General features: G+C 59.1%; 108 protein-coding genes, 3 pseudogenes and 1 riboswitch (2 of these 112 running past the window's edge). Of the genes and pseudogenes, 49 read left to right on the plus strand and 62 right to left on the minus strand.

Annotation, left to right across the window (positions count from 1 at the left end; all coding sequences use genetic code 11):
* The 12 genes from BWR59_RS07420 to BWR59_RS07475 form a co-directional block, all read left to right on the plus strand.
* Positions 1-408 carry the end of a putative nucleotidyltransferase substrate binding domain-containing protein gene (locus BWR59_RS07420; protein ID WP_081564988.1) on the plus strand. The gene continues 1,527 nt to the left of window position 1, outside the view, so only the last 408 of its 1,935 coding nucleotides appear in the window; its start codon lies beyond the left edge, outside the window; the stop codon is at positions 406-408.
* A 10-nt stretch (positions 409-418) separates the two neighbouring features.
* Positions 419-1,138, plus strand: a complete 720-nt coding sequence (locus tag BWR59_RS07425) for a 3'-5' exonuclease (RefSeq protein WP_081564989.1) — start codon at positions 419-421, stop codon at positions 1,136-1,138.
* Positions 1,139-1,452: 314 nt separating this feature from the next.
* On the plus strand, positions 1,453-1,971 hold the full coding sequence (locus tag BWR59_RS07430) for an RNA polymerase sigma factor (protein WP_081564990.1): 519 nt from the start codon (positions 1,453-1,455) through the stop codon (positions 1,969-1,971).
* Positions 1,972-1,973: 2 nt separating this feature from the next.
* Entirely contained in the window at positions 1,974-2,981 is a 1,008-nt protein-coding gene (locus tag BWR59_RS07435; protein ID WP_178111217.1) for a FecR family protein, read from the plus strand.
* An 89-nt stretch (positions 2,982-3,070) separates the two neighbouring features.
* Positions 3,071-5,506 (plus strand): TonB-dependent siderophore receptor, encoded by a 2,436-nt coding sequence (locus BWR59_RS07440; RefSeq protein ID WP_081564992.1) that lies wholly within the window; start codon positions 3,071-3,073, stop codon positions 5,504-5,506.
* A gap of 84 nt (positions 5,507-5,590) precedes the next feature.
* Positions 5,591-6,724: a PepSY-associated TM helix domain-containing protein gene (locus tag BWR59_RS07445; RefSeq protein ID WP_081564993.1), complete on the plus strand. Its 1,134-nt coding sequence runs from the start codon at positions 5,591-5,593 to the stop codon at positions 6,722-6,724.
* On the plus strand, positions 6,721-6,912 hold the full coding sequence (locus BWR59_RS07450) for a hypothetical protein (RefSeq protein WP_081564994.1): 192 nt from the start codon (positions 6,721-6,723) through the stop codon (positions 6,910-6,912). The genes BWR59_RS07445 and BWR59_RS07450 overlap by 4 nt, the downstream gene beginning before the upstream one ends.
* Positions 6,913-7,193: 281 nt before the next feature.
* Positions 7,194-7,682 carry a type VI secretion system tube protein Hcp gene (locus tag BWR59_RS07455; RefSeq protein WP_081564995.1) on the plus strand — a complete coding sequence of 163 codons (489 nt, stop codon included), beginning with the start codon at positions 7,194-7,196 and terminating at the stop codon, positions 7,680-7,682.
* Between the two features lie 13 nt (positions 7,683-7,695).
* Positions 7,696-8,184, plus strand: coding sequence for a hypothetical protein (locus BWR59_RS07460; RefSeq protein ID WP_081564996.1), 489 nt, complete (start codon positions 7,696-7,698; stop codon positions 8,182-8,184).
* Positions 8,185-8,445, plus strand: coding sequence for a hypothetical protein (locus BWR59_RS07465; RefSeq protein ID WP_081564997.1), 261 nt, complete (start codon positions 8,185-8,187; stop codon positions 8,443-8,445). It begins immediately after the preceding gene.
* 335 nt (positions 8,446-8,780) lie between these two features.
* Positions 8,781-10,094, plus strand: a complete 1,314-nt coding sequence (locus tag BWR59_RS07470) for an MFS transporter (RefSeq protein WP_081564998.1) — start codon at positions 8,781-8,783, stop codon at positions 10,092-10,094.
* Between the two features lie 72 nt (positions 10,095-10,166).
* The gene (locus BWR59_RS07475) at positions 10,167-10,796 is read left to right on the plus strand and encodes a glutathione S-transferase family protein (RefSeq protein WP_081564999.1); all 630 of its coding nucleotides are present in this window, start codon (positions 10,167-10,169) and stop codon (positions 10,794-10,796) included.
* A 100-nt stretch (positions 10,797-10,896) separates the two neighbouring features.
* Here BWR59_RS07475 and BWR59_RS07480 read toward each other — a convergent pair whose 3' ends face one another.
* Positions 10,897-11,397, minus strand: a complete 501-nt coding sequence (locus tag BWR59_RS07480) for an ATP-dependent zinc protease (protein WP_081565000.1) — start codon at positions 11,395-11,397, stop codon at positions 10,897-10,899.
* 195 nt (positions 11,398-11,592) lie between these two features.
* Between BWR59_RS07480 and BWR59_RS07485 the strand changes: the two genes are divergently transcribed.
* Positions 11,593-12,504 (plus strand): acyltransferase, encoded by a 912-nt coding sequence (locus BWR59_RS07485; protein WP_081565001.1) that lies wholly within the window; start codon positions 11,593-11,595, stop codon positions 12,502-12,504.
* Between the two features lie 85 nt (positions 12,505-12,589).
* On the opposite strand, the gene BWR59_RS07490 is transcribed toward BWR59_RS07485, so the two are convergent.
* Positions 12,590-13,144, minus strand: coding sequence for a DUF2780 domain-containing protein (locus BWR59_RS07490; RefSeq protein ID WP_081565002.1), 555 nt, complete (start codon positions 13,142-13,144; stop codon positions 12,590-12,592).
* Between the two features lie 313 nt (positions 13,145-13,457).
* On the opposite strand from BWR59_RS07490, the gene BWR59_RS07495 reads away from it, so the two are divergent.
* Positions 13,458-14,012 carry a sigma-70 family RNA polymerase sigma factor gene (locus BWR59_RS07495; protein ID WP_143490788.1) on the plus strand — a complete coding sequence of 185 codons (555 nt, stop codon included), beginning with the start codon at positions 13,458-13,460 and terminating at the stop codon, positions 14,010-14,012.
* The gene (locus tag BWR59_RS07500; RefSeq protein WP_081565004.1) at positions 14,009-14,683 is read left to right on the plus strand and encodes an anti-sigma factor; all 675 of its coding nucleotides are present in this window, start codon (positions 14,009-14,011) and stop codon (positions 14,681-14,683) included. The genes BWR59_RS07495 and BWR59_RS07500 overlap by 4 nt, the downstream gene beginning before the upstream one ends.
* Before the next feature lie 6 nt (positions 14,684-14,689).
* Here the strand turns inward: BWR59_RS07500 and BWR59_RS07505 are convergent, their stop codons facing one another.
* From BWR59_RS07505 to glyA, 8 genes are all read right to left on the minus strand, one after another.
* Positions 14,690-15,364, minus strand: coding sequence for a DUF1190 domain-containing protein (locus tag BWR59_RS07505; RefSeq protein ID WP_081565005.1), 675 nt, complete (start codon positions 15,362-15,364; stop codon positions 14,690-14,692).
* A gap of 191 nt (positions 15,365-15,555) precedes the next feature.
* Positions 15,556-16,755, minus strand: coding sequence for a formaldehyde dehydrogenase, glutathione-independent (gene fdhA / locus BWR59_RS07510; protein WP_081565006.1), 1,200 nt, complete (start codon positions 16,753-16,755; stop codon positions 15,556-15,558).
* A gap of 169 nt (positions 16,756-16,924) precedes the next feature.
* A complete protein-coding gene (gene purU / locus BWR59_RS07515; protein WP_081565007.1) occupies positions 16,925-17,782 on the minus strand; it encodes a formyltetrahydrofolate deformylase in 858 nt (285 codons plus the stop codon).
* A 125-nt stretch (positions 17,783-17,907) separates the two neighbouring features.
* Positions 17,908-18,540, minus strand: coding sequence for a sarcosine oxidase subunit gamma family protein (gene soxG, locus BWR59_RS07520; protein WP_081565008.1), 633 nt, complete (start codon positions 18,538-18,540; stop codon positions 17,908-17,910).
* A gap of 150 nt (positions 18,541-18,690) precedes the next feature.
* The gene (locus tag BWR59_RS07525; RefSeq protein WP_081565009.1) at positions 18,691-21,711 is read right to left on the minus strand and encodes a sarcosine oxidase subunit alpha; all 3,021 of its coding nucleotides are present in this window, start codon (positions 21,709-21,711) and stop codon (positions 18,691-18,693) included.
* Positions 21,708-22,022, minus strand: a complete 315-nt coding sequence (locus BWR59_RS07530; protein WP_081565010.1) for a sarcosine oxidase subunit delta — start codon at positions 22,020-22,022, stop codon at positions 21,708-21,710. The genes BWR59_RS07525 and BWR59_RS07530 overlap by 4 nt, the downstream gene beginning before the upstream one ends.
* A gap of 15 nt (positions 22,023-22,037) precedes the next feature.
* Positions 22,038-23,288: a sarcosine oxidase subunit beta family protein gene (locus tag BWR59_RS07535; RefSeq protein WP_081565011.1), complete on the minus strand. Its 1,251-nt coding sequence runs from the start codon at positions 23,286-23,288 to the stop codon at positions 22,038-22,040.
* 15 nt (positions 23,289-23,303) lie between these two features.
* Positions 23,304-24,557, minus strand: a complete 1,254-nt coding sequence (glyA, locus tag BWR59_RS07540) for a serine hydroxymethyltransferase (protein ID WP_081565012.1) — start codon at positions 24,555-24,557, stop codon at positions 23,304-23,306.
* A 387-nt stretch (positions 24,558-24,944) separates the two neighbouring features.
* Between glyA and BWR59_RS07545 the strand changes: the two genes are divergently transcribed.
* Both BWR59_RS07545 and BWR59_RS07550 read left to right on the plus strand, forming a co-directional pair.
* Complete coding sequence (locus tag BWR59_RS07545) at positions 24,945-25,145, plus strand: hypothetical protein (RefSeq protein WP_081565013.1); 201 nt, start codon at positions 24,945-24,947, stop codon at positions 25,143-25,145.
* Between the two features lie 171 nt (positions 25,146-25,316).
* Complete coding sequence (locus BWR59_RS07550) at positions 25,317-26,033, plus strand: hypothetical protein (RefSeq protein ID WP_143490789.1); 717 nt, start codon at positions 25,317-25,319, stop codon at positions 26,031-26,033.
* A 26-nt stretch (positions 26,034-26,059) separates the two neighbouring features.
* Here BWR59_RS07550 and alaC read toward each other — a convergent pair whose 3' ends face one another.
* On the minus strand, positions 26,060-27,274 hold the full coding sequence (alaC, locus tag BWR59_RS07555) for an alanine transaminase (RefSeq protein ID WP_081565015.1): 1,215 nt from the start codon (positions 27,272-27,274) through the stop codon (positions 26,060-26,062).
* A 250-nt stretch (positions 27,275-27,524) separates the two neighbouring features.
* A complete protein-coding gene (locus BWR59_RS07560) occupies positions 27,525-28,271 on the minus strand; it encodes a TraX family protein (protein WP_081565016.1) in 747 nt (248 codons plus the stop codon).
* Between the two features lie 99 nt (positions 28,272-28,370).
* On the opposite strand from BWR59_RS07560, the gene BWR59_RS07565 reads away from it, so the two are divergent.
* Positions 28,371-29,411 (plus strand): low specificity L-threonine aldolase, encoded by a 1,041-nt coding sequence (locus tag BWR59_RS07565; protein WP_081565017.1) that lies wholly within the window; start codon positions 28,371-28,373, stop codon positions 29,409-29,411.
* A gap of 157 nt (positions 29,412-29,568) precedes the next feature.
* On the opposite strand, the gene BWR59_RS07570 is transcribed toward BWR59_RS07565, so the two are convergent.
* Positions 29,569-29,871, minus strand: coding sequence for a cell division protein ZapA (locus BWR59_RS07570; protein WP_081565018.1), 303 nt, complete (start codon positions 29,869-29,871; stop codon positions 29,569-29,571).
* On the minus strand, positions 29,868-30,101 hold the full coding sequence (locus BWR59_RS07575) for a hypothetical protein (protein ID WP_081565019.1): 234 nt from the start codon (positions 30,099-30,101) through the stop codon (positions 29,868-29,870). The genes BWR59_RS07570 and BWR59_RS07575 overlap by 4 nt, the downstream gene beginning before the upstream one ends.
* A 320-nt stretch (positions 30,102-30,421) precedes the next feature.
* Here BWR59_RS07575 and BWR59_RS07580 point away from each other — a divergent pair, with 320 nt between their 5' ends.
* Complete coding sequence (locus BWR59_RS07580; RefSeq protein ID WP_081565020.1) at positions 30,422-32,047, plus strand: methyl-accepting chemotaxis protein; 1,626 nt, start codon at positions 30,422-30,424, stop codon at positions 32,045-32,047.
* 70 nt (positions 32,048-32,117) lie between these two features.
* Here the strand turns inward: BWR59_RS07580 and gbcB are convergent, their stop codons facing one another.
* Positions 32,118-33,218, minus strand: a complete 1,101-nt coding sequence (gene gbcB, locus BWR59_RS07585) for a glycine-betaine demethylase subunit GbcB (protein ID WP_081565021.1) — start codon at positions 33,216-33,218, stop codon at positions 32,118-32,120.
* 330 nt (positions 33,219-33,548) lie between these two features.
* On the opposite strand from gbcB, the gene gbcA reads away from it, so the two are divergent.
* From gbcA to BWR59_RS07600, 3 genes are all read left to right on the plus strand, one after another.
* Entirely contained in the window at positions 33,549-34,847 is a 1,299-nt protein-coding gene (gene gbcA / locus BWR59_RS07590) for a glycine-betaine demethylase subunit GbcA (protein ID WP_081565022.1), read from the plus strand.
* Positions 34,848-35,750: 903 nt separating this feature from the next.
* Entirely contained in the window at positions 35,751-35,945 is a 195-nt protein-coding gene (locus tag BWR59_RS07595) for a hypothetical protein (RefSeq protein WP_081565023.1), read from the plus strand.
* Positions 35,942-36,460 carry a hypothetical protein gene (locus tag BWR59_RS07600; RefSeq protein WP_081565024.1) on the plus strand — a complete coding sequence of 173 codons (519 nt, stop codon included), beginning with the start codon at positions 35,942-35,944 and terminating at the stop codon, positions 36,458-36,460. Before BWR59_RS07595 ends, BWR59_RS07600 begins: the two co-directional genes overlap by 4 nt.
* Positions 36,461-36,534: 74 nt before the next feature.
* Here the strand turns inward: BWR59_RS07600 and BWR59_RS31915 are convergent.
* From BWR59_RS31915 to BWR59_RS07660, 11 genes and pseudogenes are all read right to left on the minus strand, one after another.
* Positions 36,535-36,645 (minus strand): annotated as a pseudogene (locus tag BWR59_RS31915) (electron transfer flavoprotein subunit beta); the annotation flags it as partial.
* 1,612 nt (positions 36,646-38,257) lie between these two features.
* Positions 38,258-39,061, minus strand: a complete 804-nt coding sequence (locus BWR59_RS07615; protein WP_081565027.1) for an electron transfer flavoprotein subunit beta — start codon at positions 39,059-39,061, stop codon at positions 38,258-38,260.
* Entirely contained in the window at positions 39,051-40,271 is a 1,221-nt protein-coding gene (locus BWR59_RS07620; protein ID WP_081565028.1) for an electron transfer flavoprotein subunit alpha/FixB family protein, read from the minus strand. The genes BWR59_RS07615 and BWR59_RS07620 overlap by 11 nt, the downstream gene beginning before the upstream one ends.
* Positions 40,271-42,220: a dimethylglycine demethylation protein DgcB gene (gene dgcB, locus BWR59_RS07625; protein WP_081565029.1), complete on the minus strand. Its 1,950-nt coding sequence runs from the start codon at positions 42,218-42,220 to the stop codon at positions 40,271-40,273. Before dgcB ends, BWR59_RS07620 begins: the two co-directional genes overlap by 1 nt.
* Positions 42,221-42,372: 152 nt before the next feature.
* The gene (gene dgcA / locus BWR59_RS07630) at positions 42,373-44,433 is read right to left on the minus strand and encodes a dimethylglycine demethylation protein DgcA (protein ID WP_081565030.1); all 2,061 of its coding nucleotides are present in this window, start codon (positions 44,431-44,433) and stop codon (positions 42,373-42,375) included.
* A gap of 15 nt (positions 44,434-44,448) precedes the next feature.
* Positions 44,449-44,979, minus strand: coding sequence for a DUF5943 domain-containing protein (locus BWR59_RS07635; RefSeq protein WP_081565031.1), 531 nt, complete (start codon positions 44,977-44,979; stop codon positions 44,449-44,451).
* Positions 44,980-45,056: 77 nt separating this feature from the next.
* Positions 45,057-46,034 (minus strand): dipeptidase, encoded by a 978-nt coding sequence (locus BWR59_RS07640; RefSeq protein WP_081565032.1) that lies wholly within the window; start codon positions 46,032-46,034, stop codon positions 45,057-45,059.
* 210 nt (positions 46,035-46,244) lie between these two features.
* Entirely contained in the window at positions 46,245-46,718 is a 474-nt protein-coding gene (locus BWR59_RS07645) for a hypothetical protein (protein WP_143490790.1), read from the minus strand.
* A gap of 98 nt (positions 46,719-46,816) precedes the next feature.
* On the minus strand, positions 46,817-47,194 hold the full coding sequence (locus BWR59_RS07650) for a hypothetical protein (protein WP_081565034.1): 378 nt from the start codon (positions 47,192-47,194) through the stop codon (positions 46,817-46,819).
* A complete protein-coding gene (locus tag BWR59_RS07655) occupies positions 47,191-48,132 on the minus strand; it encodes a hypothetical protein (protein ID WP_143490791.1) in 942 nt (313 codons plus the stop codon). Before BWR59_RS07655 ends, BWR59_RS07650 begins: the two co-directional genes overlap by 4 nt.
* A gap of 41 nt (positions 48,133-48,173) precedes the next feature.
* A pseudogene (locus BWR59_RS07660) lies at positions 48,174-48,662 on the minus strand (type VI secretion system tube protein Hcp).
* Positions 48,663-49,005: 343 nt separating this feature from the next.
* Here BWR59_RS07660 and BWR59_RS07665 point away from each other — a divergent pair.
* Entirely contained in the window at positions 49,006-49,410 is a 405-nt protein-coding gene (locus BWR59_RS07665; protein WP_081565035.1) for a lysozyme inhibitor LprI family protein, read from the plus strand.
* Between the two features lie 48 nt (positions 49,411-49,458).
* Complete coding sequence (locus BWR59_RS07670; protein WP_081565036.1) at positions 49,459-49,881, plus strand: DUF3010 family protein; 423 nt, start codon at positions 49,459-49,461, stop codon at positions 49,879-49,881.
* A gap of 96 nt (positions 49,882-49,977) precedes the next feature.
* On the opposite strand, the gene BWR59_RS07675 is transcribed toward BWR59_RS07670, so the two are convergent.
* Positions 49,978-51,147 (minus strand): hypothetical protein, encoded by a 1,170-nt coding sequence (locus tag BWR59_RS07675; RefSeq protein ID WP_081565037.1) that lies wholly within the window; start codon positions 51,145-51,147, stop codon positions 49,978-49,980.
* A gap of 67 nt (positions 51,148-51,214) precedes the next feature.
* Complete coding sequence (locus BWR59_RS07680) at positions 51,215-52,174, minus strand: GlxA family transcriptional regulator (RefSeq protein ID WP_081565038.1); 960 nt, start codon at positions 52,172-52,174, stop codon at positions 51,215-51,217.
* A 276-nt stretch (positions 52,175-52,450) separates the two neighbouring features.
* Here BWR59_RS07680 and BWR59_RS07685 point away from each other — a divergent pair, with 276 nt between their 5' ends.
* The 3 genes from BWR59_RS07685 to BWR59_RS07695 all read left to right on the plus strand — a co-directional run bounded on the left by BWR59_RS07685 (position 52,451) and on the right by BWR59_RS07695 (position 55,054).
* Positions 52,451-53,338, plus strand: coding sequence for a 3-keto-5-aminohexanoate cleavage protein (locus BWR59_RS07685; RefSeq protein WP_081565039.1), 888 nt, complete (start codon positions 52,451-52,453; stop codon positions 53,336-53,338).
* Positions 53,339-53,463: 125 nt separating this feature from the next.
* Positions 53,464-54,429, plus strand: coding sequence for an L-carnitine dehydrogenase (locus BWR59_RS07690; protein WP_081565040.1), 966 nt, complete (start codon positions 53,464-53,466; stop codon positions 54,427-54,429).
* 148 nt (positions 54,430-54,577) lie between these two features.
* Entirely contained in the window at positions 54,578-55,054 is a 477-nt protein-coding gene (locus tag BWR59_RS07695) for a thioesterase family protein (RefSeq protein WP_081565041.1), read from the plus strand.
* A gap of 70 nt (positions 55,055-55,124) precedes the next feature.
* On the opposite strand, the gene fba is transcribed toward BWR59_RS07695, so the two are convergent.
* The 6 genes from fba to tkt form a co-directional block, all read right to left on the minus strand.
* On the minus strand, positions 55,125-56,189 hold the full coding sequence (fba, locus tag BWR59_RS07700) for a class II fructose-bisphosphate aldolase (protein ID WP_081565042.1): 1,065 nt from the start codon (positions 56,187-56,189) through the stop codon (positions 55,125-55,127).
* A gap of 123 nt (positions 56,190-56,312) precedes the next feature.
* Entirely contained in the window at positions 56,313-56,636 is a 324-nt protein-coding gene (locus BWR59_RS07705; RefSeq protein WP_081565043.1) for an MliC family protein, read from the minus strand.
* Positions 56,637-56,736: 100 nt separating this feature from the next.
* Positions 56,737-56,964: a hypothetical protein gene (locus BWR59_RS07710; RefSeq protein ID WP_081565044.1), complete on the minus strand. Its 228-nt coding sequence runs from the start codon at positions 56,962-56,964 to the stop codon at positions 56,737-56,739.
* Between the two features lie 28 nt (positions 56,965-56,992).
* Positions 56,993-58,156, minus strand: coding sequence for a phosphoglycerate kinase (locus BWR59_RS07715; RefSeq protein WP_081565045.1), 1,164 nt, complete (start codon positions 58,154-58,156; stop codon positions 56,993-56,995).
* Positions 58,157-58,172: 16 nt separating this feature from the next.
* Positions 58,173-59,222, minus strand: coding sequence for an erythrose-4-phosphate dehydrogenase (gene epd, locus BWR59_RS07720; RefSeq protein ID WP_081565046.1), 1,050 nt, complete (start codon positions 59,220-59,222; stop codon positions 58,173-58,175).
* 148 nt (positions 59,223-59,370) lie between these two features.
* Complete coding sequence (tkt, locus tag BWR59_RS07725) at positions 59,371-61,368, minus strand: transketolase (protein ID WP_081565047.1); 1,998 nt, start codon at positions 61,366-61,368, stop codon at positions 59,371-59,373.
* A 257-nt stretch (positions 61,369-61,625) separates the two neighbouring features.
* Here tkt and BWR59_RS07730 point away from each other — a divergent pair, with 257 nt between their 5' ends.
* Positions 61,626-62,621: a metalloregulator ArsR/SmtB family transcription factor gene (locus tag BWR59_RS07730; RefSeq protein WP_081565048.1), complete on the plus strand. Its 996-nt coding sequence runs from the start codon at positions 61,626-61,628 to the stop codon at positions 62,619-62,621.
* A 20-nt stretch (positions 62,622-62,641) separates the two neighbouring features.
* Positions 62,642-63,832, plus strand: a complete 1,191-nt coding sequence (metK, locus tag BWR59_RS07735; RefSeq protein ID WP_081565049.1) for a methionine adenosyltransferase — start codon at positions 62,642-62,644, stop codon at positions 63,830-63,832.
* 64 nt (positions 63,833-63,896) lie between these two features.
* Here metK and BWR59_RS07740 read toward each other — a convergent pair whose 3' ends face one another.
* A complete protein-coding gene (locus tag BWR59_RS07740; protein WP_081565050.1) occupies positions 63,897-64,517 on the minus strand; it encodes a LysE family translocator in 621 nt (206 codons plus the stop codon).
* A 195-nt stretch (positions 64,518-64,712) separates the two neighbouring features.
* Between BWR59_RS07740 and ligB the strand changes: the two genes are divergently transcribed.
* Positions 64,713-66,398, plus strand: a complete 1,686-nt coding sequence (ligB, locus tag BWR59_RS07745; protein ID WP_081565051.1) for an NAD-dependent DNA ligase LigB — start codon at positions 64,713-64,715, stop codon at positions 66,396-66,398.
* Positions 66,399-66,457: 59 nt separating this feature from the next.
* Entirely contained in the window at positions 66,458-66,862 is a 405-nt protein-coding gene (locus BWR59_RS07750) for a DUF1090 domain-containing protein (RefSeq protein ID WP_081565052.1), read from the plus strand.
* Between the two features lie 62 nt (positions 66,863-66,924).
* On the opposite strand, the gene BWR59_RS07755 is transcribed toward BWR59_RS07750, so the two are convergent.
* The 3 genes from BWR59_RS07755 to BWR59_RS07765 form a co-directional block, all read right to left on the minus strand.
* A complete protein-coding gene (locus BWR59_RS07755; protein WP_081565252.1) occupies positions 66,925-67,374 on the minus strand; it encodes a cytochrome c in 450 nt (149 codons plus the stop codon).
* Between the two features lie 109 nt (positions 67,375-67,483).
* Positions 67,484-67,870, minus strand: a complete 387-nt coding sequence (locus BWR59_RS07760; protein WP_081565053.1) for an MAPEG family protein — start codon at positions 67,868-67,870, stop codon at positions 67,484-67,486.
* A gap of 22 nt (positions 67,871-67,892) precedes the next feature.
* Positions 67,893-68,732 carry a DMT family transporter gene (locus tag BWR59_RS07765; RefSeq protein WP_081565054.1) on the minus strand — a complete coding sequence of 280 codons (840 nt, stop codon included), beginning with the start codon at positions 68,730-68,732 and terminating at the stop codon, positions 67,893-67,895.
* 237 nt (positions 68,733-68,969) lie between these two features.
* On the opposite strand from BWR59_RS07765, the gene BWR59_RS07770 reads away from it, so the two are divergent.
* The 6 genes from BWR59_RS07770 (at position 68,970) to otnI (ending at position 75,352) form a co-directional block, all read left to right on the plus strand.
* Positions 68,970-69,791, plus strand: coding sequence for a DeoR/GlpR family DNA-binding transcription regulator (locus tag BWR59_RS07770; protein ID WP_081565055.1), 822 nt, complete (start codon positions 68,970-68,972; stop codon positions 69,789-69,791).
* 338 nt (positions 69,792-70,129) lie between these two features.
* Positions 70,130-71,035: an L-threonate dehydrogenase gene (gene ltnD / locus BWR59_RS07775; protein WP_081565056.1), complete on the plus strand. Its 906-nt coding sequence runs from the start codon at positions 70,130-70,132 to the stop codon at positions 71,033-71,035.
* Between the two features lie 10 nt (positions 71,036-71,045).
* On the plus strand, positions 71,046-72,350 hold the full coding sequence (gene otnK, locus BWR59_RS07780; protein ID WP_081565057.1) for a 3-oxo-tetronate kinase: 1,305 nt from the start codon (positions 71,046-71,048) through the stop codon (positions 72,348-72,350).
* Entirely contained in the window at positions 72,347-72,985 is a 639-nt protein-coding gene (locus BWR59_RS07785; RefSeq protein ID WP_081565058.1) for an aldolase, read from the plus strand. The genes otnK and BWR59_RS07785 overlap by 4 nt, the downstream gene beginning before the upstream one ends.
* An 89-nt stretch (positions 72,986-73,074) precedes the next feature.
* Complete coding sequence (locus tag BWR59_RS07790) at positions 73,075-74,535, plus strand: SLC13 family permease (protein WP_081565059.1); 1,461 nt, start codon at positions 73,075-73,077, stop codon at positions 74,533-74,535.
* A gap of 25 nt (positions 74,536-74,560) precedes the next feature.
* Positions 74,561-75,352 (plus strand): 2-oxo-tetronate isomerase, encoded by a 792-nt coding sequence (otnI, locus tag BWR59_RS07795; RefSeq protein WP_081565060.1) that lies wholly within the window; start codon positions 74,561-74,563, stop codon positions 75,350-75,352.
* Between the two features lie 141 nt (positions 75,353-75,493).
* Here otnI and BWR59_RS07800 read toward each other — a convergent pair whose 3' ends face one another.
* On the minus strand, positions 75,494-75,898 hold the full coding sequence (locus BWR59_RS07800) for a hotdog domain-containing protein (protein ID WP_081565061.1): 405 nt from the start codon (positions 75,896-75,898) through the stop codon (positions 75,494-75,496).
* 200 nt (positions 75,899-76,098) lie between these two features.
* Positions 76,099-76,213, plus strand: a riboswitch (S-adenosyl-L-homocysteine riboswitch).
* 20 nt (positions 76,214-76,233) lie between these two features.
* Between BWR59_RS07800 and ahcY the strand changes: the two genes are divergently transcribed.
* The 7 genes and pseudogenes from ahcY to BWR59_RS32565 form a co-directional block, all read left to right on the plus strand.
* Positions 76,234-77,643 (plus strand): adenosylhomocysteinase, encoded by a 1,410-nt coding sequence (ahcY, locus tag BWR59_RS07805; protein ID WP_081565062.1) that lies wholly within the window; start codon positions 76,234-76,236, stop codon positions 77,641-77,643.
* 187 nt (positions 77,644-77,830) lie between these two features.
* Positions 77,831-78,676 (plus strand): methylenetetrahydrofolate reductase [NAD(P)H], encoded by an 846-nt coding sequence (gene metF / locus BWR59_RS07810; protein ID WP_081565063.1) that lies wholly within the window; start codon positions 77,831-77,833, stop codon positions 78,674-78,676.
* Positions 78,677-78,786: 110 nt separating this feature from the next.
* Entirely contained in the window at positions 78,787-79,875 is a 1,089-nt protein-coding gene (locus BWR59_RS07815) for a hypothetical protein (protein WP_081565064.1), read from the plus strand.
* A gap of 84 nt (positions 79,876-79,959) precedes the next feature.
* Positions 79,960-80,784: a transporter substrate-binding domain-containing protein gene (locus BWR59_RS07820; protein ID WP_081565065.1), complete on the plus strand. Its 825-nt coding sequence runs from the start codon at positions 79,960-79,962 to the stop codon at positions 80,782-80,784.
* Positions 80,785-81,010: 226 nt separating this feature from the next.
* A complete protein-coding gene (locus BWR59_RS07825; protein ID WP_081565066.1) occupies positions 81,011-82,939 on the plus strand; it encodes a DEAD/DEAH box helicase in 1,929 nt (642 codons plus the stop codon).
* Between the two features lie 206 nt (positions 82,940-83,145).
* Positions 83,146-83,469, plus strand: coding sequence for a type II toxin-antitoxin system RelB/DinJ family antitoxin (locus BWR59_RS07830; RefSeq protein ID WP_081565067.1), 324 nt, complete (start codon positions 83,146-83,148; stop codon positions 83,467-83,469).
* Positions 83,470-83,503: 34 nt separating this feature from the next.
* Positions 83,504-83,737, plus strand: a pseudogene (locus BWR59_RS32565) (type II toxin-antitoxin system YafQ family toxin); the annotation flags it as partial.
* A gap of 64 nt (positions 83,738-83,801) precedes the next feature.
* Here the strand turns inward: BWR59_RS32565 and BWR59_RS07840 are convergent.
* The 3 genes from BWR59_RS07840 to BWR59_RS07850 all read right to left on the minus strand — a co-directional run bounded on the left by BWR59_RS07840 (position 83,802) and on the right by BWR59_RS07850 (position 87,119).
* Positions 83,802-84,398, minus strand: coding sequence for a YceI family protein (locus tag BWR59_RS07840; protein WP_081565068.1), 597 nt, complete (start codon positions 84,396-84,398; stop codon positions 83,802-83,804).
* Between the two features lie 32 nt (positions 84,399-84,430).
* Positions 84,431-84,982: a cytochrome b gene (locus BWR59_RS07845; protein ID WP_081565069.1), complete on the minus strand. Its 552-nt coding sequence runs from the start codon at positions 84,980-84,982 to the stop codon at positions 84,431-84,433.
* A 349-nt stretch (positions 84,983-85,331) separates the two neighbouring features.
* Entirely contained in the window at positions 85,332-87,119 is a 1,788-nt protein-coding gene (locus BWR59_RS07850; protein ID WP_081565070.1) for a flavin monoamine oxidase family protein, read from the minus strand.
* 235 nt (positions 87,120-87,354) lie between these two features.
* Between BWR59_RS07850 and BWR59_RS07860 the strand changes: the two genes are divergently transcribed.
* Positions 87,355-88,761, plus strand: coding sequence for an adenosylmethionine--8-amino-7-oxononanoate transaminase (locus tag BWR59_RS07860; protein WP_081565072.1), 1,407 nt, complete (start codon positions 87,355-87,357; stop codon positions 88,759-88,761).
* Between the two features lie 65 nt (positions 88,762-88,826).
* Entirely contained in the window at positions 88,827-89,546 is a 720-nt protein-coding gene (locus tag BWR59_RS07865; protein WP_081565073.1) for a 16S rRNA (uracil(1498)-N(3))-methyltransferase, read from the plus strand.
* Positions 89,547-89,654: 108 nt separating this feature from the next.
* Here the strand turns inward: BWR59_RS07865 and hydA are convergent, their stop codons facing one another.
* The 8 genes from hydA to BWR59_RS07905 all read right to left on the minus strand — a co-directional run bounded on the left by hydA (position 89,655) and on the right by BWR59_RS07905 (position 97,444).
* Complete coding sequence (gene hydA, locus BWR59_RS07870; RefSeq protein ID WP_081565074.1) at positions 89,655-91,094, minus strand: dihydropyrimidinase; 1,440 nt, start codon at positions 91,092-91,094, stop codon at positions 89,655-89,657.
* Between the two features lie 13 nt (positions 91,095-91,107).
* Positions 91,108-92,004: an allantoinase PuuE gene (locus BWR59_RS07875; RefSeq protein ID WP_081565075.1), complete on the minus strand. Its 897-nt coding sequence runs from the start codon at positions 92,002-92,004 to the stop codon at positions 91,108-91,110.
* 53 nt (positions 92,005-92,057) lie between these two features.
* Positions 92,058-92,930, minus strand: a complete 873-nt coding sequence (locus BWR59_RS07880; RefSeq protein WP_081565076.1) for a MurR/RpiR family transcriptional regulator — start codon at positions 92,928-92,930, stop codon at positions 92,058-92,060.
* A gap of 18 nt (positions 92,931-92,948) precedes the next feature.
* Positions 92,949-94,196: a cysteine desulfurase-like protein gene (locus tag BWR59_RS07885; protein ID WP_081565077.1), complete on the minus strand. Its 1,248-nt coding sequence runs from the start codon at positions 94,194-94,196 to the stop codon at positions 92,949-92,951.
* A gap of 22 nt (positions 94,197-94,218) precedes the next feature.
* Positions 94,219-94,953 (minus strand): amino acid ABC transporter ATP-binding protein, encoded by a 735-nt coding sequence (locus tag BWR59_RS07890; RefSeq protein ID WP_081565078.1) that lies wholly within the window; start codon positions 94,951-94,953, stop codon positions 94,219-94,221.
* Positions 94,950-95,627 carry an amino acid ABC transporter permease gene (locus BWR59_RS07895; RefSeq protein ID WP_081565079.1) on the minus strand — a complete coding sequence of 226 codons (678 nt, stop codon included), beginning with the start codon at positions 95,625-95,627 and terminating at the stop codon, positions 94,950-94,952. The genes BWR59_RS07890 and BWR59_RS07895 overlap by 4 nt, the downstream gene beginning before the upstream one ends.
* A gap of 51 nt (positions 95,628-95,678) precedes the next feature.
* Positions 95,679-96,455 carry a transporter substrate-binding domain-containing protein gene (locus BWR59_RS07900; RefSeq protein WP_081565080.1) on the minus strand — a complete coding sequence of 259 codons (777 nt, stop codon included), beginning with the start codon at positions 96,453-96,455 and terminating at the stop codon, positions 95,679-95,681.
* A gap of 371 nt (positions 96,456-96,826) precedes the next feature.
* Positions 96,827-97,444 (minus strand): hemolysin III family protein, encoded by a 618-nt coding sequence (locus BWR59_RS07905; RefSeq protein ID WP_081565081.1) that lies wholly within the window; start codon positions 97,442-97,444, stop codon positions 96,827-96,829.
* Between the two features lie 167 nt (positions 97,445-97,611).
* Here BWR59_RS07905 and BWR59_RS07910 point away from each other — a divergent pair, with 167 nt between their 5' ends.
* Entirely contained in the window at positions 97,612-98,532 is a 921-nt protein-coding gene (locus tag BWR59_RS07910) for a LysR substrate-binding domain-containing protein (protein ID WP_081565253.1), read from the plus strand.
* A gap of 188 nt (positions 98,533-98,720) precedes the next feature.
* Here BWR59_RS07910 and madM read toward each other — a convergent pair whose 3' ends face one another.
* The 9 genes from madM to mdcA form a co-directional block, all read right to left on the minus strand.
* Positions 98,721-99,485 (minus strand): malonate transporter subunit MadM, encoded by a 765-nt coding sequence (madM, locus tag BWR59_RS07915; protein WP_081565082.1) that lies wholly within the window; start codon positions 99,483-99,485, stop codon positions 98,721-98,723.
* Positions 99,486-99,490: 5 nt separating this feature from the next.
* A complete protein-coding gene (gene madL, locus BWR59_RS07920) occupies positions 99,491-99,892 on the minus strand; it encodes a malonate transporter subunit MadL (protein ID WP_081565083.1) in 402 nt (133 codons plus the stop codon).
* A gap of 66 nt (positions 99,893-99,958) precedes the next feature.
* Positions 99,959-100,894 (minus strand): malonate decarboxylase subunit epsilon, encoded by a 936-nt coding sequence (gene mdcH, locus BWR59_RS07925; RefSeq protein WP_081565084.1) that lies wholly within the window; start codon positions 100,892-100,894, stop codon positions 99,959-99,961.
* The gene (locus BWR59_RS07930) at positions 100,891-101,511 is read right to left on the minus strand and encodes a malonate decarboxylase holo-ACP synthase (RefSeq protein ID WP_230981976.1); all 621 of its coding nucleotides are present in this window, start codon (positions 101,509-101,511) and stop codon (positions 100,891-100,893) included. Before BWR59_RS07930 ends, mdcH begins: the two co-directional genes overlap by 4 nt.
* Before the next feature lie 11 nt (positions 101,512-101,522).
* Entirely contained in the window at positions 101,523-102,326 is an 804-nt protein-coding gene (mdcE, locus tag BWR59_RS07935; RefSeq protein ID WP_081565086.1) for a biotin-independent malonate decarboxylase subunit gamma, read from the minus strand.
* Positions 102,323-103,174, minus strand: a complete 852-nt coding sequence (locus BWR59_RS07940; protein WP_081565087.1) for a biotin-independent malonate decarboxylase subunit beta — start codon at positions 103,172-103,174, stop codon at positions 102,323-102,325. The genes mdcE and BWR59_RS07940 overlap by 4 nt, the downstream gene beginning before the upstream one ends.
* Positions 103,167-103,466 (minus strand): malonate decarboxylase subunit delta, encoded by a 300-nt coding sequence (locus tag BWR59_RS07945; RefSeq protein ID WP_081565088.1) that lies wholly within the window; start codon positions 103,464-103,466, stop codon positions 103,167-103,169. Before BWR59_RS07945 ends, BWR59_RS07940 begins: the two co-directional genes overlap by 8 nt.
* A gap of 2 nt (positions 103,467-103,468) precedes the next feature.
* Entirely contained in the window at positions 103,469-104,356 is an 888-nt protein-coding gene (locus BWR59_RS07950; RefSeq protein WP_081565089.1) for a triphosphoribosyl-dephospho-CoA synthase, read from the minus strand.
* Positions 104,356-106,032 carry a malonate decarboxylase subunit alpha gene (gene mdcA, locus BWR59_RS07955; RefSeq protein WP_081565090.1) on the minus strand — a complete coding sequence of 559 codons (1,677 nt, stop codon included), beginning with the start codon at positions 106,030-106,032 and terminating at the stop codon, positions 104,356-104,358. The genes BWR59_RS07950 and mdcA overlap by 1 nt, the downstream gene beginning before the upstream one ends.
* Before the next feature lie 385 nt (positions 106,033-106,417).
* Between mdcA and BWR59_RS07960 the strand changes: the two genes are divergently transcribed.
* Together BWR59_RS07960 and BWR59_RS07965 are read left to right on the plus strand one after the other, a co-directional pair.
* Positions 106,418-106,666 carry a ribbon-helix-helix protein, CopG family gene (locus BWR59_RS07960; RefSeq protein ID WP_081565254.1) on the plus strand — a complete coding sequence of 83 codons (249 nt, stop codon included), beginning with the start codon at positions 106,418-106,420 and terminating at the stop codon, positions 106,664-106,666.
* Positions 106,644-106,922 (plus strand): type II toxin-antitoxin system RelE/ParE family toxin, encoded by a 279-nt coding sequence (locus BWR59_RS07965; protein WP_081565091.1) that lies wholly within the window; start codon positions 106,644-106,646, stop codon positions 106,920-106,922. The genes BWR59_RS07960 and BWR59_RS07965 overlap by 23 nt, the downstream gene beginning before the upstream one ends.
* 95 nt (positions 106,923-107,017) lie before the next feature.
* Here BWR59_RS07965 and BWR59_RS07970 read toward each other — a convergent pair whose 3' ends face one another.
* The 3 genes in view from BWR59_RS07970 to BWR59_RS07980 are tightly spaced (at most 36 nt apart) and all read right to left on the minus strand, a layout consistent with a single transcriptional unit that may run on beyond the window.
* Positions 107,018-107,509, minus strand: a complete 492-nt coding sequence (locus BWR59_RS07970) for a chemotaxis protein CheW (protein WP_081565092.1) — start codon at positions 107,507-107,509, stop codon at positions 107,018-107,020.
* A complete protein-coding gene (locus BWR59_RS07975) occupies positions 107,502-113,501 on the minus strand; it encodes an Hpt domain-containing protein (RefSeq protein ID WP_081565093.1) in 6,000 nt (1,999 codons plus the stop codon). Before BWR59_RS07975 ends, BWR59_RS07970 begins: the two co-directional genes overlap by 8 nt.
* A 36-nt stretch (positions 113,502-113,537) precedes the next feature.
* Positions 113,538-115,343: the 3' portion of a methyl-accepting chemotaxis protein gene (locus BWR59_RS07980; RefSeq protein ID WP_081565094.1), read on the minus strand. Its footprint extends 237 nt past the window's final position; the window shows 1,806 of its 2,043 coding nt (coding positions 238-2,043); the start codon falls outside the window, past its right edge; the stop codon is at positions 113,538-113,540.

Below are 115,343 nucleotides of genomic sequence, written 5' to 3' on the forward strand. Positions count from 1 at the left end.
CGCCAGCGCCCGCCGGTGGGGCGGTTCAAGGATTTTTTGGTAGCGCGCAAAGGCAGCGAAAAGGACACGCTCGACCTCAAGACCCAAGGCCTGACGCCTTTCGTTGACGGTGCTCGACTATTGGCGCTGGCCAATGGCGTGGCGGCGAACAACACCCTGGAACGCCTGCGCCAGCTGGTGACCAAAGAAGTCATCGACCCACTGGATGGCGCAGCCTACGAAGAGGCCTACCACTTCATCCAGCAGACCCGCATGCAACAGCATCAACAACAGAGCCGGCAGAATCTGCCCTACTCCAATCGCATCGATCCTGATGTGCTTAACCATCTGGATCGGCGGATTCTCCGCGAGTCGTTCCGCCAGGCCCAGCGCCTGCAAACCAGCCTGACCGTGCGTTATCAACTTTAAGCGACAGAACATGAACCTGTTTCAATGGCTCAAGCCGCCCCGGCGCGCCAAAGCGCCGGACATGACACTTGAACAGTTGCAGCGCCTTGGCGAATTGCCGCGCGCCGCTGCCCTGAATGAAAACCCGCTGCGCCAGCAACGCTGGGTGGTGCTGGATCTGGAAACCAGCGGCCTGAACATGAGCCGCGACGAAGTGTTGTCCATTGGTGCGGTGGTGATCGAAGACGGGGCCATCGACCTCGGTCAGCAATTCGAGCGCACTTTGCTGCGCCCCGATCACAAACTCAGCCCCAGTGTGTTGATTCATGGGCTGGGGCCGAGCGCGATTGCGGCGGGCAGTGAGCCTGTCGAGGCGTTGCTCGACTTCATGGAGTTTGTGGGTGACTCCCCCTTATTGGCATTTCATGCGCCGTTCGACCAACACATGATTGGCCGTGCATTAAAGGAAAGCCTGGGCTATCGCTTGCAACATTCGTTTCTGGACGTAGCGGAAATCGCGCCGCTGCTGTGTCCGCAAGCGTGCTTGCGTCAGGCGGGGCTCGACGACTGGACCGTTTTTTTTGGCCTGCAGGCTGAAGAACGCCATCACGCCAGCGCCGATGCGTTGGTGACGGCAGAACTGGCGTTGATCCTCTTCAGCCACGCGCGAAAGCAGGAAATGGACAGCCCGGCCCGACTGGAACAGTGTCTGGCCAAATGGCGGCGCAGGCAGCAATCGCACTCGTTTTGATCGGCTGACTTCTGTAGCCCTGACGCAACGTGAGCCCTGCGGGAGGGAGCTTGCTCGCGAAGACGTCCCTGCATGCGCCGCCGCTTCATCGGCTGGCCGGCAGTATTCGCCAGCAAGCTCCCTCACACTGGAACCGTGCTCCAACCGACAATTTCGCCACTTCAAAATCCGTGTCCCTACAGGCGATATGAACCATTCCCTACATAAATCCAACCGTTCGGCTCCTTCCTATAAGGACCAATTGCCAGCACTCATTCCCTCTGACACAATCGCGAATAGTTCTCGTTAGTTACTTTGTTCTCTTCGGTGCGTACGTGTCGTCATTTCAAAGCCCTCAAAACCAGCTTGTCGGAACGCTCTATCGCGACCATCGCAGCTGGCTGCTGGTCTGGCTGAAACGCAATGTCGCCTGCCCGCACCGCGCCGAAGACCTGAGTCAGGACACGTTCATTCGCCTGCTGGGGCGCGATCAGTTGATCGAGCCCCGCGAGCCGCGTGCGTTTCTGGTTCAAGTGGCCAAAGGCTTGCTGTTCGACTACTTCCGTCGCGCTGCGCTGGAACAGGCATACCTCACCGAATTGATGCTGATCCCCGAAGGCGAGCAGCCTTCCCTTGAGCAGCAGCAACTCATTCTTGAAGACCTTAAATCAATCGACCGCATGCTCGGCAAGCTGTCGAGCAAGGCGCGCTCGGCCTTCCTGTACAACCGTCTGGATGGCATGGGCCACGCTGAAATCGCTGAAAAGCTCGGCGTTTCCGTCCCGCGCGTGCGCCAGTATCTGGCTCAGGGCATGCGTCTGTGCTACATCGCCCTGTATGGCGAGCCGACATGAGCATTCCGACTCGCCCGGTCTCATCGCAGGTGCTGGACGCTGCCATCGCCTGGCAGCTGTGTCTGGACTGCGGGCAAGGCAGCGAAGCCGAACGCGAAGAGTTCGCCAAGTGGTACGTCGCCAGCGAAGAACACGCCCGCGCCTGGATGCAGCTTGGCATGCTCGATCAGCGTTTTGTCGGCACCACCGGACCGGCGCGCTCGGCCCTGCTGCGTTCGCGCGAGAGCATGGGGCGTCAGGTACGCAAGTTCGGGCGGGGCGTGGCCGGAGTCGCGCTGGCGTTGGGGCTGACGGTATTTCTCGGCGATCACTATCTGCCGGTGAATTACTGGCTGGCCGACCAACGCACTGCGACAGGCGAGCAACGCACCATTCGGCTGGCGGACAACACGCTGATTCGCCTGAACACCCACAGCGCACTGGATGTGCGATTCGATGGCAAGCAGCGTCGGGTCATTCTTCAGGAAGGCGAAATTCTCGTCGAAACCGGCAGCCACGACGATCCGCGTCCTTTCATCGTCGAAACCGATGAAGGGCAAATGCGGGCGCTGGGTACGAAGTTTCTGGTCAAGCGGCAAGACGACGGCACTCTGTTGAGCGTTCTGCAATCGGCGGTCGCGGCACACCCCCAGGCCGCCGGCAGCGAGATGATCCTGCATGAAGGTCAGCAGATGCTGATCCAACGCCACAGCCTTGGCCCGATGCTTGCGCTCGCACCGGGTGCCGACGCGTGGACCCGAGGCATGCTGGTGGTGGAAAACGCGCCGCTTAAAGACGTGATTGCAGAGCTGGGACGCTATCGTCAGGGCCATCTGGGCGTCGCGTCGGACGTCGCCGACCTGCGTATCACTGGCAGCTTCCCGCTGAACGATACCGATCTTGCCCTCAAGGCGCTGATGCCGACCCTGCCGGTCGCAATCGAGCAGCGTACGCATTGGTGGGTGACGGTGGTTGCCAGCGCCGGCAAGCCCGCTGACAACATCGAAGCTGCGAAAGCCGCAAAATTGTAAATCTAAATTATTTTCGATTCGGCCCTATCACTTTTCAAATCTCGTTCGGCACATAGGCATTGAGAACAATTTCGACTCAGGAGCCGCCCATGTCCCGCACGCTTCAAACCCTTCTGCGACCGAGCCTGCTGGCCGTCGCTGTCGCCGTTGCCGCGCCGCTGGCTAGCACGCAACTGCTGGCGGCAGCCCAAGCCTCCAGCGTGCGCGCGTACAACCTGCCCGCAGCCTCGCTGTCGACCACGCTGACCCAGATCGCCAGCCAGGCCGGCATTGCGCTGTCACTGGATCCTTCGCTGGCGGCCGGTCGTACTTGCGCGCCGGTTCAGGGCGAGTTCGACGCGCCGGGCGCCATGGCGCAAGCGCTGCGCGGCACCGGTTTGCAGCTGAGCCAGACTTCAGCGGGCACCTACAGCCTGGTCGCGGCACCGGAAGGCGTGATGGCGCTGCCAGAAACCAGCATTCAGGGGCGTCAGGACAACCTGGAAACGGCATGGGGACCGACCGAGGGTTATACCGCTACTCGTACCGCTGCCGGAACCAAAACTGATACCGCATTGGTTGAGGCGCCACGTTCGATCTCGGTTGCAACACGCCAGCAGATGCAGGATCGGGGCGTCCAGAATCTTGATGACGCAGTGAGATACATGCCAGGTATCGTCTCCAGCAGTTTCGGCAGCGATACCCGTGCTGACTGGTTGCGCGTCCGTGGCTTCGAACCCACTCAGTTCCTTGACGGCCTGCCGCTGGCGAAGGGCGTATACGCAAACCCCAAACTCGAAACGTGGGATCTGGAGCGTGTCGCTTTGCTGCGTGGCCCTGCATCTTCGGTGTATGGCCAGACACCTCCTGGCGGACTGCTCGACATGGTTAGCCGTCGCCCACAAGCTGAAGAAAGCCATGAAGTCGAATTGCAATATGGCAGCGACAACCATCGCCAGATAAGTTTCGACAGCACTGGCAAAATTGATGACGCTGATAACTTTGAATACCGCGTCAGCGGCGTGGTTCGTGACAGCGGCACCCAAGTCGACCACATCGACAACAAGCGATACAACATTGCGCCGAGTTTGACCTGGAACATTGATCCAGACACCAAGCTGACCCTCCTCAGCCAGTTCACTCGCGACGATACCGGCATCACCAGTCAGTTCCGACCGGTTCAAGGCACCCGGATTCATATGCCGTTCGGCGAAATTTCACACCACAAGAATCTTGGCGATCCAGACTGGGAATACTACGACCGGACGTACTACGCGTTGGGCTATGCCTTTGAGCACCGCTTTAACGACACGTGGCAGTTCCGTCAAAATCTGCGATATACCAAGTCTGACTTGTCGTTCCAGGCAATCACACCCGGCGCTTACCCGTTCACACAAGTCGACGCCGACGGTAACCTGGCGTCGCGCAGCACTACCAGCACAGACGAAGACATCTCTCAGTTCGCGCTAGACAACAATCTGCAGGGTGACTTCAACACCGGCGACATTGCCCATACCTTACTGATCGGTCTGGATCATCAACGCATCAACACCAATTACCTGTCGATCTTTGGTACCGCACCCGGTGTCAACGTCAACAATCCTGTGTATGGCCTTCCTATTACTCGGCCGGCACGTTCTACAGCGTTCTACGATTACGATCAGAAATCGACACAGACTGGCGCATACGTCCAGGATCAAATGGCTCTGGATCATTGGCGCCTGACGCTGGGGGGTCGCGAAGACTGGGTTCACACTGGTACCAAGTTTTTCAATCAGGGTGATGCAACCAATACCGAGCGCGATAAGAATTTCAGTGGCAACGCGGCGATCAGCTACGTCTTCGATTCTGGCTTCGTACCTTACTTGTCCTACGCCGAGTCTTTCCAGCCAACGAGTAACGCCACCGCATCCCCAACCGACTCGTTCAAACCAACAGAAGGCAAGCAGTGGGAACTTGGGATCAAATATCAACCGCCAGGTACCAACACCCTGCTCAGCGCAGCAATTTATGATCTGACGCAAAAGAACGTGTCGGTATCAACGACTAACAGCGATAACGTCTCGATCACCAGCCAGACCGGCGAAGTAAAGGTCAAAGGGCTGGAATTGGAGGCCGTCTCTGACGTGACTGACAATCTGAAGGTTATAGCCTCTTACACTCTTGCCAAATCTGAGGTGCAAAAAGGCGATTTCAAAGGCAACCGCTTGCAGCTGATGCCTGAACAGCAAGCTTCATTGTGGAGCGACTACACCTGGCATGAAGGGGCATTGGATGGCTTCGGCATCGGCGCCGGTGTGCGCTACACCGGCAATACTTACGGGGACCAAGCGAACACTAACCTGGGCAAGGCATATGCCTACACTGTGTTCGATGCCGCAGTGCATTACGATCTCGGCCGCGTGATCAATACACTGAAAGGCACCACTGTGGCGGTCAAGGCGACCAATCTGTTCGACAAGGACTACATCTCCACCTGCGACAGCTTTTACTGTTACTACGGCGACCAGCGCAGTGTCGTTGCCAGCGTGAACTACAAATGGTAATCGTTTAAACTCTCAACGCTGAAAAAACAAGGGCCGCTTTTCACAGCGGCCCTTTTTGCTTTCGTTCAACCCGGAACACGCCACATGAAGAGCCAAACCATCCGTCGCTGGTCGTTCATCCACACGTGGAGCAGCCTTATCTGCACGCTGTTTCTGTTGATGCTGGCGGTCACCGGATTACCGCTGGTGTTTCACCACGAGATCGAGCATCTGCTCGGCGACGCCCCGGAACTCAGGGAGATGCCGGCCAACACGCCGCGCATGGACTTGCAGCAGCTGGTGAAAGCTGCCGAGGCGCATCGTCCGGGTGAAGTGGTTCAGTACTTCGGCTGGGACGAAGACGAACCTAACGGCATGTATGCGTTCATGGGCAAGATTGCGGGTGGCGATCCCAATGACACACACACATTCATGCTCGATTCCCGGAGCGGTGAAGCCGTGGAAACGCCGTCAGCCAACGGCGGTTTCATGAATATCATGCTGCGCCTGCACGTGGACATGTACGCCGGGCTGCCCGGAAAGCTGCTGTTGGCCTTCATGGGGCTGCTTTTTGTATTAGCGATTGTTTCGGGTGTGGTGCTGTATGCACCATTCATGCGCCGACTGGATTTCGCCACCGTCCGCCCGAACAAATCGACGCGCGTGCGCTGGCTCGACCTACATAACCTTATCGGGGTAGTCACCCTGACCTGGGCATTCGTGGTCGGCTTGACCGGCGTGCTCAATGCCTGCGCGGATCTGGTCATCGCCCAATGGCGCAACGATTCTCTGGCTGCCATGGTCGCCCCTTATAAAAACGCCCCGCCCCTGACCAATCGCGCGCCGGCAAGCAATCTGCTGGAAATCGCCAAAACCACTGTGCCGGGCTCAGAGCCATCGTTCATCGCCTTCCCGGGCTCGCGCTTTTCCAGCGAGCACCACTATGCAGTCTTCATGAAGGGCAGCACTCACCTGACCTCGCACCTACTGACGCCCGTGTTGATCGACGCCGAGAACCTGAAGGTCACCGCCATCGTCAGCAGCCCTTGGTACATGGACGCGTTGCTTCTCTCGCAACCGCTGCACTTCGGCGATTACGGCGGCATGCCGATGAAGATCCTCTGGGGCGTACTGGATGTGCTGACCATTATCGTATTGGGCAGCGGGGTCTATCTCTGGTGGGTGCGCCGTCGCGCCGCTGCGACGGTCAATGTTCGTCAGGCGGTGGAGGCGGCATGACCCGGCACAAAAAGCATTCGGCGTTCTGGAAGACCTTCGCCAAGCCGACCTGGATTGCAGCCCTGACAGCGGTTGGCCTGTTCGCCGCGCTGTTAGGCGATGATGGCTGGGATGTCCTGTCCTGGGTGGGCATGGCGATTCCGGCGTGGCTGAGCATCAAGGGCTTGATGGTGCGGCGCCGGGTTTGATCAAACGGTTACCGCATTTCCACTGCCCCATTTCGACCTTTCTGCTGAGAACCCACTCACGCATCTGTAGGAGATGCGCACACCTGCGCAGTGAAATCTCTTTGTTTGCCTGAGTCTCGCTTACAACCATGTCGAACACGTCTGTAAGAAACTTCCTCCAAAGCGCTGGCGGAATTCCCGCACACTCCTGCTCAAATCCCGTCCCAACAAACAGGTTATCTCTCCGATGATCGGTGTTCAGCCGTGACAGGCAACCACACTACCGATCAGGAGAGAACACCATGGCGCTCGACGCATTTTTGAAGATTGAAGGCATCCCTGGCGAATCGCTGGATGAGCAGTGCAAAGACTGGATTGAAATCACCGGCTATTCGTTCGGCAGCTATCAGAGCGCGTCCGTGACGGCCAGCACTGCAGGTGGCGCGACCTCCGGGCGCACCACACTCAGCAACCTCACGCTGACCAAGATGCTCGACAAGTCGAGCTGCAAACTGATGGCAGCGAACTGCGCTGGACAGCATTTCAAGGAGGTCAAGCTGTCCGTTCACCGTGCAGGGGGCGACAAGATGAAGTTCTACGAAATCATCCTCGAAGAAGTGATCATTGCCGAATACAACCAGAACGCCAACGACGGCATCCCCACCGAACTCATTCAACTCAATTACGGCCGTATTCGCTCTACGTACACCATGCAAAAAAGAAACGACGGCAGCGGGGCCGGCAGTGTAACGGGCGGATGGGACAGGATCGGCAATAAGGAATATTGCTGAGAGGGGACGTGCCATGGAATTTGAACGTACCCAACACGTCGGCCATTACGGTGTCGTGCTTACACTTATCCACTTCACCGTGGGGCCTGGCGACGCCGCATCGTTGAGAACACTCAAGTTGCCGGAGATAAGCAAGGGTAGTTATGAGGTTACCCGGCTGCTTGAGGAAACCTACGATCGAATGCTTGCACAGGGACGGCCTTGTCGGATGGTGCTGGCGGTGTCTAATCGTCTTAGCAGGAAGACTGCCGATCTATTAAATGATCAACGGGTGAGAGTGGGTGGCGTCGTGTCCTCCCTGAGCGGCAAAGCTGTTTCAGAGGTGTTCGGTCCGTTAGTCGGAGGGATGGCGGGCATGTTTTCAGGGGGGAAGGCCCGACAAGGAATTCCGACCTACCACGTCGGTGATGTAATAGTCAGTATCGACGCTCAAGTCGCAGGAGGTATTGGCCCTCAGAGATCCTCGTCAGCATTGCTGCTTAAAAACAACGGTGATGGCTAGATGGCGTTTTATATCTCGTTAATCATCGTCGCGGCTGCCATCTGGAGCGCCTGTCGAATCACAAGGCGCTGGCGGTATCAGTGGGTGCTCGGCCTCGCCATCATCGTCTTCTGGTTTTCTTACGTTGTCCCTTGGGTCGTGAGAGCGGAAGCAATTGAAGATGAGCAATTTCTTGATTATGAAATATTGCTCGAAGGCCTTCTCTACGTAGGGCTGGGATTACTGGGCGACAACTGGTGGCGTGACGACGAGCCGAAGTAGCGAATCGCACTGCCAGCCTCATCAGCAATCTGGCTTGTCCTACGCTCCCTCCACGCGCGGGACAAGCACAACGCGCGGCTGAAGTCATCATACGACTTTCCAGCAATTACCATATTCAGCAAGCCTGCCGCCTTCCTCTCCAAACGCTCACGATTCCATAGCCACCAGACACCCGAAGCCGGCCCTGCTCGTGACAATCCAGTTACATATAGAAATACAATCGCCATTCAAGGCTATTCCCATTGACAACAAAACGTGCGTTTGCCTAAATCCACAGTCGTACGACGACGTATAACGCTCGCCGCTGAATAAAAACAATATCAAGAGTGGATTCGATGAAAATCAAAGGCATCCGTTGGTGGATGGTCGCGCTGATTACCGGTGGCATGATCGTCAACTACCTCGCTCGCAACACCCTCTCCGTGGCCGCTCCGACCATGATGAGCGAGCTGAACATCTCGACCGAACAATACTCACACGTCGTCATCGCCTGGCAGATGGGCTATGCCTTCATGCAGCCAGTCGCCGGCTACGTGATCGACGCCATCGGCACAAAAATCGGTTTCGCTGTTTTTGCGGTCGCCTGGTCGATTGCCTGCGCTTCGGCGGCCATGGCAACGGGATGGCAAAGCCTGGCATTTCTGCGCAGTCTGTTGGGCATCACTGAAGCGGCGGGCTTCCCCGCTGCGATCAAAGCAACCACTGAATGGTTTCCAGCCAAGGAACGTTCAGTCGCGATCGGCTGGTTCAACATTGGCTCGTCCATTGGCGCACTGCTGGCCCCACCCTTGGTCGTGTGGGCCATCCTGCACAGTGGCTGGGAAGTCGCCTTTATCATTGTTGGCGCGCTGGGACTGTTGTGGACGGCCGGCTGGCTGTTCTTTTACAAGCATCCACTCAATCAGCGCCTGCTCGGTGATGCCGAGCGCGACTACATCCTGGCCGGACAGGAATCCCATCTGAAGGACGCCCCAAGCAAACGCGCCAGCTGGAAGAAGATCGTCGGTACACGCAACTTCTACGCAATCGCCTCTGCGCGCATGCTGTCGGAGCCGGCATGGCAGACCTTCAACGCCTGGATCCCGCTGTACCTGATGACCGAACGACACATGAACATCAAGGAGATCGCGATGTTCGCCTGGCTGCCTTTTCTGGCAGCGGACATTGGCTGTGTGCTCGGTGGCTACCTGAGCCCGTTCTTCTACAAGCACTTCAAGGTGTCGCTACTGACCTCCCGCAAAATGGTCATGGTCCTTGGCTCACTGTGCATGATCGGCCCCGGCTGCATCGGCCTGGTCGACAGCCCCTATGTAGCGATCGCCTTGTTGTGTGCTGGCGGCTTTGCCCACCAGACGCTTTCCGGCGCGCTGTACGCCATTACCTCCGACTCGTTCGGCAAGAATGAGGTGGGCACCGCGACGGGTCTGGGCGGCATGTTCGGGTTCCTCGGTGCAGCGTTGTTCACACTGGTACTCGGGATCATGGTGACCAAGGTCGGATACAGCCCGCTGTTCGTGGCCTTGGCGGCGTTTGATATCGTCGCAGCCATCATCATCTGGTTCGTCACCAAACCGCTTGCCACGCCGGTCTCCACACAGTCGTCCGGCGATGCGTCGGCCGAGTCGGGAGGCGTCGTGCCGACGGCGTGAAACAGAGAGACGATATTGCTTAGCGTTCAGGCCCTGACTAGTCTTAGGGCCTGTCCGAACAGAGGAATGTCCATGTCTGCTCCCAGCATGACGCTGTATTACAACGCTGCGTCGCCGTTTGCGCGCAAAGTGCTGATTCTGCTTCACGAAACCGGACAGACAGGACGGGTCAGTCTCAAGCCGGTCAACGTCACACCGGTTAACCCTCACACCGATCTGTGTCATGAAAATCCGGCCGGGAAGATTCCCGCGCTGTGCCTGGCAGATAACAACGTGATTCACGACAGCCGGGTGATTCTCGACTATCTGGACCGCCAGCACGTTGGCAATCCGCTGATCCCGAACGAGGGCTCGGCGCGCTGGAGACGCCTGACACTGGCCTCGCTGGCCGATGCCGTGCTCGATGCGGCGGTGTTGATCCGCTATGAAACCTTCCTGCGACCTGAAGAAAAGCGCTGGACGGAGTGGCTCGATAATCAGCACGAGAAAATCGCCCGCTCGCTGGCCTACTTCGAGGCCGAGGCTGTCACCGAGCTGAGCTCACATTTCGACATCGCCTCGATCAGCCTGGCCAGCGCGCTGGGCTATCTGGACTTCCGCCAGCCCAACCTCGGCTGGCGCAGCAGCTATCCGCGTCTGGCCAACTGGTACTACGAGGTCAGCCAGCGCCCGTCAATGCTGGAAACCCAACCGCCTGCGTGACATCAGAACGGTCGGGCAGCATTCCGTCTGCCGGCGGTGACGATTTCAAGACCACCGCCGGCAGCCCGTGCGGCTACAGATAATCATCGCGCTTGAGTGATCAACACTCTGGCTTGTCGGCGGTATAGCGACGAGCCGGGTTCACCGCTGCGCCAAACTCGCGCAGGGCCTTGGCGCCGATCAACAGTGGGTAGTTGAAGTGACTGCGGTCCACCAGATTGACCTCGACCGTGCGCTTGACGTCGCCCAGACACAATTCCAGGTCTACCACCGGACGCTTGGTCGGATCGACCGGCTCATCTTCATCCTCGCCATCCGATCGGCCCTTGATGCGGCTGATCCGCGACACTTTGTGCTCATACACCTTGTTGTCGGCGTCTTTAGTCGCCAAGCGGAAACGCACCCAGTCATCGCCATCACGCTTGAACAGTTCGATATCTTTGGCCGAAAGCGACGCGGTGAGCGCGCCGGTGTCCATCTTGGCCTTGAAGGTCTCGCCGAATTCGGAGACCTGGATGTATTCGTAGCGACCATACAACGTCGGTTCGGCGGCCATGACAGGCAACGCCAGCAGGGACAGAAGCGCCAGAAGGGATTTCACGTAACAGGTTCCTCGCTAAGGGTGGGCGTTGCACGGGCCCGATTTTAGACCGCAACTTTGCCGTTCGTTCGCCGACTAAAGAACAACGCCAGCGTAGCTGATGCCGAGTGAAACATTTGTCGGCCACCGCTGGATTTGGCTCTCTGGGCATAGCTGCTTATCATTGCCGGCCCTTTTCATGACCACGAGTGTTTTATGCGTCACCTTCTCACCGGCATTGCCGTCACGCTGCTGCTTGTGCTCAACACGCTGGTGTTGTTCGGGCCACTGATGGTCTTCGCATTGCTCAAGCTGGTGTTCCAGAGCGAACTGCGCGACCGCTGCTCGTGGGCGGTGATGTGGATCGCCGAGACCTGGGTCGAGATCAACAAGCTGATTTTCAAACTGTGCATTCCCACGCGCTGGGAAATCAGCGGCCACGAAGGTCTGCGGGGCGACACGTCTTATCTGGTGGTCAGCAATCATCAGTCGTGGGTCGATATTCCGGCGCTGGTGCAGGCGTTGAATCGTCGTACGCCATTCTTCAAATTCTTCCTCAAGAAAGAACTGATCTGGGTGCCGTTTCTGGGGCTGGCCTGGTGGGCGCTCGATTACCCCTTCATGAAACGCTACACCAAGGCGTTTCTGGCGAAGAACCCGGAACTGAAAGGCAAGGATCTGGAGATCACCAAGGAGGCTTGTGAGCTGTTCAAACGCCAGCCGGTGACCGTGGTGAATTATCTGGAGGGCACCCGCTTCACGCCGGCCAAGCAGGTTGAGCAAACTTCACCGTACCAATATCTGCTCAAGCCCAAGGCTGGCGGCGTCGCATTTGTGCTGGCGGCAATGGGTGAACAGCTGGACGCGGTGCTCGACGTCACGGTGGTTTATCCGAGCGAGCGGATTCCAGGGTTCTGGGATCTGATTTCGGGTCGGGTGCCACGCGTGATTATCGACATCAAGACCCGTGAGCTCGACCCTGCGCTGTGGCAAGGCGATTACGAGAGCGACCCGGTCTTTCGCGAGTACGTACAGAACTGGGTGAATCAGCTGTGGTTGGACAAGAACGCGCGGATTGTTGAGTTGCGCGGGTGCCACTCAAGCCGAAAGGACGACTCACACTTGTAGGAGACGCCGGAGGTTACGACGGCGTCTCCCACCAGGTACGGTGGACGCCACAAGGTTACGTCGCACCGTCTCAAGATCTGATGTGTTATTTGGCGCCCCAGACCCCACTCAACGCCGACAGCGCCGAACCGCCTGCGCCCTGTTGTCCGAGATACTGCAGAATCACCGGCACAAACTGGCCGACCATGCCGCTGTCCATGCCGAGCGCGCTGAAGGCGCTGTTCACATCGCCCATGCTCTGCACGTTGCCCAAGGCGCTGCTGACGGCCGAATTGCTGCTGCCGGAGCTGCCGCCGAGCATGCCGCCCAGACCACCGAGGCTACCCAGCGCCGAGGAGCCCGACAGTTGATCCAGACCTGGCACCGACTTGCTCAGGCTTGAGTAGTCGTTGCCGGAAAGTTTGTTTTTCGCCAGACCCAGCAACGCGCCGGTACCGCCGACGGCTTGCTGCGGGGTGACATTCAATTGCGTGCCCAGCGTATTGAGCAGGCCGGCCGCTTCAGGCGCTGCGGTGGCTTTCTGCTGACCGCCGGTGGCGTTGGAAACGGCGTTCGCCGCATCGTTCAGGTTGAAGGCGAAGACCGGCGTTGCCACCAGCGCCATCAAAGTCGCCAATGCCGCGCCGCGTGCGTTTTTCATAGAAACCTTCATCGAAACAACCTCGTTTGCCAGAGAACCGGCATAGCCGGGTAAACACGCGTTGGACCCCGCCACGCAAAGAAGTTCCAGCGAGCGATCATCCAGCGCGCCTGCGAAATATCCCAGTGCCCGCTGCATCCACTTTATAGAGCGCAACGTATCCCTTGCACGAACAGAGACTTCAGCAACTGCCCCGTCGGATAAGCGGTGGCGTTCTCTTTCCCTTGGCGAGTAGAAAAAGGTGGATGGAACTGCGGCTCAACCTGGACTAACCTGCCAGCCATACGGCCGCCGCCGTCCCCTGGTCTGGAGAATGCCCATTTCCTCTGTCGACGCCGATGAACTCCGGCAATTGCTGGCTCAGTGTTCACTGGGTAACCGCAGCGCCTTCGAGAGCCTTTATCGCAAGGTTTCCGGACACCTGTTCGCCGTAGCCCTGCGCTGCATCGGGCATCGCGATCAGGCCGAAGACGTTGTACAGGAAGCCTTCGTGCGCATCTGGAACAGCGCGTCGCAGTACGACGCCAACCTCTCGGCACCCATGACCTGGATGGTCAGCATCACGCGCAACAAGGCGATCGACCAACTGCGCAAACATCGTGAAGAGCCGTTGACTGACGAGCAGGCCCAGGCGCTGTTCGATCAGGCACCTTCGGCTCACGAACAGATGGAAAGCCTTCGCGACGCCACCGCGTTGCAACGTTGCCTCGACACCCTCGAAGGCATGCAGCGCCAATCCATCATCATCGCGTATTTTCACGGGGCCTCTCACGGCGATCTCGTCACCCAGTTGGCCGCGCCACTGGGCACGGTCAAATCGTGGATCCGCCGAGGCATGGAACGTCTGCGCAGGTGCCTTGAATCATGAACTATCGCCAACCTGAACTGCGCCGCGCACTCGCCGCCGATTACGCCATCGGTTTGATGCCCACGACAGCGCGCAGACGCTTCGAGAATCTGCTGATAGACGACCCGAATTTACGCGCGGAAGTCGCCCAGTGGCAGGAGAGTCTGGTCGGCCTGACGACTTCCCTGGAACCTCAACCTGTACCGGAACGGGTGTGGCAGCAGATCGTTGCCCGGATCGAGCCGCAACGCCTGCATGTCCCGGAAAAACGCCCGTTCTGGAGCTGGATGCGCATCGCCGCAGTGGCCTGCACACTGCTTGTGGCCGTTATCGTCGGTGTGATCTACAACCGCGACAAACCGGACTTCAACGCCACTCTGGTCGCCGGCAATCAGCAACCTGCGCTCACCGTGCAGGCTTTCGACCGTTACCTGAAAATCGACCCTGTGGCCGTCGCTTCCGTGGAAACCGGTCGCAGTCTCGAGCTTTGGGCCATACCTGCAGATGGCGTTCCGGTGTCGTTGGGTGTGATTCCCGACAACGGCAAAGGCCGGGTCGATCTGAGCGACAGTCAGCGTAGATTGCTGGGCTCGCAAACGACGATGGCCATTACGCTGGAGCCGAAGGGAGGTTCGCCGAGCGGCAAGCCAACAGGACCGATTCTTTATAAAGGCCAGCTAGCGTCGTTGTAGCGCCCATCACGGAGTCGCGACGTCAATCAGACGTTGCGGCTCAAAGACGCGGGCGAGCTGGCGCGTCCAGAGCGCCGAGCCTGGCTTGACGGGTGGGCGACGACTGAACGCCTTGGCAAGCCGATCACCGTTACGCAGTTTCTCTCGCAGGCTAGTGAGACGCTGGCCGCCTTGATGGTCGCGTTCCCAGTACAGGGGCTCGCTAAAATATCGCACCTCGGTCGCATGCTCCGTCGTCTGCGTTGCCCCTTGCAGCTGCTGCCACCATGACCTGTCCCCTTTAGCGATCGGCAGGTGGCGTTCGGAAAGGGAATACGAAGAGGGTGATACCAGCCGCGCATGAGTGATCAGGGCAAAACCGGAAAACCAGGGCATCCACAGATGAGACACGTCGCCGGCGAAGCACTCGCCGAGCACGAAGTCCGCTTCACAATCGGACTCGGCATGGTAAGCGGGAGCAATCCGCACATGCTGTCGATAAGCGGAGCTGTAACCAGACTGGCATATTCGCGAAGCCACGCCAGCCCACATGCAAGCGTTCGCGTTTTCAAAAAAGACCGTGGAGGAAATCCAGCGTTGAGCGTCCGGCGCCAGTTCGGCGGATGCCAACTCGGCTGGCAATAGAAGCAACACCGTTACGACGAGCATCACAACCTGTGTTTTTAACACCTGGATAAACATGTACTACCCGCGACTTGAAAAAATCCGGCCGGACAAATAGCACGCAGAAAACCCGGTTGAAATAAGCGGCAGTGGAATTCAAATATTCCTCTGCTAATTACAGAAACGCCCTACACCGCAAAGTGCAAGACCCTACGTAAGACATAAAAAAGGCGGCCCAAAGGTCGCCTTTTAACGGATCGCCAGATGGCTTACGCAGCGCTAAACAGCTTGTGCGGATCGATCACGAATTTCTTGGGTACGCCTGCATCGAATTCGCCGTAACCACGCGGTGCATCGTCCAGGCTGATGACTTGCACACCGACCACTTCAGCGATGTTGATGCGGTCCCACATGATGGCTTGCATCAGTTGGCGGTTGTACTTCATCACCGGGGTCTGGCCGGTGTGGAAGCTGTGAGACTTGGCCCAGCCCAGACCGAAACGAATGCTCAAGCTGCCCATCTTCGCAGCGGCATCCACTGCGCCCGGGTCTTCGGTGACGTACAGCCCAGGAATGCCGATTTTGCCGGCGACGCGGACCACGCCCATCAGCGAGTTGAGTACGGTGGCCGGGGCTTCCGCTTTCACACCCGCGTAGCCATGGCCCCGGGCTTCGAAGCCCACGGCGTCCACGGCGCAGTCCACTTCAGGCTCGCCCAGCAACGTGGCGATCTGCTCATGCAGCGGCGTGTCCTTGGACAGGTCGGCGATTTCGAAGCCCTGTGCCTTGGCGTGAGCCAGACGCACCGGGTTGACATCACCGACGATCACGACGGCAGCACCCAGCAGGCGCGCCGAAGCGGCAGCCGCCAGACCGACAGGGCCAGCGCCGGCGATGTACACCGAGCTGCCAGGACCGACACCTGCCGTTACCGCACCGTGGTAACCGGTTGGCAGAATGTCGGAGAGGCAGGTCAGATCGCGGATCTTTTCCATCGCCTTGTCGCGATCAGGCAGTTTCAGCAGGTTGAAGTCGGCGTACGGCACGAGCACGTATTCAGCCTGACCACCGGTCCAGTCACCCATGTCGACATAGCCGTACGCGCCACCCGGACGTGCCGGGTTAACGGTCAGGCAAACGCCGGTGTGTTGCTCTTTGCAAGAACGGCAAAGGCCACAGGCCACGTTGAAAGGAACGGAAACCAGATCGCCGATCTTGAGGTTTTCGACGCCGCTGCCCATTTCGATCACTTCACCTGTGATCTCATGGCCAAGGACCAGACCTACCTGGGCAGTGGTGCGACCGCGCACCATGTGTTGGTCTGAGCCGCAAATGTTGGTGGACACCACGCGCAGGATGACACCGTGCTCGATCTTCTTGCCGCGCGGGTCCTGCATTTTTGGGTAGTCAATTTTCCGTACTTCGACCTGGCCTGCGCCGAGATACACCACACCACGATTACCAGACATGCTTTCACCTCGCTGTTTGTTGTTATGGATACAGCCGTGTAGCGGAGTTATGCGTCGCCAGTGTGTTGCGGCAACGCACTGATTGCTCTGGGTTGCTTGTTCGGTGTTGCGCAAATTCTGTGGATTGATGCAAATCCTGTGGGAGGGTATTCCCAACCATAAGGATCGTTTAAAGCACCACGGTGCGGTTTGCGTTCAGAAATACACGCCGCTCGATGTGATACCCCACCGCTCGCGCCAGGGTCAGGCCTTCAATGTCGCGCCCCTTGGCGATCAGGTCTTCAGGATAGTGACTGTGATCGACCACCTCGACGCCCTGAGCAATGATCGGACCTTCGTCGAGATCGTTGTTGATGTAATGCGCGGTCGCGCCGACCAGTTTCACGCCCTTGTTGTATGCCTGGTGATACGGCTTGGCGCCCTTGAACCCCGGCAGCAACGAGTGGTGAATGTTGATCGCACGACCATCGAGCTTGCGGCACAGCTCTGGTGACAAAACCTGCATGTAGCGGGCGAGCACCACCAGCTCGGCGCCGGTGTCCTCGATCACCTTCATCACCTTCGCTTCCTGCGAAGGTTTGTCGTTGGGATCGAGTGGGAAATGGTAGTAGGGAATTTCGTGCCAGCGCGCCAGCGGTTCGAGATCGGGGTGATTGGAGACCACCGCGACGACGTCCATGGACAGTTGATTGATGCGCTGCCGGTAGAGCAGGTCGTTGAGGCAGTGATCGGCCTTGGAGACCATGATCACCACTTTCGGTCGATAATTCGGCGCCGTCAGCTCGAAGATCATGCCGAAGGCCTCACCACGCTCGGCAAGTCCTGCGCGAAATGACGCTTCGTCAAAGCCATCCGGCTGACGGAATTCGACACGAATGAAAAAACGGCCAGACAGCCGGTCATCGAACGAATGGTGCTCGGTGACATAGCAACCCTGCTCGAACAGGTAGCGCGTCACCGCGTCCACCGTGCCCAGCACGCTTGGGCAGTCGGCGGTCAGAATCCAGGTATCGGGGGCGCGGCTCATAGTTATTCCTCAGACCGTTCCCACGCTCTGCGTGGGAATGCAGTTCAGGACGCTCGGCGTCCTTCACATGGGACGCAGAGCATCCCGGGATGCGTTCCCACGGGGAGCGTGGGAACGATCAATGGTTACGCCGCAACGCCCAAGCCGTACTCAGCACTCGCATCCTGCAGCCACAGCCACCAATAATCGGAGAAGCTGCGACGGATCAGCAGTTCCCAGGTTTCTTCCCCTGTACGGCGGATCACCAGTTGCGATTTGGCGAACACGGTGCCGACGGCTTTGCCGACCGGGAAGTTGCTCGGGTGTACGTCATAGCTGGTGGACTTCATCAGCACTTCACGCACTTTCGGGCCGGTCAGCTCCAGCAGCGATTGACCACCGCTGACGTTGACCACCTGGATGTGCAAACCATCCAGCGCTTCACGCAGTTTTTGCTCAGCGGCGAATTCTTCGCCGGTCGGCACGATCAGCAGCCACTCATCCGGGCCCATCCATTGGATCGAGCTCTCACCGCTGACCACCAGCGCCAGTGCGCTTGGCAATTCCATGCCCAGCGCCTTATGGACGCCCGCCGCAAATGCTGGATCGTGGGCATCGCCACGAATGGTCAGGTGGCCCAGCAGTTTTTTCTCGCGCAGCACCACACCCGGGTTGGTGCGGCCTTTGCCGACCAGGCTTTTCAGGTCGGCATGAAACAGAGGCGACTCGACTTTGACGTCGGTCGTTGGCCGCTGTTGGTAAACGTTGGCTGTGGTCATAGAGCACCTGTCTTGAATTCTGTTATACCGGTTGACGCAACATGTGTGGTGCTTCTTCGCCTGTAGCACTTGGGCTTGCCGGCGGTGGCGGCTTTGAGATCGCTACCGCCGGCAAGCCGTGCTGCTACAAGAGTCAGCAAGCCTGAAGGCTTATTCCACGTTTTGCCGGTCACCCTTAGGATCGAAGAACACCGAGGACACGATTTCCGCCTCGATCACCGAGCCGTCAGCCTGAGGCGAGAACACACGCTCACCCATGCGCTTAAGACCGCCCTTGACCACGCCCATCGCGAACGAATAACCCAGCGAGTTCGCCGCGTAGCTCGATGTCACGTGACCCACCATGGTCATCGGAATCGATTGCTTCGGATCGAACACCAACTGCGCGCCTTCCGGCAGCCACTTGTTCGGATCGATCGGCTTCAGACCCACCAACTGCTTACGGTCATCGCGCAAGCAATCTTCACGGTTCATGCCGCGCTGTCCGAGCCACGAGAACGGCTTGGTGCGACCGACACACCAGCCCATGTTGAGGTCGTCCGGGTTCATCGAACCGTCGGTGTCCTGGCCGACGATGATGAAGCCCTTCTCGGCCCGCAGTACGTGCATGGTTTCGGTGCCGTACGGGGTCAGGTTGTACTTCTTGCCCGCCTCGGCGATTTTTTCCAGAACACCCATGGCGTAGTCGGCCTGGATGTTCACTTCGTATGAAAGCTCACCGGTAAACGAAATCCGGAATACGCGAGCCGGAACACCACCGACGAGGCCTTCTTTCCAGGTCATGAACGGGAAGGCTTCACGCCCTAAGTCGATATCGGTCACTTCGCCGAGCAGCTTGCGGCTGTTGGGGCCCGACAAGGTCAGGGTCGCGTAGTGATCGGTCACGGAGGTGAAGTACACCTTCAGGTCCGGCCATTCGGTCTGCTGGTAGATTTCCAGCCATTGCAGGACGCGCGCAGCGCCCCCCGTGGTGGTGGTCATGATGAAATGGTTGTCGGCGACGCAGGCAGTGACACCGTCGTCGAAGACCATGCCGTCTTCTTTACACATCAGGCCGTAACGCGCCTTGCCCACATCGAGCTTGGTCCAGGCGTTGGTGTAGATGCGGTTCAGGAACTCGCGCGCATCCGGGCCTTGAATGTCGATCTTGCCGAGGGTCGAGGCGTCCAGCAGGCCAACGCTGTCGCGCACGGCTTTGCATTCGCGGCGCACGGCTGCATGAATATCTTCACCGGCTTTCGGGAAGTACCAAGGACGTTTCCACTGGCCGACGTCTTCGAACTCGGCACCGTTTTTCACGTGCCAGGCGTGCAGCGCAGTGAAGCGCACAGGCTCGAAGATGTGGCCGCAGTGACGACCGGCCACCGCGCCGAAAGTGACCGGCGTGTAGTTCGGACGGAACATGGTGGTGCCCATCTCGGGGATCGAGACGTTCAGCGAGCGAGCCGCGATGGCCAGACCGTTGACGTTACCCAGCTTGCCCTGATCGGTACCGAAGCCCAGCGCGGTATAGCGTTTGACGTGCTCGACCGACTCAAAGCCCTCGCGGGTCGCCAGTTCGATGGCAGCGGCGGTGACATCGTTCTGCAGGTCGACGAACTGCTTCGGCGCGCGGGCAGTGCCCTTCTCGTGCGGCACCTGGAACAGCGCCAGCGTCGGCTCTTCAACGCGGCTCAGGGCTTTTGGCATCACGCCTTCGACCAGTTGGAAACCGGCTTCGCTGGCTGCGCGAACGCCGCCTTCGAAACCGTCGGCCAGCGAGTCGGCCAGTGCGTAGACGCCGTTCACGCCACCAACGCACACGCGTTTCTGTGGCGCTTCACCTGGTACGAAACCGAGGATGTCTTCGCGCCAGACCGGCTTGCCACCCAAGTGGGACGCCAGGTGAACAATCGGGCTGTAGCCGCCGGAGCTGGCGATCAGGTCGCAATCGAGCCACTCGCCCGGGCTGGTGACTTTGTGTGCCTTGACGTCGATGGCCGCAACGCGGGCACCGCTTACGCGTTTGCTTCCGCGAGCTTCAACGACAGCGCTACCGGTCAGAATGCGAATACCCTTCGCGCGCGCCTCCTCAACCAGCGCGCCACGTGGGTTGTGACGGGCGTCGGCGACGGCGATCACTTGCAAGCCGGCATCGAGCCAGTCCAGCGCGACGCGGTAGGCGTAGTCGTTGTTGGTCGACAGCACCAGCTTCTTGCCTGGCGCCACGCCATAACGACGGACATAAGTGGAAACGGCACCGGCCAGCATGTTGCCCGGCACGTCGTTGTTGCCGTACACCAACGGACGTTCGTGAGTACCAGTCGCCAGCACGACACGCTTGGCGCGAACCCGGTGCATGCGCTGACGCACCTGACCGATTGGCGCGCGGTCGCCGAGGTGATCGGTCAGACGCTCGTGAATGGTCAGGAAGTTGTGGTCGTGGTAGCCGTTGACGGTAGCGCGCGGCAACAGAACCACGTTGGCCAGACCTTTGAGCTCGGCAACGACAGTGGCAACCCACTCCGCCGCCGGCTTGCCGTCCAGGCTCTCACGGGAATCCAGCAGACTGCCGCCAAACTCTTCCTGTTCGTCGGCCACGATCACGCGAGCACCGCTGCGTGCGGCAGCCAATGCAGCGGCCAGACCGGCAGGGCCCGCGCCCACAACCAGCACGTCGCAGTGCTGGTTCATGTTGTCGTAAGTGTCCGGATCGTTTTCGGTCGGCGAACGGCCCAGACCTGCGGCCTTACGAATGTACTTCTCGTAGGTCATCCAGAACGATTGCGGGTACATGAAGGTTTTGTAGTAGAAGCCCGGCGGCATCAGCTTGCCGCCGACCTTGCCGAGAATCCCCATCATGTCGGTGTTCACGCTCGGCCAGCCGTTCGTGCTGGTGGCGACCAAACCGGAATACAGCGCCTGTTGCGTGGCACGCACGTTCGGAATCTGAGTGGCTTCGGTGGCGCCGATTTGCAGGACTGCGTTCGGCTCTTCGGACCCGGCGGCGAAGATGCCGCGAGGACGCGAATATTTGAAGCTGCGACCGATGATGTCCACGCCATTGGCCAGCAGAGCTGCGGCGAGGGTGTCGCCTTCGAAGCCCTGGTAGGTCTGACCGTTGAAGTTGAAGTTCAGGACCTTGCTGCGGTCGATGCGGCCGCCGTTAGGCAGGCGATTGGACTGGCTCATACCTTGTCTCCCTTACCGACTGCGGGAACCTTGTTCACAAACTGAGGCTTGGTGCCAATCGGATAGGTTTCGAGAATTTCGTAAGTCACGGTGTCACGCGTGGCGTTGAAGTACTGGCGGCAACCGGCGGCGTGAATCCAAAGTTCGTGATGCAGGCCGCGCGGGTTGTCGCGGAAAAACATGTAGTCGCCCCACTCCTCGTCGGTGCAGGACGCTGGGTCCAGCGGACGCGGAATGTGCGCCTGACCGGAGCCGTGGAATTCCTCTTCGGAGCGCAGTTCGCCACAGTGAGGACAGAAGATATGCAACATAAGGAAATTCTCCTGTTAGTGGGCGACAGCCGCAGCGCCGTGTTCGTCGATAAGGGCGCCGTTGTGGAAACGGTCGATGGAGAAAGGTTTTGCCAATGGGTGCATTTCGCCCTTCGCCAGGCTTGCAGCGAAGACGTTGCCCGAACCCGGCGTTGCCTTGAAGCCGCCAGTCCCCCAACCGCAGTTGAAGAACATGTTCGGTACAGGCGTCTTGGAAATGATCGGGCACGCATCCGGCGTGGTGTCGACGATGCCGCCCCACTGACGGTTCATGCGCACGCGCGACAGGACCGGGAACATCTCGACGATGGCCTGAATGGTGTGCTCGATCACCGGATACGAACCGCGCTGACCGTAGCCGACCCAGCCGTCGATACCGGCGCCGATCACCAGGTCGCCCTTGTCGGACTGGCTGATGTACCCGTGAACGGCGTTGGACATGATCACGCTGTCGATAATCGGTTTGATCGGCTCGGACACCAGCGCTTGCAGCGGGTGGGATTCGATCGGCAGACGGAAGCCTGCGAGTTTGGCCATGTGGCCCGAGTTACCGGCGGTCACCACCCCGACGCGCTTGGCGCCGATGAAGCCCTTGTTGGTTTCAACGCCGACACACACGCCGTTTTCCTTGCGGAAACCGGTAACTTCGGTCTGTTGGATCAGGTCCACGCCCAAGGCGTCGGCAGCACGGGCAAAGCCCCAGGCCACGGCGTCGTGACGCGCTACGCCGCCGCGACGTTGTACAGTTGCGCCGATGATCGGGTAACGGGTGTTCTTCGAGCAGTCCAGGTACGGAATCTCTTCGGCCACTTGCTTGCCGTTGAGCAGTTCGCCGTCCACGCCGTTCAGACGGTTGGCGCTGACGCGACGCTCGGAGTCACGCATGTCCTGCAGGGTGTGGCACAGGTTGTACACGCCGCGCTGGGAGAACATGACGTTGTAGTTAAGGTCCTGGGACAGGCCTTCCCACAGCTTCATCGCGTGTTCGTACAAGTGCGCAGACTCGTCCCAGAGGTAGTTGGAACGCACGATGGTGGTGTTACGGGCGGTGTTGCCGCCGCCCAACCAGCCTTTCTCGACCACGGCAACGTTGGTGATGCCGTGTTCTTTGGCCAGGTAATAAGCCGTCGCCAGACCGTGACCGCCGCCGCCGACGATAACCACGTCGTAGACCTTTTTAGGGGTCGGCGTGCGCCACATGCGCTGCCAGTTTTCGTGGTGGCTGAGGGAGTGTTTGAAGAGGCCGAAGCCTGAGTAATGTTGCATGGTGCTACTCCTGACTCAGCGGTAAACCGGGAAATCGGCGCACAGCGCGGCAACCTGACTGGCAACATTGGCCTCGACATCGGCATCGCCGAGGTTGTCGAGGATGTCGCAGATCCAGCCGGCCAGCGTGACGCATTGGGTAACTTTGAAACCGCGGGTGGTGACCGCCGGGGTGCCGATACGCAGGCCCGAAGTCACGAACGGCGATTGCGGGTCGTTCGGTACGGCGTTCTTGTTCACGGTGATGTGGGCGCGACCGAGCGCGGCATCAGCGTCTTTACCGGTGAGGCCCTGACGAATCAGGCTGACCAGGAACAGGTGGTTGTCGGTGCCGCCGGAAACAACGTCGTAACCGCGATCGATGAACACCTGGGCCATGGCCTGGGCGTTATCGATCACTTGCTGTTGATAAGCCTTGAAACCTGGCTCCATCGCTTCTTTGAAGCACACCGCCTTACCGGCGATCACGTGCATCAACGGGCCACCTTGGGCACCGGGGAACACGGCGGAGTTGAGCTTCTTCTCGATCTCTTCGTTGGCCTTGGCCAGGATCAGACCGCCACGAGGACCGCGCAGGGTTTTGTGGGTGGTGGTGGTGACCACGTCTGCGTAGGGCAGCGGGTTCGGGTACAGGCCAGCAGCGACCAGACCGGCCACATGCGCCATGTCAACGAACAGCAGCGCGCCGACTTTGTCAGCAATCTGACGGAAGCGTGGGAAATCCAGCGTCTTGGAGTAAGCCGAGAAGCCGGCAACGATCATTTTTGGCTTGTGCTCGACGGCCAGACGCTCGACTTCATCGTAATCGATCAGGCCGGTGGCGGTGTCGATGCCGTATTGAACAGCGTTGTAGAGCTTGCCCGAGGACGACACTTTGGCGCCGTGGGTCAGGTGACCGCCGTGGGCCAGGCTCATGCCCAGGATGGTGTCGCCCGCTTGAATCAGTGCTAGGTAAACGGCGCTGTTGGCCGACGATCCGGAGTGTGGCTGCACGTTGGCGTAATCAGCACCGAACAGCTGTTTGGCGCGATCGATGGCCAGTTGCTCGACTTTGTCGACATGCTCGCAGCCGCCGTAGTAACGCTTGCCCGGGTAGCCTTCGGCGTATTTGTTGGTTAGGCCGCTGCCTTGGGCTTCCATCACGCGCTTGCTGGTGTAGTTCTCCGAGGCGATCAGCTCGATGTGATCTTCCTGACGCTGATCTTCGGCATTCATCGCTGCCAACAGTGCATCGTCATAACCCTGGATCTGGTCTTGCTTGCTGAACATCGCGGTTCTCCCAGCGGCGGCGCGGCGCCTGAATTATCGATGGGGCTTTGGATTGCCCCTTGGCAGCGATGGTATGACCGACGCAGACAGCCTAGATGCCTGCGCACGCCACGCAATGGTGCGTTTACGACATGGGTTGGCGGGGAGGGATAAACCCACGATTCGTCAGCCTGACGAAGGCGGTCAAATGCGCATCGCACGCCTGGACTGCTGCGCAAATCAATCGAATGGGCCGCAGGCGCAAAGTCCGTTCGTCGGCCAATGATGAAATACAGGCCCGCACTGTCATTTCTGACAGGTTCGCGAATTTTGGAATCACGCTAAGGTGGTTTCCTCCTGCTGAGAGCAGTTCGGGAAATACCAAACTCAATGGAATGGAGATGAAAAATGACAACGGTGAAATTTCAGACTCAAGATAAAAAAGACGTAACGGGAATTAAAGCCGCGCCTTCCGAACTTACGGCTTATCTAAATAAAGACGATAAATTTCGCGGAGCCAGCGGAACTTACACCGTGCTTTATAAAGAACTGGTAGCCGGCGCAGACCCTTATTGGATTGTTTACCTTGAGCTGGATTCAGACAAGTAAAAGAACGCCATCGGCCCAGGATGCGCCGTCATACAGCCCGTCCTGGATCACTAAATTGATTCCCGAACCTACGACCGACCTCATGGGTCGCCTGACGACCATCGAAACTCTCGGGCAAAAGATGCCAGGAAACAGTCGAGCAACTTCATGTTCGGGATGAAGGAGATGATCATGAGAACAACCACCAGGACGCACATTCTGACGCCCGCACTATGGAGAGAGTTGAGGTCGAGGAGAACTCATCAACCACTGGCGACCGACCCCCTGCTCTTTCTCTCCCAAGGGGTCTTTCATGATTCAAGCGTACAAGGCTTCGTCGCGCTAAGGACGATTCGAGAGCTGAACACTACTGAGGCGCGCGCCACCGTTTATATCGAGGGCTCAGAGACATCGCTCTCCAGTAACATTTCAGTGACTGACGCCAGGCTTTACGCAACCGCACAAGACATCATTCATCAAAATGGCGCCTACCACTCGGTGGTTTTCAAACTTATTTCTTATCCCGAAGGCGTAGCTGTTTCCGAAATTTATCTATGGCCAATACCGCCTTCTGCATTACCAGAAACCATCGAATCAGACCTGCCGCTATCTCTTTCCAAAGGCTCGGCTTTCTACGCAAGTGCCACTGAGGAAGACATCGTGATGGACAGAACTATCAGGATGTTGGAGGACGGTAAAACTTCGATAAACATCCGCACGGTTGAAGGGCAGAGTTACAAAACTACAGTACCCGCAGCTGAAGCATCCCGATATGCAATGCCTGGCGACTATTATGTGGAGCGGGGTAGTGACGAACTGTCCATCGTCTATGGCGTCACTACCCTACCTGAACTCCCATCATCGCCGATAATTAAATATACACCCTTACCAGCGATGACAGGCCCGTAACGACCTTGGCACATGAGTGCCGAGATTCAACTTTTCTGCGCGACCAGGCCGTCAGCCCGGAACATGCTGCGAATGCCTCGTACTGCTTGACGAATCCGGTCTTGGTTCTCGATCAGGGCGAACCGTACGTGATCGTCGCCGTATTCGCCAAAACCGACACCCGGCGAAACGCAGACTTTGGCTTCGAGCAGCATTTTCTTGGCGAACTCCAGCGACCCGAGATGCGCGTAGGCTTCGGGGATCTTGGCCCAGACATACATCGAAGCTTTCGGGTTTTCGACCATCCAGCCCAGTTCATGCAGACCTTTGACCAGCACGTTGCGGCGTTGACGATATTGCTCGGCGATGTCGAGCACGCATTGCTGATCACCTTCAAGTGCCGCAATGGCGGCGACTTGCAGCGGTGTGAACGTGCCGTAGTCGTGGTAGCTCTTGATTCGGGCCAGGGCATTGACCAGTTCCGGGTTACCGACCATGAAGCCGATGCGCCACCCCGCCATGTTGTAGCTCTTGGACAGGGTGAAGAACTCCACCGCAATGTCCTTGGCGCCGGGCACCTGCATGATTGACGGAGCTTTCCAGCCGTCGTAGACGATGTCGGCGTAGGCCAGGTCGTGAACCACAAGTACGTCGTACTGTTTGGCCAATGCGACGACGCGCTCGAAGAAGTCCAGTTCGACGCACTGGGCGGTCGGGTTGGACGGAAAGCCCAGGATCATCATCTTTGGCTTGGGGATCGAGCCGCGAATGGCTTTTTCCAGCTCGGCGAAGAAGTCCACGCCCGGCACCAGCGGCACGGAGCGCACCTGCGCGCCAGCAATGACTGCACCGTAGATGTGAATCGGATAACTGGGGTTCGGTACCAGCACGGTGTCGCCCTGGTCGAGGGTGGCGAGCATCAGGTGTGCCAGGCCCTCTTTGGAGCCGATGGTGACGATGGCTTCGCTTTCCGGGTCGATATCGACCTCGTAGCGCGTTTTGTACCAGCTTGATATCGCCCGACGCAGACGTGGAATGCCACGCGAAGTCGAGTAGCCGTGAGTGTCTTCACGTTGGGCGACGGTGACCAGTTTTTCGACGATATGCGGCGGCGTTGCCCCATCGGGGTTGCCCATGCTCAGGTCGATGATGTCCTCACCACGACGACGAGCAGCCATTTTCAGCTCGGCAGTGATGTTGAACACGTAAGGAGGGAGTCGATCGATGCGCGCAAAGCGGCGCGGCGAACCTTGGTCTGCCATGGAGGCCTCTAGAAGACGTAAGCGCCCGGAACCGTCCGAGCGACGCTGGCCACTGCGGTGGCCTGGTGCGGAAGATAAGGGCGCTGATGGCGGTTGTCTAGAGCGATTTTCAGCGCACGCCACAGATCCCTGTGGGAGCTGCTGGAGGTTGCGACAGTGGCGAATGCGGTGGGGCAGTTGGTCGGGATGCGTCTGAAACGACCCGTTCGCCACCGTCGTAACCTCCGGCAGTTCCCACAGAGTGAGCGACTCAGGCTGCGATGGCGTGCCGGATACCAAACAACAGCAGAAAATGCGCGGGATAAATCAGATACGCCCAGCGCCGCATTGGCCATACCGCCGGCGCCGTTCGCCAGCGTAATAACGCCAATCCCAGCCATGGGCCGAGGAGACAGCTGATCAGCGCACCGATAGAGATCGGATCGCCCCACAGCATGCCGTCGATGATTTTCGGCCATTCGTTGCTCAGCAGACACACCACCCCAGGCAGCACCGCCAGCCAGAGAGACCCGCGCAATACCAGCAGGAATGCCGTCGGTAGCAAGACGCCGTAAGCGCCGAACATCAAATGCGACCCGAAAGCGACACCGATACCCAGCGCCACGACGCCCATGATACGCATCGGCCACGTCCGGCTGATCACGCCCTGGGCCACCAGCAAGCCGAGCACCAGTGTCGGCAACACATTCAGTGTCGTGACCTCATCGGCCATGTAAAGCCGATAAGGGAACTCGGCAACGACAGAGAACACAGCAAGCCACGTCAGATATTTCCAGCGGATTCGAGGTTCAACCGGACGCGACACGCTGCGCGCAACATTCACGGCAATCGCCAGGCAAAACCAGGCGAACGCTAGACGGCCCGGCACATACAGCCAGTCCGCGTGCCAGCCGACATAGCGCAGATGGTCCATGACCATGGTCAACATCGCCAGCCACTTGAGGAGGTCAAGCGCGCGATCACGCAGGGGTCTTGTCGGTGCAGTGGACTCGCTCATCTCACTCCGTTGCTTTGCTGAATTTTCTGACGCAAGAAAGCAAGACCAAACCCTTGAATCTTGGTTACAGTCGCAGCCTTCGATTACAGGGAACCGGCCATGTCAGACCAAAGCCAGCAGTTTGCCAGCGACAACTATTCGGGAATCTGCCCGGAAGCCTGGGCGGCCATGGAACAAGCGAACCATGGCCATCAACGGGCTTACGGCGACGACCAATGGACAGCGCGAGCGGCCGATCAATTCCGCCAGCTGTTTGAAACAGATTGTGAAGTGTTCTTCGCCTTCAACGGTACCGCAGCCAACTCGCTGGCGCTTTCTTCGCTGTGCCAGAGTTATCACAGCGTCATCTGCTCCGAAACCGCCCACGTCGAAACCGACGAATGCGGCGCGCCGGAATTCTTCTCTAACGGTTCCAAACTGCTGACCGCTCGCAGCGACAACGGCAAGCTGACGCCGGAATCGATCCGCGAGGTCGCACTCAAGCGGGCGGACATCCACTACCCGAAACCCCGCGTCGTGACCCTGACTCAGGCAACCGAAGTGGGCAGCGTTTATCTGCCAGAAGAATTGAAGGCGATCAGCGACACCTGCAAGGAGCTGGGCCTGAACCTGCACATGGACGGCGCCCGTTTCGCCAACGCCTGTGCCTATCTGGGCTGTTCGCCTGCCGAACTGACCTGGAAAGCGGGCATCGACGTGCTGTGTTTCGGCGGGACCAAGAACGGCATGGCGGTGGGTGAGGCGATTCTGTTCTTCAACCACAAATTGGCCGAAGACTTCGACTATCGCTGCAAACAGGCTGGGCAACTGGCGTCGAAAATGCGTTTCCTGTCGGCCCCGTGGGTCGGCCTGCTGGAAAACGACGCCTGGCTCAAACATGCGCGCCACGCCAACAGCTGTGCGCAACTGCTGGCTGAGCTGGTGAAAGACATTCCGGGCGTGGAACTGATGTTCCCGGTGCAGGCCAACGGAGTATTCCTGCAATTGTCGGAAGCCGCCATCGCGGCGCTCACCGCCAAGGGCTGGCGCTTCTACACCTTCATCGGCAGCGGCGGCGCACGTTTCATGTGCTCGTGGGACACCGAAGAAAGCCGCATACGTGAGCTGGCGGCAGATATCCGGTTGGTGATGGGGGGCTGAGACCACCTGCCGAGAGTTTTACGAGCGACACAAATCCCTTGTAGCAGGCCGGCTTGCCGGCGGTGGCGATTTCAAAGACGCCACCCCCGGCAATCCGGACTATTACAGGAGAAGGTTGCCGCTGAAATCTTGTGATGCAGGAACCGGCGCACGCCAATCACCCCTGCGCAATCACCTTCTCGATCACCTCGACCGTCGCGCTGACCTTGTCCTCATAACGGCTCAGCTCTTCGGCATGCTGCTGTTTGAGTTCGATCTGCTTCGAGCAGAGGTTCAGCGCAGCGAGCACCAGCAGGCGGTCGCCAATCAATGTCGGGTAACTGCGCTTGGTTTCGGACAGTGCAGCCTTGAGCATGACCACGGCATCCATCAGGGTCTGTTCCTGACCTTCGGGCGCCTTGATCGTGTAGTCGTTGCCGAGAATGGAAATGACCTTGGTGGCGTCGCGGTCGATGATCATGCGCCGACCGCGCTGACGCTGGTCGCACGATCTACCAGTGCCTGAATGCGGGCGGCGGTGGCGCCCTGCTTCTCTTCCTGCTCCAGCAGGCTCAGCTGCAGACTGTCGTTGTCATCCCTGGCTTGCTTCAACTCCTCAGCGAGCTGCGCATTCGTGTTCTGCAGGTCCTGATTCTGCTGTACCAGGTCACCGACGAGCTTTTCCAACTGGCTTAGGGATGCTTCCAACATTTTGATTTCTCAGGCAAATTTCAAAGGGCGCGTACGATAAAGAAAAGTCACTCCAGCTACCAGTGAAATCAGGGCATTTACGCCACAACACCGAACAGAAAAGCACTTGTATTACTTCACTTCCGCAAACGCATAACGGACCTGATTGACTGCGTTTTCTCCATCTTGTTCCTGCTGTTCGTCAGATCACCGCGCTGCGACATAAGCGCACAGCAATGGACCAAAGGGTTCAAGTCCGGCGGGGCCTGACCGATAAGCCATTCATCTCTTATCAAAACTCCCTTCTGCACGCATGGATTGCGGCCCCATCAGGAACCGTCATGTCCCTACGCAATATGAACATCGCGCCCCGCGCTTTCCTTGGTTTTTCCATCATCGGCCTGCTGATGCTGGTGCTCGGCATCTTCGCTCTGACCCAGATGAGCAAGATCAACGATGCCACCGAAACCATGGCCACCAACAGCATGCCGAGCATCAAGGCGCTGGATAAACTGACCGAAGCCAGCATTCGCCTGCGTGTGCTGTCTTACCGCCTGATGCTCAATCGCGACCCTGACACTTTGCAGAAAACCGTCGATCTGCTGGCCATGCGCAACAAGCAGATCGAGGACGCTCGTGCAATCTACGTCAAGCTGATCTCCGCGCCGGAAGAACAGGCGGCTTACGATCAGTACCTCTCCCTGCTCAATGACTATCGCCGGATGGAAGACCGCATGAAGTCGCTGAGCAGCGCCAACAAGCTGGACGAGCTGACCACGATGCTCAGCGCCGACCTGCAAACCAACTCGGACCAGATGAACGTGGTGCTGGGCAAGCTGGTGGAGATCAACACTCAGCAGCTCAACGACACCAACAAGATAGCGTCGACCCAGTATTCCTCGGCGATCACCATGGTAGTCACCCTGTTGATCGTTGCCACGGCCCTGACGTTGCTGTTCGCGTGGCTGCTGACCAACAGCATCACCCGGCCTATCGCCTCGGCCCTCAAAGCTGCTGAGGAAGTGGCCGAAGGCGACCTGACGCGCACCATTGAAGTGGACGGTACCGACGAAGCCGGCCGCCTGCTGAGCGCGATGTTGAAGATGCAGTCCAGACTGCGCGACACCCTGCAACGCATCTCCGGTTCGGCCACCCAGCTGGCTTCGGCTGCAGAGGAACTGAACGCCGTCACAGACGAAAGCGCTCGCGGCCTCTCGCAACAGAACAACGAAATCGAGCAGGCAGCAACGGCGGTCAACGAAATGACCAGCGCCGTGGAGGAAGTAGCACGCAACGCGGTGAGCACTTCCGAGGCATCGAAGAACGCCACCACGTCGGCCAGCGATGGTCGCGATCTGGTTCAGGAAACCGTCAGCGCCATCGAACGCATGAGCGGCGACGTGCAGAGTACTGCGACGTTGATCGGCAATCTGGCCGATGAATCGCGCGACATCGGCAAGGTGCTGGACGTGATTCGCGGCCTGGCCGATCAAACCAACCTGCTGGCCCTCAACGCTGCCATCGAGGCTGCTCGCGCCGGTGAAGCGGGCCGCGGTTTTGCCGTGGTGGCAGATGAAGTTCGCGCTCTGGCGCATCGCACCCAGCAGTCCACCAGTGAAATCGAACGCATGATCGGCAGCATTCAGGGCGGCACCGAGCAGGCTGTCAGCTCCATGCGTAACAGCACCGAACGCGCCGAGTCGACGCTGAATATCGCCAAGGGCGCCGGCCTGGCGCTGGACACCATTAACAGCGCGGTGGTGGAAATCAACGAACGCAACCTGGTGATCGCCAGCGCGGCCGAAGAACAGGCGCAAGTGGCCCGCGAAGTGGACCGCAACCTGGTCAATATCCGCGACCTGTCGACCCAGTCGGCGACCGGTGCCAACCAGACGAGCGCGGCGAGCAACGAACTGTCGCGCCTGGCGGTGGATCTGAACGGAATGGTTGCGCGGTTCCGGTTGTAAGTATGGCTGCATGAAAAAAGGGGGAATGCGTTGCGGCGCATTCCCCCTTTTCATTTCCGCCCCGGGTTGATCAATACTCGATCCGCACGTCCCCCTTCGGCACGCTGCAGCACGACAGAATATAACCCTCTTCCACGTCGTCGTCGGTAATCCCGCCGTTGTGCTCCATCTCCACTTCCCCGCTCAGCTTCATCACCTTGCAGGTGCCGCAGATCCCCATGCCGCACGCTTTCGGGATCATCAGGCCGAGTTTGGCAGCAGCGGCATGGACGGTTTCGCCCGGTGCCACACGAATGCTCTTGCCGGTGTCGGTGAACTCGACCTGATGCAATTCGGCGACGTCGACTTCTGGCGCGTCGGCCGCCTGCTCGGCGTGCTCCACCGCATCGGCGCGTGCTTCCGGCGGCGTCGCACCGAAGGACTCCTCGTGATACTGGGCCATATTGAAACCGTTGGCTTCCAGCAGGCGCTTGACCGCGTTCATGTACGGAGTCGGGCCGCAGCAGAACACTTCGCGCTCCATGAAGTCCGGCGCCATCAGTTCCAGCATCTTCTGGTTCAAATAACCGCGGTATCCAGCCCAAGGCTCACCCAAGCCGTGCTTTTCACAAACGATGTGCAGTGAAAAGTTATTGATGCGCGACGCCATCTGCTCCAGCTCACGGTGATAGATGATGTCTTTAGGCGAGCGCGAACTGTGGACGAACACCATATCGACGTTGGCGTTGGTGTCGTAATACCAGCGCGCCATGGACATGACTGGCGTGATACCGACGCCGCCACTCAGATAGAGGATTTTCGGATTCGGGAAGTCAATGGCGTTGAACAGACCCACCGGCCCGTGCACGGCCAGCTCCTGTCCTTCGTGCAATGTGTCGTGCAGCCAGTTGGACACCTTGCCGCCGGGCACGCGCTTGATGGTGATCGAGAAGCTGTAAGGGACCGAGGGTGCGCTGGAGATCGTGTACGAGCGCATGATCGGCACGCCTTCGATTTCCAGCTCGAGAGTGACGAACTGACCCGGCTTGAAAAAGAACAGGATCGGCTGGTCGGCCATGAAGCAAAAGGTGCGAACGTCCCAGGTTTCCTGGATCACTTTGACGACCCGCACCAGGTGGCGGCCATTGGCCCAAGTCTGTGTATTGACCGGGCTGAGGAAACTCTGGGACATACTCACTCTCCACGGCCGACTGTCGGCCTCTTATGGTGGCGATTCTGCGTAACGCACGAGCCACCTATTTACCTATCAGCGACATTCACATACTTATGGCGACCAGGCCCGATCTATAGGGGTTACGTAGTCGGAAACGGATTCGGCCATGTCGCCCATGGATAAGGTTCGCGTCGCGCCCGGCTACACACTCGCCGTCAATCGATTACAGATTTTTCATTCATAAGGATGAGCGACAGAACGCACCGTCGCCTTGCCTGCAAACGACTCAACACAACCGTAATTAGCCACATTCGTAGGTCGCACAATCGCGGCCTGAGGACTTGAAAGATGGACGTCACCGCAACTCTGAGCCTGGGCGATCCGCTGGAACCCGCACGTAAGGCCACCGCCGAAATGCTGCAGAACCGGGAGCGCACTTTTTCGCTGCCGCAGCCTTTCTACAGCGATGAGCGGCTGTTTGAAATCGACATGCAGGAAATCTTTCAAAAAGAGTGGCTGGTCGCAGGCATGACCTGTGAAATTCCGGCCAAAGGCAACTTCCTGACCCTGCAGATCGGCAAGAACCCGATCCTGGTCGTCCGCGCGCCAGACGGCTCGGTCAACGCTTTCCACAACGTCTGCCGCCACCGCGGTTCGCGCCTGTGCACCAAGGAAAAGGGCAAGGTCGCCAAACTGGTGTGCCCATACCACCAGTGGACCTACGAACTCGACGGTCGCCTACTGTACGCGGGCACCGAAATGGGCGCTGACTTCGACATGAAGCAGTTCAGCCTCAAGCCGGTGAACTGCAAGGTCGCCGGCGGCTACATCTTCATCAGCCTGGCGGCCAACCCGCCGGCCATCGACGAGTTCCTGCAGACGCTGAATCACTACATGGAACCGTACGACATGGAGAACACCAAGGTGGCGGTGCAAACCACCTTGATGGAAAAAGCCAACTGGAAGCTGGTGCTGGAAAACAACCGAGAGTGCTACCACTGCAACGGTTCGCACCCGGAACTGCTGAACACCCTGCTGGAGTGGGACGACGTCACCGACCCACGCGCCGACCAAGCGTTCAAGGACCACGTCGCTGCGTCTGCCGCTGCATGGGAAGCAGAAAAGATCCCGTTCGCTCACAAGAGCTTCGGCCTGCGTAACCGTATCGTGCGCATGCCACTGCTCAAAGGCACTGTGTCGATGACCATGGACGGCAAACAAGGCAGCCAGAAACTCATGGGCCGCATCAAGAACCCGGACCTGGGCTCGATGCGCATCCTGCACCTGCCGCACTCATGGAACCACTGCATGGGCGACCACGTGATCGTGTTCACCGTGTGGCCGATCAGCGCGCAGGAAACCATGGTCAGCACCAAATGGCTGGTGCACAAAGACGCCGTCGAAGGCGTCGATTACGACGTCGCGCGCCTGCGTGAAGTCTGGGACGCCACCAACGACCAAGACCGTCGCCTGGCCGAAGAGAACCAGCGCGGCATCAACTCCATCGCCTACCAGCCAGGCCCGTACTCGAAAACCTACGAGTTCGGCGTGGTCAACTTCATCGACTGGTACAGCGCCAAACTGCTGGAAAACATGGGGGCAGAGCCAGCCCCGTATTTGAAGGGCGTTGCGGTTAATCACGAGTAAGGCTCCCGCACCGAGGTATCGGATGTGACTCGAAACCTGTGGGAGCTGCCGGAGATTACGAGGGTGGCGAAAAGCGATCTATTAAACAGATCGCATTCGCCCCCTCGTACTGTCCGGAAACTCCCACAGCACTTATGGCGAGCTGGTGAGTTCAGGCATGACCCGAAGCTGATCAAAAAACAATCAACACCTCGCTGCACCAATTCCCCCGCCCCTCGCAACCTTTCACAAACAACTTATCCACAGCACCACCCACAGCAATTGTGGGCAAGTCGATTCGGCCTCCAATAAAAAACCAGAAAAAACCGTGACTTATTCCAATGGTCATGTTCCAGCCTTGACTGGTTACTTATTGACCAATTGCATGGACCCCACGGATTTAAAGGCTTTAAAGGGATAGCAAACACCTTATCCACAGAAGCGCCAACAGAGAATGTGCGCAAGTCAGGCAAAGTCTCTCCAGTCTGTGGAAAAGCGCAGCATACGTCGATATTCGGGCGTCGCCAGAGAGATTTCGCCAGAGAATCGTCATATTGATCACTATTTGATCAATCCTCCATAAGCCACGGTTCGTAAGGCTCTCAGCGGACCACGAACATCTTATCCACATAGAGGCGCACAGAGAATGTGGGCAGAAAGACACGACCAGAACATTTCCCTGTGGAGAAAAATCCTTTTAAAACCGCAAGATAGGCTGATCAAAATTTAATCAAACACTTGTAAGCCACGGATTGTACGGCTCGCAGGGATAGGTGAACAGTTTATCCACAGGCGGATCAACAGTGATTGTGGGTATGTGGGTAAATTGATGGGCAGAAGGATCGGAAGCGTCTGACATCGCAGTGTCTCCCAAAACCGTAAACTCCCCGCCAGCGCAACTCTCCCGACTGGAAGGATTCAATCATGAAAAGCAGAGCCCACTTCTCACGAGATGTCGTCTTGAGAGCCAATGCCCATCTGATCGAGCACGGAGGCCGCCCAGCAAAGCTTCCCCGAGAGCTGCTGGGTATCGTCACCTTCCGGCCCAGAACAATAGAAGAGATCAACAGGGCCTTTGCCTCTGCGTATGCAAAGCTGCGCGAGACTGAGTTTGCATGACCAAAGCAAACTACAACCATATCTATAACGCATTGGTCGCAGACGATAACGACATTGTGGGCAAGCTCGCCTACTCGCAATACAAACGTCAGAAAATCGAATACATCCTGGCATTCAAGGAAAAGCACGGCGAACTCCCGAAAGACGCCGATCTCGCGGCGTTCCACGACATGAGCAACAACGTGTCAGTCCTTGAGAGCTACCGGAGTCAGGCCGCACAGCTTGCCGTGGATTTTCTGAAAGCATCTCTCGCTGATGAAACAACCCAGATGGAGGAAATGTATGCCGCAAAAGCCAGTCACGAGATACGATCCGCCCGACCTGGGTTCTGGACTGGCGTGTCACAGAGCGTTATTGGCTCGGCGTGCTTCATCATGCTGCTAGGCTGCCTGGTCTTCTTCACTTGGAGCTTGAAACAAGGGCCTCGCCAAGTCATTGAACAAGTGTTCGATGTGATGATTGTCGATGCAACCACCGCTCGGTCGGCGACAGCGATAGATGAACCAAAGTCTTGAACGAGAGATATACCCAGTTTGCACATCGCCTCACGGCTTGCCGGCGGGAGCGGTATTGAGGGCGAAGCCGGGGGTCAGCGAACCACCCCCTCCTCCACCAACAACTTCAAAATCGCCGCTGCGCCTTCCTGAGCGCTTACACCTTTAAGCACTTGCCCACCGCCACCACTGGCCTTGACCGTAGCTCGAGCAGGATCGAACTCGGTCGTACAGGATTTCGAAGACTGATGTCGGTGGAAGTGACCATAGACAGCGTCAAAGCGGCCAACGATTCGGGCCTACCCAGCACCCCTACTTACAATGCCCGACATATCGAATCGGCTCGATTTATGAAATGAACATTTACATGCCTGACTATCAACCAGCAGAGATTTTTCACACCAGTTGCAACCGCTTGCAAGAGCATTGTCAGTGCTAAGTCTTGGGCCGAGTAGAACGACAAACCTGTATCAAGTTATTGCGGCCCTTCATAAGGAAGCCCTTGGATGGCTCTACTACGGGCGTAACAGAGGCGACGATATCCATTTGGATACCCTACATCTGTAGGATAGAACAAATCAACGTGATAGCGGACTATACCCCCATCTTAACCCCAACACTTGGACAGAGGCACGGAGGCAGGATGAAGACCAGTGCTCAGCTTATCTTGGTGATATTTGCAGCTACATTTTTGAGTAACTTACATGAAACGTCCGATGCAAGCTGGAGGTCAACAGCCATAGTGGGGATCCCGGCCACTACACTTGGGTGCATATTTATCAGGTTATTCTTCATTTCAAACATAGAAAACTTCAAGAGCGCTATAAGTAACCCAAGAATAAAAACATTGACTAGCATTGTGTTCCGTCAAAATAAAAGGAAAATTTAGTATGCGTGAAATATGCGTTTCTGATCTAAAGTTAATCTCTGGCGGTTCAACAGGCGACGCCATTGCGGTGGGAGGAGCAATCGGAGGTAGAGTAGGATTTTCTGTGGGGCTTAGTTCAGGCGCCGTGGTTCTGCTGTATTGGGCTTAGGAGGTATCGGTGCCGGAATAGGTGCAGCTATCGTAGGCGCAGGAGCGGTGGGTATAGCGTCTCAAGGAGAAGCACATTGGGCTACGTTTTGTTAAACATACTATTCGGCTTACCGCTCCTATTTCTGGTGAATAGACTTTTTAAACCTGTAAACAATAAAAATTCTTCGCCTTCACACCAGATCATTCGCTTTATAATAGTGGTACCCACAGTTACGCTAACCGCTGTGCACCTAACGAATTATACTGCGCGGAATCAACATATAATTATCGAAATTTTACTCAGCATCCAGAACTTTTGAGGGAGCAACCTGGATGGTTGCAGGATAAAAATTAGAGAACTTAGCACCACAAATATGTGTCTGTTGGTCCAGCTCTGCAGCAGCACAGGATCGCTGATTGAAGATAGTTTCAACAGTCCCGAAGGACTTAACTATTGTGGCGGAGGCTACTGAAATTCAATTAGCTTATTTCGCTTAAAGCGAAAGAAGCCCTCGCTCCGGTTAGAGAAAACCCAACAATGAAAGAAATTATCTTAAACATCTCATTAGCGGTACCCGTTGCACTCTTGCTAAAGTTTCTTTTCAAGAAATTCGCACCTTCTTATGAGTACTTAATCCCCATTGTTAGCATTCCGATTTGCGTACTTGTAGCGGCCTCCCTCACGAAAGCCATTCTTAAATACGAGATATGTATATTGAACCTCGTTTCCAGATTGACCGCATCATAATGACCTATTCAAAGGCGCTACCTGTGCGCCTTTGAATAACCTAGAGAAAGCGTTACCGAACCACCCCCTCCTCCACCAACAACTTCAAAATCGCCGCTGCGCCTTCCTGAGCGCTTACACCTTTAAGCACTTGCCCACCGCCGCCACTGGCCTTGGCCGTCGCAGCTTTCATCCGATCTGCACCGCTTTTGGCCTTGATGACTTTCAGGCGTTTCGGCCGAGGTTTGGCGGGTGTCAGTTCGGCGCCTGTGAATAACTCGTCGATAACGACGTCGATCTGCTCCACGTCCAGAACACCGCGTTGCGCGGGGCCGTAAGCGCTTTGACGGGGTTTGGGTGCCGCGTTATCCACAGTAGCGAGGAATGGCAGACGAACTTTGAGTCGGCGACGTTGGCCGCGAGGTAAAGCCTGGAGTACCTGTGCACTGCCGTTACTGATGGATTCGACTTCCGCCATGCCGACGACCAGCGGCCAGCCGAGCTTTTCCGCCAGCAGATACGGCAGCATGCCGGAACCCTCACCGGTTTCAGCCTGGCTCCCGGCTAGCACCAGTTGCACGCCGGATTCTCGAATGTAATCGGCAAGGCCCGGCAGCGCGTCGGCGCCTTGGGGTTGTTCCAGTACGTGCAGTTCGCTGAGGCCCATGCCCAGATAGGCGCGCAACGCAGGCTCTTCGGCGTTGCCGGCATGCAGTACGTGCAAGTTATCCCCAGCCAGCTGCAGGCCGAGTTCCACGGCCCGGGCATCTTGCTCTGCCCGGCGAGGACGACCGGATGTCGGGTGCGCGCCGATAGAAATCAGACTAATGACGTGCAAAGCGCTTTTATCCACAGGCATTTTTTTGTCAGGCTGCATCGCGTTTCGCCTCATTCCGGTAGGCCTCGACGGCCTCAATCAGCGCCTTGAGCACCTCGGCGCTTTCGCCAATGACTGACAAATCAGCACGTTTGATCATGTCGCAAGTCGGATCAAGGTTAATCGCCACGACTTTGTCGCACGCGCCAATGCCCTGTAGGTGCTGGATCGCGCCGGAGATACCCACAGCCACATATACGCGCGCAGTGACCCAAGTGCCGGATGCGCCCACTTGGCGATCACGAGTCATGTAGCCATCGTCCACCGCCACGCGGGATGCGCCTTCGGTCGCGCCCAAGGCTGCAGCGGTACGGTGGAACAGGTCCCAGTCCCTGACGCCGTTGCCGCCGGAGAAGATGAATTCAGCTTCTGCCATGGGGATAAGTGCCGGATCGACCGCCACCGCGCCCAAATCCTCAATCCGAGCAATGCTTCGCGCGATGGTTGTGGACAACTCAATCGGAAGCGCTTCGTGGCGAGTCTCACTGACGGGTTCGGCGCACTCGGCAGCCGCCAGAATCAGGCGCGATACCGGCCGCAACACATCTTCACGGCCTGCGCCTGCCCGGCCTGTGGCTCGATCATCCTTGACCTGCCAGACGCGCGTCGCTGGCCGTTCACCAATGCTTGCAGCGAAACGGCGACCTAATTCCCCGCCGCCGCTGCGGCTGTCAGGCAACAACCAATGCCGCGGATCAAACTGGTTATCCACAGCGCGCAAGCCTTGCACGCGCTGCTCTGGTGAGTATCCGCTGAATTCGCTACCTTCCAACACCAGCAGACGGTCCACACCTGCTGTTTCGAAGGCGCTCTCCTTGTGCTCGCCGAATACCACGGCCAGCACAGCGCCGTCCTTACCAGACAGGCTGTGAGCAAGTCCCAGCAAGTCGCGGTCGTGACTGCTCAAGCGGCCGCCAACCATGTCCGGGACCACTGCGATGTAGAAAGCAGGATCGGCAATTTGATGCAGTGGCAATTGCACTTCCACTGAAGCAGAACGTTTGACTGACCCGCCCTGCTGAGCGCCGCTGCGGTCAATGCGTTTGATGCCGTTCGGGCCTATGAAACCGATGCCGTGCACGTTTTTGCGGATGACACCGTTAGGCCCCATCCAGCTTGCCTGCTGCGGCTGCATGGCAGCATGCAGCGGGTGCAGGCGGTTGCGAGCGATCCACTCGGCACGAGGGTCGCGGCGGATAATGTCGCTCATCAGTGCGCCTCCGCAGGTTCGCGTTTGACCGGAGCCGGTTTGGCTGGCGCGGCTTGTTCTTCCAGCAACGCGTCGGCCACCAGTTCGGCGATGTCCTTGATCATCGGACGCGGCTCGACCACGCCCTCGAGCATCGCGGTGCATTGTGGACAACCCACGGCCACCAACTCGGCGCCGGTTTCGCGGATGTCTTCCATGCGCATGTCGGGAATACGTTGCTTGCCCGGAATGTCGGTGATCGGCGCGCCGCCACCACCACCGCAGCAGCGGGAGCGGAAACCGGAACGTTGCATTTCCTTGACCTCGATGCCCAGCGCCTTGAGCACGTCGCGCGGCGCTTCATATTCGCCGTTGTAACGGCCCAGGTAGCACGGGTCGTGATAGGTCACGCTGGAGCCTTTGTGCTGCCCCAGATTAAGAGCGCCATCGCCGATCAATTCGGCCATGTAGGTGCTGTGATGCTGTACCAGGTAATTGCCATCGAAGGCGCCGTACTCGTTCTTCAGTACATGGAAACTGTGCGGGTCGCAGGTAACGATGCGCTTGAAGCTATACTTGTTCAGAGTCTGAATGTTGCGCTTGGCGAGCATCTGGAAAGTGGCTTCATCACCCAGACGGCGCGCCACGTCGCCACTGTCTCGCTCTTCGAGACCGAGCACCGCGAAGTCGACCTTCGCCGCTTTCAGCACTTTGACGAAAGCACGCAGGGTGCGCTGGTTGCGCATGTCGAAAGCACCATCGCCGACCCAGAACAGCACGTCGGTGGCCTTCTTGTCGCTGAGAATGCTGAGGTTGAGGTCCGCCGCCCAGTTCATCCGGCCGCCCGGTGCGAAACCGCCCGGGTTATCGGTCGCGATGAGGTTCTCGAGCACTTCGGCGCCCTTGTTGGGAGTCGCGCCCTTTTCCAGTGTCAGATGCCGGCGCATGTCGACGATGGCGTCCACGTGCTCGATCATCATCGGGCACTCTTCCACGCAGGCGCGGCAGGTGGTGCAGGACCACAGCGTCTCGGCGTCCACCAGCCCGTTGACGATCGGTTGGTGTGGATTGCCCTTGTGTTCGCCAATCGCTTTACCGGGGTAAGGGCTGCCCGCGAATTTAGCATCCGTTCCGCCCGCTAGACCGACGACCATGTCCTGAATGAGTTTTTTCGGGTTCAGCGGCTGGCCCGCAGCGAAGGCCGGGCATGCGGCTTCGCATTTACCGCACTGCACGCAGGCGTCGAAGCCAAGCAGTTGGTTCCAGGTGAAATCCTTGGGTTTGTCCACACCCAATGGCGCAGTTGGGTCGGCCAGATCCAGCGGTTTGAGACCAGTGGAACGACCACCGCCAAAACGCTCGGGGCGACGGTGCCAGGCCAGATGCAATGCACCAGCGAAGGCATGTTTCATCGGCCCGCCCCAGGTCATTCCGAGGAACAGCTCGCAAACGCCCCACAGCACGCCGATCCCCAGGATGACTGCCAACAACCAGCCACCGAAGTTTTCAGGAAGGATGCCAGCCACCGGCAGCGTCACGATGAAAAACGATGCCGAGAACGCCAGCAGGCTTTTTGGTAAGCGCATCCACGGGCCTTTGGACAGGCGCGCTGGTGGATTGCGACGACGCATATAGACGAAGATCGCGCCGACGAACATTACTGCCGACATCAGCAGCAATGCATAGCCCAGGACACGGTTATGCAGGCCGAAACCGTGGACCAGAATCGCCAGAATGATCGACGCCACCGCGCCACCCGCCGTGGCAACGTGGGTGTTGGCGATGTATTTGTCCCGCGCGACCACGTGGTGCAAGTCGACCATGTAGCGCTTGGGCATCGCCATCAGGCCGCCCAGCAGATCGACCTTGGACGCACGCCCGTTGCGCCACATGGCCACCCGCCGCAATGCGCCCAGGACACCAAGGCCCAATGCGGCAAACAGCAGGATTGGAAGAAGGGTGTTCAACATGTGGAGCTCCCAAAGACCGAGGGTCTCGCCAGGGGCTGATCGTTCCCACGTTCCGTGTAGGAATGCATACCGTGGCGCTCCGCGTCACTGAAACAGACGCGCAGCGTCCCTTGCGGCATTCCCACGCGGAGCGTGGGAACGATCATGTGTAATTAAAAATCTTTGCAGAGCCGCAGCGCGTCGTAGATCGCGGCGTGGGTATTACGCTGCGCCACGCAGTCACCGATGCGGAACAGCAGGTAGCCGTCACCCGGCTGGCTCAACGAAGGCTGAGGCTGGATCGCGAACAGGGCGTCGATGTCGATCTGGCCCTTGTTGCGCGAATCTTCCTTCAAGCCGTAATACAGCTCTTCGTCAGGACGCACGCCGTTCTCGACCACCACCTGATCGACCACCCGCTCCTCTTTGGCGCCGGTGTATTCGTTCTCCAGCACCGCCACCAGCTTGTCGCCTTCGCGGTAGACCTTTTCCAGCATCATGTCGCCGGTCATGATCACTTCTTTGGGGTACATGCTGCGGTAGTAGGTCGGGAACGACGTACCGCCGATGGCCACGCCCGGCTTGATGTCATCGGTGACGATCTCGACCTGGCTGCCCTTGTCCGCCATGAAGTCGGCAACCGACATCCCGGTGAACTCGCAGATAGTGTCGTAGACCAGCACGTTCTTGCCCGGCGCAACCTTGCCGTCGAGCACGTCCCAACTGCTGACCACCAGACCTTCATCCGCGCCCCAGTGCTCGTTCTGCTCCAGGAACGGATGACCGCCCACTGCCAGCACCACCACATCCGGACGCAGGTCCATGATGGTCGGGATGTCTGCAGCAGTGCCGAGCCGCAGGTCGACTTTCAGCCGAGCCAGCTCCAGCTGATACCAGCGTGTGATACCGGCGATCTGGTCACGTTGCGGCGCCTTGGACGCCGTCACGATCTGCCCACCAATGAATTCTTTCTTCTCGAACAGGGTGACGTCGTGACCACGCTCGGCAGACACACGTGCAGCTTCCATCCCGGCAGGACCGGCACCGACGATCACGACCTTGCGCTTCACGCCGGTGGTCTTCTCGATAATGTGCGGCACACCCATGTATTCACGTGAGGTCGCGGCGTTCTGGATGCAAAGCACATCCAGGCCCTGGTACTGGCGGTCGATGCAGTAGTTCGCACCGACGCACTGACGGATCTGGTCGACCTGGCCCATCTTGATCTTGGCGATCAGGTGCGGGTCGGCGATGTGAGCGCGGGTCATGCCCACCATGTCGACGTAACCGCCTTCCAGAATACGGGTCGCCTGGTTCGGGTCCTTGATGTTCTGCGCGTGCAGGACCGGGGCCTTGACCACTTCCTTGATACCAGCCGCCAAGTGAAGAAACGGCTCCGGTGGATAACTCATGTTGGGGATAACGTTGGCCAAAGTGTTGTGCGTGTCACAACCCGAGCCCACCACACCGATGAAGTCGATCATCCCGGTCTGGTCGTAATACTTGGCGATCTCTTTCATGTCTTCATGGCTGAGACCGTCCGGATGGAATTCGTCGCCGCAAATACGCAGACCGACGCAGAAGTCAGGACCGACTTCCTTGCGCACGGCCTTGATCACTTCAAGACCGAAACGCATACGGTTTTCGAAGCTGCCGCCCCACTCGTCTGTACGCTTGTTGACCCGCGGGCTCCAGAACTGGTCGATCATGTGCTGGTGCACCGCCGACAGTTCCACGCCGTCCAGGCCACCGGCCTTGGCGCGGGCTGCGGCGCTGGCGTAGTTGCCGATCACGCGCCAGATCTCCTCCGGCTCGATGGTCTTGCAGGTCGCGCGGTGTACAGGTTCGCGGATACCCGATGGCGACATCAGCGTCGGCCAATGGTCGCCGTCCCAGCGGGAACGACGGCCCATGTGGGTAATCTGGATCATGATCTTGGCGCCGTGCTTGTGCATGGCGTCAGCAAGGTTCTGGAAGTGCGGGATGATCTTGTCAGTCGCCAGGTTGACCGATTTCCACCAGCCTTGCGGGCTGTCGATTGCAACACTGGAGGAGCCGCCACAAATGGCCAGACCGATGCCGCCCTTGGCTTTCTCCTCGTAGTACTTCACGTAACGGTCGGTGGTCATGCCGCCATCAGTGGCGTAGACCTCGGCGTGCGCGGTACTGAGGACGCGGTTGCGGATTGTCAGTTTGCCGATCTGGATCGGCTGAAACATTGCTTCGAAAGCCATTTCACGGTCCTCGGCTTACAACGGTTTTACGACGAACAGGCCATCTTCGTGGCCTTCTTCCGAACCGCCGTAAACCTGCTCGGCTACGGTGCGAACGGCACTGCCCTTGGCAGCTAGAATCTGGTCCATGGCGCCGGCGAACCAGCCTGTGAACATGTAATCGACCTTGCGGCCGACCTTTCCGTACACATAAACGAATGCCGAGTGCTCGAGCTTGACGCTGGCGGTGCCTTTATCCAGATCGATTTCCTGGATCTTGAACAGGCCCCAGCCACGCTGCGACAGACGATTCATGTAGTGCTCGAACACCGCGACACCTTCGATGCCGTGACACTCGGCCTCTTTCTCGCACCAGTGCCAGGCGGACTTGTAACCGGCCTTGTAGAGGATTTCGGCGTAGGCTTCAGCGCCCAGCACTTCTTCGATGCCCATGTGGTTGTTGACGAAGAAATGACGCGGCACGTACAGCATCGGCAGGGCGTCGGAGGTCCAGACACCAGTCTCGCTGTCGACTTCGATTGGCAATTGCGGGGCGATCTTGGCCATGGAAACTTAACTCCAGAAAATTTTGTTGGATGCCCTCTCCGCGAACGGGAGAGGGAAAATTCAGTGATCGCCCAGGCTTATTCGCCCCAGACGTCGCTCAGGATACGAACCCAGTTTTCGCCCATGATCTTGCGAACGACGCGCTCCGAATGGCCGCGTTTGAGCAAGGTTTCGGTCAGGTTCGGGAACTCGCCGACGGTGCGGATACCCAGCGGGTTGATGATCTTGCCGAAGTTGGTCAGACGGCGGGCGTAGCCCTTGTCGTGGGTCAGGTATTCGAAGAATTCCTGGCCGTGGCCCTGAGTGAAGTCGGTACCGATACCGATGGAGTCTTCGCCGACGATGTTCATCACGTACTCGATGGCTTCGGCGTAGTCGTCGATGGTCGAATCGATGCCCTTGGCGAGGAACGGCGCGAACATGGTCACGCCCACGAAGCCGCCGTGGTCAGCGATGAACTTCAGCTCAGCGTCGGATTTGTTGCGTGGATGTTCTTTCAGACCCGAAGGCAGACAGTGCGAATAGGTCACTGGCTTCTTCGATTCAAGAATGACTTCTTCGGACGTCTTGGAACCGACGTGAGACAGGTCGCACATGACGCCGACTCGGTTCATTTCCGCGACGATTTCACGACCGAAGCCCGACAGGCCGCCGTCGCGCTCATAGCAGCCGGTGCCAACAAGGTTCTGGGTGTTGTAGCACATCTGCACGATGCCGACGCCCAACTGCTTGAAGATCTCGACGTAGCCGATCTGGTCTTCGAAGGCGTGTGCGTTCTGAAAGCCGAACAGGATCCCGGTCTTGCCCAGTTCTTTAGCCTTGCGGATGTCGGCGGTGTTGCGCACCTGGATCACCAGGTCGCTGTTTTCACGGATCAACTTCTGGCTGGACGCGATGCTGTTGACGGTCTGCTGAAAACCTTCCCACACCGAAACAGTGCAGTTGGCCATGGTCAGGCCACCTTTGCGCATGTCCTCGAACAGCTCACGGTTCCATTTGGCAATGATCAGCCCGTCAATAACGATGCTGTCGGCGTGCAATTCGGCTGGGCTCATCAGGCTGTCCCCTTTAGGTTAATCACTCGCCGAATCGTCTGCCGGCGCTTTGGGGCCAGCATATGCTTGAGGGTCGGATGAGCCGGGTGCAAAAACGACAGGGGAATTGCCGAAAGCGTCAAGAAACGACAAAAGGCAAAAGCACGACGACGCAGCAGATCCTCGCGATTCAACGATTCAGGCAGGAGGGGGGTCGCTCTGGGGCGGACTTCAGAAACCGGGAAGATGCGCCCAAACAAAAAACACGAGGGTGATTAACGTCGTCAATGCGACCAGAGCCACCTGAGCCAACATCATGTATTTGAATTTTTTTGGGAATGTATTGACCTGCTCCACGTCGATGGACCCCAGTTTCAGGAACATTTGAGGCCGAAGGAACATCGCGCTTACGATGGCCAGCTTTCTGATATCTCCTAGAAACCCGGTCCCGATCTGGAACAGACTAGAGTGCGTAACCGCTAAACAGTTATCCAGTGATTTATTAATCTTGTTTCGCAGATACAACGTTATCAACACCGTATACAACAGCGTGACTACGAAAAGGACACTTATCGTCAAAACGACAAAGTCATGATCCGCAGAATGAATAGCGCCACGATGACGATAGTGTCCGCTTCTGATTGTCATAATAAACTCCGGGGCGTTCGCAGAAAAAACAATCAGATAGTTAGTATCTTCACGCACCCAAGACGTCTTTCCATGGTCTCAAAAAGCTTCTCACCAAAGATTTACCGACACTCCTACCATCCTCTCCTAATCCCGCTCGTTGAGCTTCAAGCCGATCAAAAATTTGACGAACTCATCCACATACTCAAAACAAGCAAAGCAGACATTATTACAACCAATGCCATCCATTGCGCAACAATCATCGCTTTCAATTTTGCTGGAAAGGCGTTGATTTGTTGTTCATCTACAATGGTTTTATTCGCATATATTTTTGGAAAAATCAAAAGACTCCCTGCAACCCCAACCCTGACAATGTCCCCCATCAGTCCCAAACTGCCTAAGGTCGCTTTGTTGTCAGCCACCACAGAACACTTAAAGAGCAATCTATCAATCTTCTCGCGAGCGTAAACGGTCACACCGACAAGACCAATCAGGTTAAAAAACAAAAGTGTGAGTACGATAAGCCCGAATATTCCCGGATCGAGACCTTTCATTCGTGAACGATCCCATATAGCGTTTTTCCACTCCCCTCACCAACTATTCCACCTATTTCGCCTCCGCCCCACCCTACTGCTGCACCAGCGATGACCGTACATGCTAAGGCTCCTGGGCCGGTAGTAACTCCAAGCACCGTGATGCAAAGTGCTGTAGCTGCCTTGCCAGCAAAAAGTCCCGCTCCTGCAGAGCCGAGCAGCCCCCCTGCAAGTTTACCTCCCTCGACATATTGCGCCTTCGTACACTCCTCCTCCCGGCCCGTCGAGCAAGCCGTCTTGATATCAACCGCCGTCGATGCAGTATCGAGAACTATCCCTACGTAAGCCCCTCTTTTTATTAGCTTCGCCGCTTTTGCAACGCCGCCCGTTTTTTCGGCGTAGTGTTTGATCTCACCAGTGTGCAGGTAGCTTTTAGTTGAGACCCCTAGCATTCGCCGGATCGAGCCTGAATTCCGCAGGCCGGCTCCCAAGCTGAGGAAGCTTTTCAGCAACTTTTCAAGCTTGTCGAAAAGCTGGCGGCGTTTGGTGTAGAACAGATTTCGTTCGATCAGCGTTCCCGAGGCCATGTGTTGCTTATGCAGGGCATCAATGCTGTCGAGCGTGGTCTTGATCTGCTCCAGATGCTTTTCCCAAGCGTCAGCGGCTATTCCGATGCCGATGGAGGTATTGCCCAGTAGACGCGTGATTAGTTCGTGGTTGGCCACGATGAAGTCGTCGCCTCCTGCGTTGTTATCGATGAGGCCCTGATGGGTCATCGTGGCAAGCCTCATGAGTTCGGCTTCTTCAGACGTGCACGCAGAGGTTGAATCATCGGGGACGATGACGATTTCTCCCGCCACTACGGTGGAGTTGCGGATGTGGGCATTAAGCACATCGAATTTCTCGGCCGCGCGTCGTCCCAAGGGCAGTTTTGCCTTGATCGAAAAATAGGTTTGCATCTGTCATTGATGAAGCTGTAAGACCGCGACATAAACGGCCCTTAAGCGTAGATCGTGTTTTTAATGCGATCCCAGCCACCAGTGACATTACCCCCACCGCTCCCGTCGTTGCGACGTTGCTGGGTGTAATTGGCTTTGATCCTGCCGTAGTCGAGCTGTACGACCTCACGCGGCACGCCATCGCTCGCGCTTTGGGAGTAGTCGGATATGATCACTTCCTCAAGGACGATTTCTTAATATTTGAGCTTGTCCCCGCCCGCCCGGTGCAACGCAATCGTCACTTTCGCAAAGTGCTGCCCGGCGCAGTTGGCTTCCATGAGTTTGCAGCTTGCCGAGTCGAGAAACTTGGTAAAGTTGAAGGTCGTCACGGTTGCCCGGCCGGAGGACGCTCCTCCTGTCGAGCTCGCGGTCGCCGAGGTGCTTTGGTGGGTGCCGAAGTTATACCCGAGAATTTCTATCCAGTTCCGATGTTTGTCGTCGAGACTTTCGCCGGGAATACCCTCAATCTGGATATAAGCATCAATCGCCATTTTATTGCCCCTTGGTAAATGCTAACGGGAAACCAAAATTCCTGACATTCGGCGAGCGATGCTACTCGGATCATTATGCGTCGCGAAGCCTCTGTTACAACTTCCAGAAACGTCCGGCGGATAGGCTTACTTATAAACAATATAAACGCGCTGTTTAATTAAATTAAACGTGCAACGCAGAGACTCAGTGGGAAAAGCGGCTCAAAAAAGCGACCCTGGCGTCCCCGAACCCGTCTGGAAACGACAAAACGCGGCTGCAGGGCGCGGCAGACTGCGTTTGATAACTGTTCTTTGCCTCGCGCTTGGGCGAGAATTCAGCGCATCACTGAATCGGGAAACCTCAATGAAGACGATTTTTCTGGCTCTGGCTCTATTCGCGACAGGCGCACACGCAGCCGCCAACCCGGACGCCACGCCCTGCGACGGCGTGGACGAAGATCAGCAGACCCTCGAGTGCTCGGTCTACAGCCGCGACACGGCAGTCAAACTGCTGGATGAGAACTTCCAGAACCTGCTGGAGCGGGTGAAGGTTCAGTTCGGCGCCAACAAGGCACAATCCGACGAATTCATCGCCAAGCTGAAAACCGCCGAGGACGCCTGGAAGAAACTGCGTGACGCCGATTGCGCCGTTGAAGTCTTTCCTGCCAAACCCGGCAGCAAGGAATTCAACATCGGCCAGAACGACTGTCTGGCGCGCATGAGCGACGAGCGGTCGGAGTATCTGGAAAGCATCGCGCAGTCCGAGTGACCGTTGAATGCGCTACCCTGATGCCCGTTATCAGCTCAAGGTAAGCACATGAACATCTGCGGCGTAGAAATCAAAGGCAGCGAAGCCATCTTCGCTGTCGCCACTCGCGCATCTGGCGCCCTCGAACACATTCCTCTGGCCACCAAGAAGATCGCGCTGGAAGACGATGACGAAGCCGTCAACGTCAAGAACTTCGCCACGCAGATTTCCAACTTCGTGCGGGAAAACGGCATCGCCCACATCGCCATCAAGAAGCGCAGCAAAAAAGGCGAATTCGCCGGCGGCCCTACCACCTTCAAGATCGAGACGATTTTCCAGTTGCTGGAAGACTGCGATGTGATCCTGCTGTCACCGCAGACCATCAATGCGCAGTTCAAGAAGCACGCCTTCGAACTGCCAGCGGCGCTGAACAAATATCAGCACGAGGCTTACAAGGCGGCATGCTCGGCGTTGATGAAGGCCGTGAAGTAACACACGCCGCTGTAGCAGCGCGGCTTGCCGGCGACAGGGCCCTGTCGGTCGGTACATCGGCATCAGGCAGACCGCGACCGCCGGCAAGCCGTGCTGCTAAAGTCTGCGCTGTCTCAACCACTCGCCAAACGCCTTGTCTTCCAGAGCGTAAGCCCCCCGATTGGATTTCCAGACCAGCTCTTTTTCACGCAACGAGTCGATTGCCGCCTGAATGGTTTGCGTACCGGGCACGACGTCACTGCCCAAGCGCTCCAACGCTTTGCCAACTGCCAATACTGTCGCATCGGCAAACGGTGCAAACGGCTGGTTGTCGTGCGCGCGATCGGCCATTACGTCCAACACGCCGCGTTGCGGGGGCGTCAGCGTGTTATAGGCGCTTTCAAATTCTTCCCAGACGCCAGCGCGCAGCGATTCGGCGCTATTACGTAGCAGTTCGCCAAGGTTTTCCGCCTCCCCAAGCTCCAGCGCGACATCACCGATGATCGTGCGCAGCATTTCAGGTCGACGCCCCACCAAGTCGAACGCAGCATCGATATCGACCGCAGTAAATTGGTTGGTTTGCGCCAGATGGCTGTTCAGATGGGCGGTGTAAGCCTTGGTGAAATCTTTGCCCAACAAGGGAAACGGCGTGATGCTCGACCCATAAAACGGCTGGTTCTTGTTCAACACCAGATGCGCCAGCTTGTCCCGATTGGAGCCTGTGAGGACCAGCCGCAATCCGCCAATACCGCGCTCAACACCTTGGTTGAGCTCATCGCGTGCAGCCTTCAATGCAAACATCGCATTGACGCCCGCCTCGCTGGTCAAAGCGTGCTGGGCCTCGTCGATAATCAGCACGATCATTTTCTGTGCAGCGCTGTGCAGCAACTCCAACGCCTGCGTCAGCGTTGCGCCAACAGGCAACTGCGGCTTGGTGAAATCCCAAGAGAGCGTGCGCAGGAAATTGAGCTTTTCAAGGCCCGCTGATTTGGCGAGCTTACGTATCCCTTTCTCGTAGGGGACCAACGCTGCGGCAACGGCTGCACTGATGAGATCCGCAGGATCCTTCTCCCGATCCGCCCACAGATCCACGTAGACCGGCATCCAATCCTGCTTCAGGCATTGAGGCACCAGATCTTCGCGCAGAAAGGTGCTTTTACCCGTGCGACGGGGCGCCGCCAAAAAAAGCCCGGAGGAATAATCGTGCAAGCCTTCTCCGATCAGACCCTGCGCGATGGTGAGGGCAAGGCTGTCGCGTCTGAATACAAAGCCGGTCCGCTTTGTCATGATTTATACCCAATTATTGCCGAAACCATAATTTATGGTCGCAAGTATAATTGACCATAATTCAGAGTCAAACGAGCTTCGGCTCCCGCGCTACCCGCCCTCGATCTTCCCTCGGGCACATTACATACCGCGCCTTGTAGCTGCGGGTGAAATACGACGGTGATTCGAAGCCGCAGGCAATACTGACTTCCAGCACGCTCATGTCGCTCTGACGCAACAACTGCCTGGCTTTCTCCAGACGCAAGCCCAGGTAAAAGTTGCTTGGCGTGTCGTTCAGGTGCAAGCGAAACAGCCGCTCCAGCTGGCGACGCGTTACCTGAATGCCTTCAGCCAGTTCGAGAGTGCTCAGCGGTGGCTCGGTGTGCTGCTCCATCACACCGATGACCTGCACCAGCTTCTTGTTGTTGATGCCGTAGCGGGTGGCGATCTGCATGCGCTGGTGGTCTTTGCGCTGACGGATGCGGCCGAGCACGAATTGCTCCGAGACCTTGATCGCCAGATCCGGGCCGTGAGCCTGGCCGATGAGGTCGAGCATCAGGTCGATGGAGGCCGTGCCGCCGGCCGAACTGATACGGCGGCGGTCGATCTCGAACAGCTCCTGAGTCGCCTGCAGCGTGGGGTAGGTTTCCTTGAACGCGTCCAGCGCTTCCCAATGCAGGGTCAGGCGATAGCCTTCTAAGAGCCCTGCCTCGGCAAGCACGAAACTGCCGGTGTCGATGGCGCCCAGGGTTACGCCTTCCAGATCGAGACGCCGCAGCCAGTGTTCGAGCGTCGAGTTGTAAAACTTCAACGGATCGACACTTCCCATCACAGACAGCGTCGCGCCCTTCTTCAACGGCTCCAGCGCAGCATCGGCGTTAACTGACATGCCGTTGCTGGCAATCACCGGCCCGCCATCGAAGCTCAGAATGTGCCAGCGATACAACTCGCCCCCAAACCGATTAGCCACCCGCAACGGCTCCAGCGCCGAGACGAAGCCCATCATCGAAAAGCCGGGCATGAGCAGAAAGTAGAAATCCTGGGACATCGTTGGCGCGTTCCTTGGGAAGGTTGGACCTGTAGCAGCCCGGCTTGCCGGCGGCAGCGAACTCAACGAAGCCACTGCCGGCAAGCCGGACTGCTACGGATGATCATGAGATACGCCTGTTCAGACAACGAGGCAACAACACAGGTCGCTACCGTGCAAGAGCTTGTCGCCGCTGTGCGTTTTGACGGGGCTTTGGCTGCGTAGCTTTGCACCTCAAAAGCGGGTGGCAAAATCCCGCGTCACGACAAACGCACTGGCCTGCAAGGAACCTCACTCATGAATCACGACGTCATCATCACCTGCGCACTCACCGGTGCTGGCGACACGACCGGGAAAAGCCATCTGGTCCCGATCACCCCGAAACAGATTGCAGCCGCTGCCGTCGAGGCTGCCAAAGCAGGCGCAACCGTCGTGCATTGCCATGTGCGAGATCCTGAAACCGGCAAGTTCAGCCGTGACGTCGAGCTGTATCGTGAAACCATGGACCGCATCCGCGAGGCGGACATCGACATCATCGTCAACCTGACCGCAGGCATGGGCGGCGACCTGGAAATCGGCCCGGGCGAGCGTCCTACCGACTTCGGTCCGAACACCGACCTGGTCGGCCCGCTGACCCGTCTGGCTCATGTTGAAGCCTTGCTACCGGAGATCTGCACGCTGGACTGCGGCACGCTCAACTTCGGCGACGGCGACACCATCTATGTCTCCACTCCGGCCCAACTGCGCGCAGGCGCCAAGCGCATTCAGGAACTGGGCGTGAAGGCAGAGCTGGAAATCTTCGACACCGGTCACCTGTGGTTCGCCAAGCAAATGCTCAAGGAAGGCCTGCTGGATGACCCGCTGTTCCAGCTGTGCCTGGGTATCCCGTGGGGCGCTCCGGCAGATACCACCACCATGAAAGCGATGGTCGATAACCTGCCAGCCGACGTGGTGTGGGCCGGCTTTGGCATTGGTCGTATGCAAATGCCGATGGCGGCGCAATCGGTGCTGCTGGGCGGCAACGTGCGCGTCGGTCTGGAAGACAACATCTGGCTGGATAAAGGCGTACTGGCGAGCAACGGTGCGCTGGTCGAACGCGCCAGCGAAATCCTCAGCCGTATGGGGGCTCGGGTCATGACCCCGGCTGAAGGCCGCGTGAAGATGGGCCTGAAAAAACGCTTCTGATCCAGCTCGACTTTCCCCCTGTAGCAGCACGAATTGCCGGCGGTGGCCTCTTCATGATCACCTCCGCCGGCAAGCCGGCAGCTACAGAGCCTTTTTCGCCATCCAGATTTTCTTCAGGACATACCATGACCTTCATCACCGAAATCAAAACCTTCGCCGCGCTGGGTAGCGGTGTCATCGGCAGCGGCTGGGTTGCGCGCGCTCTCGCCCATGGGCTGGACGTCGTGGCCTGGGACCCGGCGCCGGGTGCGGAAGCTGCGCTGCGCAAACGCGTCGCCAATGCCTGGCCTGCGCTGGAGCAGAAAGGTCTGGCAACAGGCGCGTCGCAGGATCGATTGCGTTTTGTGGCGACCATCGAGGAATGTGTGCGTGACGCCGATTTCATTCAGGAAAGCGCCCCGGAGCGTCTGGACCTGAAACTCGATCTGCACAGCAAGATCAGCGCCGCAGCCAAGCCCAACGCGATCATTGGCTCCAGCACTTCGGGTCTATTGCCTTCGGAGTTCTACGAGAGTGCAACTCACCCAGAGCGTTGCGTGGTCGGCCACCCGTTCAACCCGGTGTATCTCCTGCCGTTGGTAGAAGTGGTAGGCGGCAAGAACACTGCACCGGAAGCCGTTCAGGCTGCAATCAAGGTTTATGAGTCGCTAGGCATGCGCCCGCTGCACGTGCGCAAGGAAGTACCGGGGTTCATCGCCGATCGCCTGCTTGAGGCGTTGTGGCGTGAGGCCCTGCACTTGGTTAACGACGGCGTGGCGACAACTGGCGAAATCGACGATGCGATTCGCTTCGGCGCCGGTCTGCGCTGGTCGTTCATGGGCACTTTCCTGACTTACACCCTGGCCGGGGGCGATGCAGGCATGCGTCACTTCATGGCTCAGTTCGGTCCGGCGCTGCAGCTGCCGTGGACGTATCTGCCTGCGCCGGAACTGACTGACAAATTGATCGACGATGTCGTCGATGGCACCAGCGATCAGCTTGGCAGCCACAGCATCTCGGCGCTGGAGCGTTATCGCGATGACTGCCTGCTGGCGGTACTGGAAGCGGTGAAGACCACCAAGGCCAAGCATGGGATGGCATTCAGCGACTGATCGCGCACGAATTACCCCTGATCGTTCCACACGCTGCGCGTGGGAATGCAGTCATGGGCGCTCCGCGTCCCAAATGACGCAGAGCGTCAACCGATGCGTGCCCACGGTGAGCGTGGGTACAATCATGTTTTAGTAACAGGACACTTCCATGCCTGCTCTCGTCACCTACAAAACCCCCATCCTCGCCGACTGGGTCGACTACAACGGCCATCTGCGCGATGCCTTCTACCTCTTGATCTTCAGCTTCGCCACCGACGCCTTCATGGACCGCATCGGCCTGGCCAGCAACGACCGCGACGCCAGCGGCAACTCGCTGTTCACCCTCGAAGCCCACATCAACTACCTGCACGAGGTGAAACTCGGCGAAGAAGTGGAAGTGCGCACTCAGATCGTTGGTCACGACCGCAAGCGCGTTCAGCTTTATCACAGCCTCTACAAGGCCGGAGGCGATGAAGAACTGGCAGCCAGCGAGCAGATGCTGTTGCACGTTGACCTCGCCGCAGGCCCCAAGTCCGCACCGTTCAGCGAACAGTCGCTGGAAGCGCTACGCCTGCTCACTGAAGCGCAACAAGACCAGCCAGCGCCAGCGTATGTCGGACGGACTATTGGCCTGCCCGTCAAATAAGAAACGTCACCCACAAAAAAGCCCGCATCGCTGCGGGCTCCTTCGTAGGTATTACCTGATCAAATGATGATCAGTTGACCTTGGCGTTCAACTCGCCTTTGGCATAACGCTCGAACATCTTCTCCAGGGAGATCGGCTTGATCTTGGAGGCGTTGCCAGCGGTGCCGAAGGCTTCGTAACGGGCGATGCAGACATCGCGCATGGCCGAAACGGTTTTCGCCAGGTATTTACGCGGGTCGAACTCGCTTGGGTTTTTTGCCATGAACTCACGGATGGCACCGGTGGAGGCCAGGCGCAGGTCGGTGTCGATGTTGACCTTGCGCACGCCGTGCTTGATGCCTTCAACGATTTCTTCTACCGGCACACCGTAGGTTTCTTTGATGTCGCCGCCGAACTCGTTGATGATTTTCAGCCATTCCTGAGGAACGGACGAAGAACCGTGCATCACCAGGTGGGTGTTAGGAATGCGTTTGTGGATCTCTTTGATGCGCTCGATCGCCAGGATGTCGCCGGTAGGCGGCTTGGTGAACTTGTATGCGCCGTGGCTGGTGCCAATGGCGATAGCCAATGCGTCAACTTGAGTCTTCTTGACGAAGTCAGCAGCTTCTTCCGGGTCGGTCAGCATCTGGCTGTGGTCCAGAACGCCTTCAGCGCCAACGCCGTCTTCTTCGCCGGCCATACCGGTTTCAAGAGAACCCAGAACGCCCAGCTCACCTTCTACCGAAACGCCACAGGCGTGAGCCATGGCAACGGTTTCTTGAGTGACGCGCACGTTGTACTCGTAGTCAGCCGGGCTCTTGCCGTCTTCGCGCAGGGAACCGTCCATCATCACCGAGCTGAAGCCCAGCTGGATCGAACGCTGGCAGATCGCAGGGCTGGTGCCGTGGTCCTGGTGCATGACCACCGGAATGTGCGGGAATTCTTCGATTGCCGCCAGGATCAAGTGGCGCAGAAACGGGGCGCCGGCGTATTTACGCGCGCCGGCCGAAGCCTGAACGATCACCGGGGAATCGGTCTTGTCGGCCGCTTCCATAATGGCGCGCATCTGTTCCAGGTTGTTCACGTTGAATGCTGGAACGCCATAGCCGAATTCGGCGGCGTGGTCCAACATCTGGCGCATGCTGATAAGTGCCATTGTCTGTCTCTCTCCCGGTAGGGTCGTTAATCGTGCGTGCCTGCCGTAGCGGCGGCTATTCAAATTATAGGGGCGTAATGCTCAGTCATCGCCCGGTGTTGCATCGTTCGAACCGCTCGGCCCTCAAGGCGCCTTGCAGCCGCGACCGATCAAATCGTTGGTAGCGTCCCAGTAAACCAGGCCATCGCTGCCCTTATTGTCGAAAGCCAGTACACCGTTGCTGTACAACGCGCCCGAGGCTCCGGGCGACGATTGCAGACGGAATACCTGCTCACTTTGATTCAGGCGTACGTCGACCTCTTTCTTTGCAGGGTCGGCGTAGCGCCAGTAAATCTCTGCCTTGCTGTCGCAGACCCAATGGGTCCAGGGTGCATCCGGTTCCGAAGCCTTCATGCTGGCACAACCGCCCAGCAGCATCAGTGTCGCAAGGGCAATCAAGCCTTTCATTACCACTCCTGGATCCCCTGCAAAGCGTGACCTATGTCAGTCGCCTCGATGCTCAGGGGCAGTTCTGTTTCAGATGTTCCTGCGCGCTTTCAGTTCAGATTCAGCGACAGGCTACCGGTCCGACAGCGGGCATGAACTCGTATTTTTCCCAGACTTCAGGACCGCCGCGCTTGTAAACGATCGGTACGGTTTCAGCCTGCCAGCCAGCTTGATAGCAGCTGACCTGCAGCAGTTCCGGTGCCGCATTCGGCGCCGTTCCGGCTTCAGGCTCGCTTGCGCAGCCGACCAGCAAACCCGCCATGATCAACAGCGGTAATGGCTTGACCATTTCACTCCCCTTCACCCTGGCCTGATATTCAGGCCTTGGCGCGTTGTTCCAGAATTTCCACGGCAGGCAACACTTTGCCCTCGACGAACTCGAGGAACGCGCCGCCGCCCGTGGAAATGTAGGAGATTTTGTCGCCTACACCGTATTTGTCGATGGCCGCCAGCGTGTCGCCACCGCCAGCGATAGAGAACGCCGGGCTTTCAGCGATTGCCTGAGCAAGCACTTTGGTGCCATTACCGAACTGGTCGAATTCGAACACGCCCACCGGACCGTTCCACAGAATAGTCTTGGAAGATTTCAACAAGTCAGCGAATTGAGCCGCAGTTTTCGGGCCAATGTCGAGAATCATGTCGTCGTCGGAAACGTCAGCGATCAGTTTGACCGTCGCTTCGGCGTCTTCAGCGAATTTCTTGGCAACCACCACGTCGACCGGCAGCGGAACGCTGACTTTCGCAGCGATGGCGCGGGCGGTGTCCAGCAGATCCGGTTCGTACAGCGATTTGCCGACTGGATGACCAGCAGCCGCCAGGAACGTATTGGCGATGCCGCCACCGACGATCAGTTGATCGCAGACGGTGCTGAGGCTGTTCAGCACGTCCAGTTTGGTGGAAACCTTGGAGCCGGCAACGATTGCGGCCATCGGCTTGGCAGGGTTACCCAGTGCCTTGCCCAGTGCGTCCAGCTCGGCAGCCAGCAGAGGGCCGGCAGCAGCGACCTTGGCGAATTTGGCGACGCCGTGGGTCGAGCCTTCAGCGCGGTGAGCGGTGCCGAAGGCGTCCATTACGAAGACGTCGCACAGTGCGGCGTATTTCTGCGCCAGTTCGTCGGCGTTCTTTTTCTCGCCCTTGTTGAAGCGCACGTTTTCAAACAGCACGATGTCGCCTGCTTTCACATCGACGCCATCCAGATACTCGGCCACCAGCGGCACTTCACGACCCAGCGCCTTGCTTAGATAGTCGGCGACCGGCTTGAGGCTGTTCTCGGCAGAAAATTCGCCTTCGGTCGGACGACCCAAGTGCGAGCAGACCATGACGGACGCGCCCTTTTCCAGCGCCAGCTTGATGGTCGGCAGCGAAGCAAGAATGCGTGCATCGCTGGTGACGACACCGTCCTTGACCGGGACGTTGAGGTCTTCGCGGATCAATACACGCTTACCTTGCAGATCGAGGTCGGTCATCTTCAACACGGTCATGAGGCGTTCCCTGTTTTTACTGTTGTTTATGGATGCTTTGCAGAAAGTGATCGGCGACATCCAGCATTCGATTGGCAAAACCCCATTCGTTGTCGAACCAGGCCAGGATGTTGACCAGCCGCGGGCCGGAAACCCGTGTCTGGCTGGCATCGATGATGGCCGAATGAGGGTCATGGTTGAAATCACAACTGGCATGCGGCAACTCGGTGTAAGCCAGCAACCCCTTGAGCGGGCCGCGGGTGGCAGCCTCGCGCAAAATACGGTTGATCTCTGTCGCATCGGTATCACGCGCCACTTGCAGCGTGATGTCCAGGCAGGAGACGTTCACCGTCGGCACACGAACTGCTTTGGCCTGAATTCGGCCGGCAAGTTCCGGAAGCAGCCGCTCGATACCACGCGCCAGACCAGTGGACACCGGAATGATCGACTGGAATGCCGAGCGCGTCCGGCGCAGGTCCTCATGATGATAGGCGTCAATCACCGGTTGGTCGTTCATCGCCGAGTGAATCGTGGTGATCGTGATGTATTCCAGGCCCAGCTCACGGTTCAGCAGGTCCAGCAATGGCACGCTGCAATTGGTGGTGCAGGAGGCAGCAGACACCAGCAGCTCGTCGCCGGTCAACTTCTGCTGGTTGATGCCGTAGACGATGGTGGCGTCGACATCCGCTTCGCTTGCCATCGGCTGGGAAAACAGCACACGGGGCGCGCGCGCAGCCAGAAAGCGCTCGCCATCGGCGCGGGTGTTGTAGACACCGGAGCACTCGAGCACCAGGTCAACGTCGAGTTCGTGCCAGTCGATGCCTTCCGGCGTCGCGCTGCGGAACACTTTGATGACGTGATCGTTGATGTGCAGAAAGTCGCCCTCGACCCGCACTTCACCGGGAAACCGGCCATGTGTGGAGTCAAAGCGCGTGAGGTATTCGAGACTGGCCATGTCGGCCAGATCGTTGATTGCCACCACTTCAAAGCCAGCCTTCGCTCCTCGCTCGCACAGCGCGCGCAGCACGCAGCGACCGATACGACCGTAACCATTGAGGGCAACTTTATAAGGGCGTGGCTGAGGCATGGGGGTTCTCAATTTCTTGTGGTGTTCAGAGAACCTGTGGGAGGGAGCTTGCTCGCGAAGGGCGCATTGCGGTCTGTCTGAAAAACCGCGTCACCCCTGTTCGCGAGCAAGCTCCCTCCCACAGTTGTTACCGACACAAAAGACCGAATCAGTCTTCCAGCAGCTCTTCAGCCGTGCCGACGATGTTCTCCAGCGTGAAGCCGAACTCTTCGAACAGCAGGTTCGCCGGCGCCGACTCACCGAAGGTGGTCATGCCGATCACGCGGCCTTCCAGACCGACGTACTTGTACCAGTAGTCCGCGTGACCCGCTTCGATGGCGATACGGGCGCTGACTTCCAGCGGCAGAACCGACTGCTTGTACAGCGCGTCCTGGGACTCGAAGACGCTGGTGCACGGCATGGAAACCACACGAACGTTCTTGCCGTCGGCGGTCAGCTTGTCGAAGGCCTGAACGGCCAGACCGACTTCGGAGCCGGTCGCGATCAGGATCAGATCCGGTTCGCCGTTGCAGTCGCGTAGCACGTAGCCACCACGGTTGATGTTTTCCAGTTGCAGCGCGTCGCGAGACTGATGCTGCAGGTTCTGACGGGAGAAGATAAGCGCCGAGGGACCGTCGTTGCGCTCGATCGCGTGCTTCCAGGCCACGGCCGATTCAACGGCATCGGCAGGACGCCAGCAGTCCAGGTTCGGCGTAGTACGCAGGCTGGTCAGTTGCTCGATCGGCTGGTGAGTCGGGCCGTCTTCGCCCAGACCGATGGAGTCGTGGGTGAACACATAGATGACACGCTTCTTCATCAGCGACGACATGCGCACTGCGTTGCGGGCGTATTCCATGAAGATCAGGAAGGTCGCGCCGTACGGCACGAAACCGCCGTGCAGGGCGATGCCGTTCATGATCGCGCCCATGCCGAACTCACGCACACCGTAGTGCAGGTAGTTGCCGTTGGCGTCTTCGCCGGTGATGCTCTTGCAGCCTTTCCAGATGGTCAGGTTGGAGCCGGCCAGGTCAGCCGAACCGCCGAGGAACTCAGGCAGCAGCGGGCCGAAATTGCTCAGGGCGTTCTGGCTTGCCTTACGGCTGGCGATGGTCTCGCCTTTGGCGTTGACTTCAGCGACGTACGCAGCGGATTTTTTGGCGAAGTCGGCTGGCAGCTCGCCGCTCATGCGACGGATCAGCTCGTTGGCTTCCGCAGGGAATGCAGCGGAGTAAGCAGCGAAGCGCTGATCCCACTCGGCTTCGGCGGCCAGGCCTTTTTCCTTGCCGTCCCACTCTCTGTAGATGTCGGCCGGGATCTCGAACGGACCGTGGGTCCACTTCAGCGCAGCGCGGGTCAGGGCGATTTCGTCGTTGCCCAGTGGAGCGCCGTGGCACTCTTCCTTGCCCTGCTTGTTCGGCGAACCGAAACCGATGGTGGTCTTGCAGCAGATAAGAGTCGGCTTGTCACTCTTGCGAGCGGTGTCGATGGCGGTCTTGATCTCGTCGGCATCATGGCCGTCGACGTTGCGGATCACCAGCCAGCCATACGACTCGAAGCGCTTTGGCGTGTCGTCGGTGAACCAGCCTTCGACTTCGCCGTCGATGGAGATGCCGTTGTCGTCGTAGAACGCGACCAGCTTGTTCAGGCGCAGGGTGCCGGCCAACGAAGCGACTTCGTGGGAAATGCCTTCCATCATGCAGCCATCACCCATGAACACGTAGGTGTGGTGGTCAACGATGTTGTGGCCAGGACGGTTGAACTGTGCAGCCAGAGTCTTCTCGGCGACAGCGAAACCGACGGCGTTGGCGAAACCCTGACCCAGTGGGCCGGTGGTGGTTTCAACGCCCGGGGTGTAGCCATATTCAGGGTGCCCCGGGGTGCGGCTGTGCAACTGACGGAAGTTCTTCAGGTCGTTGATCGACAGGTCGTAACCGGTCAGGTGCAGCAGCGAATAGATCAGCATCGAGCCGTGGCCGTTGGACAGGATGAACCGGTCACGGTCAGCGAACAGCGGGTTGCTCGGGTTGTGCTTCAGATAATCGCGCCACAGGACTTCAGCGATATCCGCCATGCCCATCGGGGCTCCTGGGTGGCCGCTGTTGGCCTTTTGCACGGCATCCATGCTGAGGGCACGAATGGCATTGGCACGCTCACGACGGCTGGGCATCGCTGATCTCCTGGGGCAGAAAGAAGTGGGATCTGAAAAGGCGGCCATTTTCCCTCAGGCACTGCTTGGGGGCAATGACAGATACAGTCCGATGCGCGTTTTTCCTGCGTTGCAGAGGTTTTTATTTCACGACAGGGGTGTTGCGCCCACAAAAGACGGAATCACGGCGCCGAGCAATCCCCACCCATCGACCAATATCAAAACTTTTTGATATTGGTCTTGCAGCCTGTCCAATCGCTATCTAGACTGCCAGCCTTATGAACCTTCGCGTACCTGCCATTAGCCATGATCAAAGCGACGAACTGGCTGCCCTGTGCAAAGCCGGTGGTGATCCGCTGCGGCTGAATGTGCTGCGGGCCCTGTCGAACGATTCGTTTGGTGTACTGGAGCTGGCGCAGATTTTCGCCATCGGCCAGTCGGGCATGAGCCACCATTTAAAGGTGCTGGCCCAGGCAGATCTGGTAGCCACGCGCCGCGAAGGCAACGCGATTTTCTATCGCCGCGCCCTGCCCCACACCGAACAGATCGGCGGCAAGCTGCATGCGGCTTTGCTTGAAGAAGTCGATGGCCTGACGCTGCCGGACGATGTCCAGGCCCGAATCGGTCTGGTGCATCGCCAACGCGCCAACGCCAGTCAGGACTTCTTCGCACGCACTGCAGAAAAATTTCGAGCCCAGCAGGACCTGATCGCAGGACTGCCGCAATACCGCGACAGCCTGCTGTCGTTGCTGGACAAACTTAGCTTCGACGCCGACGCCACAGCAGTGGAAGTCGGCCCCGGCGATGGCGGTTTCCTGCCTGACCTGGCGCAACGCTTTCGGCACGTCACGGGACTGGACAACAGCCCCGCCATGCTTGATCTGGCACGCAGCATCTGCGAACGGAACGCACTGGATAACGTCGAGCTGAAACTGGCCGATGCGCTGTCCGACGCTAACGTTTTTGCCGACTGCGTCGTCTTGAATATGGTGCTCCACCACTTCGCCGCACCGGCTGAAGCACTGAAACAACTCGCCAACCTGTTGCGGCCGGGCGCAAGCCTCTTGATAACAGAATTGTGCAGCCACGATCAGAGCTGGGCCAGGGAGGCCTGTGGCGATCTGTGGTTGGGTTTCGAACAGGAAGATCTGGCCCGTTGGGCCATCGCTGCGGGGCTGGTCCCCGGGGAAAGCCTCTATGTAGGCTTACGTAACGGTTTCCAGATACAGGTCCGCCATTTTCAGCGACCGGCTGGCGACACTCACCATCGGTAACACTCAGGAAAATCGTCGAGATGAGCGAATACTCCCTTTTCACCTCCGAGTCCGTGTCCGAAGGGCATCCGGACAAAATCGCCGACCAGATCTCTGATGCGGTGCTGGATGCCATCATTGCCCAGGACAAACACGCACGCGTTGCGGTTGAAACTCTGGTCAAGACCGGTGTCGCCATCGTTGCCGGCGAAGTCACCACCAGCGCGTGGGTCGACCTGGAGCAGATCGTTCGTGACGTGATCAGCGGCATCGGCTACACCAGCTCCGACGTCGGCTTCGACGGCGCGACTTGCAGCGTCATGAACATCATCGGCAAGCAGTCCCCGGACATCAACCAGGGTGTCGACCGTGCCAAACCAGAAGACCAGGGCGCCGGCGACCAGGGCCTGATGTTCGGCTATGCCAGCAACGAAACCGCCGAGCTGATGCCTGCGCCGATTGCGTTCTCGCACCAGTTGGTCAAACGCCAGGCTGAAGCCCGTAAATCCGGCCTGCTGCCTTGGCTTCGCCCAGACGCCAAATCCCAGGTCACCTGCCGCTACGAAAACGGCATTGTGGTTGGTATTGATGCGATCGTCCTGTCGACTCAGCACAACCCGGAAGTTTCCTACACCGACCTTCGCGACGGCGTGATGGAACTGATCGTCAAGCACGTGCTGCCAGCCGAACTGCTGCACAAAGACACCCAGTTCCACATCAACCCGACTGGCCAGTTCATCATCGGTGGCCCGGTAGGCGACTGCGGCCTGACCGGTCGCAAGATCATCGTCGACAGCTACGGCGGCATGGCCCGTCACGGCGGTGGCGCGTTCTCCGGTAAAGACCCATCCAAGGTTGACCGTTCGGCCGCCTACGCTGGCCGTTACGTTGCCAAGAACATCGTCGCTGCGGGCCTCGCCGAGCGCTGCGAGATTCAGGTTTCCTACGCCATCGGCGTCGCGCAACCGACTTCGATCTCGCTGAACACTTTTGGCACCGGCAAGATCAGCGACGACAAGATCGTCAAACTGGTCCGCGAGCACTTCGACCTGCGTCCATACGCGATCACCACCATGCTCGACCTGCTGCACCCGATGTACCAGGAAACCGCAGCCTACGGCCACTTCGGTCGCAAGCCGGAAACCAAGACCGTAGGCGAAGACACCTTCACCACGTTCACTTGGGAAAAAACCGACCGTGCCGACGCTCTGCGTGCTGCTGCCGGTCTGTAATACGCGCTAGCTGCATCGCGTATAGAAAGCCCCTGGCGATGAGAGTCGTCAGGGGCTTTTTGATTTACGCCCGACGCGCCACCAGCAAAAACGACGCCGCACTGGCCAGCAACCCGGCGCAAATACGGTTGAACAACCGCTTGCCGCTGGGTCTGGCGAACAGGCGGCGGGCGTGGATGCCCATGTAGCAGTAGAGCGCGATGGCGATGCATTCGAGTGCGAGAAACATCGCGCCCAGTTGTGCGAACTGGGTGGTGATCTCGCCGGAGCGGTCGACGAATTGCGGCAGGAACGCGGTAAACAACAGGATCGCCTTGGGGTTACCGATGGCGACCAGAAATTCCTGACGTGCCAGTCGGCCCAGTCCGACGTGTGCCGCGGCCTCATCCAGGTGGGAATCGCCATGCGCCCGCCACAGCTGCACCGCCAGATAGAACAGGTAAGCCGCACCGACCAACTTGATCCCGTGAAACAGAAGTTCGGAGGTGTGCAATACGGCAGTTAGCCCCACCGCCGCGAGCGCGATCATGATCGCAAACGCCAGCAGGCGCCCCAGCCCGCCACTGCATGCGCGCATGAAGCCATAGCGCGAGGCGTTGCTGATCGACAGCAGGTTGTTGGGCCCTGGCGCCATGTTGAGCGCGAAGCAGGCGGGAATGAAAACGGCGAGAGTCGACAGGTCCATTGTGTGGGCGTCCTTTGTAGGCGCTGGATTGAAACATCATTTTGCACTGCTGCTGGATCGGCTCAAGGGACAGCTGTGCAGGGAAAACGGCGTGGACTGTACCGGCGTCGGACAAATCCGGTAATCAAGACAAAAGGGATACCCGCAGGTGCCGGCCTAGCCTTGTCAACCCAACCTCCAGGCAAGGATGCTTCGATGCTGCCTTTTCTTCGCCCCGTCATCTGCGTGTTGGCCGCCCTCTCTTTCAGCGCCTCCCATGCCCAAACCTGCCCCGAATGGCCGCCCGCTAAGGCGGAACGCGAGATCGCTTCGTTGCAAGTGCAAATATCCGAATGGGACGACAGTTACCACCGCCAGGGCGTGTCTCTTGTGGCGGATGAACTCTATGACCAGTCGGTGCAACGGCTCTCAGAGCTACGCACCTGTTTCGCCAAACCAGCGGCTGCTGACAAAGACCCACTGAAAACTGCAGCCGGCGAGCACCTTCATCCGATTCCTCACACCGGAGTGAACAAGTTGCCCGATGAGCGCGCGGTGCAGGCGTGGCTTCAGGGCAAGAGCAACTTGTGGATTCAGCCGAAAGTGGATGGCGTCGCTGTGACACTTGTTTACGAGAACGGAAAGCTGGAAAAGGTGATCAGCCGCGGTGACGGCATAAAGGGCCAGGACTGGACAGGACATGCCCATCAGATCCCGGCGATCCCCGCTCATCTGGCGTGGGAAAAGACGCTGGTATTGCAGGGCGAGTTGTATTGGCTACTGGCTGATCATGTTCAGGCGAACTCGGGAAGTCTGAATGCTCGCAGCAAAGTGGCGGGATTGTTGGCTCGCAAAGCCATCAGCGAAGACGAAGGCGCGCAACTTGGGCTGTTTGTCTGGGACTGGCCCGACGGACCTGCGAGCATGACTGAGCGCTTGGCTGGGCTCACTGCGCTTGGTTTTGCGGACAGCTCACTTTTCAGCGAACCATTGGAAAACTTCACTCAAGCGAGGAACTGGCGCGAGCACTGGTATCGAAATCCGCTGCCCTTCGCCACCGATGGCGTGATCATTCGTGAGGGCGAACGGCCGCCCTCCGAACGCTGGCAGGCAAAAGCGCCGTACTGGATCGCGGCGTGGAAATACCCCTTTGCACAAGTGCTGGCCGAGGTGCGTAGAGTCGACTTCAACATCGGGCGCAGCGGTAAGGTCACTCCCGTGATAGATGTCGAGCCAGTCCGGCTGGATGACCGCAAAGTCAGCCGCATCAGCGTTGGCTCATTGAACCGCTGGCGTTCGCTGGATATCCGTCCCGGCGATCAGATAGCGATCAGTCTTGCCGGCCTCACCATTCCGCGTCTCGACCGCGTGGTATCGCGCAGTGTCGAACGCACGCCACTGAACGTACCCATCGCTACGGATTACCACGCGCTAAGCTGTTGGCAGCTGCTCGAAGGCTGCGAAAGCCAGTTTCGTGAGCGTCTGAAATGGCTCAGCGGGAAGAAGGGGTTGGCCATGAACGGTGTAGGGCCGGGCACTTGGGACAAGTTGATTCGCGCCGGACACATCAACGGTTTACTGGACTGGATGCCCCTCGATGGTGCGCAGCTTGCTAACATTCCCGGCCTTGGCGAGCGCAGCGCAGCTAAACTGCTGAAGAGTTTCCAAGGAACGCGCGAACAATCGTTCCAGATTTGGCTCAAAGCCATCGGTTTGCCTCCCGTGGCGGGCGTGGCACTGGGTGATTCATGGTCCGAGTTGGCTGCACGCGATGAAGCTCAATGGCAAGCCGAGCCTGGTATCGGCCCGGGCCGTGCAAAGCAGTTGTACGCATTTTTCAACGACCCGCAGGTGCAGCTACTGAGTACGCAGTTGCGGGAGCAAGGCATCAAAGGGTTTTAATCATTTTTATGTCTCGGACGGTCGCATGACCTCCGGGCGTCTGTATTCAAGGAGCGTCTATGAAATTCCTGTCACCCCTGATCGGGTTCGCCGCGTGCGGATTGCTCGCAACACCACTTTTCGCTGCCGAGCCGTTGTGCGAGGCAAAGCGTCAGGACATCCAGACCCAGATTGAACAGGCCAGAACGGCGGGCAACAGCAATCAACAGGCCGGGCTGGAAAAAGCTCTGAGTGAAAACAGCGAGCACTGCACCGACAAGGGCCTGGTCAAGGAACAGGAAGGCAAGGTGCTGGATGCCAAGAAAGAGGTCAGCAAACGCCAGTCCGACCTCGACAAAGCAATGAGCAAGGGCGATCCGGACAAGATCAACAAGCGTAAGGACAAACTGGCGGAGTCCCGCAAGGAGCTGCAGGACGAGCAGCAGAAGCTGGAACAGCTTCAGCCGGATGAGGATGACGAATAGCCAGCTCTAATGTAACTCGCCCAACTTGCAGCTTGAGACTTGGGGTTTGAAGCTGCTTTTGGTCAATGATCCCGAAATTCTTTATGACAGGCGTCGCAGGCATCTTCGACGTTGTTCATGGGCGGGATCATTTTCGCGGGCGTCAGCTGAAGCTGTTGAGTCGCGATCACCAGTTCACCGGTCCGGGCTTCCAGAGCATTGGCCAATTCCTGGAAACGCGCCTGCCGTTGCCAGACCGCATCCCTGGCGCTGGTGTGCTCGGACTCTTTAACCGGCGGGAAGTGCTTCCAAGGCTCGTGAGACAAGGCTTCGAGCTTCACAGCACCTTCAGCGAACTTCGGCCCGTCGAAGGGCAGGCGGCCGCGCAGCATGCCGCCGATGTCTTCGCTGGTCTTGAGCATCTGCTTGAAGATAGCCTTGCGCTGGCCCAGTGGAGAGTCAGGGTCGACGCCCCCGCACGCACTCAACGCACATACCGCGACCAGAACCAGGCTCAGCTGTTTCAGCGGCAAATTCCTCAACGCAACGCTCTTCGACTTCATGGCGACTACTGGCTGGAAAAAATGGCGGCCAGTATCTGCGCGCGCCATGGAAAACCCAAGTGAAGGATCGACATTGCGATCAAACGGAAACGCCGAACAGAGCGACCACCAGCGCCAGGCCGATGAACCACGCCAGCGAGCGCAGTGCGGCGAGGTCAGCAAGGTAGAAGATGATGTACAGCAGGCGACTGGTGACAAAGAGCACCGCCAGCACATCGATGGTCACCAACTGAGCGACGCCGGCGACGTGAGCGATAATCACACCCGCGGCAAAACCCGGGATCGCTTCAAAGCTGTTTTGCTGCGCGGCATGAGCGCGACGCGGCAAGCCCTCGAGCTTGTCGAGAAAATCCCTTGGGTTGTGGTTTTGCCGGGCACTGAAACGGCCGCTGCCAAACTTGGCAATCGAGGTACAGACCAGCGGCAGCAGAATCACGATCAACACGCACCAGAAGGCAACGGTCATATTTGCAGCATCCTTTTTGAATTTAGAATTTCAGCTTCATCAACAGCATTCCCAACAGCACCAGCCCACAGGCTAAGAGCCGTGGCCGCCCGAAAGGTTCTTTCAGATAACGCATGCCGAACAGCACCACCAGCACCACACTGACTTCACGCAACGCGGCGGCCTCTGCCACTGAGCCTAGCTGCATCGCCCAAAGCACGAGGGCATAGCTTGCGAGCACGCAAAAACCGACGCTCAGCCCCAGTTTCCATTGCTCGCGCCAAAACAGAGCGAAGGCGGGTCGCTTATTGACCATCGCCAGCAAAGGAAACGGCCAAGCGCTGATAAACGTCAGCCAGACCAGATAATCCAGTGGTGCAATGCCGCGCTTGAGCGCCTGGCCGTCGATCCAGGTGTAGCAACCGATGCACAACCCGATCATCCCGACCACCGGCAGCATTGACCAGGGCAGACGGTCACCGCCTCCACCCTGCCAGAGCAGGCAGATCATGCCGCACGGGATCAGCAGGATGCCGAGAATTTGCTGCGTCGTCAGGTGCTCGCCCGCGAAAATCAGCGTCAGCGCCAGCACCACCAAAGGCGAAAGCCCGCGCATCAGGGGATAGACCAAACCCAGATCGCCGACCCGATACGCCTTGATCAGCAAGACCCGATAAAGCAACTCGAACAACGCCGACGCCACCAGCCACGGCCAGATGTGCAATGGTGGCGGCGTGACAAAGCCCAGAGCGATCACTGCGAGCAAGAATGCGACCACGTCCATGCTGGCGATAACCAAAAGACGCTCGCCGCTGAATTTGATGAGGGTGTTCCAGGTGGCATGCAGCACAGCCGCGATCAGGACCAGGGTTGTCGCCAGCACTTCATCTCCTTAGCCGCCCAGGCACCCATGCCGGACGATTTTTTATTCTTGGCGGCGGGCCGGTTGCTCAGTGCTCAAGGCCGCGCGGATGCTGAGGATAAGGGATTCCCGATGACAGAGCACTCAGGCCAAACACCCTCCGGTCGATGTTTCTCGCTGCTGTCACAACTCCAGCGATTGGCTAAGATGCCAGCCATCACAGTCGATACCGGCTGCATACCGTGCTCAGGAGCCTGAATGTCCAGCGAAGAAGACACCACAGTCAGTGGTGCAGCGCCCATGATTCCCGACCAGCGCCGGGAGCTGATGCTGCGCCAGCTACGCAAGCATCAAGTGTTGAGCGTGCATCAGCTGATGGAAATGTTCGACTGCTCGCACATGACCGTTCGCCGAGACATCGCCTTGTTGGAACAAAGCGGTCGCGCCTATTCGGTGACCGGTGGCGTACGTATTGCCAGCCAGGTCCACAGCGAACCCAGTCATCAATCCAAAGCCGTGATCGAACTTCCGCAGAAACAGGCGATGGCCCGACTCGCCGCCGGTCTGCTGCACGCGGAAATGACGGTGTATCTGGATGCCGGGACCAGCACGCTGGAAATCGTGCCGCACATCGCCGCGCTGTCTGGGATGACCGTAGTGACCAACGATTTCGGCGTGGTCAATGCCCTGGCCGATGCCACTCATGTGGACGTGATTCACACCGGCGGGCTGCTCGATCACCCGAACCGTTCCTGTGTCGGAGGCCTTGCTGCCGCGACCTTGCGCCAGTTGGCGACCGATGTAGCGTTCATGTCCACCAGCTCCTGGGATCTGCAACGCGGCACCACCACGCCTTCGGCGCTGAAGGTCGAGGTCAAGCAGGCCGCCATGCAAGCCGCCTCGCGCAGCGTGTTACTGACCACCAGTTCCAAGTACGGCACCTTCGGGATGTACAAGGTGGCGGGACTTGAGCAGTTCGACACCATCATCAGCGATGACGGATTGGCGCAAGCGGCGGCGGAAAGCATTCGTGCGCACGGCGTGGAGTTGTTGTTGGCGTCTGTGGAAAAAAACCGCTGACGTCCAGACACACCAGAAAACCTGTGGGAGACGTCGCAGGTTACGACGGCAGCGATAGCGGCAGGCCAGCCCATGCAGAAGAACCTTACTCACCGCTTTCGCGGCTGTCGCACAGCTCCATCGCTCCCACAACATTGTTTTCTCTACGCCGCTCTTCCCTCAGCCCCGGCCTTAACCCCGGGGCTTTTTATTGCTCAAAAAATGATCGATGTTAATTTTTGTTAACTTGAAAAATTACTTCACATTATTTGCTCACAGGTTCACTATCTTTAACAGATCAGAACAAACACCGTTCGAGTGCCTGACGCAACGATGGCACTCAACCCGAGGAGAGACTCATGAATAACAAGAATGTCGGCGTGATTGGACTGGGTGCCATGGGTTTGGGCATCGCACGCTCCCTGTTGCGCAGCGGTTTCAACGTTCATGCCTGTGACGTGCGCGCCGCAGTGACCGAGCAGTTCGCCAGCGAAGGCGGCGTTGCCTGTGATTCTCCGGCCAGCATGGCCGCTGCCTGCGACGTGATCATCACCGTCGTGGTCAATGCCGAGCAGACCGAAACTGTCTTGTTCGGTGAGAACGGCGCCGTTGCCGCGCTCAAGCCAGGCAGCCTGGTCATCGGTTGCGCCACCGTTGCCCCTACCTTTGCTATCGAGCTGGGCCAACGCCTGACCGAAAAAGGTCTGCTGTACCTCGATGCACCAATCTCTGGTGGTGCCGCCAAGGCCGCTGCCGGTGAAATGACTATGATGACTTCCGGCCCGGCTGACTCCTACGCCAAGGCCGACGCGATCCTCAACGGCATGGCGGGCAAGGTCTATCGTCTGGGCGACGTTCACGGCCTGGGCTCTAAAGTCAAAATCATCAACCAATTGCTGGCTGGCGTGCACATCGCCGCCAGCGCCGAAGCCATGGCCCTGGGCCTGCGCGAAGGCGTCGACGCCGATGCGCTCTACGAAGTGATCACCAACAGCGCCGGTAACTCGTGGATGTTCGAGAACCGCGTGCCGCACATCCTCAAGGCCGATTACACCCCGCTGTCGGCTGTGGATATCTTCGTCAAGGACCTGGGTCTGGTACTGGATACCGCACGCGCCAGCAAATTCCCGCTGCCACTGTCCTCCACGGCACACCAGATGTTCATGCAGGCTTCGACTGCAGGCTTCGGTCGTGAAGACGACTCCGCCGTAATCAAGATCTTCCCGGGCATCACTTTGCCTGCCGCCAAAGCAGCCAACGACTGAGGAACCGCACATGAGCACAACGACTCCGCGCCCTCTGCTGGGCTGCATCGCCGACGACTTCACCGGCGCCACCGACCTCGCCAATATGCTGGTGCGTGGCGGTATGCGTACCGTGCAAAGCATCGGCATCCCGAGTGCTGAAAGCCTGGCTGAACTGGATGCCGACGCTATCGTCATCGCGTTGAAATCCCGCACCACGCCAGTCGCCGAAGCGGTCGAAGAATCCTTGCAAGCCCTGCAATGGCTGCGTGATCGCGGCTGTGAGCAGATCTTCTTCAAGTACTGCTCGACGTTCGATTCCACCGCCAAAGGCAACATCGGCCAGGTCAGCGAAGCATTGCTCAAGGCTCTAGACAGCGACTTCACTCTGGCCTGCCCGGCCTTCCCGGAAAACGGGCGCACGATTTTCCGTGGTCACCTGTTCGTGCAGGATCAGTTGCTGAACGAATGCGGCATGCAGAACCACCCGCTGACCCCGATGACCGACGCCAATCTGGTGCGCGTGCTGCAATCGCAAACCAGCAAAAAGGTTGGCCTGCTGCGTTATGACAGCATCGCCAAAGGTGTGGAAGGCGTGCGTGCGCGCATCGCTGAGCTGCGCGCCGATGGCGTAACCATGGCGATCGCCGATGCGCTGTCCGATGCCGACCTCTACACACTGGGCGAAGCCTGCGCCGACCTGCCGCTGCTGACAGGTGGTTCCGGTCTGGCGCTGGGTCTGCCGGGCAATTTCCGCAAGGCGGGCAAGTTGCGCGACATCGACGCTGCTCAACTCAAGCAAGTCGATGGCGGTGAAGTGGTGCTGGCGGGTAGTGCATCTGTCGCCACCAATGGCCAGGTTGCGGCCTGGCTTGAGGCCAAACGCCCTGCTCTGCGTATCGATCCGCTGGCACTGGCTGACGGTAAACCGGTTGTTGAAGACGCTCTGGCGTTCGCTCGCGATGCTGGCCAGACCGTGCTGATTTACGCCACCAGCAGTCCGGAAGAAGTCAAAGCCGTGCAGCAGAAACTCGGCGTAGAACGCGCCGGCGCCATGGTCGAAGACGCGCTGGGCAAGATCGCTCGCGGCCTGCTGGATTCGGGGGTGAAGCGTTTTGTCGTCGCTGGCGGTGAAACCTCGGGCGCCGTTGTTCAGGCGCTGGGCGTCAGCCTGCTGAAAATCGGCGCGCAGATCGATCCTGGCGTTCCGGCGACCATCAGCAGCGGAGATCAACCGCTGGCTCTGGCACTGAAATCCGGCAACTTCGGCGGTCGCGACTTCTTCGACAAAGCCCTCAAGCAACTGGCCGGGACCGAAAAAGGAGCCGCCAAATGAGCGCCGAGAACAAACTGCGCGAAGAAATCTGTGACATCGGCCGCTTGCTGTTCGGTCGCGGTTATACCGTTGGCAGCGCGGGCAATATCAGCGCGCGCCTTGACGACGGCTGGCTGATCACGCCAACCGACGCCTGCCTGGGTCGCCTCGATCCAGCCGCCATCGCAAAGGTCAATCTGGCGGGTGAGTGGGTTTCAGGGGACAAGCCTTCGAAAACCCTGATGCTGCACCGCGAGGTTTACGACCGTAATCCGGGCGTTGGCGGCGTCGTGCACACACACTCCACGCATCTGGTGGCGCTGACGCTTGCTGGCGTCTGGCAACCCGACGATATCTTGCCGCCGATCACACCCTATCAAGTGATGAAGGTCGGTCACATTCCGCTGATTCCGTACGAGCGTCCGGGCTCCCCGAAAGTCGCAGAACAAGTCGCGCAACTGGCGAACAGCGTACGCGGCGTGATGCTGGAGCGCCTCGGCCCGGTGGTCTGGGAGAGCTCGGTTGCCAAGGCGGCTTACGCCCTGGAAGAGCTGGAAGAAACCGCACGTCTCTGGTTGATGAGCAATCCCAAGCCCGAGCCGCTGGACGCAGCGGCACTGGAAGATCTGCGCCAGACCTTTGGCGTGAACTGGTAACCCACAAATGTTTTGATCGGAGACCGTCCTGGCGGTCTCCGGCGCCCCGGTCTTGCCGGAAACAATAACAACAGGACACCACACACATCATGACCCCACTACTGTTAATGACCATCGCTGGAGCCGGCATCGCGCTGTTGCTGCTTCTGGTCCTCAAGTACAAGTTCCAGCCGTTCGTGGCCCTGATGCTCGTCAGCATCATCGTCGCGCTGGTCGCCGGGGTGAAGCCTGCCGATCTGGTCGCAACCATCGAAGGCGGCATGGGCAAGACCCTCGGTCACATCGCGATCATCATCGCGCTGGGCGCCATGATCGGGCGCATCATCGAGCTCTCCGGCGGTGCCGAGGCGCTGGCCAAGACTTTGATCAACCGTTTCGGCAACAAGCGCACACCGCTGGCGCTGACGGTGGCCGGGTTCATGGTCGGCATTCCGGTGTTCTTCGAGGTCGGCGTGATCATTCTCATGCCACTGGCCTACGGCGTTGCCCGGGCCGCGCGTAAACCGCTGCTGGTGTTCGCACTGCCTATGTGCGCCGCGCTGCTGTCGGTGCATGCGTTCCTGCCGCCGCACCCGGGCGCCGTCGCCGCTGCCGGTCAGTTGGGTGCCGATCTGGGCCGCGTACTGATGTTCGGCCTGCCAATCGTCGGTGTGCTGTGCCTGATCGGTTACCTGATCGCCGGGCGCATGACGCGCAAGGTCTACCCAATGACCGACGACATCCGCAGCGAAGTCTACGGCCCACAGATCACCAATCAGGATCTGGTGGACTGGGCAAATAACGACTACTCGAAAACCGCAGACGCGACCCACACGGGTCACGCGATGGGCCTGGAAGAAAGCGCCAGCAGCCTGGCCGCGCGCCTGCCAAAAGCTCCTGCGCCAGGCGCCGGGATCATCATTGCGCTGATCCTGCTGCCGATCATTCTAATTCTGCTGGGTACGCTGGCGACCACCATGCTGCCGGCGGATTCGACGCTGCGCAGTGTGTTCACCGTGCTGGGCGCGCCGCTGGTGGCCCTGCTGATCGACACCCTGCTGTGCGCATGGATTCTGGGTTCGCGCCGTGGCTGGAGCCGCAGCCAGGTCTCCGACGTGATCGGTTCGGCGCTGCCGGGCGTAGCGATGGTAATCCTGATTGCGGGCGCCGGTGGTGTGTTCGGCAAGGTGCTGGTCGATACCGGTATTGGTGCCGTTGTCTCCGAGGCGCTGCGTAACACCGGCCTGCCGGTTCTGGCGCTGGGCTTCCTGCTGACATTGCTGTTGCGCGCGGTACAAGGCTCGACCACAGTGGCGCTGGTCACTACTGCCGGCATTCTCAGCCCGCTGATCGCGACCCTGAATCTGAGCGCCAACCACATGGCTCTGCTGTGCCTGGCCATGGGCGGTGGCGGTCTGGCAATGTCGCACATCAACGACGCCGGTTACTGGATGTTTACCAAACTGGCCGGCTTGAACGTCGGCGACGGTCTGCGCACCTGGACTTTCCTGGTGACCGTTCTGGGCACGCTGGGCTTCCTCATGACGCTGTTGCTCTGGCCATTCGTCTGACCTGATAAAGACAGGAGAAAAAAACATGCCTCGTTTCGCTGCCAATCTCAGCATGCTGTATCCGCAACATGACTTCCTCGCGCGCTTTTCGGCCGCGGCTAGTGATGGCTTCGAAGCGGTGGAGTACCTGTTCCCGTACGACTTCACCGCAGCTGAAATCAAGCTGCGTCTGGAAGACTTCGGCCTGACACAGGCGCTGTTCAATGCACCTCCGGGTGACTGGGGCAAGGGCGAGCGCGGCATCGCTTCGTTGCCGGGACGCGAAAGTGAATTCCGCGACGGCTTCCAGAAGGCGCTGGAGTACGCCGCCGTATTGGGCAACGACCGCATTCACGTCATGGCGGGGCTGTTGCCGAGCGAGGAACTGCGTCAGAAACACCACGCGGTGTATCTCGAAAACCTGAGCCATGCAGCGCAGGAAGCAGCGAAAGCCGGCATCACCGTGCTGATCGAACCGATCAACACCCGCGACATGCCGGGCTTCTTCCTCAACCGTCAGGACCAGGGCCAGGCGGTGTGCAAGGAAGTGGGTGCGGGCAACCTGAAGGTGCAGTTCGACTTCTATCACTGCCAGATCGTGGAAGGCGACGTGATCAGCAAGTTGCGCCGTGATTTTGCAGGGGTTGGCCACATCCAGATTGCGGGCGTGCCGGATCGTCATGAGCCGAACCTGGGTGAAGTGAATTACCCGTGGCTGTTCGAAGAAATCGATCGCCTGGGTTATACCGGCTGGATTGGTTGCGAGTACCGTCCGAAGGGCGATACGAGTGAAGGTCTGCAGTGGTTGCGGGACTGGAAGGCGCGTAATCCGGGCTGAGTGACTTCATTAGCCCAACGCACCCCCTTGTAGGAGCTGCCAGAGATTACGACGGTGGCGAACGCGGTGTGTCAGACATATCGCATTCGCCACCGTCATAACCTCCGGCAGCTCCCACAGGTCTTATGGTGCTGCTCAAGATCACTCGTTGATCATTTCATCCTTGAACTGATCCTTCACATAAGTGATCTCGGTCTTGCCGTGCGGCGCTGGCAGGCCATCTTCCCCAAGGTTCACGAACACCATCTTCTCGACGGTCAGGATGCTCTTGCGGGTGATCTTGTTGCGCACCTGGCAGGTCAGGGTGATCGAGGTCCGGCCAAACTCGGTGGCCGTTATGCCCAGTTCGATGATGTCACCCTGGCGTGAAGCACTGACGAAGTTGATCTCGGAAATGTACTTGGTCACCACACGCTGATTGCCCAACTGAACGATGGCGTAGATCGCCGCTTCTTCGTCGATCCAGCGCAGCAGGCTGCCACCGAACAGCGTGCCGTTGGGGTTAAGGTCTTCGGGCTTTACCCATTTGCGAGTGTGGAAATTCATGTTCGCTCCTGATCGTCTGTCTGTTGATGACCAGCATAGTGCCAGCCCAGGCCGTTTACCTCCATTGAGCATCGACTATGGTCACGATTAGTCATCCGTCATTTAAACGCAACAACCCCTTGGGCTAATTCCCCGTGGTCGCTATAATCGCCACCGCTTCAAAAAACGGTCATCACCGCTTGATACCGTTTTCCCGCCACCTGTCCGAGGGGCGCTGCAGCAGGTCAGACCTGTCAGGCTCGGATGGGGCGTTGTTTGCTCAAGGCTCTTCAGCAGCCTTAGCAAGCCTTAAACGCACAACGGCGCCCATTCGCACACTACGAATGGAGACTCTTATGAGCGCTGTACTGACGCCCAACGATTTCAACGACTACAAGGTCGCCGACATTTCCCTGGCTGCCTGGGGCCGTCGCGAAACCATCATCGCTGAATCCGAAATGCCAGCCCTGATGGGCCTGCGTCGCAAGTACGCCGGCGAGCAACCGCTCAAGGGCGCCAAAATCCTCGGCTGCATCCACATGACCATTCAGACTGCCGTGCTGATCGAAACCCTGGTTGCCCTGGGTGCCGAAGTACGCTGGTCGTCCTGCAATATTTTCTCGACTCAGGATCAGGCCGCTGCCGCCATCGCCGCTGCCGGTATCCCTGTTTTCGCCTGGAAAGGCGAAACCGAAGCCGAGTACGAGTGGTGCCTGGAGCAGACCATCCTCAAGGACGGTCAGCCATGGGACGCCAACATGATCCTCGACGACGGCGGCGACCTGACCGAACTGCTGCACAAGAAATACCCGGCGATGCTGGATCGCATCCACGGCGTCACCGAAGAGACCACCACCGGCGTTCACCGCCTGCTGGACATGCTGGCCAAAGGCGAGCTGAAGATCCCTGCGATCAACGTCAACGACTCGGTCACCAAGAGCAAGAACGACAACAAGTACGGCTGCCGTCATAGCCTGAACGACGCCATCAAGCGCGGTACTGACCACCTGCTGTCCGGCAAGCAAGCGCTGGTCATCGGCTACGGTGACGTGGGCAAGGGCTCGGCTCAGTCGCTGCGTCAGGAAGGCATGATCGTCAAGGTCACCGAAGTCGACCCGATCTGCGCCATGCAAGCCTGCATGGACGGTTTCGAGCTGGTTTCCCCATTCATCAACGGTGAAAGCGACGGCACCGAAGCGACAATCGACAAAGCGCTGCTGGGCAAGATCGACCTGATCGTGACCACCACCGGTAACGTCAACGTCTGCGACTCGAACATGCTCAAAGCGCTGAAAAAACGCGCTGTGGTCTGCAACATCGGTCACTTCGACAATGAAATCGACACCGCTTTCATGCGCAAGAACTGGGCATGGGAAGAAGTGAAGCCTCAGGTGCACAAGATCCACCGCACCGGCGCTGGCGAATTCGACCCACAGAACGACGACTACCTGATTCTGCTGGCCGAAGGCCGTCTGGTGAACCTGGGCAACGCCACCGGCCACCCGAGCCGCATCATGGACGGTTCGTTCGCCAACCAGGTTCTGGCCCAGATCTTCCTGTTCGGCCAGAAATACGCTGACCTGAGCCCTGCTCAGAAAGCCGAGCGCCTGACCGTCGAAGTACTGCCCAAGAAGCTGGACGAAGAAGTGGCCCTGGAAATGGTACGCGGCTTCGGCGGCGTCGTGACCAAGCTGACCAAGACCCAGGCCGACTACATCGGTGTGAGCGTCGAAGGTCCGTTCAAGCCGCACGCTTACCGTTACTAAGAGCAGCGGTACGCGGCAAGCTTCGAGCTGCAAGTAAAGGCCTCATCATTGCCGATACTTGCAGCTTCAGGCTCTTAAATCGTCCAAGCATTTAGCAGCACCAAGCCTTGAGCCATGATCTGCAAGAAGCGGCGCACCGCCACTCTTGCAGTTTGTCGCTTGTAGCTTGCAGCTGGAGACTCGCTCCATGAGCCAAGACCGTCGCTACAGCTTCGAGTTCTTCCCTACGAAGACCGATGCTGGTCATGAAAAACTGCTCGCCACGGCTCGTACGCTGGCTGGCTACAACCCTGATTTCTTCTCCTGTACCTATGGTGCCGGGGGTTCCACGCGCGACCGCACGATCAACACCGTGCTGCAGCTGGAAAAGGAAGTGAACATTCCCGCCGCTCCGCACCTGTCGTGCGTGGGCGACAGCAAGGCCGATCTGCGTGGCCTGCTGAGCCAGTACAAGGATGCGGGCATCACCCGTATCGTCGCACTGCGCGGTGACCTGCCCTCCGGCATGGGCATGGCCAGTGGCGAGCTGCGTCACGCCAACGACCTGGTGAGCTTCATCCGTGAAGAAACCGGCAGCCACTTCCATATCGAAGTCGCCGCGTATCCGGAGATGCACCCCCAGGCGCGCAACTTCGAAGACGACCTGAAGAACTTCGTGCGCAAGGCCAACGCCGGTGCCGATAGTGCCATCACTCAGTACTTCTTCAACGCCGACAGCTATTTCTACTTCGTCGAGCGCGCCGAGAAGATGGGCGTCAGCATCCCGATCGTGCCCGGCATCATGCCGATCACCAACTACAGCAAACTGGCACGTTTCTCAGATGCCTGCGGCGCTGAAATTCCGCGCTGGATTCGCAAGCAGCTGGAAGCCTACGGTGACGATTCGGCGAGCATTCAGGCGTTCGGAGAGCAAGTCATCACAGAAATGTGTGAGCGTTTGTTGCAAGGCGGAGCCCCAGGATTGCACTTCTACACCCTGAATCAGGCCGAACCGAGCCTGGCGATCTGGAACAACCTCAAGCTTCCCCGCTGAAAGGTCGGAATTCGCCACAACTGCTCCGGTCACAATAAGGCAACGTTTTACCGGCAGGCTTCCTCATCACGAGGCCTGCCAATGCCTTAACGAGACGGAATCCTACGCAGTTGACTTCATTCAGTCGGATCACTTCACGCCCACAGCTGGTCTATCTGGTCTTCGGCCCGCAGACCTATCATCAGGAAGCGGTGTTCAGCATCGCAAGCGCCCTCGCCAGATCCGATGAAACGGGCGAGCAGCCATTCGATATTCAAGTCTTCAGCGACAATCCAGAACCCTATCGGCAGTTGCCTGTACGCGTACGACCGCTGAATGACGAGATGCGGCGCGAGTGGAGCGGGCCTCATCGTTATCACTTCCGCTGCAAACATGTGGTGTTGCGCAAGATTCTGGAAGAGTCGGAAAAAGCGATCCTGATCGACACCGATACCTTCTTTCAGGCCAGCCCCATGCAGCTGTTCGAAAGGGTTCATCCCGACAACCTGCTGTGCAACGCCTTTCAGCTGCGTTATGACGACTGCAAAGAAACGGTTCTGTACACCGCGCTGGCTGAAACTCTGGCACATCGCGACCTGGCTGACGACCAGATGCGCCTGGTCAATTCCGGCGTGATCGGGCTGACCCGCAACAATGCCTCTGTGCTGGATAAATCTCTTGAGCTGATGGATGAATTCTTTCCCATCACACCCGGCGCCATCACCCTGGAGGAATTCTGCCTCGGCGTTGCCGCTTACCGCTCGGTGAAGGTCGACCAGTGCACCGACCTTGTTCATCACTACTGGAGCCGCAAGCAGTTGTTCCGGGCAAAGGTCCGCGCCTGGCTGGATAAGCATGGTCAGTCGCCTCTCAGCGTCGAAGCGCTGCGCGACACAGCGAATGTGACGACACAACTTCCGCGACCGGCAACGTGGCAGCGGCTGGTCTACAAGAGTGCAACCCTGGCCGTTCCGCAGCCGCAACGTCAGTTCGTGCGCGAAGTGCTTTATGGTTGCTGCGAGCACTCGAACGAGTTCGACCGAGCGTGCTCATCGATCTGGTGGGAAAAGGCGTTCAACAACGCCGAGCGGCGAATGAAAAAGCCTATCGCTCCCGGGCAACTGCGTGCGTGGCTGGATCATTGGGCGGTGCGACGGCTGCTGGGCAGACGACGCTCGGCCATCTATCAGCATCTGGTACAGGCCCGGACGCCGCGCTGATCCGCGAGCCAGACGCGCAGGCATTCGCTTGCGCGACTGGCACAGCCCCTTCTCATTAGCGGGTGAGCATCGTAATCTCGCCTCATGCCCCTGACTTCCCGACTGTTGTTCGCCGCCCTCCTCGCCAGCCTGAGTTTCAGTGCTTTGGGCGAAAGGCTGCGCATTGTCACCGAGCCCTGGTCCCCGTACGTGATCGCCGACGACAAGCAGGTGTCAGGACTGGACTACGAAATGACCAACATCGTCTTCAAGCGTTTGGGCATTGATGTGCAGTGGCAGTTCCTGCCCTGGAAGCGCTGCCTGATGATGCTCGAACAGGGCGATGCCGACGGTGTGCTGGATATTGTCAAGGTCGCTGAGCGTGAAGACCTGCTGCTCTACCCCAATGAGCCGCTTTCGGACGTCAACTGGGTGTTGTTTCAGGCCAACGCCAGACCGCACCCGTTCAACAGGCTTGAAGACCTGCAGGGCTTGAACATCGGTGTTTCACCCGGCTACCTGTACAGCCCGGAATTCGACAGTTCTGCACTGTTTACCCGGGAGCCTGCTCCGAGCCACGAAGCGAATTTCGGCAAGCTGGTTCGCGGCCGCATCGATCTGATGGTGACCGATCGCGTGGTCGGGCAGCGGATGCTCGATCAGCTCCAGTTAAGGGACCAAGTCAGCCAATTGCCCGAAGTGATCAGCCGTCGCGCGATGTATCTCGCGCTGCGGCGTAACGTGGGCATGGATCTGCTGGTGCAGCGTTTCGGTGCTGAATTGAAGCGCTTCAAGCGCGAACCGGCCTATGCGCAGCTGGTGGCCCACTACACGGGCGAGACGCTCCAGCTTCCGGCGACCTCTTCGAGCGATCCAACAGTGATTGGCGCTGAAAAAACCGTTGAGCAGCATGAAAGCAGCGCATTGTGATTGCTCTGTTATACTCCGGCGTTCCCGCCAGGCTTACGCCCGGATGCTCGGCCTCACAGAAGCCTTCTCGATCACGTCAGCAGCGCACTTTCCCGCGCCCGTGCCCCGAGCTGGACTTGCAGACCGCGACACCACCGGACGGAATTGAGCTCTCCAATGCCAATTTGCGGCGGGCCGATCTTCCCCCTATTCGGGCCCTTGGCCCCAACTTAAGACAGGATTACTCATGTCCTTTGCTTCCCTCGGTCTCTCCGAGGCTTTAGTCAGCGCCATCGAGGCTGCTGGCTATACCCAGCCTACTCCGGTGCAACAGCGGGCCATTCCCGCCGTGTTGCAAGGCCGCGATCTGATGGTCGCCGCTCAGACAGGTACTGGTAAAACCGGTGGTTTCGCCCTCCCGATTCTGGAGCGCCTGTTCCCCGCCGGTCACCCGGACAAATCCCAGCGTCATGGCCCGCGCCAACCGCGCGTTCTGGTCCTGACCCCCACCCGTGAACTCGCAGCCCAGGTTCACGACAGCTTCAAGGTCTACGCCAAGAACCTGAAGTTCGTCAGCGCCTGTATTTTCGGCGGTGTCGGCATGAACCCTCAGGTGCAAGCCATGGCCCGTGGCGTCGACGTACTGGTCGCCTGCCCGGGTCGCCTGCTTGACCTTGCCGGTCAAGGTAGCGTCGATCTGTCCCACGTTGAAATCCTCGTGCTCGACGAGGCTGACCGCATGCTCGACATGGGCTTCGTTCACGATGTGAAGAAAGTCCTCGCGCGCCTTCCAGCCAAGCGTCAGAACCTGCTGTTCTCGGCCACTTTCTCGGCCGACATCACCGCCTTGGCCGGCAAGCTGCTGCACAACCCGGAGCGCATCGAAGTCACGCCGCCGAACACCACGGTCGAGCGTATCGAGCAGCGCGTCTTCCGTCTGCCCGCCAACCACAAGCGTTCACTGCTGGCGCACCTGATCACTCAGGGCGCGTGGGAGCAAGTGCTGGTGTTCACCCGCACCAAACATGGCGCCAACCGTCTGGCCGAGTACCTGGACAAGCACGGCCTGAGCGCCGTGGCGATCCACGGCAACAAGAGCCAGAACGCCCGTACCAAAGCGCTGGCTGACTTCAAGGCCGGGACCGTACGCATCATGGTTGCCACCGATATCGCTGCACGGGGTCTGGACATCGACCAGTTGCCGCACGTGGTCAACTTCGAGCTGCCGAACGTCGACGAGGATTACGTTCACCGTATCGGTCGTACCGGTCGTGCTGGCCGCACCGGCGAAGCTATTTCGCTGGTCGCACCGGACGAAGAGAAGCTGCTCAAGAGCATTGAGCGCATGACCAAACAGAAGATTGCAGATGGCGATCTGATGGGCTTCGACATCAACGCCGTCGAGGCCGAGAAGCCAGAAGTTCGCGAGCGTCCGGACGTGCGCAATCCGCGCAACGCCCGCGGTCCGCGTGGCGACGGCCCAAACGGTGGCGGTGGCGGCGGTGGTCGCAAGGACAAAGGCAAGGACAAGGGCAAGGAAAAACCAGCAGCGGCAGCGGCCGCTTCAGGCGAACGTCCGGCCCGCCCGGCTCGTCAGCAGAAGCCTCGCCAAGGTACTCCGGCCGGTGAAGTACGTCAGTCGCGCCCACCGGCTCCCTCAGCCGACCGCGCTCCTGATGAGTTCTTGGACGACGACGTCGACAATTTCGGCAACCGCGCCGACTACGTCAGTCCGTATCAGGGCAAGAACCAGCAAGGCCGCAACCGTCGCCCTGGCGCGCCTGCCACAGGCTCCGCTCCGGCGCCACGTGGTCAGGCCCCTGGCCGTAGCGGCCCGCGCAGCGGTTCTGGTTCTGGTTCTGGCTCAGGCACCGGCGCGAGCACAGGCGCAGGCGCTGGCACTCCGGCCAAGCGCAGTGGCCCTCGCAATGGTTCGGGTCGTGACGGCCAGGCTCGTCGTGAAGACCAGCCGCGCAATCGCCGCCCGGCCCGTGACGATCAGCCAGCCCGTCAAGAGCCAGCCGTTCGCGGTCCTCGCGACGGCCAGCCTGCCCCGAAGATCATGCACAAGGAATCGAAGAGCGACCGCTTCCCTTCGGCCGAGTTGCTCGACCAACTGCCGAGCCGCCCACGCGGTGAGAAGCCAGCCCTGCTGACGCGCAATCGCGAAGGTTAAGCAGCGCTGACTCTGCGACAGTGAATGAAAAACGCCCCGACTGGTTCGGGGCGTTTTTGTTTGTGCGCGAACGAAGTCTCTGCACAAGTGAAACTGTCCTCCAAATCCGCCGCAATTCGCCGCTTGCCAAGTAGCAATCAAAAAGCAAATAATCGCCCCTCAACACGTAGCTACTATGTAGCTACATTTTTTGAGAGGTTATCACTATGGCCGCATTACTTAAAAACACCGACGTGCGCTGCCGCATAGATGAGGATTTGAAGGAGCGAGTGACCGCAGTGCTTAGCGCCTGCGGGTTAACCATCAGCGAAGCGATGCGCCTTTTCCTGCTGCAGGTCGTGGAAACGCAAGGGCTACCGTTTGAGGTACGTGTACCTTCGGATAAAACTGCCCGAGCCTTGGTTCAGGCGCGCGAAATCCGGAGCCGATTTGATTCGATAGACGAGTTGTTAGAGGACCTGGATGGCAAAGAAGCACCCCAAACACGCAGAAAGCAAAGCGCCAAACCCAAAACGAGCCACTCTGCCTAGACGGGTCGATTACACACCGTAATTCAAAAAGTCCTGGGATCGCTACAACAAGGCCGGTCGACACGACATGAAGGCCATGCGTGCAGTCATGGGAATGATCTGGGAAGGCCAGCCTTTATCGCCGGAGTATCTGGACCATGAGCTTAGGGGTGAGTGGGGAGGTTCCAGAGAGTGCCATGTTGGCGGGGATTTCCTTCTGATCTATCAAATGACTGACCGCGATCTGATATTCGTCGACCTCGGTACCCATGCCGAGCTATTCAGATAGAGTCACGAGTCATGACCAACAAAAACGCCGCCCAATGGGCGGCGTTCTTGTTTATCGAGCAGTCTTACTTGGCTTTGACGCCTTCGAACGAAATGTCGAAGGTTACGGTGTCCGAGGCTGGACCCAGATCCATCATCTTGCCGAAATCAGAGCGCTTGATGGTGGTGGTGCCGTTGAAGCCGGCACGGTAGCCGCCCCATGGATCCTTGCCTTCGCCGTTGAACGTTGCCTTGATGACAACCGGCTTGGTCACGCCATGCAGGGTCAGGTCGCCTGTCACGTCAGCAGTGTCCTTCCCATCGGCGTTCTTGCCGGTCGACTTGACGCTGGTGGACACGAACTTGGCGTCAGGATAGGTCGCGACGTCCAGGAAATCCTTGCTGCTGATGTGCTTGTTACGCTCAGCATGGTTGGTGTCAACGCTGGCGGTCTTGATGTCGATACTGATCTTGCTGTCTTCAGGCTTGGCAGCGTCGAAGCTGAAGGTACCGCTCCAGTCCTTGAAGGTACCGTGGATGAAGCTGTAGCCCAGGTGGCTGATACGGAAATCGATGAAGGCGTGCTGGCCTTCCTTGTCGATGGTGTAGTCCGCAGCCATTGCCTGACCGGCTGACAGCAGCGCGGTACCCAGAGCCAGTGCAGCCAGTGTCTTTTTCAACATACGTCGTCTTCCTGTTTCAGTTGAGTTGAGTGTCAGGCCTTGCGGCCAAGCATACGAATGAACGTTGCATCACGGTCGATGAAGTGATGCTTCAGGGCAGCCAGACCGTGGAGTACGGCAAAGACCACCAGGGTCCAGGCCAGATACAGGTGTACTTCGCCCGCAACGTCCGCCTGGTCGGGCAGTCCGCTGATCAGCGCAGGCACTTCAAACAGACCGAATACCGGAATTCCGACGCCTTCGGCGGTGGAGATCAGGTACCCGGCAAACATCACCAGAAACAGATCGAGGTACAGAAACGCATGGCCCAGTTTGGCGGCGATCCGTACGAAACGACTGTGATTGGCAGGTGGCGGAGGCGGTGGGCTGACAAAGCGCCAGACCACACGAATCAGCATGAACAGGAACAGGGTGATGCCGATGCTCTTGTGCAGATCGGGACCGGCCTTGCGCCAGGTGTCGTAGTAACCGAGCCCGACCATCCACAACCCCAACGCGAACAACCCGAAAACAGTCAGCGCCACGCCCCAGTGCAGAACAATACTGACCCAGCCATAACGAGAAGAAGAGTTGCGTAACTGCATGGTACGGTTCCTGTAAAAGCAGCCTGTGAAGCTGGAAGAAAGACTAGCGGTTTACCTATCGAAAGAAAGCGCAAAATTTCGCTTTGAAATATCGGGAAATACGATGGGAATTTCCCGACTTACTTTTCCGCGAGGCGGATTAACGCATTGTTACGTAACTCGATCTGTGCATAGCGGTCCGGCTTTGCCGACGGTGGCGATCTCGCGAGCATGGCCGCCGTCAAGCCGGGCTGGTACGGGCTTGTAAGCGGCCGCATTGAAAGAACACTCTAGACGCTACAGTTATTCGGCAGATGAAAAAAAAGCGCGGTATGCACACCGCGCCTTTCTCATTTCAGGGTTTCAGCAATCAGTTCTTGCTGTCCGCCGCCGGGGCTGCGGGAGTGGCAGCCTTATCGGTTGCCGGCTTGACCGGCGCTTTTTTCGCAGCGTCGGTCTTGGCCGGGGCCTTGTGGGATGCCGCCGGTTTGGCCGGAGCTTTCTTCGCAGGCTCCTTCTTGGTGGCTTCCTTCTTGGCAGGCGCCTTCTTCGCGGGCTCAACGACAGCAGGCTTGGCAGGCTCGGCCACCGGCGCAGGCGGCGCAGGCACTGGCGCGGGAGCGGGTGCAGGGGCCGGAGCAGGCTCTGGCGCTTTCTCGACCGGTTTCGATTCTGGCTTGGAACCGCCGAACATGTTCGAGAAGAAACCACCGATGCCGCCGCTTTCCTTCGCAGCCGGTTCTGGCGCTTTCGGCGGAGCGACTTTCACGGGCTCGAACGACTTGCCCGCCGCCAGATCCTGCACTTGACCCGCAGCACGTTGACCGGTACGCAGCGCGCCTTCCAGGGTGCCCGGGTACAAGGTGTCGGTGTGTTCACCGGCGAAGGTAATGCGTTGCAGAGGTTTTTCCCACAGACGCCAGTACTTGCTGATCTGTCCCGGGCCGAACGCCAGGTACGCACCGCCAGTAGAAGGATCGACGCTGGAGCGACGAATTTCATAACCGGTGAATGCCCCGCGGGCCTGTGGATAGAACGCGTGCAGACGAATCAGCACCTGATCCACCAATTGTTTGTCGCCAAACGCCTGCATGATCCGCGCGTTGTCACCCGCAAGGTTGATCACTGCGTTGGCGCCGCCCTTAAGAGCAGGCTCGATCCACAGCATCCCCAGACCGGTGTTGCTGTAGATTTCGCCAGACATGCGCGCCTTGCTGTCCCAGACCGGAGTCTTGAACTTGAGCATGATCTGGTCATGCCAGCCGTAGTTGGTGCTCTTGATCGCGCCCTGATGCTGCGCATCGAGCGCCGGGGTCAGCTGGATCTTGCTCAGCGCGCGCAGCGGCACGGCGAGGACCACATATTCTGCCTCGTAGCCGACCGACCCGACCTTGACGGTCACGCCGTCCTTGTCCTGGTTGATGGCCGAAACCGGCGAGTTGGTCTTGATCACTTTCAGCTGCTTGACGAACTCTTCGGCCAGCACCGCGCTGCCACCGGGCAGGCGAGCGGCACGACGATCACGGTCGTCGACGTTGCGGTTGACCCGCGACTGCTGAGCCAAATACAACAGCGACAGCCGCGAAGGCTCGTCATAACGTGTACGTATCTGCTGATTGATCAACTGACGAGCAGTCGGCGGCAGGGTCAGACGGTCCAGCCAGTTGGACACATTGATCTGGTCCAGGGCGAACAGCGTGCTGTTGGCGGCCGGGTTTTCCGGATCGGTGATCGATCGGGCAATGTCGTCCAGCGCCGCTTCGTAGCGTTTGATGGCGTCGGCGGTGGCCGGTTGTTTGGTCGCAAGATCGGCAGCGGAGAAGTACTCGCCTTCGATCAGATAGCCTGGAGTGCGCACGAACTCAGGCGCCGGAACCGGCTTGAGCTTGAAACGATCCAGATATTGATTGAGCACCGGCTGAGCCTTGGCATTGCCGATCCACTCGCTGCCCGCCAGGCCAGAACGGCCGCCGACAGTCGGTTTGGCTTCGAGCAGGGTCACCTGCCAGCCCTTGTTCTGAAGTTCATAAGCGGCTGTCAGGCCCGCCAGGCCGCCACCGACGACAATCGCCGTATGCGGCTTATCCACGGCAAGCGCCGAAGCGCTGACCAGCCCAACCATCACCAGCGCACAGGCGCGCAGCCAACCAGAAAGCATTCAGCGAACTCCGGAACAAAGCAGGGGGAATTGTCGGACTTTGTCGTCCGATTCTTCAAAGAGCGCGCAGGATACGCCAGCCTTGAAACGCCCGCCAGCAATGTCCGTCATGCTTATTTTCGGCGCCAGCAATGTATCGAAAAATACGCTAAAGGTTGTTCCAAAGTGGCGCATTGCATAGGCTTGCGCGATTGTTTGCCCTCGCGCCATGCGAGTCGTCACCAGGAGATTACCGATGGGCCTTAACGACCAGTGGATGCGGCGCGACCTCAAGGTCCTGTGGCACCCCTGCACCCAGATGAAAGACCACGAGAACCTGCCGCTGATCCCGATCAAGCGCGGTGAAGGCGTCTGGCTGGAGGACTTCGAAGGCAAGCGTTACCTCGACGCTGTCAGCTCCTGGTGGGTCAACGTATTCGGCCACGCCAACCCACGCATCAACCAGCGCATCAAGGATCAGGTCGACCAGCTTGAGCACGTGATCCTCGCCGGTTTCAGTCACCAGCCTGTCATCGAGCTGTCGGAACGACTGATCGCGATGACGCCCGAGGGCCTGACACGTTGTTTCTACGCCGATAACGGTTCGTCCTGCATCGAAGTCGCATTGAAAATGAGCTTTCACTACTGGCTCAATCGCGGCAAGCCGAACAAGAAACGCTACGTCACATTGACCAACAGCTATCACGGCGAGACTGTCGCGGCGATGTCGGTGGGCGATGTGCCGTTGTTTACCGAAACCTACAAAGCGCTGTTGCTGGACACCATCAAGGTTCCAAGCCCCGATTGCTACCACCGCCCGGAAGGCGTGAGTTGGGAAGAGCACACCCGGACGATGTTCGCGGTGATGGAACAAACCCTGGCCGAGAACCACGACACGGTCGCAGCAGTCATCATCGAACCGTTGATTCAGGGCGCCGGCGGGATGCGCATGTACGATCCGGTCTACCTCAAGCTGCTGCGCGAGGCGTGTGATCGTTATGGCGTGCATCTGATTCACGACGAAATTGCGGTGGGCTTCGGGCGTACCGGCACCATGTTCGCCTGCGAGCAAGCGGGGATTCGTCCGGATTTCCTGTGTCTGTCCAAGGCATTGACCGGCGGTTACCTGCCGCTCGCGGCATGCATCACCACCGATGATGTCTACGACGCTTTCTATGACGACTACCCCACCTTGCGCGCCTTCCTGCACTCGCACAGCTACACCGGCAACCCACTGGCCTGTGCGGCAGCGCTGGCGACGCTGGATATCTTCGAGCAGGACAACGTCATCGAGAACAACAAGGCGCTGGCCCAGCGGATGAAGACTGCGACGGCGCATCTGGTGGATCACCCGAACGTCGCTGAAGTACGCCAGACCGGAATGGCCCTGGCCATCGAGATGGTGCAGGACAAGGCGAGCAAGACCGCTTATCCCTGGCAGGAGCGTCGGGGCCTGAAGGTCTTCGAACATGCCTTGACCCGTGGTGCATTGCTCAGGCCGCTGGGCAGCGTGGTGTATTTCCTGCCGCCTTACGTGATCACGCCGGAGCAGATCGATTTCCTCGCCGAAGTGGCGAGCGAAGGCATCGACATCGCAACGCGCAGCAGTGTCAGCGTGGCGGTGCGGGAGAATTTCCATCCGGATTTTCGTGATCCGGGTTGATTGAAATACGCATCAGCGGTCATCGAACAACACGCAGTACCTGAAGAATTCACAGAGAAACAACCATGAGACTGTCCCGCTTTTTCATCGACGCCCCCCTGAGTACCGGTGAACACGAACTGCCAGAAGCACAGGCGCATTACATCGGTCGGGTTTTGCGCATGGCCGAAGGCGATGCCGTGCAACTGTTCGACGGTTCGGGCGCAGAGTTCCGTGCCACCCTGGTGGAAGTCGGCAAGAAGCGGGTCCGCGTTCAGATATCGGAAAGTTTTCCTGGGCTGGCCGAATCCGCCCTGCAAATCCATCTCGGCCAGGGCCTGTCCCGTGGCGAGCGCATGGACTGGGCGATCCAGAAAGCCACTGAATTGGGCGTCACGCAGATTACCCCGATCGTCAGCGAGCGCTGCGAGGTTCGACTCAAGGACGAGCGCGCCGAGAAGCGTCAGGCACATTGGCAGCAGATCGCGATCAGCGCCTGTGAGCAGTGCGGTCGCTCCGTGGTGCCGGTGGTTAATCCGCCGGTAACGCTGGCGGATTGGCTCAAGCACACCGAAGCCGATCTGAAGCTGGTGCTGCACCCGGTCGCCGAGCCATTGGTGAGCCATGAAAAGCCGAAGAGTCTGGCGTTCCTCATCGGCCCGGAAGGCGGCTTGAACGACGCCGAAGTCGATCAAGCCCAGGACGCAGGTTTCCACGCTGCGCGCCTCGGCCCACGCGTGCTTCGCACAGAGACCGCGCCGGTTGTGGCGTTGAGCATTGCGCAGCAGTTGTGGGGCGATTTCTGAAACACCTTCCTCTATAGCAGCCCGGCTTGCCAGCGGTGAGGTCCTTGAACTCGCACCGCCGGTAAGCCGGAGTGCTACAACTGCCTTTTCGCCGGCACGATAGAGCGTTTACATTTCAGGTAATTCCGACTGCCGCCGCCGCGCCTTCGCAGGTTCCGGTCGAGCGCAAGGCAGAAACTCGCCGCGCCCCGGCGTACCCAGCGCGTTACCGTCCCAGAGCTTTTCCCCTCGGGCGAAGGTCATCGCGGGCCAGGCACTCAAACGCATACCCTCATAAGGGGTGTAATCCACGTTGTGGTGCAGCAGCTCATTGCTCAGCTCCAAATCCAGGCCTTCGTCCCAGATCACCAGATCGGCGTCGGCACCAATCGCAATGCTGCCTTTTCGCGGATACAAACCATAAAGCCTCGCCGCATTGGTGGCGGTCAGCGCGACAAATTCCTGAGGGCTGATCCTCCCCTTGCGAACGCCCTCCGACCACAACAGCGCCATGCGCGTCTCAACCCCCGGAATGCCGTTGGCGACCTCGGAAAACGGTGCCGCCTCACCATGAGCGCGTTTGCCGTCGTGGCCTTCGTAGCGAAACGGCGCGTGATCCGAAGAAAACACCTCGAACGAGCCATTCTGCAGGCCGTCCCAGACGACCTGCTGGTTCCCCGCATCCCTCGGCGGCGGGCTGCAAATACACTTCGCGCCTTCAAAACTGTCGTCGCAGCCCAGTGAATCCGCCGTCAGAAACAGGTACTGCGGACAGGTTTCGCCATACACCTTCAAGCCATGGCTCTGCGCCCAGCGGATCTGCTCGATGGCCTCGCGTCCTGACACATGCACGATAAGAATCGGTACATCGACCAGCTCTGCCAGCGCAATGGCCCGATGGGTGGCTTCGCGCTCGACCAGCATCGGCCGTGACGTTGCGTGATAACGCGGCGCGCTGTGCCCGGCGGCCAATAAACGCTCGGTGAGCCAGGCAATGCAATCGCTGTTTTCAGCGTGGAGCATGACCATCGCACCTTCGGCACGCGCGACCGAAAGGGTTTCCAGAATCTCGCGGTCATTCAGCTTCAGCGCGTCGTAAGTCATGTAGATCTTGAACGAGGTGTAGCCCTCGGCGATCAACTCGGGGAGTTCACGGCGCAGTACGTCTTCGGTCGGGTCAGTCACGATCAGATGAAACGCGTAGTCGATCAGCGCTCGACCGTCTGCACGACGGTGGTAGTCCTCCACCGCCGAGCGCAGGCTTTGTCCTTTTTGCTGGCAGGCAAACGGAATCACAGTTGTCGTCCCGCCGCACGCCGCAGAGCGGGTTCCACTTTCGAAGTCATCGGCCATTACCGAGCCGTCACCGGTCGGCTGATCAAGGTGAACATGGCTGTCGACACCACCCGGCGTCACGGTCCGGCCGCGTGCGTCGACCTCATCGGCAGCGCCCTGCAGATCTTGACCGAGCGCAGCGATGCGACCCGCCCGTATGCCGATGTCACACAAGAAGCTGTCTGCGGCGGTCACCACATTGGCGTTGCGGATGATCAGGTCGAAAGCCTGCATGTCGTGCTCTCCCTCAGGCGCGGCTGAGCCAGGCCTTGGCGATTTCTTCGCGGGTGGTGAACCAAACGCCGTCGTGGGCCTGGGCGTATTCGATGAACTGCTTGATCGCCCGCACGCGTCCGGGACGCCCAACCATTCGCGGATGCAGCCCGATGGACATCATTCGCAGGCCATCGGCGGCCTCTTCGTACAAGACGTCGAAGCTTTCTCGCATGTATTCGAGGAAGTCGGACGCCTGGGAAAGCCCCGGAGAGTTCCAGTAGCGGAAGTCGTTGACGTCGCTGGTGTACGGCACGACCAGATGCTGCTTGCCTTCGACGTCGACGAAATACGGCACGTCGTCGTTGTAGGCGTCCGAGTCGTAAAGAAAGCCGCCCTCCTCGGCCACCAGCCGTCGCGTGTGCACGCTGGCGCCATAGCGGCAGTACCAACCCACCGGGCGTTTGCCACACGTACGCTCGAAGGATTCGATGGCCAGCCGAATGTGCTCGCGCTCCTCAGCTTCCGTCAGGCGAAACACCTCCTCCCAACGGTAGCCATGACTGCAGATCTCATGGCCGAGTTCGACCGCCGCTCTGGCGACATCCGGGTTCTGCTCGAAGGCCACGGCGCAGGCGTGAAAGGTGGCAGGAACGTTGGCCTTTTGCAGGATGTCGAGGATGCGCCATATGCCGACGCGGGCGCCGTATTCATACATCGATTCCATCGCCAGATTGCGCACGCCCTCGGGAAACTGATAGCTGCCCCACTCGGTCATGCTCTCCTGATCGGGGTCACCCATGGCCAGCGAGCGTTCAGAGCCTTCTTCGTAGTTGATGACGAAGTTGATCGCCAGCCGTGCACCATTGGGCCACGTGCCCTGAGGGCGCTGCCGGCCGTAGCCGACCAGATCTCGAAGAGGTAAAGCCATAGAACCAGTCTCCTGCAACGTTCAAACAGCCGGTAGAACCGCCGAACCAAGGCTCAGCAGTCGATATTTTTCAACGCATCGTGATCAGGTCCATCAAGGTTCTGCCCCTCGCGGAAGGCCAGGCCCATGGCCAGGGTTTGTGCAATGCAGAAGGCAGCCGTCAGCGAGCGGAAACCCAGCAGCTCGGCGTCGTTGACCTCGATCATCACCGACGCCTTCTGCCCCACCGGGCTGAGAATGCTGTCAGTGATCGCGACAATCGGCGTGCCGGCCGCCACCGCCTGCTGACAGGCGTCGATGGTTTCTTGCGCATACGGCGGAAAACTCACCGCCACCAGAACGTCATCACCGTGCAGCGCACCGACCTGTTCACGCAGGCTGCCGCCCAGTCCGCTGATATGGACGGCGCGTCGTCCTACACGGCTCAGTGCGTAACTCAGATAGGCAGCCATCGGAAAGGAGCGACGCATACCCACCACAAAAGTGGTTCGCGCCTGTTGCAGCAACTCGATGGCCTTTTCGATGGCGTCGACCTGCTCCCCTTCTGCCAGGTGTTCAAGCGAGACGATGTTGGCGCGGCTGAATGCCGACAGCATGGCGCCGACGTCCGTTGGATCCTCCAGCAATTGCTCGCCGCGATAGTGGCGGATGCGCTCTTTGAAACTACCCTGCCCGGCCTGCTGCAACGGCTGCTTGAACAGTCGTTGCAGGTCGCTGAACCCTCCAAAGCCCAGGGCTTGCGCCAGCCGAATGAACGCGGACGACGGAATACCCGAGATTTTCGCCAAGGCTGCAACGGTATTCAGCGCAACGTCATGGGGATGCTCATTGAGGTAGTGCGCGGCATCTCGCTGCCGAGCAGTCAGCCGATCCTGGTGTTCGACAATGGCTGAGCGCAGCTCGGCCAGGGTTTGAGGTACAGGCATAAAGTCGCTCGATAAAATTCAGGATGGGCGCAGTTCTGTGATCGCCCGGGCCAGATGTTCCACCAGACGATCCAACTCATCGACGCTGTTGTAGTGAGCGATCGACACGCGAACCACGCCGCCATGGCGGGTCAGGCCCAGTTGTTCGATCAGTCGGCGGGCGTAGAAGTCACCGAAGCGGATACCCATTCGGTGGTCGTCGACACGCCGCACGATGTCTTCGGACTGCACACCGTCCACCACAAAGCTGATCGTCGGCACGCGGTCCCCGTTGGTTGCACGCGGTTTGCCGATGATGCGCACGCCAGGGGTTTCCCGTAGAAACGCCAACAAGATTTCGGCGAGCAGGTCTTCCTGTATTTCGAATGCATCGAACGCCGCCTGCATCAGCTGACGCTGGGTGCCGGTTGCGCCGAGACGTTGCCCGATGTCGATCAGATAATCGCTGATCCCGATGCAGCCGTAGGAGAGCTCGTAGTTGAGGTTGCCCGGCTGCAGCTTGTAGGGGATGACGTCCTGGCCGATGAAAAAGTGGTTCAGGCTGGGCAGTTCCAGGAGTGCCTCGCGCTTGCCCCACAGCACCGCGAAGTGTGGGCCGAAGGTCTTGTAAAAACTGAACACGTAATAGTCAGCGCCGCTGGCCTGCACATCGACCAGACGATGGGGCGCGTAGGCCACGGCATCGACGCACAGCTTGCCGCCCACTGCATGGACCTTGCGCGCGACTTCAGCAACCGGATTGACGCTGCCGAGGATGTTCGAGGCGTGGGTCATGGCAACGTAGCGGGTTTTCTCGCTCAGCAGGCTGTCCAGATCGCGCAGTTCCAGCTCCATGCTTTGCGGGCTGACTTCCCACACGCGCAGCGTCGCGCCGCGCTCCTCACACAGGCGTACCCAAGGCCCGATATTGGCCTCGTGATCGCAATTGGTTACGACGATTTCGTCCCCTGGGCCAATCGATGGCGCAATGGCACGGCAGAGGATCTGCAGCAGGTGCGTGGTCGAGCCCCCCATTACACACTCTTCCGGATAACGGGCATTGATCAGTTGCGCCACCGATTCGCGAGCTGCCATCACCCGGGCGCCAGCATCCACCGACTCGCTGTAGGACGCTCCAAGCTGGACTGCGCTGTTGAGCAAATAATCGGTGATCCGCTCGGCGACCGGCTTGAGCACAGTCGAGCCACCTGCGTTGTCCAGATAGGCATAACCACTGCTGAGCGCAGGGAACTGGCTGCGTACGTAATCGATGTCCAAGGCATTCAAGGGTGTGCACTCCAAGGTCTGATCAGTGATGCAGGATGGCCTGCAAGAACGCGCGGGTTCTCGGCTCTTGAGGGGCCGTGAAGAAATCGTGCGGATTGTTCTGTTCGATGATTCGGCCGTTCTCCATGAAGATCACCCGGTCGGCGACCTTGCGCGCAAAGCCCATTTCATGGGTTACAACAACCATGGTCACACCGGAGCGCGCGAGGTTCTGCATGACGTCGAGCACCTCGCCGACCATCTCTGGATCAAGCGCTGACGTGGGCTCGTCGAACAGAATCACGCGCGGCTCCATGGCCATGGTGCGAGCGATGGCGACGCGCTGCTGCTGGCCGCCCGAGAGTTGGCCCGGGTATTTCGCGGCATGGGCGCCCATGCCGACTTTCTCCAGCAGCAGGCGGGCGCGTTCGTTGGCGTCACGCCGGGACATGCCCCGCACACGTACCGGTGCGAGCGCAACGTTGGCGAGCACGGTCAGGTGTGGGTACAAGTTGAAGTTCTGGAACACCATGCCGACTTCGCAGCGAATGCTCGCCAGCTTCGGGCCGGTTTCGACCCGCTGACTGGCCACGCGAATATCACCTTTCTGGTATTCCTCAAGCAGATTGATGCAGCGAATCAGCGTCGACTTGCCCGACCCGGATGGCCCGAGAATCACCACCACTTCGCCCTGATCGACCGTCAGGTTGATATCGCTCAACGCTTGAAATGGCCCGTAGAACTTGTCCACGCGTTCGATTTCGATGACGGTACTCATGCGCTTTTTCTCCCGGAGCCGTTACGGCGCTCGATCCAGCTCACCAACTGCACCAATGGCAGCAGTAACAGCAGGTACATGACCGCTGCACCGACCAGAGGCGTGGGATTGGCGGCCAGCGCCTGAGCCTGCGTGGCTTGCTTGAGCAGATCCGGCATCGCCACCACCGATGCCAATGCAGTGTCTTTCATGACGTTGATGCAGTTGCTGGTCATGGGTGGCATGACGATGCGCATCGCCTGGGGCAGGATGATGTCGCGCATGGTGTTGAAGAAGCTCATGCCCTGGGAGGCAGAGGCTTCGAACTGACCGCGAGGAATGGCTTCGATGCCGGAGCGGAAAATCTCTGCCGAGTAAGCGCATGAAACCAGCGAAAGCGCTGCGGTGGCCGCCGCGAAGGAAGAAAGCCGAATGCCCACGAATGGCAGCGCGTAGTAAATCAGGACGAGCAGGACCAGCAGCGGAATCGAGCGCAGTACATCGATGTACACGCGGGCCAGAAAGCGAATGGGGGTGTAGGCGTAGAGCCGGAGCATCGCGAGCATCAAACCGCCCACCAGGCCGAGCACGATGCTGACCACGCCCAGCATCACTGTCACGCCAAGGCCGCGCAGCATCAGCGGTAGCGCATCGACAAACACGCTCCAGTTGAAGAAAGTCTGTAACAACTCCATTGCGATTCCTTGATGACGGGCAGCGGTGGCGTGGTGGTGAGCAGTCAGGAATTACTTGAGGACATCGACCACTTTGACGGTGCTGGACTCAGGATCCGCGTCAGCGCCGAACCACTTCTTGTGCAGGCCGGCGATCACACCCTCTTTCTTCATGGCAGAAATGATGTCGTTGACCTGAGTGGCCGATTCCCAGCCCTTGGCGTGCATCAGCGAGTACTTTTCGCCGGTTGGAATACGCGCGACCACCTTGTACTGAGGCTTGTCCTTGATGTAGTAGAGGACTGCCGGGATATCGCTGATGTAGCCGTCCATCCGCCCGGAAGCGAGGTCGAGCATGGCCGGCGACAGGCCTTCGTAGCGCGAAACTTCCTTGAACTTGTACTCGGCCTGATGCGCGTTCACCCACATGTCGCCGGTTGAGCCGGTGTCGACGCCAACCACTTTGCCGTCCATGTCCTTGAGGCCGGTGATCCCCGACTTGGTCAACACCGACAGCGATTGGTCACTGTCGTAATACGGTTGGGCGAAGCCGACTGATTCGAGGCGTTTCGGGGTGATGGTGATCGAGGAAATGGCGATGTCCGCGCGCTTGGACTGCACAGCGCTGAACAGTCCGTTAAACGGAATGTTGACGAACTCGACGGTCTTGCCTGCACGCTTGGCGACTTCTTTCACCACATCGACTTCGAAACCGACAATCTCGCCTTTGGCATCCTGAAACTCCCATGGCACGTTGCCGACGTTGGCGCCTACGGTCCAGTCTGCAGCCCAGGTGGAAGCGGAAAATGCGGTTGCCACGGCCATGCCTAACAGTACTTTCACGTTCATGTCTTGCTCCCCGATTATTCAGTCAGTCCAAGAAGGCCGCCTCGCCACTTCACCAGGCGTTTCGAGGATCAGACTAGGGTTACGAATCAAATAATTCAACAAATAAAATAAATGAATTAAATGCTTCAATCGAGTGCGAACGCTTTTAGGTTTGGTGCGCGGGCCGGAGCGCTTACGCAATGGGGTTGTGCAGAAAATGAACGATCAGTTCACAGATACCCATGCACTGAAGTAGAGCATGGCTTTTGGCGACACCAGTGGGCCGTAGCCGCACAGTTTGCCGGCGGTGACGATCTTGAAACCGCCACCGCCGGCAAACCGAACGCCGCCCGGCCGGACTGCTACAGGGGGGTTGCGCGAGCTAGTTGAGGTCAGAGCACATACCACGTGATCGCCACGAAATGCAGCAGGCTCCCGGCAATCACGAACAGGTGCCAAATGCCGTGCCAGTGGCGGAATCGTTTGTCGTAGGCAAAAAAGATGATGCCTACGGTGTAAAGCACGCCGCCCAGCGCCAGCCAGGTGAAACCGGCCGTGCCCAGAGCGGCAATCAGCGGTTTGACCGCAACCAGCACGATCCAGCCCATGACCGCGTAGATCACGATGGACATCACTCGCGCCTCTGAACGCGGCTTGATCTCCTGCAACATGCCAATCACCGCCAGCCCCCAGACGATCCCGAACAGCGTCCAGCCCCACGGCCCGCGCAATGTCACCAGACAAAAAGGCGTGTAGCTGCCTGCGATCAACAGATAGATCGATAGGTGATCGACCTTCTGCATGATGACTTTCGCCCGGCCACGCACGCTGTGATAAACCGTCGATGCGCTGTACAGCAACACTAGCGCCACGCCATACACCGCCACACTGACTATTTTCCATACATCACCGGTCAGGCTTGCGATCACCAACAGCCAGACCGCACCGATTGACGCCAACACCGCACCCACCAGATGGGTCCAGGCGTTGAATTTTTCTCCGTAGTACATCCGCTAAAAACCTCTCTCAGTTGCACTGACAAACGACAAGGCTCCAGCTTATGACGTGAAAGCGCAATGCATGTGTCAGCCTCGATGAGAATTTCATGCAGCCAGCGACCGATGAGTTGGGCACAATCGGGCATTCGAACAATAAGAAGCCGGTCCGGGACGACACGATGCAGATCGACGAAGAGCTGACTCTCAAGAAGCTGGAAATCTTCCTGGCGTTCATGCGCACCGGCAATCTTGCGCGCGCGGCGGCGGAATTGCAGACCAGCACCGTCAGCGTTCACCGGGCGATTCACTCGCTGGAGAGCGCCCTGCGCTGCCCCTTGTTCAAACATGAGGGGCGCAACCTCACGCCGATGGAAAGCGCCTATGTGCTCGAAGAGCGCGCACAGAAGCTGGTGCAGGATGTGTTGAGCACTGTCGAGCAGACCCGCGCCGCTGCCGGATTCTCAGCTGCACGCTTCAAACTCGGGGCGCTGTATTCACTGACGGTCAAGACCGTGCCGCAGCTGATCATGGGCCTGAAGATCCGCCGCAGCGAGCTGAACATCGATCTGATACTGGGCTCGAACATCGACCTGTTCTACAAGCTCAAGAACATGGAAGTCGACGCGATCCTGGTGTCGCTCAACGAGAGCGTCAACGACCCGGACTGCGAGCAGCTGCCACTGTTTTCCGATGACATTTTCCTCGCCACACCCGCCGACTCGCCCTTCGCTCAACAGAGTGAGGTGGACCTGAGCGATCTGCGCGAGGCGACGTTCATCACCCTGACCCAAGGCTTCGCCACCCATCGCGACGGTGCGAGGGTGTTTCAACAGGCGGGGTTCGAACCGAAAGTGGCGATGCAGGTGAACGACATCTTTACGCTACTGAGCATGGTCAGCTCGGGGGTGGGCTATGCATTGCTGCCGGGGCGGATTGCGGCGGTTTACGAGAACCGCGTGCGCCTGATACCGCTGCAGGCGCGTTACCGCATGCAGCAGCATATCGGGCTGGTGTTCCTCAAGGCCCGGGAGCGCGATCCGAACCTGCTGGCGTTGTTGGCGGAGTGCCGGATGTATTCGAATCGGTTGGAGCAGCGATAGCCCTCACAGCCACTCAATGACTGGTGGGAGACGCCGGAGGTGACGACGGCAGCGAACGCGGAGTGTCAGCGACACATCCCTCAACTGATCCACCGCTGTCGCTGCCGTCGTGACCTCCGGCGTCTCCCACAGGTGTATTGGTCATCCAGAACACCTATGGCGCAAGCGTAAAACGTGGCAAAAAAGCCTCAACCCAGTATCCCGCGCACCATCAGGAACAACAGCGACGGCCCCAGCAGACAACCCAGCGCGGTGTAGAACGCCGCCGTCAGGCAACCATAAGGCACAAGCTTCGGATCGGTAGCCGCCAGGCCGCCCGCCACACCGCTGGAAGTCCCCATCAACCCCCCGAAGATCACCGCGCTGCGAGGATTATTCAGGCCGATCATCGGTGCCACGAACGGCGTGACGACCATCACCAGGATGGCCTTGATCAGTCCGGCCGCGATCGAAAGCGCCATTACCTCAGAGCTGGCGCCAATGGCTGCACCGGTGACAGGTCCAACGATGTAGGTCACTGCCCCGGCGCCAATGGTGGTCAGACTGACCGCGTCGGTATAACCAAAAGACAGCGCCACGCCGACACCCGCGACAAACGAAGTCCCGACACCGACGAACAACGAGAAAACACCCACGAAACCCGCGCGCTTGAGCTCATTCACGCTGACGCCGAAGCCGGTGGCGATAATCGCGAAGTCTCGCAACATGGCGCCGCCCAGCAGACCGATGCCGGACAGCAGCGGCAGGTCGACAATGCCTTTCTGGCCACCGGTGACTGCGCCGCCCACATAAGCGAGCGCCAGGCCCAGGATGATAGCGATGGCCGAGCCGTGCAGCCGACCCTTGGTGAATGTGTTGGAAATCCAGTACGACACCCACATGGTGATGCCGATGACCGCGAAACCGCTGACCAGACCGTAGCCGTTGATGGCCTTCAAAATGGCGTCATACATGCTGATTACCCCACAGTCTTGGTGGAAGAAACGGCGATATCGGCTTCAGGCTTTTTTTGACCGATACGGGTCAGCACAGGCACCAACAGGAAGGCGATGACCACGGCCAGGGTTCCGGCGATGATCGCCATCGGCCCGCCCTTCAACGCACCATAGACATTTTGCTGCGCGGCCATGGCGACCACGATGGGGATGTAGATTGCGCTCCAGAACTCCACGCCCTGAGCGGTCTTGCTGTCCAGATAACCACGCTTGCTCAGCCAGCTACCGAAACCGATGAGCAGCAGCATGGCAATACCCACGCCACCGACGTTGGCCGGCACGCCTATCAACTTGCCAAGGTATTCGCCCACTGAAATGCCCACCAGTGTGCAGAACGCTAAAAACGCAACACCATAAATAATCATTGTTTTTGCCCTCAATTTGCATCGTCGAAGTTGTTGTTTTTGTGTTCCTTCGAAAGCAGCAGTCGGTTATGGGTGGCGGCGTTCCTCCTCTCGCGACAGCGCGCTCAGCGTATCCAGCCTCGCGCCCTGGAAGGCGACTGCGGATCCTTGTTCGAAAATTTTGCGCGCCAGGCCCGTGAGCACGGTGCCGGGCGGCAATTCGATCTGCAGGCGTGCTCCGCGCTCGTAGGCGGTTTGCACGGTGCTGCGCCAGTCGATGACTCGGCACATGTTGAACGCCAGGTCGTCACGCAATTTGTCGGCGTTGAATATCGGCCGGGCGGTACTGCCGCTCAGATACTTGAGCGTCGGAACATGGACAGAAACATCTGCCAGCGCCTGGGCCAGTGTCTGCGCGGGCTCGTTCAACAGCTCGCAATGAGAAGGCACGCTTACCGCCAGCCGCTTGGCCGCTGCAGCGCCCTGTGCCTTGGCTAATGCGGCAACGTCGGTCATCGCATGGTCACTGCCGGCAATGACGAACTGGGTGTCGGCATTGATGTTCGCCAGATAAACCGGCGTGTCCTTGCTGTGAATTTTTTCCACGAGACCTTCGACCGTGGACTGATCCAGACCGATCAGCGCCGTCATGCCATAGCCTTTGGGATAAGCGTTCTGCATCAACTCGCCACGCAAGGCGACCAATCGAACGGCATCGGAAAAACTCAACGCCCCGGCCATCACTGCCGCGGGATAAGCGCCAATCGACAGCCCCGCCACGTAGTCCGGCGTGTTGCCTTGAGCCATAAGTAGCCGGGAGCAGGCGACTCCGGCAATCAACAAACACAACTGAACCGCGCGGGTCGATTGCAGTGCGGCGGGGGTGTCCAGATCAAGTACGTTTTCATTCAGCGCATCGTTTGCTTCACTCAGGCATTCGCCAATCAGTGGATCGTTCGGCAACGTGTGCAACATGCCCGACTGTTGCGCGCCTTGGCCGGGGAATACCCAAAAGCTGCTCATGCCGCGCACTCTTGTGACGACCACGGGTTCGTCACCAGGCGCGCCGCGTCATTGGCCTTGAGCAACACCTGACGCGCCGAACCCGCCCACTCGCGCAGTGCCACGGCACCTGCAGGTGTCTGCAGCTGCAGATCAATGCGACACGCCGCACCATCCAGCGCTTCGACCAGTTCAGCGGCCTGCTGGCGACTGAAGATGTCAGGTGCACGCAGGATCAGGTCCAGATCGCTGTCCTGATGCAATACCGGAACGCCGCTGGCCAGTTCGAATCCGACACTGCCCGCCACGCCCCACGGCAAACCCAATGCGTCCATCATCGGACGAATCTGCGTCAAGGCATGCAAAGCAGGCCAATCCGCAGCCGTCTCCTCAACAGCGCCCACGAGCTCCTCGGGGCCAACCCGGTGAGCGATAGAGCTCAGCTTCATCACCGTGGCGTAACGCTGATCCCGCGAGCGACCGCGCACGCCGACGGCTACGAAACCTTCTGCTACCCGCGCCCGGCGTACCACCACCGGATGCCCAAGGGCGAGCACTTCCACCACCCACGCCGGAGCGTCGGCAGGCAAGGCGGCCACAGACATACCCCACAACAGATCATGGGGTTGAGCAGGCATGAAAGCGTTCATTACCACTGTGCTCGCAACAGTTCGCGGACTTTGGACGACGCCGCACGATTCGGCGCACCGAGGCGTGAACTCAAGTCGCTGCCGCTGGCTTGAGTGTCCTTGATCGCCGCCATCAGGCACTCCTGAACTGAGGTAATGTCCCCGGCGGACGGCTGTTCGATCTGGCTGACCGACAGTGTTTCCCAGAGCAAACCAAGGCCTGCGTAGCTGTCGATGTCGTACGCCATGGGCGGGATGCTGGCAGCGAGTTTTTCCAGTTCTTCGACGCTGCGCAGCGTCACGCGGGCCGCCGAAGCCTTGCCCATCGCGTGCACCATCACCCCAGGATCACGCAGAGCGATCAAGCGGTTGGCCTGATAGCCGTGAGCCAGAAATGCACCGGACATGGCCTTGCCAACCAGCAGACCGATCACCGGATGCCCCGCCAGACGCGCGCGTGCATAAGCATCCACCGCACCCGCCAGCGCCTGGTGAATGCCCAGCGCCTCCTCGCGACGACCGTAAGCCTGACTCGGCACGTCGATGATTGCGATCAAAGCCCGCTTGTTTTCGCTCTGGCGATCCAGTTCGATGGCAGCGTCGACAGCGTGTGCCAGCCCCCAGCCTTCGAGCAGGCCGACTTCTCCATTCTGTGCACGGGGGAAACGGTTATCCGGATCAGCGACGACGGCGAGAAAGCGCGCAGGCTGATCGCCGAGTTTTCCGTCAGCGGCCTTCACTGAGGTTGGCAGGCCGTTTACTTCGACAGAGTTCGCGGCCAGTGCGTTGAACCACTGCAAACCACGGGTCGAGTAACCAGTCATGACTGTTCTCCTTGATACAGGCTGCGCACGGCGGCGGGGTCGATCTGAATACTGGTGTCCACTTCCGCCAGGCGCTTCAGGAACAGCGCGTACTGGCTACTGCGTTCCTGCGCCGGCTTGCCCTTGTGCAACAGGTCCTCCACTTGTTGCTGGATGGCCGCGATGTCATCGGCAACGTAGGCGTCTACCAGAGCGCTGGCAAAACGTTGCTCGCCGCCGGTGATGCTCCAGATGAACGGCCGGTCGCGGGAGTCGTATTCTTCGATGCCCGCTTCCTGCTCGATCACTTGCGGGCCGTTCAAGCCAAGCCGCGCTTCCTGAGTCACCACCAGATAACTGCACAGTCCGGCCGCGATGGACATGCCGCCGAAACACCCGACGCTCCCCGCCACCACGCCGATCACCGGCTGATAACGACGCAGATCGACAATGGCCGCATGAATCTCGGCGATGGCCGCCAACCCGAGGTTGGCCTCCTGCAAACGCACTCCACCGGTTTCCAGCAGCAGAACCGCCGCAGTGGGGATGCCCTTGCGGTTGTCCTCAGCAGCGAGCTCCAGTGCGCCGGCCATTTTTGCGCCGCCCACTTCACCCATGCTGCCGCCCTGAAAGTTGCCTTCGATGGCGCATACCACGACGGGTTTGCCACCAATAGATCCTTTGGCAATCACTACACCGTCATCGGCTTGGGGTACGACGCCCTGCTTTGGCAGCCAGGGAGACGTCATTCGCGCAAAGGGGTCGATCAGCTCGCGCATGCTGCCTTCATCGAGCAGGGCACGCGCGCGTTGACGAGCGCCGAGTTCGACGAAGCTGTGCTGTTTCAACAAACGGGCGCTGTCAGTCATGACCAATCTCCTCGAAGCCTTGCTCCAGACGCAGGCGAACCACACCTGGTGTGGCACCGAAATCATGAATGTCGATGCTCATCGCGGGTGGCGTCTGGCCGTCGAACATGCGCTCGAACAGATGCTGCCAGCGCGCCGAACTGCCATTGACCGACGTCACGACCTGAATGGTCAGCTTGCCCGGTAGGCCGGGTTCCAGCATGACTTCAAGGTCGCCGGAGCCGACACAACCCACCAGCGCACGCCCCAATGGGGGCTGACCGGCAGGGAATTCAAAAGACAGGGTTTCCATGATCAGACGTTCCTCGTTTCATCGCCGAGCGCAGGCTCAAGGCAATCGATAAACAGGCAGGCTGCAAGCAGATCGGCGGCGCCACCCGGGGATGCGTTCAGGCTCAACAACTGCTCATCGAGCGCATGCAGGGCTCGTCGGCCGCTCAGCGTCGCACTACCTCCAGCGTCCAGCACTCGCTGCGCGCCTTGCTGCATGGTCGCCAGACCTTGCTCGCCGGCGCGATACAGCACGCAGGTATCGGACAACGTGGTCATGATCGCCAGCAGTGCATCGAGTCTCGCGTTCTGCTCGCCATGATTGGCGGTGCGGCTGAGTTTCAGTTGGGGCAGGCCGCATTGGGTGACAGCGGGGAAGCCCATCTGAGCCTGCTCCCGCGCGCCCATGGCGCCGTATTTGCGAGCGACTACAGCGCCGTGGCTGTCTTGTGTGGGTAGATTGCGATCCTCGATCAGCGCCAGACAAGCCGCGCGCAAGCCCAAGCCTGCCGCCGACAAATCAGAGGGATCCAGCGCAGCCGCCGTGACCAGCAACCCCAAGGCCCAGATGGCGCCACGATGGGTGTTGACGCCGCCCGTGGTGCGCATCATCGCGACTTCGCCTTCACGACCAATGCGGCCTATCGCCTCTCTCAATGGTTGACCGATTTCGCCGATCTCAATCGCAGCTTCGGCCATTTCCTTGAAGGCAGGCCACAGTGACAGCGCCGATGCGTGCATCAGGCCCAAGTGCAGATCCTTGTGCGCGCCACTGCTGCGACGATCGACCAATGCCGGCTTTGGCGACAGGTCGGCTTCGTCGATCAGCGCGTCTACAGCCAGATCGGCGAGACGCTCAGCCAATGGCAGCGAGCGAGGTGAAGCGTCGAAAGCCAGGTTGAGTGCGCGCATCACCAGCTCCTGAATTTTGCAGGCGGGTTGTACAAACCACCGGACCACTCCACCAGCTCGGCGATGCTCTTGGCGGCCAGCAATTCACGACTGGCGTCGGTGCGGCGAATGCCCAGATCTTCAGGCAAGGCGATCAAGCCTTCACGACGCATGCGCGCGGTGTCTTTGGGGTTGTGTCGAAGGCCGATGGAGGTCACGCCTGCCACGGCGGCGATCATCGCCTGACGCTCTTCCAGGCTGCGCGCTTTGTACAGGTAGGCGATACCTTCTTCGGTCAGCAGGTGGGTGACGTCGTCGCCGTAAATCATGATCGGCGCCAGCGGCATGCCACTTTTCTTGGCCACATCCACGGCGTCGAGGGTTTCAACGAAGGTAGGTTTGCCGCCCTCCTGGAAGGTTTCGACCATCTGCACGACGAGCTTCTTGCCGCGCTCAAGGTAGGCGTCCGGGCCATCGCCGCTGTGCTGGCGCATGTCCAGCCAGGCCGGGGTTGCATGACGTCGACCGCGTGGATCATGACCCATGTTCGGCGCGCCACCGAAACCGGCGAGGCGACCGCGAGTCACGGTAGAGGAATGTCCGTCGCCATCCACCTGCAATGTCGCGCCGATGAACAGGTCCACCGCATACTGCCCGGCCAGTTGGCACATCATGCGGTTGGAGCGCATAGAGCCATCGCGGCCAGTGAAGAACACATCAGGCCGTGCGGCGATGTAGTTTTCCATGCCCAGTTCGGTGCCAAAGCAATGCACGCTTTCGACCCAACCGCTTTCAATCGCGGGAATCAGCGTTGGATGCGGGTTGAGCGTCCAGTTGCGGCAGATCTTGCCTTTGAGCCCCAGCGACTCGCCGTAGGTCGGCAGAATCAGTTCAATAGCTGCGGTATTGAAACCGATGCCGTGGTTAAGCGACTGGACGTTGTGTTTCTCGTAGATCCCGCGAATCGCCATCATCGCCATCAGCACGTGAACCGGCTTGATGTGGCGCGGATCGCGGGTGAACAGCGGCTCGATGTAAAACGGCTTGTCGGCGACCACCACGAAATCGACCCAGGATGCCGGAATGTCCACTCGCGGCAGATCGCTGACGTCGTCTACCAGCTGGTTGACCTGGACGATGACGATCCCGTCGCTGAACGCCGCAGGTTCGATCAGAGCCGGAGTGTCTTCGGTGCTGGCGCCGGTGTAGATGTTGCCCGCACGGTCGGCCATGAACCCGGCAGACAGCACGACATTGGGAATCAGGTCGACCAACAGGCGGGAATACAGCTCGATGTACGTATGAATCGCGCCGATTTCCAGCAGACCGTCTTCCAGCAACTGGCTGATGCGCAGACTTTGCGTACCGGCGAAAGAAAAATCGAGCTTGCGGGCGATGCCGCGTTCGAACAGATCCAGATGCTCGGCGCGTCCGACGCTGGGCATGATCATGTGCAGATCATGAAGCTTGCCGGGATCGGCCTTGACCAGCGAACGAGACAGAAAATCCGCCTGCTTCTGGTTGTTGCCTTCAAGCACCACACGGTCACCGGGCGCAATCAACGCCTCCAGTGCCGCAACGATCTTGTCGGTGGGCAGTACCACGCCATCGGCGAAGGAACGCACTTGCTCGAGCCGCCGCTGCTTTTCGCTGCGACGACGCGACCAGCGCGGGTCAAGTTTCGTTGTTGTAGTCATGCTGACTCCACGAGTTTCGCTGTCGTGGGCCACATTAGGAGCTAAGGGTGCGGGGTATCAATCAAGCAGACATGTCGATCGTTACGGTTGGAGTAATGATTCATTCCAAGGAGAAGCACGCATCTGACAGCGCCTTAGGAATGGCATGCCGGAAATGGCTATTCGGCTCACATGATGAGCCGAATAGTGGATTTATTCGGCTCACGGACTGACACACCTTAGCGATAAATATGTACCACCTCCGTTATCAAGCAGTCCGATAGGATCGCAAATTTGCAGGTGAAGCCCTATGACGCTGCCACATCAATTGCATTCCTCCGCCCATCCGCCTACCGTTACCGGACCTGTATACGACGTATACGCCGATCAAATGCACGGGGGCATCATGTCATCGACTGTTTTGTCATTCAGAACAGATGAAGAAATGGTAAATACACTAGATCGCTTAGCGGCAGCGACGGAGCGTGATCGTCAGTACCACCTCAAGCGAGCGTTGAGTCAATATCTGAAGGCAGAAACCTGGCACTTGGAAGCGACTGCCGAAGGTATCGCTGATGCCGACGCGGGAAATCTGGCAGACATGGAGTTGGTAAGACAGAAGTGGATGAAGCGTGCTGAAAATAACGCTGACTAGCAAAGCTCAGAGCGATCTGGAAGCCCTGCACGAGCGCTACTCAATCCACGCGGGGTCAAGAGCAGCCAATCGCGTAGTGTTGGAAATACTTGAATCGCTGGAGCCGTTGAGAACTTTCAGCGGTTTGGGGCGCCCTTCTCAATCTCCGGACATCAGGGAATTCGTGTTTACCAGATACCCTTATGTGGCGCCGTATCGGGTAGCGAATGGTCAATTGCAGATCTTGCGGGTTCTTCACCAGCGAACAGATCGCTAGCCTCCAATGGTCCGAGTCGATTAGTTGTGCTCGGCATGCCCGAACGGCTCTGCCATCAAACTCTTCGACCCCGCAACGATCAGGACTTACAAAAATCAAATCCCCGGCCCAGCCACCTGCACCAACCCCGCATCCACCAGCCACTGCTCCAACGCCACAAGATCAGGCACTTTCGCGACGGTTTCGCCGACCTGCACTGCTGCCAGCTCAAGTTCAGACAGAGGTACATCAACGTAACTAAGTTGGTTGTCGAGCTTGCAGGAGCGGGGGATGCCTTGGGTCAGCAGCGCGATGAATTTCAGGTCGGGGCGGCCGCCCAGCGCGTTGAGAACCACGATGCGCGCACGGCCGCCGACCCGGGCGCGGCTGCCACAGGCGGCTTCGAAACTGAGCAGAGGCAGGCTTCGGTTGCGCCAGTTGATCGGGCCCAGATACCACTGCGGAGCGGCGGGATCGGCGATGCTGTCCTGATAGTCGATCAATTCGGCGACGGCCACGTTGGGCAGCAACAAATGCCGGTCGCTCAGCGGAATCAGCAAGCCGGTGAGGCTGGTCAGGCGCGCGGTTTGCGTCGTGGTGTCAGACATTTACGTGACTCCAGTGGGCAATGCTCTCCAGCAGCGCAGCTTCCTGATAAGGCTTGCTCATGTAGTCGTTCACGCCCAGGGCCATCGCACGGTCGCGGTGTTTCTGCCCGGAACGGGAAGTGATCATGATGATCGGCAAGTGCTTGAGCGCTTCGTCTTCACGCACTTTGCTGGCGACTTCAAAGCCGTCCATCCGCGGCATTTCGATGTCCAGCAGCATGACGTCCGGCGTGTGCTCCTTCAGCAGAGCCATGGCGTCGACACCATCCTTGGCCGTCAGCACGTTCATGCCGTTGCGTTCCAGAAGACGTCCGGTGACCTTGCGAACGGTGACCGAGTCATCAACCACCATCACCAGCAACGGTCGCGTCTGTTCGGTTTGGACATAAGGCGTCGGCGCCTGACCGGAGACCTGCAATGCCAGCATCCGCGCGTGCAAGCGACGGATATGGGCGAACAGGTCGAGAATCAGCACCACTCGACCATCGCCGAGGATCGTCGCCCCGGAAATCCCCTGCACGCCGGAAAACTGCGGTCCGAGGTTCTTCACCACGATCTCCCGCGATCCCGCCAGCGCATCGACCTGCACCGCTACCCATTGATCATGGACATGAACCAGCAGCACTGGGAGCGGCTGAGTCTGGCCGCTCAGCTTTGGCGGCTGTCCGTGATTGAGCAGCTCGCCCAGATAACGCAGTTCATAACTGCGCTCGCCATACTGATATCGCGGTGGCGAGGATTGGTAATACGTCTCCAGCTCGCCAGGCATGACCCGCACGATGCCTTCGATGCTGTTCAGCGGCACGGCGTATTGCTCTTCGCCGCACTGCACCATCAGCGCGCGATTGACCGATACCGAGAACGGCAGGCGAATGCGGAAACGCGCGCCTTGCCCTGATTTCGAGTCGATGACCATTGAACCGCCCAGATCCTTGACCTCGGCGTGCACCACATCCATCCCGACGCCGCGTCCGGAGATCTGGGTGATGGTTTCGGCCGTGGAGAAGCCGGCCTGCAAGATGAATTGCAGCGTGTCGTGCTCACTCAACTCGGCGTCCGGACTGATCAGGCCGCGCTTGATCGCCTTGCGTCGTACAGCCTCAAAATCGACTCCTGCGCCGTCGTCGCTCATTTCGATGACGATATCGCCGCCTTCATGGGACAGACTCAGCGTGATGTGGCCCATTTCGGACTTGCCCGCAGCCTGGCGCTTTTCCGGGCTTTCGAGGCCATGGTCGATGGCGTTGCGCAGCATGTGTTCCAGCGGCGCGACCATGCGTTCAAGCACGTTGCGGTCCATTTCGCCCTCAGCGTTGACCACATCGAACTTGACCTTCTTGTTCAGCTCGCCCGAGACCTGCCGCACGATTCGACGCAGACGCGGCACCATGCGCTCGAAGGGCACCATGCGCGTGCGCATCAGGTTTTCCTGAAGCTCGGTGTTGACCCTCGCCTGTTGCAGCAACAGGGTTTCGGCTTCATGAGCACGGGTGTCGAGGGTTTCCTTGAGGTCCATCAAGTCGGACGCGGACTCGAACAGCGCGCGCGACAGTTGCTGCAACTGGGAATGGCGATCCATTTCCAGGGGGTCGAATTCTTCGTAGCCCTGCCGTTCGGCCTGACGGTCGCGGCTGAGGATCCGACCCTGGGTCTCAATGTCCAGCCGACGCAACTGATCGCGCATGCGCTCGATGGTGGTCTCCATCTCCGCCAGGGTGATCTGCGCGTCGCTGACCTGCTGCTCGATGCGCCCACGGAAAATCGAGGTTTCGCCCGCCAGGTTGACCAGATCCTCCAACTGCTCCGCCGCAACCTTGACCATCTCCGGCCCGGTGCGCTCGGCATCGGCATCCGGCGCTGTGGCGGCAGGTTCTGCGGCGGGTGCTGGAGCAATCGTCGGCTCTTCCGGCGCCTTGCTGCCGACCTCATGTATCGCCCCCGAGGCCGAGTACTGCGCGATGCTGTCGATCAGCAGCGTCGGATTGGGCAGCGGCTCATACCCACGAACGGCATCGACCATGTCGGCGAGCATGTCATGGCCGCTTTGCAACAGGCCGTTGAGCAGCGCGCCGTTCTTCAACGCACCGGACGACAAACCTTCGTACAACGATTCCAGTTCATGGGCCAGATCGCCGATCGGGGCAATCTCCACCATGCGAGCCCCACCTTTCAGGGTGTGCAGGTCACGCAACAGGTTTTCCACTTCCAGCGTGTTCTGCGGATCGGCCTGCCAGCGGACCAGCGCGGCGCTTGAACTTTCAATGATGTCGTCGGCTTCTTCGAGGAAGATCTCCAGCAACTCGGGATCGCGTTCGTCGAGCGGCTGGATCATCGAGCCAACGTTGCGCGCCTCGCCATCATGGGGCAACACGTAACAGTTGCACTGGCGGAACTCGCGAATCTCCTCGATGAGCGGCGCGGGATCAGCCAACGGCGTGCGGTGTTGCAGTTGTTCGAGCATCTGCGCCAGATGATCGTGGCTGCGCACCAACAATTCGGCCAGTTCAGGGGTGTGGTTGCAGCGGCGATCGATCAGGCCTTCGTAAAGTGATTCAAGCTCGTGCCCAAGATCGCCCACCGGACAGATTTCGGCCATGCGCGCGCCACCCTTGAGGGTGTGCAGATCGCGCTGCAAGGAAGAAAGCGGCAGCGGGTTTTCCGGATCGTCGAGCCAGCGTTGAAGGGCCTGGCCCGCGCCTTCGAGAATGTCGACCGCCTCTTCCAGAAAGATATCGACGATTTCCTGATCCAGCTCGTCGCGCTGCGGTTGTTCAGGTTGGGCTGGCTCTGCATCCAGAGTGGCCTGGGTTAATTCAGTGACCCGGGTCGCCAGGCCGCCCTGGCTTTCGATCAGGCCCGTGGCGCTTGGGTCCAGGGCTTCATCGAGGAGTTCGCGCAGCGCTTGCACCCGCTCCGGACAGGCCTGAACCTGTTGCCCCGCCGCGACCTGATCAAGCATGTTGATCAGCGCTTCATGGGCATTTTCCGCTTCATGGAAAAACCGTTCGCTGACCGCCAGACTGCTCTCTTCCACCGCCCCATACAGATCCAGCAAGGCTTCGCACAGCTCATCCACTTGCGGCAGATCGGCCATGTGCGCGCCGTGGCCGAGCATGGTCAATTCGTCGAGCAGTGCGTTGAGCTCCTGACGCTCGCGTGGATGCTGCCGCCAGCGTTTGAGCAGGTTTTCGGCGTCCAGCAGGATATCCATGCCTTCAGCGAGGAAACTGGCGATCAACTGCGGATTGCGGCGGGTGCGCAGGCCGTTGCTGTCAGCGCTCAACGCATCGGCCATTCGCTCGTCGAGCAAGGCATGGGCCGCTTCGATCAACTGCGTGGCGCCCTCGATCGGCATCAACGGGTCGGGCTTCAACTGCATCAGGCCCTTGTGGAACAGAGGCTCGGCGAGAGCCAGCAGCTCGATTTCCGGCTGGCCGACAGCAATCTGGTTAGTCTTGAATTCGCGCACCAACTGATCGAGCGGGCTCGCCAGCTCGGCCATCGGCAGCACACCGGCCATGTAGGCGCTGCCTTTGAGGGTATGCAGCGCGCGCAGTAATTCATCACTGAAGACAGGGGATTCTTCTTCTCGGGCGGCGTCGAGGTAGCGATTCAGGGTATCGAGATGCGTATGGGCTTCCTGACGGAAAATCTCCAGCAGCTGCGGATCGAAGCCCTGCTCTTGCGGCTCGTGGGGCTCTGACGGCACTGCTGGCTCAGCGGCCTGTGACTCGACCTCCTCGCCTTGGGCCAGGGCATGGGCGCGGGCGGCGAGCAAGTCCACGTCATCGCGCTGGCGCTGGACGTCTTCGGCGAAATCACGAATGACGTCCGGTAACAGCACCTGCACATCGATCAGTAATTGATGAACCTGGCCGTCAGCCTTGACGCTGCGCTCCAGCACGCGGTTCAGCAGGTTTTCCACGGCCCAGGCCAACTCGCCGAGCACCAGCGCACGGACCATTCGCCCGCTGCCTTTGAGTGTGTGAAAGGCGCGACGGATTTCGCTCAATGCGGAAAAGTTTTCACCGTCGGCCAGCCAGCGCGGCAGGTATTCATGCAGCGCCTGGAGGACCTCGTCTGTTTCCTCCAGGAATACGTCACGCAGTTCATCGTCCACCGCCTGCTCGCCTTTGGGCGGCGGCAGCAGGCTGGCTGGTACATGCCGTGCGGGCGGATTGACTGCCGACACCGGGCTGGCGAGTACTTCGGCGATGCTTTGGCTTGGATTTACCAGAGCCTGCTGCTCATGCAGCTCGTTCAGTTCTTCGTGGCTGATGACCTCATCGAGCACCGGCACGTCCGTGTCAGGGACCGGCGAATACCCCAGTTTTGCGAGGCTCTCCTGTGCCAGATCCAGCACATGCTCACCCGGCGCCTCGGGATCTTCGGCCATGCGTTCCAGGTAATATTCGATGCCGATGATCACGTCCGCCAGATGGTCCAGCTGCGACGAGACAGGCGGCTCTGTGCTCGACAGCAGTTGTTCGACGATGTAGTCGTTGCAGGCCGCCAACAGGCCGGACGCCCGCGCCAACGGGATCATTGCCAGCGCGCCACGCACCTGAATCAGCTGCGCAGACAACGGCGCCAGGCGTTCACGGTCCATTTCGCCATCAACGTAATCGTCGATCACGTCCTTGGCCTGTTGCAGCACGACCCGCGCTTCCTTGATCACCAACTGGTGAATCTGGCTCAGATCGGTGGTCGGCAGCCGGCTTTCTTCGGGGCTGCTCTGATCAACCGTCCCGGCCATGCCCGCCAGCGTTGCCTCGACATACAGCAAGGCGCCGGCGACATCCATCAGCGTGGCGTCGTTGGGCTCGCGCTGTCCTTGGGCCATCCCCTGCACCACGCTCAACTGATCGATGATGACCTTGCGCGGCTGGCCGAATCCCAATACCGCCAGGGTGTCGGCGATCTGTCGAAGCGGCGGCAACAGGGCGTTGAGTTCGCTGACGTGCTGGCGGTCGCCACGCACGAACACGTCGAGCCGCTCTTTGGTGCGGACCAGTTCGTCGCATAAGGCGATGATCACCGAGCGCATGGCGTCGCGATCCGGGCCAGCCATGCGCGCGCGCTCTTCATCCACCAGTGCGCTTTGCGGCAAGGCTTCGGCGAGGCCGTACTGATCCTTCAACTCAATCATCCTCTGCGCCTGACTGTCAGATTTGGCGATATAAAACAGCAGGCTTTTCAGCAGCTCATCCGGGGCGGGCTGATTGATCCCGGCGATGCCCTGTTCCTGCAGGCGCTTGAGCTGCTTGTCGGCATCTTTGAACAGGCTGCGCAGCGCCGGGCTGTTGGTGAAATTGCCGCTGGCCATGGTCTCGACCAGCGCCGAGGCTATGCGCCACAACGGTTCGAGCGGCGCGTCCTTGCACAGCATCTCAAGGCGCGCGAACACTTTGGTCATGTAGCCCAGTTGCGTCTGCACATCCTGCTCGCGCAGCAAACCGACCAAAGCAGTCTGCAGAGTCTGACGCAGCTTGCGCAGTTTCGTCGGCAACTCGGGGCTGTCGCGCTCGGCCAGGGTCTGGGCATCCAGTTCGGCGACCGACAACAACTGCGGTGAGAACAGGCTGGTTTCTGAAAGCAGGCTTTCGCCACGCGCGCTGCGCAGGTCGTTGAGCAGCGGCAATACCACCAGTGGCAGGTCACGACGTGCCGAATGCACGCGCTCCAGATACACCGGCAGTTGGCTCATCGCCTGATTCAGCAGCTGAACGGCTTCGGTTTCCTGAACGACATGGCCCTGTTGCAGCGCCAGCGCCAACTGCTCGATCTCTTCGGCGAACAATGCGGCGCCGTAGAATTCGATCATCTGCAAGCTGCCGTGCACCTGATGGATGAAGTCCAGACAGACTTCCATGGCGGACGGGTCATGCGGCCGCGCGACGAAGGCATCCAGTGCCTGACGTGCGTGTTTGAGGGTTTCGGCTATTTCGCCCTTGACCCACTCCAGGGCCACGTAATCGTGACGGTCAGCCATGGTGGCTCCAGTTGCCCAAGTCGTGACGCATGACGATCAATGCTGATCCCTTGAAGCCGGCAGTGTAAAACCGGACACCGAGCGACGCATCTCGCTGGCCATCTTCGCCAGATTGCCCATGCTCTGCGCAGTGGCCGCCGTGCCCGACGTGGTTTGCGTGGTGGTCTGCTGGATCACGGTCATGGTCGCGGAAATCTGCTGACCCAACGCAGCCTGCTGTTGCGCAGCATTGGTGATGCTCTCGACGAGCGCGGCGAGGACCTTGGAAACCCCTTCGATTTCCTCCAGCGCCACACCGGCATCCTGCGCCAATCGTGCGCCACGCACCACTTCGGTGGTGGTCTGCTCCATGGAGATTACCGCTTCGTTGGTGTCATTTTGAATCGCGCGGACCAGCGTTTCGATCTGCTTGGTCGCCGAGGACGAACGCTCGGCCAGCCGCTGAACTTCGTCGGCAACCACGGCAAAACCGCGTCCGGCGTCACCCGCCATCGATGCCTGGATCGCGGCATTCAGCGCCAGGATGTTGGTCTGATCGGCAATGTCGTCGATCAGGCTTACAATATCGCCAATTTCCTGGGAAGACTCGCCCAGACGCTTGATCCTCTTGGACGTGTCCTGAATCTGCTCGCGAATGTTGTCCATCCCGTTGATGGTGTTATGCACCACCTCGTTGCCCTTGTTGGCGATGGCGACCGAACGCTCGGCAACCGCCACCGACTCCGAAGCGTTGGCCGAGACCTGCTCCACGGATCTGGACATGTCGTTGACGGCGTTCGATGCCGCGGCGATCTGCAAGGCCTGATGCTCAGAGGCCGCTGCCAATTGGGTCGCGGTGGTCTGAGTGTCCTTGACCGCACCGAACACTTGCTCGGCGGTGAGGTTGATGGTTGCGACCAGTTCGCGCAACTGGTCGATGGAGTAGTTGATCGAATCGGCAATGGCGCCCGTGAAGTCCTCGGTTACCGACGCCGCGACAGTAAGGTCGCCGTCGGCCAGATCTTCGATCTCGTCGAGCAAGCGCATGATCGCGGTCTGGTTGCGCTCGTTCTTCTCGGCGGTCTCGCGCAGTTGACGGTTGGTTTCCCTGACCATGACCAGGCCAATCAGAATGATCGATGCCAGCGCCAGCAGACCAAGAACGTAGCCACCATAGCTATTGGTGGCGCGACCGCCAGCCATGTGCTCGAAGCTGTTGGCGAGCACGGAGGCTTCGTCGAGCAGGGTTTGCGAAAGGTTGAAAATATTGCCTGCGGCTTCGCGCACTTCCAGCAATTCCGGCGAGGTTTCCAGAATTTCATCGACTGATCCCGACACGAACTGGAACAGCTCGGCGATTTCAGCCAGCCTCGCCCGCGCATCGCGGTCTTCCACCTGAGCGATCTTCAGGGTCGCATTACCATCGAGCATACCGTTGAGCACCCGACCGAACTGGCTGGCGTCGCGCCCGAAGGCATCGGCGGCTTGAACAGCGGTTTCATCGCCGGACAACACGGTATTCACGGCGCCGAGAATTCGCTCTGCGAGCAGCGACTGACGCTGGGCGAGCGCAACCTGGCTGGCGGGGGCGCGATTTTGCAGAAGAATGTCGACGACCTTTTCCGACTCGATCTGCAACTGCGGAATGGTCTCGGCGAGTGTTGCCGCGACCTGATGCAGCGACAGCACCGTTTGCTCGCGAGAAAGGATCACATCGGTGCTTTTGCGCAGGTTTTCCCAGTCGTTTTGTACCGCTTTGAGTTCGTCGGTGACTTCGGCAGGCGCAGCGGGCAAGCCGGTGTTCTTGTCGCCCTTCTTGAGGTATTGCCAGCGAGTGTCGAAATCGTTGCGCGCATCGGCCAG

Origin of the sequence: Pseudomonas sp. Bc-h (assembly GCF_002080045.1) — a bacterium.
In the GTDB taxonomy this organism is placed as follows: Bacteria; Pseudomonadota; Gammaproteobacteria; order Pseudomonadales; family Pseudomonadaceae; genus Aquipseudomonas.

Coding starts and splice junctions, on each gene's coding strand:
- BWR59_RS07425 (WP_081564989.1), top strand. CDS start 419: ATGAACCTGTTTCAATGGCTCAAGCCGCCCCGGCGCGCCAAAGCGCCG.
- BWR59_RS07440 (WP_081564992.1), top strand. CDS start 3,071: ATGTCCCGCACGCTTCAAACCCTTCTGCGACCGAGCCTGCTGGCCGTC.
- BWR59_RS07445 (WP_081564993.1), top strand. CDS start 5,591: ATGAAGAGCCAAACCATCCGTCGCTGGTCGTTCATCCACACGTGGAGC.
- BWR59_RS07450 (WP_081564994.1), top strand. CDS start 6,721: ATGACCCGGCACAAAAAGCATTCGGCGTTCTGGAAGACCTTCGCCAAG.
- BWR59_RS07455 (WP_081564995.1), top strand. CDS start 7,194: ATGGCGCTCGACGCATTTTTGAAGATTGAAGGCATCCCTGGCGAATCG.
- BWR59_RS07460 (WP_081564996.1), top strand. CDS start 7,696: ATGGAATTTGAACGTACCCAACACGTCGGCCATTACGGTGTCGTGCTT.
- BWR59_RS07465 (WP_081564997.1), top strand. CDS start 8,185: ATGGCGTTTTATATCTCGTTAATCATCGTCGCGGCTGCCATCTGGAGC.
- BWR59_RS07470 (WP_081564998.1), top strand. CDS start 8,781: ATGAAAATCAAAGGCATCCGTTGGTGGATGGTCGCGCTGATTACCGGT.
- BWR59_RS07475 (WP_081564999.1), top strand. CDS start 10,167: ATGTCTGCTCCCAGCATGACGCTGTATTACAACGCTGCGTCGCCGTTT.
- BWR59_RS07485 (WP_081565001.1), top strand. CDS start 11,593: ATGCGTCACCTTCTCACCGGCATTGCCGTCACGCTGCTGCTTGTGCTC.
- BWR59_RS07490 (WP_081565002.1), bottom strand. CDS start 13,144: ATGAAAAACGCACGCGGCGCGGCATTGGCGACTTTGATGGCGCTGGTG.
- BWR59_RS07495 (WP_143490788.1), top strand. CDS start 13,458: ATGCCCATTTCCTCTGTCGACGCCGATGAACTCCGGCAATTGCTGGCT.
- BWR59_RS07500 (WP_081565004.1), top strand. CDS start 14,009: ATGAACTATCGCCAACCTGAACTGCGCCGCGCACTCGCCGCCGATTAC.
- BWR59_RS07505 (WP_081565005.1), bottom strand. CDS start 15,364: ATGTTTATCCAGGTGTTAAAAACACAGGTTGTGATGCTCGTCGTAACG.
- fdhA (WP_081565006.1), bottom strand. CDS start 16,755: ATGTCTGGTAATCGTGGTGTGGTGTATCTCGGCGCAGGCCAGGTCGAA.
- purU (WP_081565007.1), bottom strand. CDS start 17,782: ATGAGCCGCGCCCCCGATACCTGGATTCTGACCGCCGACTGCCCAAGC.
- soxG (WP_081565008.1), bottom strand. CDS start 18,540: ATGACCACAGCCAACGTTTACCAACAGCGGCCAACGACCGACGTCAAA.
- BWR59_RS07525 (WP_081565009.1), bottom strand. CDS start 21,711: ATGAGCCAGTCCAATCGCCTGCCTAACGGCGGCCGCATCGACCGCAGC.
- BWR59_RS07530 (WP_081565010.1), bottom strand. CDS start 22,022: ATGTTGCATATCTTCTGTCCTCACTGTGGCGAACTGCGCTCCGAAGAG.
- BWR59_RS07535 (WP_081565011.1), bottom strand. CDS start 23,288: ATGCAACATTACTCAGGCTTCGGCCTCTTCAAACACTCCCTCAGCCAC.
- glyA (WP_081565012.1), bottom strand. CDS start 24,557: ATGTTCAGCAAGCAAGACCAGATCCAGGGTTATGACGATGCACTGTTG.
- BWR59_RS07545 (WP_081565013.1), top strand. CDS start 24,945: ATGACAACGGTGAAATTTCAGACTCAAGATAAAAAAGACGTAACGGGA.
- BWR59_RS07550 (WP_143490789.1), top strand. CDS start 25,317: ATGAGAACAACCACCAGGACGCACATTCTGACGCCCGCACTATGGAGA.
- alaC (WP_081565015.1), bottom strand. CDS start 27,274: ATGGCAGACCAAGGTTCGCCGCGCCGCTTTGCGCGCATCGATCGACTC.
- BWR59_RS07560 (WP_081565016.1), bottom strand. CDS start 28,271: ATGAGCGAGTCCACTGCACCGACAAGACCCCTGCGTGATCGCGCGCTT.
- BWR59_RS07565 (WP_081565017.1), top strand. CDS start 28,371: ATGTCAGACCAAAGCCAGCAGTTTGCCAGCGACAACTATTCGGGAATC.
- BWR59_RS07570 (WP_081565018.1), bottom strand. CDS start 29,871: ATGATCATCGACCGCGACGCCACCAAGGTCATTTCCATTCTCGGCAAC.
- BWR59_RS07575 (WP_081565019.1), bottom strand. CDS start 30,101: ATGTTGGAAGCATCCCTAAGCCAGTTGGAAAAGCTCGTCGGTGACCTG.
- BWR59_RS07580 (WP_081565020.1), top strand. CDS start 30,422: ATGTCCCTACGCAATATGAACATCGCGCCCCGCGCTTTCCTTGGTTTT.
- gbcB (WP_081565021.1), bottom strand. CDS start 33,218: ATGTCCCAGAGTTTCCTCAGCCCGGTCAATACACAGACTTGGGCCAAT.
- gbcA (WP_081565022.1), top strand. CDS start 33,549: ATGGACGTCACCGCAACTCTGAGCCTGGGCGATCCGCTGGAACCCGCA.
- BWR59_RS07595 (WP_081565023.1), top strand. CDS start 35,751: ATGAAAAGCAGAGCCCACTTCTCACGAGATGTCGTCTTGAGAGCCAAT.
- BWR59_RS07600 (WP_081565024.1), top strand. CDS start 35,942: ATGACCAAAGCAAACTACAACCATATCTATAACGCATTGGTCGCAGAC.
- BWR59_RS07615 (WP_081565027.1), bottom strand. CDS start 39,061: ATGCAGCCTGACAAAAAAATGCCTGTGGATAAAAGCGCTTTGCACGTC.
- BWR59_RS07620 (WP_081565028.1), bottom strand. CDS start 40,271: ATGAGCGACATTATCCGCCGCGACCCTCGTGCCGAGTGGATCGCTCGC.
- dgcB (WP_081565029.1), bottom strand. CDS start 42,220: ATGTTGAACACCCTTCTTCCAATCCTGCTGTTTGCCGCATTGGGCCTT.
- dgcA (WP_081565030.1), bottom strand. CDS start 44,433: ATGGCTTTCGAAGCAATGTTTCAGCCGATCCAGATCGGCAAACTGACA.
- BWR59_RS07635 (WP_081565031.1), bottom strand. CDS start 44,979: ATGGCCAAGATCGCCCCGCAATTGCCAATCGAAGTCGACAGCGAGACT.
- BWR59_RS07640 (WP_081565032.1), bottom strand. CDS start 46,034: ATGAGCCCAGCCGAATTGCACGCCGACAGCATCGTTATTGACGGGCTG.
- BWR59_RS07650 (WP_081565034.1), bottom strand. CDS start 47,194: ATGAAAGGTCTCGATCCGGGAATATTCGGGCTTATCGTACTCACACTT.
- BWR59_RS07655 (WP_143490791.1), bottom strand. CDS start 48,132: ATGCAAACCTATTTTTCGATCAAGGCAAAACTGCCCTTGGGACGACGC.
- BWR59_RS07665 (WP_081565035.1), top strand. CDS start 49,006: ATGAAGACGATTTTTCTGGCTCTGGCTCTATTCGCGACAGGCGCACAC.
- BWR59_RS07670 (WP_081565036.1), top strand. CDS start 49,459: ATGAACATCTGCGGCGTAGAAATCAAAGGCAGCGAAGCCATCTTCGCT.
- BWR59_RS07675 (WP_081565037.1), bottom strand. CDS start 51,147: ATGACAAAGCGGACCGGCTTTGTATTCAGACGCGACAGCCTTGCCCTC.
- BWR59_RS07680 (WP_081565038.1), bottom strand. CDS start 52,174: ATGTCCCAGGATTTCTACTTTCTGCTCATGCCCGGCTTTTCGATGATG.
- BWR59_RS07685 (WP_081565039.1), top strand. CDS start 52,451: ATGAATCACGACGTCATCATCACCTGCGCACTCACCGGTGCTGGCGAC.
- BWR59_RS07690 (WP_081565040.1), top strand. CDS start 53,464: ATGACCTTCATCACCGAAATCAAAACCTTCGCCGCGCTGGGTAGCGGT.
- BWR59_RS07695 (WP_081565041.1), top strand. CDS start 54,578: ATGCCTGCTCTCGTCACCTACAAAACCCCCATCCTCGCCGACTGGGTC.
- fba (WP_081565042.1), bottom strand. CDS start 56,189: ATGGCACTTATCAGCATGCGCCAGATGTTGGACCACGCCGCCGAATTC.
- BWR59_RS07705 (WP_081565043.1), bottom strand. CDS start 56,636: ATGAAAGGCTTGATTGCCCTTGCGACACTGATGCTGCTGGGCGGTTGT.
- BWR59_RS07710 (WP_081565044.1), bottom strand. CDS start 56,964: ATGGTCAAGCCATTACCGCTGTTGATCATGGCGGGTTTGCTGGTCGGC.
- BWR59_RS07715 (WP_081565045.1), bottom strand. CDS start 58,156: ATGACCGTGTTGAAGATGACCGACCTCGATCTGCAAGGTAAGCGTGTA.
- epd (WP_081565046.1), bottom strand. CDS start 59,222: ATGCCTCAGCCACGCCCTTATAAAGTTGCCCTCAATGGTTACGGTCGT.
- tkt (WP_081565047.1), bottom strand. CDS start 61,368: ATGCCCAGCCGTCGTGAGCGTGCCAATGCCATTCGTGCCCTCAGCATG.
- BWR59_RS07730 (WP_081565048.1), top strand. CDS start 61,626: ATGAACCTTCGCGTACCTGCCATTAGCCATGATCAAAGCGACGAACTG.
- metK (WP_081565049.1), top strand. CDS start 62,642: ATGAGCGAATACTCCCTTTTCACCTCCGAGTCCGTGTCCGAAGGGCAT.
- BWR59_RS07740 (WP_081565050.1), bottom strand. CDS start 64,517: ATGGACCTGTCGACTCTCGCCGTTTTCATTCCCGCCTGCTTCGCGCTC.
- ligB (WP_081565051.1), top strand. CDS start 64,713: ATGCTGCCTTTTCTTCGCCCCGTCATCTGCGTGTTGGCCGCCCTCTCT.
- BWR59_RS07750 (WP_081565052.1), top strand. CDS start 66,458: ATGAAATTCCTGTCACCCCTGATCGGGTTCGCCGCGTGCGGATTGCTC.
- BWR59_RS07760 (WP_081565053.1), bottom strand. CDS start 67,870: ATGACCGTTGCCTTCTGGTGCGTGTTGATCGTGATTCTGCTGCCGCTG.
- BWR59_RS07770 (WP_081565055.1), top strand. CDS start 68,970: ATGTCCAGCGAAGAAGACACCACAGTCAGTGGTGCAGCGCCCATGATT.
- ltnD (WP_081565056.1), top strand. CDS start 70,130: ATGAATAACAAGAATGTCGGCGTGATTGGACTGGGTGCCATGGGTTTG.
- otnK (WP_081565057.1), top strand. CDS start 71,046: ATGAGCACAACGACTCCGCGCCCTCTGCTGGGCTGCATCGCCGACGAC.
- BWR59_RS07785 (WP_081565058.1), top strand. CDS start 72,347: ATGAGCGCCGAGAACAAACTGCGCGAAGAAATCTGTGACATCGGCCGC.
- BWR59_RS07790 (WP_081565059.1), top strand. CDS start 73,075: ATGACCCCACTACTGTTAATGACCATCGCTGGAGCCGGCATCGCGCTG.
- otnI (WP_081565060.1), top strand. CDS start 74,561: ATGCCTCGTTTCGCTGCCAATCTCAGCATGCTGTATCCGCAACATGAC.
- BWR59_RS07800 (WP_081565061.1), bottom strand. CDS start 75,898: ATGAATTTCCACACTCGCAAATGGGTAAAGCCCGAAGACCTTAACCCC.
- ahcY (WP_081565062.1), top strand. CDS start 76,234: ATGAGCGCTGTACTGACGCCCAACGATTTCAACGACTACAAGGTCGCC.
- metF (WP_081565063.1), top strand. CDS start 77,831: ATGAGCCAAGACCGTCGCTACAGCTTCGAGTTCTTCCCTACGAAGACC.
- BWR59_RS07820 (WP_081565065.1), top strand. CDS start 79,960: ATGCCCCTGACTTCCCGACTGTTGTTCGCCGCCCTCCTCGCCAGCCTG.
- BWR59_RS07825 (WP_081565066.1), top strand. CDS start 81,011: ATGTCCTTTGCTTCCCTCGGTCTCTCCGAGGCTTTAGTCAGCGCCATC.
- BWR59_RS07830 (WP_081565067.1), top strand. CDS start 83,146: ATGGCCGCATTACTTAAAAACACCGACGTGCGCTGCCGCATAGATGAG.
- BWR59_RS07840 (WP_081565068.1), bottom strand. CDS start 84,398: ATGTTGAAAAAGACACTGGCTGCACTGGCTCTGGGTACCGCGCTGCTG.
- BWR59_RS07845 (WP_081565069.1), bottom strand. CDS start 84,982: ATGCAGTTACGCAACTCTTCTTCTCGTTATGGCTGGGTCAGTATTGTT.
- BWR59_RS07850 (WP_081565070.1), bottom strand. CDS start 87,119: ATGCTTTCTGGTTGGCTGCGCGCCTGTGCGCTGGTGATGGTTGGGCTG.
- BWR59_RS07860 (WP_081565072.1), top strand. CDS start 87,355: ATGGGCCTTAACGACCAGTGGATGCGGCGCGACCTCAAGGTCCTGTGG.
- BWR59_RS07865 (WP_081565073.1), top strand. CDS start 88,827: ATGAGACTGTCCCGCTTTTTCATCGACGCCCCCCTGAGTACCGGTGAA.
- hydA (WP_081565074.1), bottom strand. CDS start 91,094: ATGCAGGCTTTCGACCTGATCATCCGCAACGCCAATGTGGTGACCGCC.
- BWR59_RS07875 (WP_081565075.1), bottom strand. CDS start 92,004: ATGGCTTTACCTCTTCGAGATCTGGTCGGCTACGGCCGGCAGCGCCCT.
- BWR59_RS07880 (WP_081565076.1), bottom strand. CDS start 92,930: ATGCCTGTACCTCAAACCCTGGCCGAGCTGCGCTCAGCCATTGTCGAA.
- BWR59_RS07890 (WP_081565078.1), bottom strand. CDS start 94,953: ATGAGTACCGTCATCGAAATCGAACGCGTGGACAAGTTCTACGGGCCA.
- BWR59_RS07895 (WP_081565079.1), bottom strand. CDS start 95,627: ATGGAGTTGTTACAGACTTTCTTCAACTGGAGCGTGTTTGTCGATGCG.
- BWR59_RS07900 (WP_081565080.1), bottom strand. CDS start 96,455: ATGAACGTGAAAGTACTGTTAGGCATGGCCGTGGCAACCGCATTTTCC.
- BWR59_RS07905 (WP_081565081.1), bottom strand. CDS start 97,444: ATGTACTACGGAGAAAAATTCAACGCCTGGACCCATCTGGTGGGTGCG.
- BWR59_RS07910 (WP_081565253.1), top strand. CDS start 97,612: ATGCAGATCGACGAAGAGCTGACTCTCAAGAAGCTGGAAATCTTCCTG.
- madM (WP_081565082.1), bottom strand. CDS start 99,485: ATGTATGACGCCATTTTGAAGGCCATCAACGGCTACGGTCTGGTCAGC.
- madL (WP_081565083.1), bottom strand. CDS start 99,892: ATGATTATTTATGGTGTTGCGTTTTTAGCGTTCTGCACACTGGTGGGC.
- mdcH (WP_081565084.1), bottom strand. CDS start 100,894: ATGAGCAGCTTTTGGGTATTCCCCGGCCAAGGCGCGCAACAGTCGGGC.
- BWR59_RS07930 (WP_230981976.1), bottom strand. CDS start 101,511: ATGCCTGCTCAACCCCATGATCTGTTGTGGGGTATGTCTGTGGCCGCC.
- mdcE (WP_081565086.1), bottom strand. CDS start 102,326: ATGACTGGTTACTCGACCCGTGGTTTGCAGTGGTTCAACGCACTGGCC.
- BWR59_RS07940 (WP_081565087.1), bottom strand. CDS start 103,174: ATGACTGACAGCGCCCGTTTGTTGAAACAGCACAGCTTCGTCGAACTC.
- BWR59_RS07945 (WP_081565088.1), bottom strand. CDS start 103,466: ATGGAAACCCTGTCTTTTGAATTCCCTGCCGGTCAGCCCCCATTGGGG.
- BWR59_RS07950 (WP_081565089.1), bottom strand. CDS start 104,356: ATGCGCGCACTCAACCTGGCTTTCGACGCTTCACCTCGCTCGCTGCCA.
- mdcA (WP_081565090.1), bottom strand. CDS start 106,032: ATGACTACAACAACGAAACTTGACCCGCGCTGGTCGCGTCGTCGCAGC.
- BWR59_RS07960 (WP_081565254.1), top strand. CDS start 106,418: ATGTCATCGACTGTTTTGTCATTCAGAACAGATGAAGAAATGGTAAAT.
- BWR59_RS07970 (WP_081565092.1), bottom strand. CDS start 107,509: ATGTCTGACACCACGACGCAAACCGCGCGCCTGACCAGCCTCACCGGC.
- BWR59_RS07975 (WP_081565093.1), bottom strand. CDS start 113,501: ATGGCTGACCGTCACGATTACGTGGCCCTGGAGTGGGTCAAGGGCGAA.